Raw genomic sequence first — 115,343 nt, 5'->3', positions numbered from 1 at the left:
GAATCGTGCCGCTCGGATGCTCGCGCTTATTCGACAGCGACGATTCGGCATCGGCGACTTCGGCGAGGATGCGTACGCACCGGTCGTAGAACAGCGCGCCGTCTTCGGTGACGCTGACCTGCCGCGTCGAACGGTTCAGAAGCCGCACGCCGACGTGTTCTTCCAGAGCCTGAATGGTCCGGCTGACTTTGGCGCGGGGCAGGTCGAGCGACTCGGATACTTTGGTGAAGCTGTTCGCCTCGACCACACGCGTAAATATCTCCATCGCTTCGAAACGGTCCATGTTTTGCCTTATGAGTGATGGGCGGAAGTGGGTTTCGAAGTGAAGTGTATCGCTTGGAAATAGTGTTGGCGCGCTCTCGTGGTTAAGTTGGCCCGTGCCGGGTCCGTACGATCAATCCCGATCAGGCGCGCCAAGCGGGAACAGCGGGCGATACGGGCGGGCTTCGTCGACCGCGCGAGCGAACGATGGCCGGGCCAGCAGCCGCTTCCGGTAGGCGAGCACGTGCTCAAAAGCCGGGCCGATGCGATGCGTCCAGTCGGCGTAGAACAGGAACGGCGCGGCGCCGCAATCGGCGAGGCTGAAGGTATCGCCGGCCGCCCATTCGCGCCCGGCCATCACTTTGTCGAGCCAGCCGTAGGCCGTGTCCAGCATGCTGCGGGCCTCCGCCACGGCGCGCGGGTCATGCTCCCCCTCGGCGCGCATGCTGTCGTAGACGATCTTTTGTTGCGGCGTGGAGATGTAGTTGTCGAAGAAGCGATCCATGCTGCGCACTTCCAGCGCGGCGCGGGCATCGGCCGGCAAAAGCGGCACCGGCCCCGGGTGATACAGGCCGAGATACTCGATGATGATGCTCGCCTCCATCACGGTCCGGCTGCCGTCGACCAGCACGGGAAAGCGCTTGATCGGCCAGAGCGCGGCGAACTCAGCCATGACCTGCGGGTCGTCGTACGCGAGGAGGCGCAGTTCGAACGGCGTGCCGTTTTCGTAAAGCGCGGTCAGCACCTTCTGGCAGTAGGAGGAGAAGGGGTGGGCATAGAGCTTCAGGGTCATCGGGGTCACCTATTGCGGGTTGCGAGGCGCGCTGTGGCGCGATGACGGCCGGAGGGGCCGTTTACCTGACGACGAACGAGAGCGGTGGGAATCGACAGCCTCGCGACAACCTCACGACGACCCAGAAAATTTTAGCGGAAGACGAATGTTCATCTGCATCCGGCAAAGACCGGACGCTCGAAAAAGCCTATGCGCCGCGATTTGTTACGACAAAACGTCACAAACTTTCAAGAAAGATCGTGTAACATTTGAAAAAATTGTAAGAAATCGACGTGACCGCGACGTAGCCGGATTGCCGCCGTAGTCAGAAAGACCTCCGGGGCGTCACGCAATAAATAACGAATAACTCGACGCACGGAGCCTCTGCATGTCAACGATCACCACGTCTGTGAACAGCGCGACTGCTAACGCGCAGAACCAGGTGCAGCAAGCGGCGCAATCGATTATCAGCGGCTCCACCGGCAACTCGACGATGGACGTGGCGACTCTGGTCTCGGCCCTCGTGAATGCGAAGACGGCCGGCCAGACGGCGGCACTGAAGGCCAAACAGACTAGCGATACCACGACCTTATCCGCGTACGGCGCCCTGAGCTCCGCGTTGAACGCCTTGCAGGCAGCGATCAAGAATCTCTCGGACGGAACCACCCTGTCGACCTTCGGTGCCACCGCGAGCGGCAAAGGCATGGACCCCAAGGCAGGTCCCGGCGCGGTCGCTGGCAGCTACTCGATCGATGTCAAGCAGATCGCTGCATCGCAGAGTCTCTCGTCGGCGGCGTTCGATTCCACCGCCAAATTGGGCACCGGCAAGTTGACCATCGCAGTTGGCGGCAAGTCGATGGATGTCACGATCGACGGCACCAACAACACGCTGAGCGGTATCGCCAATGCGATCAATAAGGCGGGCAACAATCCGGGCGTCACGGCCACCATCGTGACGGGCACGGGTGGCGCCCACCTGGTGCTGCGCTCGACCACCACCGGCGCGGCCAATACGATCAACGTGTCCACCAGCGACGTTCAGAACGACACCGGCCTGTCGAGCCTCGGCGTAACCTCCACGCCGGGTGCGAACGGCGCGGCGTCCACGATCGTGTCCTCGGATACCAGCAAGGCCTGGCAACAAAGCGAGGCTGCTCAGGACGCGAAGTTCACCATCGGCGGGATTGAGGCGAGCAGCTCCACGAACGCGGTGACGGCAGCGATTTCCGGCGTTACGCTGAATCTGTCGAGCGCCGCCGTCGGCACCACGCAGACACTGACAATCGCACCGGATACCACCGCGCAGAACACCGCCATCACCAACTTCGCCAATCTTTACAACACCGTCGTCACGACCATCAACTCGCTGTCCTCGTTTGACAAGTCCTCGAAAACCGGCGGCGCGTTGCTTGGCGATTCGACGCTGACGACGATCAAGAATACGTTGGCGTCGATCGTCGGCGGGGGCGTCGGCGCGGGGTCGTCAGCGGTGGGGCTCGCTTCGATTGGCATTACGCTGAAGGGCGATCCGGCGGACGGCACGCTGGTCATCGACAGCAAGAAGCTGAGTACGTCGCTCACCAGCAGCCCGGCGCAAGTCGCCGCGTTGTTTAACTCGACCAACGGCATCGGCGCCAAGCTGAACAAGAGCATTGCCGACTTCGTGAAGACGGGCGGCATCATCGACACCCGCAGCACGGCTTTGAATGCCGACCTGAAGAGCATCACCACGCAGCAGACCACGCTCGCCAATTACAGCGCGCAGTTGACGAAGCAGTACCAGAGTCAGTTCACCGCGCTCAACACGCTGATGGCGACGATGAACAACAACTCCCAGTACCTGACGGCGCTGTTTGGCGGCTCGAAGAGTGCGGGGGCGTTGGCCACCAACAAGTAAAGCTGCTTCAAAGCGCGCGCCGCCTGATTCCGGGCGACGCGCTTTTGATGAAGCAAGCGCAGTGGAGCAAACTTAGTGAGGCAGCCGGACGTTGAACCTGAACGTCGCCAGCCTCGCGAGCAGGATGAAGGCGGTGGCGATCAACACGCTATAAACCGTATCGACGTTCATATAGTCCAGCAGCACGTATAGCCAGCACCCCACGAAAGCGCATGTCGCGTACGGCCGGGAATCACGCAAAATCAGCGGCACTTCGTTGCACAGCACGTCGCGAATCACGCCGCCGAATACGCCGGCCAATACCCCCATCATCACCGACGTGAACCACGGCATCTGCGCGTCGTGCGCGATCGACGTGCCTGAAATGCTGAACAAGCCCAGCCCGATCGCATCGGCCACCAGCAGAACCCGCTCGGAAAGCAGCCGCGACGTCATCTTCAGGAGCGTTGGCGCGAACAACGACATCACGAAGATCGCGATCAGATAGGTCTGGTGCTCGACCCAGTAAAAGGGCCGCCGCTCCAGCAGCACGTCGCGCAAGGTGCCGCCGCCGAAGGCCGTCGCGACGGCCACGAGGAAGGTGCCCACGGCGTCGAGCCGGCGGGTCCTCGCTTCGATAAAACCGGAAATCGCGTACGCGAAAATAGCCAGCGCTTCCATGATGGTCAGCGCCAGCGTCAGCCTCGGATGGATCACCGGGACTCCGTCAGGACTTGGGGGAAGCCGGCAATGCGCCCGGCTGCAACAGCACGACCACCGCACCCGCGCCGCCGTCATGCGGACGCGCCTGGCAGAACGCGATCACCTCGGACTTCTGTACGAGCCACGCGCGCACTTTGCCCTTCAATACGGGTTCTTTACCAATCGACCCGAGGCCCTTGCCGTGGATCACGCGCAAACATCGCAGGCCACGCTTCACCGACTCACGAATGAACTCGGCCAGCGCCTCGCGCGCTTCCTCGCGACGCATGCCGTGCAGATCGATTTGTGCCTGCACGATCCAATCGCCACGCCTCAGTTTGCGGACGACTTCTTGGCTCACGCCGGGACGGCAATAGGAGAGCGTTTCGTCGGTTTCGAGCAGGACCTCGGGATCGAATTCGTCGGAGATCGCTTCGTGCAGCACGGCTTCTTCGTCGAGTTTGGTTTGCACCGGCAACGGCGGCGGAGGATTGCGCGGCAAGCTGGCGCGCGGCGGGACCGCCAGCGGTGCAACCGCGCCGATCTCGCGGCGAAACAGATCGGCATCCGCTGACGCTTCGCGTTGCGCCGCTGCTGCGGCCGCACGCTCGCGTTCACGCCGTTGCGTGTCGCCCTTTAAGGCATCACGCAACGCGCCAAGGCCGGCCAGACCCGCGGCCGGTTCGATCTTCGGTTTGACTGCGGGTGCGGATACCTCGGGCGCGGGCCTGGCAACAGTTCGGGCGCGCTTCGGTTCGCTGGGGTGGGACTGATTCTTCGGCATATCGGTAATACACAGAAAAGTAGATCGATCGCGCGAATCCGACGCGAACAGGATGCAAAAAAGGCCGCCGGCTTCTCAGCCGCGGCCTTCTATCAAGCAGGCGGTCGGGCCATGCCCAGCCGCCATTTTACCGTTGCACCTGGTGTTTCTCAGATCAGCGGTCGGCTTCGGCGCTCATCACGTGCTCGCCGATCTCGTCGAGCGTTTCCAGATAACGCTGCGCGTCGAGCGCGGCCATACAGCCCGTGCCCGCGCTGGTGATCGCCTGACGATAGACGTGGTCCTGCACGTCGCCCGCTGCGAACACGCCCGGCACGCTGGTCGCCGTTGCGAAACCGTTCAGACCGCCCTTGGTGATGATGTAGCCGTTCTTCATCTCCAGCTGGCCTGCGAAAATGTCCGTGTTCGGCTTGTGGCCGATCGCGACGAAGATGCCTTGCAGCGCGATATCCGTGGTGTCGCCGGTTTGCGTGTTCTTGATACGCAGGCCGGTCACGCCGGACTGGTCGCCCGTCACTTCGTCGAGCGTGCTGTTCCACTTGATCTCGACCAGGCCTTCCTTTTCCTTCGCCAGCAAGCGGTCGATCAGGATCGGTTCGGCGCGGAACTTGTCGCGGCGATGGATCACCGTCACCTTCTTGGCGATGCCGGAAAGATAGAGGGCTTCCTCGACTGCGGTATTGCCGCCGCCGATCACGGCCACATGTTGTTGCTTGTAGAAGAAACCGTCGCATGTGGCGCAAGCCGATACGCCCTTGCCCATGAACAATTCTTCAGACGGCAGGCCGAGATACTGCGCCGATGCGCCGGTCGAGATGATCAGCGAGTCGCAGGTGTACTCACCCGAGTCGCCGATCAGGCGGATCGGCTTCTCATCCAGCTTGGCCGTATGGATGTGGTCGAAGATGATTTCGGTGTTGAAGCGCTCGGCGTGTTCCAGGAAGCGCCCCATCAGTTCCGGGCCTTGCACGCCGTTCGCATCGGCCGGCCAGTTTTCGACGTCGGTCGTAGTCATCAGCTGGCCGCCCTGGGCGAGACCCGTGACGAGCACCGGCGACAGGTTGGCGCGTGCCGCGTAGACCGCTGCCGTGTAGCCGGCGGGACCGGAACCGAGAATCAGAACTTTGGCGTGTTTCGTGGAAGTAGCGGGCATGATCGAAATCCTTTTACGGCGCCCGGCTCGCCCATGCGAGGCCGCGCGACTTGAGCTGAAACTATAGATGGGTATCAGAGCGGCATTATAAAGGGCGGCACGCCGGCCTGCTCCATGAAGCTTTCCGATCGTGGTGATAGCGTTGCCGCGGGCTTCGGCGGCCTTTCGTGTAGTCGATCGGCTAAGTTACCGTCATTTACAGCCTCGCGTGAGGCACTGCGTTTACAATAGGCCGCATCGATGGATCCGGCAGCCGGGACCGGGTCTGGAGCCGCCTTAAGCGCCGCTTCGGGCCGCGACTCCAGCGGCAATCGGCCACACAAGCAACAGGATCAATGGCAAAAGCTCCCTATTCCGCGAGCGCGCAGGCATTGCCGCACCGCATGTCGCGCCTTTTCACCGAAATCCGCTGGATCTTGCAGGTCGCGCTCGGCGTGTTCCTGCTCATGGCGCTCGTCAGCTACAGCCGGCACGATCCGAGCTGGACGCATGCCGCGCAGGTCGACCATATCGCCAACTGGGCGGGCCGCGTCGGCGCGTGGACGTCCGACATCCTGCTGCTCCTGTTCGGGCTGTCCGCCTACTGGTGGATCGTGCTGCTCGGCCGCCATATCTCCGCCAATTACCGCCGTATCACCCGTCACGAGGAACTGCAGGAAGATGCACCGCGCGATGCCGGCTGGCTCGCGGACGCGTTCGCGTTCATGCTGGTGTTGCTTGCCTGCGACGGTATCGAAGCATTGCGCATGTGGTCGCTGAAAGTGCAGTTGCCGCGGGCGCCGGGCGGCGTGATCGGCGAGGCGGTCGCGCGCGGCATATCGCATGCGCTCGGCTTCACCGGCGGCACGCTGGCCCTACTTATCGTGCTTGGCATCGGGTTGTCGCTGTATTTCCGTTTTTCGTGGCTGTCGGTGTCGGAAAAGGTCGGCGAGTCGATCATTTCGGCGGTCACGTTCGCCAAGCTGCGCCGCGAGGCCGGCCGCGACCGTAAATTGGGTGAAGCCGCCGCCGTGAAGCGTGAAGGCAAGGTCGAAAAGGGCCGCGTGCGGATCGAGGAACACGAGCCGGTCATGATCGTGCCGCCCATCGTCACGCCCGCCAAATCGGAGCGCGTCGAGAAAGAACGGCAAGTGCCGCTGTTCACGGACCTGCCGGGCGACTCCACCTTGCCGCCGATCTCGCTGCTCGACGCAGCGCCGGCCGCGCAGGAAACCATTTCAGCCGACACACTCGAATTCACCTCGCGCCTGATCGAGAAAAAGCTCAAGGACTTCGGCGTCGAAGTGAGCGTGGTCGCCGCCTATCCGGGCCCGGTCGTCACGCGTTATGAAATCGAGCCGGCTACCGGCGTGAAGGGCAGCCAGATCGTCGGTCTGGCGAAAGATCTCGCGCGTTCGCTGTCGCTGGTGTCGATTCGCGTGGTCGAAACGATTCCCGGCAAGAATTTCATGGCACTGGAGTTGCCGAATCAGCGCCGTCAGACCGTGAGTCTCTCGGAGATTCTCGGCTCGGCGGTTTATGCGGATGCGGCTTCGCCGCTCACCATGGGTCTGGGCAAGGATATCGGCGGCAAGCCGGTGTGCGCCGACCTCGCGAAAATGCCGCACTTGCTGGTGGCCGGCACGACCGGCTCGGGCAAGTCGGTGGGTATCAACGCGATGATCCTCTCGCTGCTCTACAAGGCGAGCGCCGACCAGGTCCGTATGATCCTGATCGATCCGAAGATGCTCGAAATGAGCGTCTACGAAGGCATTCCGCATCTGCTGTGTCCGGTGGTCACCGACATGCGCCAGGCGGGTCACGCGCTCAATTGGGCGGTGGCCGAAATGGAGCGCCGCTACAAGCTGATGAGCAAGCTCGGCGTGCGTAACCTCGCCGGCTACAACAACAAGATCGACGAAGCCGCCAAGCGCGACGAGAAGCTGCCGAATCCGTTCAGCCTGACGCCGGACGATCCGGAGCCGCTGTCGCGCCTGCCGAACATCGTCGTCGTGATCGACGAACTGGCCGACCTGATGATGGTGGTCGGCAAGAAGGTCGAAGAGCTGATCGCGCGGATCGCGCAGAAGGCGCGCGCGGCCGGCATTCATCTGATTCTGGCCACGCAACGTCCGTCGGTCGACGTGATTACCGGCCTGATCAAGGCCAACGTGCCGACACGCATGGCCTTCCAGGTGTCGTCGAAGATCGACTCGCGCACGATTCTCGACCAGCAGGGCGCGGAATCGCTGCTCGGTATGGGCGACATGCTGTACCTGCCGCCGGGCAGCGGTTTGCCGGTGCGGGTACACGGCGCGTTCGTGTCGGACGAAGAAGTGCATCGCGTCGTCGACAAGCTCAAGGAGCAGGGCGAGCCGAACTATATCGAGGGCATTCTCGAAGGCGGCGTGACGGGCGAGGGCGACGAAGGCTCCGCAGGCGCCGGTGGATCGGGCTCGAGCGACGGCGAGGCCGACCCGTTATACGACCAGGCGGTCGACGTGGTGCTGAAGAACCGCCGTGCGTCGATCTCGCTGGTGCAGCGGCATTTGCGCATCGGCTATAACCGCGCGGCGCGCCTGCTCGAGCAGATGGAGAACTCGGGCGTGGTGTCGGCGATGTCGTCGAACGGCAATCGAGAGATTCTTGCGCCGGCGCGGGAAGCGGAATAGGCGATCTACGCGGCTGGTCCACCGAACCAGCCGCAAAGCGCAGCGCACAAATGCCGTATAAGCCCCGCTTAAGGCTTCTTGCTTAAGCTGTGCCCCAAGGCTGAGGGCTCGTCTCCCGGCTGCGCGGTTCAAGCTAGCCGCCACGGTCACCCGGCCGCTGTCCTCAACACCCGCCGGCGTGACCGCCCAACAAATTCAATCAAGGGAGAAAACACCATGCAGCTATTCGCGCAGCAGCACGCTCGACAGAGTGCTCAACCCAACCGTGTTGGCCAACTCGCTCGCAAGATCGCACGCGGCGTCGGCAGTGTGGCAATTGGCGCGTCGATGCTCGTCGCGTCGCAGGCATTCGCGAGCGGCACCGAGCAACTGAAGGCCTTCGTCGCGCAAGTGCATTCCGCGCGCGGTACCTTCGTGCAGCAGGAAGTGCGCGCGCCGAGTAAGGCGCAGGGTGCAAGCGGCGCGAGCGGTGTGTTGTCCACCACTGGCAAGACCGGCACGTCGAGCGGCACGTTCACGTTCGCGCGCCCCGGCAAGTTCATCTGGCAATACGAGAAGCCTTATGCACAACTGCTGCAAGCCGACGGCGACAAGCTCTACGTGTACGACAAGGATCTGAACCAGGTGACGGTGCGCAGTCTTGGCGGCGCACTCGGTGCGAGCCCGGCGGCGATCCTGTTCGGCAGCAACGATCTGGACAAGAACTTCACGCTGCATGATGCAGGCGTGAAGGCCGGCATCGACTGGCTCGAACTGACGCCCAAGGCGAAAGACACGCAGTTTCAGCGCGTTGGCATCGGCTTCAAGGACGGCAATCTTGAGGCGATGGAACTGCACGACGTGTTCGGCAACGTGACGTTGCTGACGTTCTCGAACATTCAGAAGAACCCGCCGCTGCCAGCCGATGCGTTCAAGTTCACGGTGCCGAAGGGCGCGGATGTGATCAACGGTTAAGCTGCCGCAGTTTGCCTATGCAATGAAAAAGCCGCGCATCGTTTGCGCGGCTTTTTTCTTGGCGGCGCGTGCAACGCCGAACCGCTACTCATCCACTTCCAGCACCTGCACCGGGTGCGCGGCCTTCATATCGTCGATAAACGCTTCAACGATATCCGTTCGATGCTGCCGCGCCCGCGTGACCATATGGAACGCCACGCGGTACTTCATCTGTGCGGGATTCAACGCGGCCAACAAGCCCCGCTTCACGAACGGCGCCGCGAAATGCCCCGGCAAATAGCCGAGATGATGCCCCGACAACACCAGCATCGCGACCGCTTCCATGTTGTCCGCGAGGGCGGTGACATTTTGCGGCGTCGTCGAACTTTCGGCTTCGGGCAGCGGATAACTGCGCCACGCCCATTCGTGCGCCGCGGCTTCGACGGGCGGCACTTCGCCGGCAGAAGCGAACAGCGGATGCCCCTTTGCGCAATACGCGAACTGATCTTCGGCGAACACCTCGGTGTACTCGAGCGACGGCACGCGATGCCAGAAATAGCCGATGCCGATCTGAATCCGGCCGTTTAGCAGCAGTTCTTCGAGTTCGCCCGGCGAGCGCACCAGAATAGAAAACCGCACTGACTGATCGCGGGCACGAAACCGGCCGATTGCGTCGCTGATGCGCGCGCTCGCCGATACCGGTGTGTGGCCGATCATGCCAATATCGAGTGTGCCGACCAGTTTGCGGCCGACATTGCGCGCCTGCATGCCGAAAGTATCGACGGCGGACAGTAGGGCGCGGGCTGCGTCGATAAATTGCTCGCCGCGCGCGGTCAGGCTGAAGCCGCCGCGGCCGCGCTCGCACAGCCGGTAGCCGAGGCGCGTTTCCAGTGTGGCGAGTTGCGTGCTGATGGTCGACTGGCCGACGTTCAGCGTGGCCTGGGCCGGCGAGACGCCGCCGGCGTCGACGATGGCGAGGAAGACGCGGATCAGCCGCAGGTCGAGATCGGTGAGTTGGGAGAACATACGGCAGGATACATCGCTACGAATCAATGTGAAGTTTATTCTGTTCGTATTTTAACTTGCGGGAAACTGCTCAAGAATCGAGATTCGCCCGGCAAGGTGCGCTTTTTCTATTGATCCCTCGGCCGGTTGCACGTATTTGCTTACTGCCCCTCTTTTCATTGCCGAGACACGATGAATACCTCCTCTTTCATTTCCCCCGACGCCGGTGAACGGCCGCAGCCGCTGTCCGGCAACGCAATGCCACGCTGCGGCGGTATTGCGACGATGATGCGGTTGCCGAACGTCGGCTCGGCCGAAGGGTTCGACGCCTGCTTCGTCGGCGTGCCGTTCGATCTCGGCACCTCGAACCGCACCGGCGCGCGTTTCGGGTCGCGCCAGATCCGCAGCGAATCGGTGCTGCTGCGCCCGTACAACATGGCGACGCGCGCCGCGCCGTTCGATTCGCTGCGTGTGGCCGATCTCGGCGACGTCGCGATCAATCCGTACAACCTGCACGATTCGATCAAACGCATCGAAACCGCCTACGACGAAATCCTCCAGCACAACTGCAAGCCGATCACATTGGGCGGCGACCATACGATCGCGCTGCCGATCCTGCGCGCGATTCATCGCAAGCACGGCAAGGTCGGCCTGATTCACGTCGACGCGCATGCTGACGTCAACGACACGATGATGGGCGAGAAGATCGCGCACGGCACGCCGTTCCGCCGCGCGGTGGAAGAGGGCTTGCTGGATTGCGACCGCGTCGTGCAGATCGGTCTGCGTGGCACGGGTTACGCGGCTGAAGACTTCGACTGGTGCCGCGATCAGGGCTTTGAAGTCGTGCAGGCCGAGGCGTGCTGGAACCAGTCGCTGGCGCCGCTGATGGCGCGTGTGCGGGAACGCATGGGTGACGGTCCGGTGTACATCACGTTCGACATCGACGGTATCGATCCGGCGTTTGCGCCGGGTACGGGCACACCGGAAATCGCCGGTTTGACTGTGCCGCAGGCGCTGGAAATCATTCGCGGCTCGCATGGCTTGAATATCGTCGGCTGCGATCTGGTTGAGGTCGCGCCGCCGTACGATCCGTTCGGTACGACCGCGCTGCTTGGTGCGAATCTCGCGTTTGAATTGCTGTGCGTGTTGCCGGGTGTCGAGTATCGGGCGTCGAAGCGATGAGCTGACCACGATTGATGGTGCATGAAGAGAAAAGGCCTGCAAATGCAGGCCTTTTCTCTTCATTGCAGCGATGCTTGCGCGACTCAAGCGTAGGCAGTCTTCCGAGTCGATACCAGCGCCAGATAACACACCGCGCCGATCACCAGCGCGGGCAGCGTCGCGCCCAGATTCGGCAGCCATTGATTGATCGCCTGATACGCCGCGATCCCGATTGCCCACGAGATAAACGCGCTCAGATGCCAGCCGCCCGAGAAGCCGTAGCGGCCGCGCACATCGCCGAGCACGGCGGCTTCAATGCGACGCTTGCGCACGATGAAGTGATCCACCAGCACCACGCCGAACAGCGGCGCGAACACCGAGCCGATCAGCAGCAGGAAGTTCTGATACTTCGCCATCGGCACGAGCAAGGCGATCGCCGTGCACAGCGCGCCGAATGCCGCCGACAACAACGGCACGCTGCCGCGCGTCCAGAACGTGCCGGTCGAGACCGCTGCCGAGTGGATGTCGGCGAACGCGTTGTCCACTTCGTCGATCAGAATCAGCAGCAGGGCGAGGCCGCCGCCTGCTTGAGCCAGCGCGCCGGTCAGCAGCGCATCGCCACCGCCTGCCGCGAGGCCGTAGATTGCGCCGAGCGCGTAAAACCAGATGTTCGCGATGCCATAGCCGAGCAGTGTGCCGCGGAAGGTTTCGCCGGGGCGTCGGCCGAAACGCGTGTAGTCGGCGATCAGCGGTAGCCACGAGAGCGGCATCGCGACCACCAGATCGATTGCGCCGCCGAACGACATCTCGCCGGTGCCCGGACGGCGCATCAACTCGGCCAGATCGTGTTTGGCGAGCAGATTCCACGAGAGCCACGCGGCGCCCGCCAGCAGCAGCCAGATGCCCCACGTGCGCAGAAACCGCCGCACGAAAGACAGCGGGCCGCTGATGGCCAGCAGCGTCGCGAGCAAACCGAAGATCACGGTCCAGATCAGCGGCATCGAGAAACCGAAGGCCTGTTTGGCGAGCGCATCGGCGGAATCGCGCATCACGATCACCTCGAACGAGCCCCAGCCGACCAGTTGCACGGCGTTGAGCACAGCGGGCACCGAGGCGCCGCGTACCCCGAGCGTCGGCCGCAACGACGACATCGCCGCGAGTCCTGTATCCGTGCCGATCACGCCTGCCAGCGCCAGCAATACGACGCCGATCACGCTGCCGATCACGATCGCCAACAATGCATGCGGCAGCGACAGCCCCGGCACCAGCAGCGCGCCCGCCTGCGCGACCAGGAGGCCGATGCCGAGCGAGAACCAGAGCGCGAAAGCGTCGCCAGTGCGAAACGCGCGGCGCGCGTCGGGCACCGGCGTGAGCGGTGCGTAGGTGGAGCCGGCGTCGCCGACGAGTGGATCTTGTGCCATCTAATCTTGTCCCTGTTGGTGTTGCTTGTGCGTTCGGTGCTGCTTGTATGTTCGCGTGCGATGCCCGTGTTGCCGGCCAATCCGCGCGCGATGTTAGCCTGTCAGGCTGTCGGCGAGATTACTGGCCAATCGGTGCGCTCATCGCCCGAGCGTCGTCACTGTCATAATGCAGGACGTTGCCCGCACCCTTGCGTGCCGGCTTTGTTCATCCGGCAGCACGCCGCCTTCACACGGACCGCGTCCGGAAAAGCCGAGATTATCCCCAAAACGTCATGTTTGAAGAAACCCGTGTCAATGTTCCGCTCGCCGAACGCCTGCGGCCCCGCAATATCGACGAAGTGATCGGCCAGAAGCACCTGCTCGGCCCGAACAAGCCGTTGCGGGTCGCGTTCGAATCCGGCGAAGCCCATTCGATGATCCTCTGGGGGCCGCCCGGCGTCGGCAAAACCACGCTCGCGCGGCTTATGGCCGACGCGTTTCATGCGGAGTTCATCGCGTTGTCCGCGGTGCTCTCGGGCGTGAAGGATATCCGCGAAGCCGTCGAGACCGCGCAGATTCATCGCGCGAACGGGCATCAGACGCTCGTGTTCGTCGACGAAGTGCATCGCTTCAACAAGAGTCAGCAAGACGCGTTCTTGCCGCACGTCGAGTCTGGCCTGTTCGTGTTCGTCGGCGCGACGACCGAGAATCCGTCGTTCGAGGTGAATAGCGCGTTGCTCTCGCGAGCGGCTGTCTACGTGCTGAAAAGCCTCACCGACGAAGAACAGCGCGAACTGCTCGACCGCGCACAGAAAGAACTCGGCGGCCTCACGTTCACCGACGAAGCCCGCGATGCCCTGATCGGTTCCGCCGATGGCGACGGCCGTAAGCTGCTGAACAACCTGGAAATCGTCGCGCGCGCGGCGGCCCAGCAGAAGAGCACTGAAATCGACGGCGCTCTGCTCGGCAGCGCGCTCGCCGAGAATTTGCGCCGCTTTGACAAAGGCGGCGACGCATTTTACGACCAGATCAGCGCGTTGCATAAATCGGTGCGCGGCAGCAGCCCGGACGGCGCGCTGTACTGGTTCTGCCGCATGCTCGACGGCGGCGCGGACCCGCGTTATCTCGCACGGCGCATCGTGCGCATGGCATGGGAAGACATTGGCCTCGCCGACCCGCGCGCGGCGCGCATTGCGCTCGACGCGTCCGAAACCTACGAACGCCTCGGCACGCCCGAAGGCGAACTGGCGCTGGCGCAGGCGATCATCTATCTGGCGGTCGCGCCGAAGTCGAACGCGGGTTACAACGCGTACAACGAAGCGCGGCGGTTCGTGAGCAAAGACCAGTCGCGCGGTGTGCCGGTGCATCTGCGTAACGCGCCGACCAAGCTGATGAAGGAACTTGGCTACGGTCACGAATACCGCTATGCGCACGACGAACCTGACGCCTACGCCGCCGGCGAGACCTATCTGCCGGACAATATGCGCGAGCCGCATTGGTACGAGCCGACGCCGCGCGGTCTCGAAGGCAAGATCGGCGACAAGATGGCGCGTCTGGCCGAGCTCGACGCGCAGTGGCGCAGCGAGAACAAGCCGAAGAAGGGCTGAGCCTTTTCGCCCGGGCGTCTGCGGCGGTTTCAGATGCCGTGTCGCCATTCCGCACGGCCTTGACCATCTAACGCACCGGCCGCCCGCGCCGGTGCGCTAAAATCGCTGCTTCATACAACGAACACCTGCCCCATCCCATGCTCGACATCCAGCTGCTGCGCAAAGACCTCGACGGCGTCGCCAAACGCCTCGCCGACCGCGGCTATACCCTCGACGTGGCGGCCTTTGCCGCCCTCGAAGCGGAACGCCGCGACACCCAGACCCGTACCGAAGAGATGCAGGCGCGCCGCAACACCCTGTCGAAGCAGATCGGCGGGATGAAGGGGCGGGGCGAGGATACGTCGGCGCTGATGGCTGAAGTGGGCGGGATCGGCGACGAGATGAAGGCGTCGGCGGCCAAGCTCGACGATATCCAGAAGCGTCTGTCCGACCTGCTGCTCGGCGTGCCGAACCTGGCGCACGAAAGCGTGCCCGCAGGCAAGGACGAAACGGAGAACGTCGAAGTGCGCCGCTGGGGCACGCCGCGCCAGTTCGATTTCGAGGTGAAGGATCACGTCGACGTCGGTACGCCGCTCGGCCTCGATTTCGAGACCGGCGCGAAACTGTCGGGCGCGCGTTTCACGTTGCTGCGTGGACAGATTGCGCGGCTGCATCGCGCGCTGGCGCAGTTCATGATCGACACGCACACGCAGCACCACGGCTATACCGAGGTGTACACGCCGTACATCGTGAACCCGGAGATTCTGTACGGCACCGGCCAACTGCCGAAATTCGCCGACGACATGTTCCGCGTCGAGAAGGGCGGTGACGAGAACACGGTCACGCAATACCTGATTTCGACGTCGGAAATTTCGCTGACGAACACGGTGCGCGACAGCATCGTCGAAGCGGACACGTTGCCGATCAAGCTGACCGCGCATTCGCCGTGCTTCCGTTCGGAAGCGGGCTCGTATGGCCGCGACACGCGTGGGCTGATCCGCCAGCATCAGTTCGACAAGGTCGAGATGGTGCAGATCGTCGCGCCGGAAACGTCGTATGACGCGCTGGAGCAGATGGTCGGCCACGCTGAGGCGATTCTGCAGAAGCTTGAGCTGCCGTACCGCGTGATTACGCTGTGCACGGGCGACATGGGTTTCTCGGCTGCCAAGACGTATGACCTGGAGGTGTGGGTGCCTGCGCAGAATACGTATCGCGAGATCTCGAGCTGCTCGAACACGGAGTCGTTCCAGGCTCGCCGGATGCAGGCGCGTTTCCGCAATGCGCAGGGCAAGCCGGAGCTGGTGCATACGCTGAACGGTTCGGGTCTGGCGGTTGGCCGCACGCTCGTGGCAGTGCTGGAGAATTTCCAGAACGCGGATGGTTCGGTGACGGTGCCGGTGGCGCTGCGTCCTTACCTCGGTGGGGTGGAGCGGCTGGAAGTGCCGGCGGCTTGATTGGCGCCGGGCTGATGCAGCGGTTAAGGCCGCTGCCGATTGCCAAGTCCCTTTGAAGTTTTTTGGCCGAGGGGCTTGGAAATCGGATTCAGCTGTTCTATAATCTTTCTCTCCCAAGCAACGACCCGCTTGGATCTGACGAGATGGCAACTAAGTAGCCTAGTTGCTGTGAGTTGGAAGACCCGGAAAGGTGGCAGAGTGGTCGAATGCGCTGGACTCGAAATCCAGTGTACCTTTAGGGGTACCGTGAGTTCGAATCTCACCCTTTCCGCCAGAATTAATCAAAAAACCCCGTAAAGTCAAAGACTTGCGGGGTTTTTTGTTTTTGTGCCCACAAATCGACTATCAAGTGCTCGTCCTCGCCGTCGCGCTGGATAAGCAAAGACCGGCGTGAAACTCGTTGGTGATCAGCTGGTCCGCTGAACCAAAAGTTAGCGCAGACGGCGGTAAGCGGTGGTTTTCATTAACCGTTAAAAGCCTTGTGTCCACGGCCTTCATTCTTCTTGCCTTTGTTCTCGGTTAGTCAACCGAAATTACCGTCAACCGCTCCGCCTCGATAGTAGTCCGACCAGCCAAATTTTACCCAAAGAACTTTCTTCAACTTGTTTTTCGGTTTATTAGGTTGCGCCGGTCTGGCGTGATTTGGCTCGCAACTGGCCCAGTTCGGCCGCTGCCACCAGCTCTTCGTGCTACTAGTGCAAATCAGACGGGCCGTTAAATCAGTTCAAGAATCTGCTCGACCCGGTCGTCAACGGCGTGATCTTCGTCGAATCGCAATACGCGGCAGAGCCGCATTTCCAGCTAGGCTTCGTGCCGCGCTCGGCTTCGACTAGCCGATTCAATTGCCTTTGTCGTGGACATTCGGTGGAATCTTGATCGTCTTCGCGTAATCGTTGTTGACGTGGATTTTCAATAATTCAACCTTGTACCCATATCCAATCAATAGCTTTCGGGTATTGTTCAGATTGACCCTTGAAAAGAACGGCAGGTGCAGCTTGTCGCCAGTGGCTTCGCTGACGATGGCGTAGACAATCGTGAATTCATCTTGTGCTGGTCGCTTATCTATCTGGATCAATTCCTTGTGAGGCAGGTCTAGTCGATCACGAGTCTTCCTCCTGAAGTCGGCGTCGATCTGGATAAGTTGACCAGAGACGAAGCCTTGCGCGAACAAGTGGCTCAACACGCTCGACTTGCTGTATAGCTTGACATGAATGAATTCGCGATTGATGGATAGCAGGTCGCATATCTCCACCTGCCCATGGCCGCCGCCATGCATGACCTTCTTTTTGTCGTCCAGCAACGCATAGACTGCTGGCTCAGCAGTTGCCACCATCGCGTTGTATGCTCCCTCGCCGTCACCATTGTATTCTGGCAGCTTGAGACTGGAAGACGGGATTGTGGAGAATTCAGCGTCGGTTCTGGTAACAAAGTCGACCGAGACATTGAACCATTTTCCGTCGTTCAGAATGTACTTTGCACCGGATAAGTCGATTTCCGCGTACAGACACTTGAAGATCGACCACGACTTGAATACCTTCCTATGATCGGCGTCAGCGCAATGCACGTCTCTCGAACGTAACAGATCAAGCGTGAGTTGTGTTCCGGGTTTTACTGTAGAAAGGAACCCCTTAAGCGTGATGTCTGGATGAATCTCCTTAGCACCGTGCGTGTACATAAATCCCTTGACCATCGTCCAGTCGATGATTTCCGGAATCGAAAGCCAAACGTCATCGGTTTGAGCTGCGGCAAGTTTTGCATTGAGCGCAACCTCCAAGGCATCCGTGAGCACTGAATTCTTTACCATTGCCATGTTGTTGACCCACTGGTAATCGTCCGCGCTCAACTGAGCTTCGAACTTTTTCCTGTACTCATCAAGCAGGAAGGGCAAATCGGCCAGGTCCATTTTCACTGAGACCGACAGGGAATCGCTTCCAGTCATGCGGTTGCCGAGTGCGTAGTTCAATGGGGCGCCTACTATCGCCTTCAACATGTCCTGTTCAACGTTTAGGCCAAACTGGTCAGGGGTTGTTTCCTGTCCTGACTGAATACGTGTATGGCTTTGGATAGCATCGAGCGACTGCACGTCAACGCATCGAAAGCTTTTCGGGTCCACCGAATTGAGAGCACATAGCAACCCGAAGCGCTCTTCCCACACTTCATCTCGAAGCAGGAATCGTCCGCCCTGACCGAAAGCCAGCGCGAAACATCTATCTCCTACTGTGAGAAAGAAAATTGCGCTTACGCCGGGTACGGCGAGGGAATCGAGGTTCACATACCCTTGGAAAAGCGATGCCCACTTTGGGGGCTTCGGTGCTGTCCTTTTCACGAAGAGGTGACCCACACCGTATCCGGTAATTGGTATTTCGACAGGTGGTTGGCACGCGCTCGTATCGACTACCTGCTCGACAGTGGTGTACTGAGGCTTAGCGAGGTAGACATTCAGGTGATTTACTTTCTTCTCGTTGTTCATTTGCCCCTAACCTTCAGAATGACTTTCTGCTCGTCATTGGCGGATGACTATATCGACGGCCTATTTATGTTCATCGATGGTCAGTGCGGTCCTGCTAATCGGACGGTGTTGCTATCGATCTAGTTTCGACGGCTCGGACTCCGGCAGCCCGGTCAGTGAAGCGAACCATCATCTAGAGGCTGGTCCGACTACCAACGCCGGTTTAGTCTGACTCCAATCGGTACATCCGCGTGACTGCCCATCTCGGATTATTGCGTTATGCATATTGGATAAATCGGGGGTGATTCGGCTTGAGTCTCGCTGGAGCTCTCTAATCGTCGTTACAGTTGATCACATTTAACACCTTATGGATGTACCGGTAGCTTTAATATGAGGTAAATTCCGAAAGCATTCAAATGCTGACAAGGTCAGCAGGGATGCAAACTCGGGAAACCGTTCCCGCGAGAGAAGAGTGCGTGAGCCGCCAGCGCTCACCCGAATTAGATGGATATCGCATGAATATGACCGATCTGGTTCAGGCCATCCGGGGTGGCCTGATTCAGCAGGACCGGCTGCTGAAAACCGACATCCCGTCGTTACCAAACGATACGTTAGTACCGCATCGGGCCGTTACCTCCGCCGAGCTAGGCCGCGACTTCAGTGTCGCGCTCGATATGTTGTCCGCAGCGGGCGATATCGAACTCAAAAAGCTTATCGCGCAGCCGATGACCCTGTGGATTCAGCAGGCAGACAAGTCGTACGTGCCTGTTAACGGTTACATTCACACTGCCCGGCGGCTCGGTGCGAACGGGAGTCTGACCAGTTACCAGATGACCTTCGCGTCGTGGATGTATTTCCTCAAGTTCCGCAGCGATATGCGAAACTGGCAGGACAAATCGGCTGACGAAATCATCACCGATGTATTCAACGAGCACCCGCAGGCAAAAGGGTATTTCCAGTTCGCGCTTTCGCAGCCATTGCCGCAGCGCTCGTACTGTCGGCAAAGCGAATCAGATTGGAATTTCGTGCATCGCCTGATGGAGGACGAAGGGCTTTTCGGCTTCTGGCAGCACAGCAAGGATGGCAAGTCTCATACGCTTGTCATTACCGACGATATTTATACTCTGGACAAGATGTCGCCGGAGACGGTTGACTTTTACCGGTCGGGCATAGCCAGCGAGGCTAACGCATTCACGCAGTGGGCGTCGTCGCGTACGCTACAAAGCTCGCTCCACACAACCCGTACGTTTGACTACAAATCCCCGTCTGCGCCGTTCAACCCTAAAGGCACGGTGTTGCCGACACGGGCGGATCAGGGAAATCTCCCCGAGCAAGCTGAGGTGTACACCTATACCGGAGCGTATACCTATGCCGCGCAGGATCGGGGCGAGCATCTTTCAAAAATCCGCCTCGAAGAATGGGAATCGCGAGCCAAGCGGTTCCATGGCGCAGGTGGCGTGCGCGGGATCGATGCCGGGCTGCGCTTTGTTCTGGTCAACCATCCTGAGCATGACCGTGACCCGGCCAGCCAGCGTGAATTTGCTGCCATCAAAGTTTCTCGCTACATCGAGAACAACCTCCCCTTGTCGGCGAGTGAGTCGAGCTTTCCTCACAGCCTGAAGAATCAGTTGACGCATGCCAAGGCCGCCAGCTCGGACGGAAATTCGTCGACGATTCGTCACGCGGACGGAAGCGAGGGCTTTTATCTGGTCGAGGTTGAAGCTCAGCGCGTGAGCGTGCCATATCGCAGTCCGTTCGAGCACCGGAAGCCAGAGATGCAGCTTGAAACGGCGATCGTTGTCGGTCCGAGTGGCGAAGAGGTCTATACGGACGAACTGAACCGGGTCAAGGTCATCTTCATGTGGGACCGCCTGAATCCCGGCGATGAGCGTGCGTCTTGTTGGGTGCGTGTCGCGCAGTCGGACACCGGTGGCGGCTACGGAGGCGTCCATATTCCGAGAGTCGGGGAGGAAGTCATCGTCGGCTACGTGGGCGGAGATTGCGATAGGCCGCTCGTTTTGCATCGGGTCTATAACGGCTCGGTGAAACCTCAATGGCACTCGAACGGCATCCTGTCCGGGTATCGCTCCAAGGAATACTCCGGCGCAGGTTTCAATGAGATGGTTCTGGATGACGCGACGGGGCAGAATCGCGCGCGACTGTTCAGCAGCAGCGCGAACAGCCTGCTCCATCTGGGCTATCTGATAGACCAGAGTGGTAATACGCGCGGCTCGTATCTGGGAAGCGGGTTTGACCTGAGAACCGATTCATATGGCGCAGTGCGTGCGAACAAGGGACTCTATGTAACGACGCACACCACATCGGCGGGTAGCCAACCCTTCGACTCGTCGAACACGCAGCAACAGCTGGCACGTGCGGAAAACGTCGTTAAGGGGTTGTCGGATGCGAGCAAACAGCGTAACGCTGAAAGCCTGCAGCCGGGATACGATTCGCTCACCGAGTACACGGATGCGACAAAACATTCAGTGTCGGGTCAATCAACGGGAGGCCGCACAGCAGGCGGTGGCACGGGAAGCGCGAACACCTTCAGCGAGCCGCTTATGCTGTTCGGCAGCCCATCCGGAATCGGTATTTCGACCGAAAAATCTGCCCGGATCACCGCCGATCGACACCTGAACTTCGTAAGTGGCGAGAGCACGTATTTCGCTGCGGGCAAATCGCTCGTCGCGAGTGTGGCTGAGAAGATCAGCCTGTTCGTCCAAAGCGCCGGGATGAAACTGTTCGCCGGGAATGGGAAGGTGGAGATTCAGGCGCAAAGCGATGGAATGGACCTGTTCGCAGAGAAGCAGCTCCACATATCGAGCGCCGGACAGGATGTCCTCGTCGCTGCCAAACAGAAGGTCGTCGTGACGAGCGGCGGTGCGAGCATCACGATTGAGAACGGCAATGTGGAAATCCGTTGTCCTGGAAAATTTACGGTGAAAGCTGCCTCACACTCGTTTGAAGGTCCGGCGAGCGGCGATACGCCGTTGCCTGCGCTGCCGCAGGGTGACCTGAAAATCAAGAACGTCTATAACCTGTCGCGATAACAATGATTATCAGCCCACCCTTTCTGCCCGCTGCGGGCGCGACTTCCAGTAACGCCGATGCTCCTGATCCGATGATGGATGCTGTCGATCAGTTTGAACTGGCGCACGGCATCTATCCGATCGCCTTTGACAGGCGCTGGCATCCCGGCATCCATCTGATGCCCGGGACTCAAAACGAGCGCGTGCGCGCCATCGCCGACGGCGAGGTTGTAGCTTACCGAGTTACCCAGCAAGCCGTTGATGGCGGTGAGGGGGCGTTGGACAGCAACACAGGATTTGTCTTGCTCAAGCATGCGACCGAAACCGGTGACGGTCGATCAATCACCTTCTATTCGCTGTACATGCACTTGATGGAACTGGACGGCTATACCGGTCTTGGTGTTCAAGTCAATTCATTGCCTGAATTTCTAAGGACGCCGACGCCTGAGGAAGGGCAGGCGGGCGGCGGGAAAAAAATCCACCGGAAAGATGTGCTGGGACTGCCGGGTCGTTGCCACGGCCAACGGCACATCCATTTTGAAATCTTCATGCTACCGAGCGATTTCAATGCGTTCTTCGCCAGCACTCAGCTCGATAACAAGCAACCGGCGACGCCGACGCATAAGGATTGTTGGGGACACACCTACTACATTATTCCTGCCGGTCAGACTTTTCTCGCCAAGCCAACCGGTACCGACGCGCACAACAAGCTGCGTGGCGTCGCAATAACTACGTTGCAAGGCGGGTCGAATGACGGCTATCCCTTGCACGTCGAGACGTGGTTTCACCACGGAAACAAGTACACCAATACCTGGAAAGTGAATCAGGATGGTTCAAGAACGTTGTTCACGCCCCAACCCGTCAAGGAAGCCGGTTACGAATACGATCTTTTTACGCGGGCATCGAATCTCTATCCGGACTGCCCGAGTGACGGCTATGAACTGCTGCGTTTCGGAAGGATTCTGTCAGATCAGCCGACGTTACAGGACGGTGAGACTAACACCCCGCCCGGTCCTGCACCCGGGCTGAGCGGCAATCCACATCCTATGACTCAGGCGAACCCTTGTGTCACGTGGATGCGGATCACTTGTGCCGAGGGACAGGAGGGTTATCTTGACGTTAATGGCAGCAATATCGTAAAGCTGTCCGATGCTGATTTTCCATACCTCACTGGCTGGACGAAGATCAGCGAGGACAATACACCCTATAGCGACGACGGGATGTGCGACATCGATGAACTGGTGAAAATTATCGGTGAGACTGCGCCGCAACCACCTGGCGCGAAGGAGTATGAGGATGAAGATGCGCTAAGCAACTATGTGAAGGGCAACAATTCTGTTCGGACGACGCTAAGAGGTTTCATATGCGAGGCTCCGACAGAGTGGAATAGCGCTCACAACGACACACGCTACGCGAAGCTAAATGAGGCGGATGGCTTCTATGGCAAGCAGAAGGACGCGAACCCTACGGGCTACAGTGATTTTCTGAAATTGCTGGCGAAATTCCAGTTCTGGGACAAGACCGGCATCGCCGATAACAAGCTCTGGTTTTTCCACCCGCTGCAGTTCATTCGCCATTTCAGAAAATGTGGATGGCTAGGCATGAAGGAGTTCGAGCAAATATATTCAGACGCCCGGTATAGCCCGCACAAACGTCCTCATGCGCCTCAGCTTCGCTCGACGTATCTAACGCCTTTGAACTGTGCCGTGCGTAAGTACGGGTTGACGTCGCCTACAAGACTTGCGCATTTCCTTGGCCAAGGCGCTGTTGAAAGCGGGTGGCTCGGCTCTATGCAAGAGACAAGCATGCTCGGACATCTTGATGCTATAGGGTTTCACGGAACATCTGAGAATCCGGCGTCAACGGCCGCCGAATCAGGCCTGGGCCATTGGTATGGCGCTATTCCCGCCGAGGATGACGCTTGGTTCCGCTCCAAAAAATACAACAGTCATGGGGGGCTGATTACGGGGTCGTACGATTGGAAGCTGGGCAACTGCGATCGCGAAGATGCGCAGAAGTTTCGTGGACGGGGATTTAAGCAGTTGACCGGTCGCAGCAACTATGCAGATTACTGGCTATTTCGAGGATGGCTGAAGAAAACTGATTTTTCTCCGCATTGGTGGGATGACCCGGCTTATCACGGACACAACAGAAGCGGCATGACCCGGCAACCTGCGATAATTGACAATCCGCAGCACGTAGCCTTGCCTGAAAATTGCGTCGACAGTGGTGGGTTTTATTTGCGTTGCGAAAGACCGAACGTAGCAAAGGAGATTGATGCAGACAGTTCAGAGGCAGCTGAAACCGAAGAGCTGAAACGCGCGGAGTTCGCAATTTCGCAGAAGGTTACGAGAGCGATAAATGGTGCCTTACTGGCAGATAGAGAGCGATGGGAGGATACACGTGCAGCTAAGAAAATTTTGTCTTAAAGTTCAGTTCCAGATGGTTTGCGTTGCAATGTTGGCGGTTGTTGTGCCTACAGCTTACGCGGACGATAGCTTTACGATTGCAGGTAAATCTATAAACGCTGTAATAGATGGACAAAGCAGGCAGTGCGCGCTGGACATCACGCCCTCGTACGCCGTTGAAAGTGCTGACGGAGGCGCGCTCATGGTGTCGGAGCGTGGATACGTGGTTGTCTCCGATCTCAAAGTCTGCCGATCGGGTGCCCCTGTCCACGTGAGTGAAATTCCTAACGGCGTTGGCTTCTTGTCCGATATCAACGTCGCCAAAGGGGTGTACGTCGCACTCGACTTTGTTAGCACTCAACCCACCCTGTACCTTGCAACTGTCGCTAAGATCGGCAGCAAGAAGAATATGGTTACCTTGGGCGGCGCCTATACCGGTGGGAAGGGAGTTAGCCAATTGAAGCGGGCGGCGTTTTCCGCCTCGGGCGACGCTGGATCATCAGTCATTTCACCTGACGGCCGCTACGTTGCGCCCAATGGCCAGCTCGACTGTGGCGAAGACGCTTATCCGGGGGTGTGGGATATTCAGAAAAACAAACGGGTTGCAATGGACGGCGATGCGTGTAACGCCCTGTTTACACGAGAGAAATAGCTGACTGCTGAACCGCGCGCACTTCCGCGGCTATGCGGCCACAAGAAATGGGAAGCGACACCGTCACTCCAGAAGCTAGGGGCTGCCGGTGGGCGGCGAGTCAGCCAGGCATCGCAGGAGCAATGTGAAACGATATCTGATACTTGATGGCGATCAGACAACGACAGCTGGAACAATTCACGCAAAGGACACCGCGCTAGGCTTGAACGGTCGGTATGTTGCGCATGAAGGCGACGAAGTGTCGTGTCCGGCTTGCAGTTCCACGGGCACGATCAGTTGCGACGGGCCACGATTACCGATGAATGGACCGGACAACCGGCGCACAGCGCTAAGCGATGATCTCTGTATCTGCAAATGTAGTCCGCCGCCGAAACTGGTAGCTTCGCAGCAGTCGGCGGCGATCGAGGTATGACCGCGCGACGGTCAAGTCCACCAGCCGTGCTGGAGGGGCTCGAGGCACATCGAAGGTATTACTCGCCCCTTGCACTTTAGAAACCATAAGGTTGAATGCTTACAAAAGCTATCTTCGCGGTTGTCCTTTTCGTGCTGTCTCTGGCCGCGCATGCCGAAGTGACGAGCGAGACGTTTTGCTTCAGTTCCGGTGGTGCCAAATCGGTCAACTTCGAGATGCGCACATATTACGATTCGTCCAGCAAGTTCTCGTCCGGATTCGTCAAGTACCAGACCGCGAAGCAGCCAATCCCGCTTGTGCTCGCCAATTCGGCCGGCGAAACGATCGATAAGAATGCGCCTGACCAGGAAAGCACGACATGGATCGAGGTATTCAACGGACAAGTAACCGGCGAATACGAAATGGTTACTCAAGGAACCGGTGTGTCCTCTATGGCCTACACCAGCAAGAAGATAAATCCAAAGATTGGATTCCTGCTTAATACCGGTGCAATGGCGCAAGGCGGCTGCAAGTGGTAACTGGCCTAATATGCCGACTAGGCATGAGCCAGCGGAAAACGGATTCACCACCATGAAGCGTTACGCGATTTTGGACGGAGACAGGACCATGGCCAGTGGTACGGTGCTCGGCAGCTCGACCACGCCCGAACTGAGTGGCCGGAGCATCGCATACGAGAACGATGACGTATCGTGTCCGGCGTGCGGTTCGACAGGCATGATTCAGTGCGATGGACCCGACTCCCGATGACGGGGCCGGACAGGCGACACGTGGCGATGAGCAATGACCTCTGGGTCTGCAAATGCAATCCACCGCCGAAGCTTGTTGCTTCTCGGCAGTCCATGTCGGTCGGCGCCTGAGGTTCCATTCCATCCGTAACTGGTGCCCCACACAGTCTGTATGACAACTGGCAACGATCGTGTCGCAAGAGTTCGCACCTATCTCACAGCGGAGGGATTTACCCTGCTGCTGCGTCAGCGCGTATTGGCGCTGCACTCCGGTGGCCACATTCAAGGGACCAACGATCCGAAACTCCTGCCAGACGAATTTGGCAACCGGCAGGACTTGATGAAAACCAACAGTGACGCGAAGGAATGGTCAGCCGATGATTGGTTTCCTGCTGCCGTTTGAAGATCACCGCTCGACCACCACGCTGTACGGCATGATCTCTGCGCCGTCGGCAAGCGGTACCGCCGTCTAACCGGACCTCGCGTGAAAGCACTTCTCAATGTGTTGCGTATTGCCGCCGCTGCCTTGCTGCTGCTGGTAGCCCCGGCCCATGCCGGCGCCCTAACCTCTCTCGGTAACAAGCTGGCGACTACCATGTCTGACTTGCCACGTTACGAAAAACTGCCGCTCTTCGATCCGCATCGCAAAGACTTCACCTGCGTGTATCAGGCGCAACGGGGACCCGCACCCGATCCGCAAGCTGAGATGTGGTTTCAGCAGGCACTGGCGATGGATGATCCGAATTTGCCGATCGATAGAATCGACTATGCGAAGGTCTATCAGCTCTATTTGCAGGCAGCAGATCGAAACCACTGGAAGGCGATGCTGAATCTCGCTTCATTGATCTTGAGCAAGCGCCCCGGCATACCGGAACAAGATCCCGAAGCCGCAATCCAATCGGTCGAGAAAGCAATGAAGCTGGGCATTCCTGATGCCTACGACCGAATGGGCGTGTATCACCTCAACAAGCTGGTCAAGGGAGGTGACGCCACGAGTGCCTACGCCTTCTTCCAGCGAGCGGCAGATATGGGAAGCCCAGCGGCAATGGCGTTCCTTGGCGACAAACTGTCCGGCACGTACGATGACCCCGAGGGTGAGTTCTGGGGCAATGTTCCTGTGGCCGTCAAGATGTTGGAGTGCGCCTTTGCACAAGGATATGGTCCCGCAGCATACGATCTGGGATTCATTTACAAGAGATCCAATACGGTAGAGGCAAAGACCCGCGCGCTTCAGGTTTTTCACGAAGGCGTGAAACGCGGATGCGAAAAGTGTGCGAGCAAGTTATCGGTCGAATTCAACGGCATGTATCTCACCGACGGTACCAACATCGTCGGGCATGTAGACAAGGCACGTGCTCAGCGATACAGCAAGATCCGCGATGTCCTGAAGCTCTATGACGGGCGACTGAAACTGCCAAACCTCGACAAGGTGCTTCCGCTGCCACCTGCGCCGTTACCCAAGTGGGACGGCAACGTACAGACACTCATCGACGGCGCGAAGGCTGTAGCACCGCCGCCCCAAAGCCATGTTGCCAGCGATCATCCGATGGCCGTGCTGTACAACCGGTGGGATCAACAGGCGTTCGTCGAGAAAGATCACGCGTTTCCGCATCCTGGTGAGCGTTTCATCGACGCGGCGATCGCCGATGTGCAATGGACGTATCTTGGCAGTCCGAACGCGGAAACTGGCATGCCCGGTATACGCGAGATCGGTTTGTGATTAAGTCTGATCGGCAGGCCGTAGCACCGGCCAAAGTTGGAGAAAGCTGATGGCTCGTCAGGTCATTGTGGTTGGCGATACGCTGGCCCCACACGGAGGTACCGTTACGACCGGTTCGAATGCCGACATCGTGGACGGCAAACCGATTGCCCGCAAGGGCGATACGGTCGAGTGCAAGGAGCACGGCACCCAGACGATCGAGGAAGGTGACGGGAACAGCATGTTCGGCGGTGCTCCGGTTGCACTGCACGGGCATCATGCGACGTGCGGCTGCACGCTGGTGAGTCGCTGTTCGACGGTTACCATGCCTTGACCTCGGGCGCGGTGGCGAGAAGTAGGGCAACGATTTGTTCGATTGCGTCCAGCCTAATAGGCATCGCTTCGCGCTTGTGCGGTTGGACGCCGTAATCCTCGTTCGAGGAATTGACGCTCGATGGCGCTCCCACGAGGGCCACCGAAGCATCCTTAACGTACGTTCTTGCCGATCTGCGGTCGTCGGAATCGTGATGATGGCGACCAAAGCCGCCATCATCTACTTAGTGCATCGTTTCACTGGCAGGCGCGAGGCTGAGAGCGACAGCCTTGGCTTTGTCATCATGTGAACAACAAGCCACTATGTGTCCCGTCAGCATGCCCCGATACAAGTCCACATCGAGCTTTGCCCGTCGCTTCGACTGACAAGCAATGCCTTCCAATGCCTCGACCAACTGCGCATTGTCTTCGGGTGACCAGCCGCCGGTCCGGACCGACTGCGCAATCGCCGCCAACCGTCCAAACTGCTGCACATAGAAATCCCCAGCGCTGGCCGCTGCATCGAGCAACCCTTCGATGAACTCATCGCGCGTACGAGGTTTGGAAAAAGAAGAGGGGGTATTCGAAGTCATAAAAGCGCTCCTGGTAGGTAGTCCAAAAGCACCCGCATCCGCTGTCAAACGGGTGAGCGGGCACAAGACGAAGTTGACAGACCGACACCTACCCCTGCCGGCAGACCCCGAAGGGTCTCCTCGCCAAGGCCCGCCCATAGACGTGCGAAGGCAACACACATGAAAAAGCCGCGTCGCGCGGCTATGTGCGGGGTAGGTGTGATTCGGGCTGTCAAACCCGGCCACCCTTGTCTAGGCGGCACCCAAAAGTATAAATCACCGCACCCAACTGGAGGCCAACCACCCAGGCAAATCGGTATCTTCTTCACGCCCTAAGTCCGCCACATTTGCATCCATCGTTGCGGTTCATTGATACGCAAGTGAGACTGCGCGCATCACGACCGGACGAGGCAACATTTCTCTCGCCCCGACATTGGCGATCGGACGACATCTCGTTTACCCGCAAGTCTCGGCTCAGAAGCCATGCCAAACAGAAAGCGTCGCGCCCGTATCGTGCGAATGGAAAACTGCCACACGTGCAGTTCCAGAAAACACCCAATCGTTGACGGTCAACGACAGCCTTCGCTGCGGTTGTGCACCGAGCGTTAAAGTCGTGTTCGGCAACTGGGCTATCGAGAGTTGCGGCGCCAACGACGGACCCAGATTGAGATAACTCGACGTCTGCTGCGGTGCCGCCTCAGGCGTTGGCGTCGCAACGCTCCCAGCGCCAAATCGGAATTCGCGGATCGCCTGCGTACTATAGAAATTATCGACTTGCGCGTAAAACGGCTTTCCCTGGTCCGACTGATATTCCATTTCATAGCGATGCAAATACCGCTGCGGTTCCGGAATGGGTGGAACAACCGTCTCGGGCAGAGGCGCGATGTTCGCAACGGTCATCGCTTCGGGCAGGTCGGTGGCAAGGCCACCCGCGAACGCATATCCGTTCAGAACAAGGAATATTGCGCCGACAATCCTTTCGTTCAGGCAGGTCATGGCCGTGCCTCCAATGAAGGAATTGAAACGTCACGCTACCGACTGCTATGCCTGAATTGACCGCCGACCGCCCCTGCAATCTCGCTTTTATCAACACATTGTAGTCAGCCCTTCGCGTCTGGCTAGCAATGTATGCAGCATCACCGTGCTCCGGAGATTGATGAGGGGCACAGTACGGCCTGGCGCGCGAGCCAGCCACGCCGGCACCTTGAACACTTTGGATATGAAACGTTAATTTGAGTCGATCGTCATTCGTTCTCTTTATCCCGGCTGTCGCTGGCCAGGGGATCATTTGATCGTTGCGCCCCCCGCATTGCCCGTTTGATTGCGCTGCGAGGCCTTCTTCACCACCCAACTTTGCTCCGTCCAAAACGATGCAAAAAATGAGCACAGCACCGAATTTATGCGATTCACATAATGGACATGTACGTTCTCGGGTCGCAAGAACGAATTCACTTACCGCGGACGCACAAATTGAAAGCAATTAGAAAATAATCCGATGCTTGTTTGTCATAAATTATTTCCGCCTGAATTCGACATGCGCAGCCATTGCCCACTTGGCCGATTCGCGTTCGTGACCCGTCGAATTATGGTGAAAAAGAAGTGGCACTTCCCGAGTCGCCTGAGTGCCTGTAAAGTCATACAGCGTTTTCGCGTCGAGCCTAAAAACACAGACGCCAAACACATAGCCACAACGATGTCCCGAACAGTTTGCAAGACCAGTTTTGTAAAACAGGCTTCAAAAGGGGATTCACATGTCAGTCGGCAATTCGGTCGTTGACACGACCAAAAGCAGCACGAAATACAAAGTCATCAAGTGGTCGATTATCGGGCTGTGCATCGCCATCGGCGCGCCGCTCGCCATCCTGCTGGTCAAAGGCCTGGTAGGCCTGATCCTCGCGGCGGTGATCGGGCTTGCGGCGATCAACTTCGGTCCCGTTCTCGCCATGAAGTTCGCGAACCAGAAGGTCAAGATGTTCGTGAACGAAGCGAAGTCGAACCCGATCGAGACGCTCTACAACGAACTGGCCGAAAAGCAGGAAGGGGCCGAGCGGTTCAAGAAGAGCATCACGGATTTCCGCACCGAAGTGAAAAACTTCGAAGATAAAACCGCGCAGTTTAAAAAGCAGTATCCGGAAGACGCGGCGCGTTTCGAGACCCAACTCGCGACGATGAGAAAACTGCTCGCGTTTCGCGAGGGGCGCTATAAGCAGGTTCAGGACGAACTCAAGCGATTCTCCGACGCGATCGACCGGGCCAAAGCGCTGTGGGATATGTCGCAATCCGCGCAACGCATGAACAAGATCGCCGGCATGCAATCGAGCGACACGTTCGCGCAAATCAAAACCGACGCCGCCCTCGACTCTGTGATGAACTCGGTCAACAAAGCATTTTCCGAAATGGAAACGTCGCTGATGGAAAGCGCGGAAGTGCAGCAAGCCAAGGCCGCTACCGAGATCGGCGCTATCAGTCAGCCCGCCCAGCAACTCGGCTCGCCCGCGGCGCCCAAATAATCTGGCGCGCACCGCTCGACTACTCAACTCGATCAAAAAATAATGAAGAAAATTCTGGGTTCGGTTCTTTTCCTGATCTTGCTCGCTGCCGGTTGGTATATCCACGAAGGTGGCCTGAAAAATCCGCTTAACAGCAGCCAGAGTGCTGACAAAGACACCGTTGCGGTGAATGGTGTCGACACAGGCAACCCCAGCAGCGCCGACGTCAGAACGCCAGCTCCGAGCAATCCGGACGGTTTCGTGCCCAACAAGGACACGCTGAAGTCGATCTTGAGCAACGGCGTCGTACGCGTCAGCGTCGAAAATCCATCGCGGCCGTTTTACTCGGAAGACAACGGCAAGCCGCAAGGCTTCAACGTCGACTTCGCCAATCTGTTGTTCGCGCAGAAAGAGTTCACCTCGGGCGATCATCCGACCATCGCCGTCGACACGCACCACGGCGTGGACACGTATCCGGCAGTCCCCGATCAGCTGACGAAAACCGACAAGCAGGGCAACGCGGTCGTCGACGTCGCCATGGACGGCCTGACGTTCCCCGACAACACCCCGAGCGGCGTCGTCTATTCGATTCCCTACGTCGAGGACTTCGGCTATTCGTTGATCGTCGCCAAGGGTTCGCCGGTCCGCTCTGCCTCCGATCTGGCGGGCAAAACGGTCGGCGTGCTGCAGGGCGATCCGGACGTGAAAGCGTATGTCCAGAAAGCGTTCCCGAATAGCAAGATCGTCGAGCTGTCGGATGCGAGCATCGAAGGTCAGCGGTCGTGGATGTCGCACTTCCTGGACGAGCATCAGGTCGACGCCATCGTCTACGACTATCCGTTCGGCGTATCGGAAATCAAGGGCACTGACCTGACCTTCGCTGTCACGAAGCTGGACGGCTCCAACCTTGCGTACAAAATCGGCGTACGCAAGGAAGACAGCGCGCTGCTGATCTACCTGAACTCCGCGATCGCGAAGGTCAAGCAGTCGCCGGCCTATCTGGACCTGCTGCGTAAATACTTCATCAGCGACCAGGTGCTCACCACCGCTGCGACCGGCGGCGAGAAGACCTATGTGGTTCGCTCGGGCGACACGCTGAACGCCATTGCCGCGAGCCAGTTGGGAAGCGGTGCGCGATTTGTTGAAGTGCAGAAGCGCAATAACCTGCCGAACCCCAACCTCATCCTTATCGGTCAGCACTTGATCATTCCGGTGCGCTGACGCGGTAGATTTTTCTGCCGGGCCCTCGCGGCCCGGCATGAACAACTCTCCCCGATTGCCAATGTGAGCACGCCGCACGTCGGCTAGCTCTGTCTCGCCGGGTCGCGTGCCCGTGTCTGCCGTCCAAAATCCGCCAGATTTGCATCCGTTTCAACCCCCGCTGCGTAAATCCCTTCAAGGACGCGCCACCCCGCCATACCCAACTAACCGACCGCGCGCCCCTGAAACCAGGAGACGCGCCCATGACCCATTCCGCACCGACCTCACCACTACCGCGCGGCTCGCGGGTCGCGGTTATCGGTGCCGGTATCTCGGGTTTGGCCAGCGCCTATCTGCTGGCGCGCAACCATCAGGTCACGCTGTTCGAGTCGGCAGGCTATGCGGGTGGCCACACCAACACGGTGGACGTCACGCTCGAGGGCCACACACATCCCGTCGACACGGGTTTCCTGGTTTTCAACGACCGCACCTATCCGAACCTGATCGCGCTGTTCGCCGAACTGGGTGTCGAGTCGCACCCGAGTGAAATGACCTTCTCGGTCTCGCTCGACGAAGGCCGCCTTGAATGGGCCGGCACCAGCCTGAACACCGTGTTCGCGCAACGTCGCAACCTGTTCTCGCCGACCTTCATCGGCATGCTGCGCGACATCATGCGTTTCAACAGCAGTGCGCAGAGCAATCTTGATCTCGCGATGGAAACGCGCGCATCCATGGGTGAACTGCTGACGGCCGGAGGTTATGGCGGCGCGTTCCAGCGTCACTACCTGCTGCCGATGGCCGCGGCGATCTGGTCGAGCGCGACCGCCGACATCCTTGCCTTTCCGGCCACCACGTTCCTGCGTTTTTGTCTGAACCATGCGCTGCTTCAGGTGAACCGCCGGCCGCAGTGGAAAACGGTGGTCGGAGGAGGGCGCGAGTACGTGCGGCGTATCGTCGGCACGCTCGACGACGTGCGCATCGGTACTGCGGTTAAAGGCGTGCGACGCGATGCCGACGGTGTCGATGTCTTCATGGACAAGGGCACGGAGCGCTTCGACGCGCTGGTGCTCGCCACCCACGCGCCCACCTCGCTGCGTCTGCTGGACAACGACGCCGATCAGGACGAGTGCAGCGTGCTGGGCGCCGTGCGTTACCAACCAAACGTCGCGGTGCTGCATACGGATACGAATCTGCTGCCGCGTCGACAGCGTGTGTGGTCGGCGTGGAATTATCTGGGGAGCCGCGCGGTCGACGGTACGCATCCGGTGTGCGTCAGTTATCTGGTCAATCAACTGCAGCCGCTGCCGTTCAGAACGCCGCTCGTCGTCACGCTCAATCCGGTTACGCAGCCGGCGCCGGGCACCGAGTTGCGCCGCTTCGTCTACGACCATCCGTTGTTCGATCTGGCCGCTATCGATGCGCAACACCGTCTGCAGTCGGTGCAAGGCAAGCGCCGTACCTGGTTCGCGGGCGCATGGACGGGCTATGGTTTTCACGAGGACGGTCTGAAGTCGGCACTGCGCGTGGCCGCCGATTTCGACGCGTCGCCGGCGTGGGCCAAACTATGAATCCCGCTCGCGTCGAAGCCAACGTTGATCCGGCTGCCTGGCTTTTGACGGGGCAGGTGATGCACGAGCGTCTGCGGCCGAAGCATCATCCCTTCACGTACCCGGTGTTTTGCGTGCGCTGCGATCTGGATCGTCTTGCGTCGCTCGATAGCAGGTGGTTTGGCGTCGATCGCTGGCGGCCGCTCAGCTTGCACCAACGCGATCACGGTCCACGCGACGGTAGCGATCTCGCCACATGGATGCGCGCGCAACTATCGGCGGCGGGTGTGGATGCTGCGGACGGCAGGATCTGGCTGCAAGCGTTTCCGCGTGTGTTCGGTTATGCGTTCAATCCGGTCAGTTTCTGGTTTTGCCACGATATCGATGGTCATCTGCGCGCGCTGCTGGCTGAGGTGCGCAACACCTTTGGTGATCGTCACAGCTATCTGCTGAGCGCTGCGGGCAACGCTCCGATCACGTCCGAAACACAACTCAAATGCCGAAAAGTGCTGCACGTGTCGCCGTTTTGCCGCGTCGAGGGGACCTACGAATTTCGCGTCAGGGAGACGCCAAACAGCGCGCTGGTCTCGATCGACTACCACGACGCTGACGGTTTGCTGATCCGCACCGCGCTGGGTGGCCGATTAAAACCCTTGACGCGCTCGACAGCGCTCGCCGCGTTGATCCGCCAACCGTTGCTGACCGCCGGCGTCGTCGTACGAATTCATTGGCAGGCGTTGCGCCTCGTCATCAAGAAAGCGCCGTTCTACGGCAAACATCCTGCGCCGAGCCGCACCGCTGACGCACCCACCGACCGCGCCGCAGCCGGCCAACCGTCCGCCGGTGCGCACCCCATTTCGTCCGATTGAGGAGATTCAGCCATGGCGCTTTCAAGAACCCTGAGCGAACACCGAACAGTCCCCGCTTCGGGCCGTCTGTTTCTCTCTTTGCTCGAACGGATTCAGGTTGGGCATCTGGTGCTGATCACGCCCGACGGTCAGCAGCGCGTGTTTGGCGATCCGCACGCGGCGCCGGGCGCGCGTCTGGAGCTGGGCGACTGGCGTGCGTGCGGCGCGATTCTGCGCAAAGGCGATATCGGTTTCGCCGACGCATGGCGCGCGTTCTGGGTCGACACGCCTGATCTGGCCGCCTTGCTGCGCGTCGCGATTCGCAACGAACGCGCGCTGCAACGCACGGTCTATGGCGGCTGGCTCGCGCAGCTCTGGTACGGGCTGCGTCATAAGCTGAGGCCCAATACGCGTGCGGGCAGCCAGCGCAATATTCACGCGCACTACGATATCGGCAACGCGTTCTACGCGCAGTGGCTGGATTCGACGTTTACCTATTCGAGCGCGGTGTTCGACAGCAATTTCTATCAATCGCTCGAAGCCGCACAGCACGCGAAGTATCAACGCATCGTCGACACGCTCGGTTTGCGCGAAGGCATGCGCATTCTGGAAATCGGCTGCGGGTGGGGCGGTTTTGCGATGCACGCGGCGCGTCAGGGCATTCACGTACACGGTATAACGATCTCACCGGCGCAGCTTGAATTCGCCCAGCAGCGTGTGAGCGAAGCAGGACTGAGCGACCTTGTACATCTTGAACTACGCGACTACCGCACGCTGACTGGCCAATACGACAGCATCGTATCGATCGAAATGTTCGAAGCCGTCGGCGAAAAATTCTGGCCGACGTATTTCCGCATCTTGCGCGAACGTCTTCTGCCCGGCGCACGCGCGCTCGTACAAACCATCACGATCGACGATTCGCACTTCGCCGCCTATCGCGCAACCAGTGACTTCATCCGCGAATTCATTTTCCCGGGCGGCATGTTGCCGAGTCCTCAGCGTTTCATCGAAGCGGCGCGGTGTGGCAAGCTCACGGCGCGCACGTCGTTGGCATTTGGGCGCGACTACGCCGAGACCCTGCGCCGCTGGCGCAGCGCGTTCGAAGCGCAACTCGATACGATCCGCACGCAAGGCTTCGATGAGATTTTCGTGCGCACGTGGCGGCTGTATCTTGCGTACTGCGAAGCCGGCTTCGACGAAGGACGCACGGACGTGATGCAATTCGTGCTCACCTCGGCGGATTGATATGCGTGCGCTCGCGGCGATCGTGCTGGTGTTGTGGGCGACGGCCGCCTGCGCCGACTGGCGCGGCGACGTGCAGTCAGCGACACTCGTGGGCGAGGGCGATTTCAGCGTGGTCGGCTTCAAGCTCTACCGTGCGCAGATGTGGAGCGAACGCGTACCCATCGACTATGACGAACGCTTCGCGCTGCACATCATTTACGCTCGCGGCATCAAGCGCGAGCGGTTCGTCGATGCGGGTATCAGCGAGATCAAGCGTCTTGCCAGCGCGCCGATTCCAGCCGATACGTTGGAGCGCTGGCGTGCGGATATGATGCAGGCGTTTGTCGATGTCGGTCCCGGCGACCAGTTAAGCGCGGTCTATCTGCCGGACAAGGGCGTGCGTTTTTATGCGGGTGACCGTATGACCGGCGAGTTCGACGATCCTACATTCGCACGGGCCTTCTTCGGCATCTGGCTCGATCCGTCGACGCGCGCGCCGACCTTGCGCAGACAGTTGCTCGGTACCGCGCAGTGAAGCGTGCATGATTGCGCATCACCATCACGCTGCGCCTCACGGCTCGTCTGTGCGTCGATAAACGCGCTGGTATCGTCGAGTACTGGCGCAAAGCCACGCAGCGGCCCGGCGATGGCGCCGACCAGCAGCGCGTGCCCAATCCGCGGATAGTGTTTCACTTCAACCGTATCGCCGGCGGCGCGCAGCCTGGCCGCGAACCGGTCGGTGTTGCCCGGATCGACTGTCGTATCGCGCTCGCCCGCTGCGAGGAACACCGGTGGTTCGTCGCCTTCGACGAAGTTGATCGGCTGGCTCGCCGCGCGCAATGCAGGCGGGAAAATTTCTTCAAGCGTCGCGTCGTGCAGCGGCAGAAAATCATACGGGCCGGCAAGGCCGATCACGCCGCTCAAGTCGCGCTTGCTCATCTGTTGCGCTGCGAGATAGCGACCGTCGGTGGCCAGCAGCATCACGATATGCGCACCGGCCGAATGACCCATCAGAAAGATCCGTGACGGGTCGCCGCCGAACTCGGCCGCGTGATCGCGTGCCCAGCGCACGGCTGCGGCTGCGTCGTCGACAAAGCCAGGGAAGGTGGTTTCCGGCCACGTCGGATAGTCGGGCACCACGGCCACAAAGCCACGCGAAGCCAGCGCCGCACCGACGAACAGATAGCTGTCGCGCGAACCGCTCTGCCAGCTGCCGCCGTAAAAGAACACGACGATCGGACGGCCGTGCGAACCGCTTTGCGGTGAATTGGCGGCGGGCATGTAGACATCGAGCGTCTGCCGTGGCGAGCGGCCGTACGCGAGGCTGTGCTCAACCCGGAAGTTCTTGTGCGATACGGTGGCGTTGAGTACGCCCGCGGCGCTACAGCCGCCCAGAGCGGCGAGCGCCAGCGCGGCGGTCAAGGTAAGCAGGCGTCGAGGCATGAAAGTCGGGTCCGTCGAAAATCGTTCGTGAATAAGCGTTCGAACAATGTACGCGCCAACCCGATAACCGGATGCGGAAAGCTGCTTTGCCACCTTATCCCGCGTGGAACGGCGGCCATGGAGAAATGCCGGCCACTTGCAGCAACAGAATGAGATTGAGCGCCAGCACGGCGACTGTGCCCGCCACCGCGGCGATCGTGGTCGAGCGGCGATTCCGGTAGCGGCCCATCAAGTCGCCACGCGAGGTGAACCACACCAGCGCGATCATCGGCACCGGTAGTGCGATGCTTAATACCACCTGGCTCAGCACCAGCGCGCGCGTCGCGTCCACTCCGCAGGCAACCACCACGAACGCCGGCGCCATCGTAATCAGCCGCCGCGCCCATACGGGGATATGAAAGCCGACAAAGCCCTGCATGATCATCTGCCCGGCCATCGTGCCGACGACCGAACTCGACACACCGGACGCAATCAGCGCCGCAAGAAAGAGACCCGCCGCGGCGCTACCAAGCAGCGGCGTGAGCGTGCGCCATGCTGTTTCGATGCTGGCCATATCGGCATGCCCCGCATGAAACGCGCTCGACGCCATGATCACCATCGCCATGTTGATGAGTCCGGCCACGCCGAGCGCAACCACCACCTCGATATTCGAAAAGCGCAGCAGCTTGGCGCGCTCACCTTCATTGCGCGGCTTGACGCGATTCTGCATGAGTCCCGAATGCAGGAACAGCACATGCGGCATGACCGTTGCGCCGATGATGCCGACGGAAATCGTCAACGCATTGCTATCGGGCATGCCCGGCGTGAACGTATGCTTGACGACCGATGACCAATGCACCGGCGCAATCAGCAACTCGGCGAGATACGACAGCCCGATCACACCGACGAGCGCCGCGATCGCCAGTTCGAGCGGGCGGAAGCCGCGCTTCTCGAACTGCAGCAAACCGTAGGTGACGGCGGCGGTGATCAGCATGCTCGGCATCATCGGTAGATGCGTGAGCAACGAAACGCCAATCGCACCGCCGACGAATTCCGCCAGATCGGTCGCCATCGCCGCGATTTCGCTGATGCCCCACATCGCGAGCACGCAACGGCGCGGCAGGGCCGAGCGGCATAGTTCGGCGAGATTGCTGCCGGTCACGAGCCCGAGCTTGGCGGATAACGCCTGAAATAACATCGCCACGATGTTCGCCAACGCGACCACCCAGAGCAGGGTGTAGCCGTAACCGGCGCCCGCCTGAATATTGGTGGCGAAGTTGCCCGGGTCCATATACGCGATCGAAGCGACGACCGCCGGTCCAACGAACGGCAGCATCGTCCGCAAGCCGCGACGCCGTCCCGCCAGCGTTTCGCGGATATCGAAACAGGTCTGCTCGGTGAGGGTTTGAGGCACGGCGGCTTGGCTGATCGCTTCGTTCATGACTGCTCCTGTCCGTCTTCAAGCGTTCAAGGCAATCCAGATGAAGGCCGGCCAACGGGTGAGCGCGATCGTCATCGCGGCGACCCGTTGCCGGTGCATCCGGCACAGCGCGTTGCGTGCTTCAGGCGCTCATGTTGAGCGTGCCATTCACGCCGTTCGGGAAGAAGCCACCCTTGGTCGCCATCGAACTCGTCAGGTAGACGATGTTGAGCACGTTGCCATAGCCGCGGCTGAAGGCGAGCCCGTTGCTGTCGAGCGGCACGATGTTCGACGAGCCGGCCGTCGCGCCCGTGATGCCCTGATCGTCGTGGCCGTTCTGGTCAAGGCTGGCGCGCGCGGCGGAGATGGCGTTGGCGGCGGTGTAGATACTCGCCGTGTCGACGCCTTTTGCAAACAGCACTGTACGCACGAGCCCGGCGTGATACGCCTCAGCCGCGAGAATGCCGGCAGCCGCTTCGAGGAAGGTCTTGTTGGTGATGAGCGGAGAGGCGCCCTTATAGGCCGTCACGCCGACGTCTTCGAAGATGAACGCGCCGAGCAGGAAGTTGTTGTCGTTCGCATACGGATTGAAGGCGACGCCCGCGCCGACCAGACCCGCAGCGCGCGCCGCGTTCGAGAACGCTCCGTTCGGATTGGTCCCGCCAATGTCGATCGAGGGCATCGCGACTGCCGCCGAGCCCAACGCACTGCGCAGGAAGGTGACGTGCTCGCGTTCGTCGTTGGCGATTTCGTTGGCATAGGCCTGAACGACCGGATCCTGGAACGGCACCTGCTGCCCTGGAATTACCGTGCCCAGCGTACCCACACCGGACGTCATGCTCGCTGCGAGGCCCGCACCTGTTGTCGCATACGTATAGAACTGCGACTCCAGGTATTCCAGATTCAGCGCGAAGTTGAGAATCTCCGGATCGGTCGGTGCACTGGCGGCCGACGCACTCGAGCCGGAGCCGCCGCCGCACGCGCTGATCAGCGTGCCGCCGACCAGACCTAGGCCGAGTCCGCCAGCGTTGCGGAAAAACTGTCTGCGCTGCAGGCGCCGTTCAACCCGGCGGTCGAATACGTCGATAAGCTCTGCTGATTTATTGCTGGATTCCGACATGGCTATGCTCCTCCGATGGTACGACGCCAATGCCGCGGACTCGCGACGCATACGCGCGGACAACTGCTATCCACGCGATGCTCAAACGCAAATCGCGGACGCAAAGAGGCCCCGTTCTTCTGAGAAGAACTAAACGATGTGGGGAAGAAATCGAGTCCTCAACTTCTTTACGACGCGAATGCGCGGCCAGATGCAAGCCTCACAAAAGATTTCTCTGCGCGCTCGCAGCATGGGGCAGGCTGACACGGTTTTTCCGACTCCAGAAAGCCGATCGGCGTCGTGCGGAAAAAACGCCCGGCGAACAGGTCCCGCCCGGCTCGCGGAGGCCCTCCGGCGATCCTCTGTACAATTGGCCGATCGTCAACATCGTTTCAGCCCCACCGAATTCATGGCCATTACCTACAAGACTCCTGACGACATCGCCAAGCTGCGCATTTCCGGCCGCCTCGCGGCCGACGTGCTGGCGATGATCGGCGAGCACGTCAAGGCCGGTGTCTCCACCGACGAACTCGACGCACTGTGCAACGACTACATTGTCAATACACAAAAGTCGATTCCGGCAAATGTTGGCTATTTGGGTTTTCCGAAGACGGTTTGCACGTCCGTCAACCAGGTGGTGTGCCACGGCATTCCTAACCGCAGCGAAATCCTGAAAGACGGCGACATCATCAATATCGACGTCGCGATTATCAAAGACGGCTATTTCGGCGACACGAGCCGCATGTATTGCGTCGGCCAGCCGAGCACGGTGGCGCGCCAGCTGATCGACACGACCTATGAAGCGATGCTGGCCGGCATTCGCGAGGTCAAGCCAGGCGCCACGCTCGGCGACGTCGGCTACGCGATCCAGAAGATCGCGCAGCGCGACGGTTTCTCGATCGTGCGCGACTATTGTGGGCATGGCATCGGCAAGGTTTATCACGAAGACCCGCAAGTGCTGCACTACGGTCAGCCGGGGCAGGGCGTGCGTCTGAAGCCGGGCATGGTCTTCACGATCGAACCGATGATCAACGCGGGCCGCGCCAGCACCGCGGTGCAGCGTGACGGCTGGACCGTGGTCACCAAAGACCGTTCGCTGTCGGCGCAATGGGAGCATATGATCGCCGTGACCGAAGAGGGCTACGAGCTGCTGACGCCATGGCCGGACGGCACCGGCAATTACGAAGCGCCTTGAACGCAGTGACCAGCGCGCCTGACGAACCGGCTATCCGGACGGTGGGCGGGCGGATTGCTGCGCAGCGGGCGCGCGGCGCCTGCACCAGGAACCGCGGCTAAAGTTCGATCCGGCAAATAAGGATTTGACTCGCGCGCCGGTTCGGTTAAAGCTATGCCTTAGGGTTTCAAGGGGTTTTCGTCTGCATGAGTCCGTCATTGACCGTTCGCCGTATCGCCGCTGATCAGGGCGCTGTTTTCCGCGAACTCCGTACTGCGTCGCTGCGGGAGGCACCCTATGCCTTCGGCGAGACGCTAGAGGACGCGTTGTCGGCGGATGCCGCCACCTTCGACGCCACCGCTGCTGAACACGCTGTTTCGTTTATCTTCACCAGTTTCATCCTCTATACCGAGGGCCATCCGGCAGGACTCATCGAAGCCTATTTCGACGACTCCGAGGCGCGCCGCGCGTTCGTCTGCGAGTTGTGGGTGGCGCCGGCCGTGCGTCATCTGCGAGGCGGCGAGTTGCTGGTCGACACCGCCAGCGCCTGGCTCGCCGGCGAAGGCGCCATGGAAATCTACGCGTGGGTCGCCGACGCCAACCGCAATGCGATGCGCTTTTACGAGGCGCTCGGCTTCGGTCCCACCGGCGAGCATCGCCGCGTCGCGCGTGCGCCCGAGCAGGCAGAAAGCCTGCTGGTGCGGCACGTGCCGACCACATCGCAGGTATTTCAGCAGTGATCTCGCGAGCGGCGCGTCAGCCTGCCGCTCACATCCCATCCGCGTCGCTACAGCGTTCATGGCCAAATGACCGGCCTGGACGCGGCCTGTATGGCCGAGACGTGGCTACGTCATGGGTATTCAGGCCGCCGTGCTGCGTTCTGTCGGCAAAAAAACTCGCTCCCCGCCTGGACGCCTGTAAAATACGCAAAATTTTTTGCCGAACGCTATGTCGCCCAAGAAATCGCCCTTTTTCGAACTCCGCAGCGGCTCTGTCGACACGCTCCTGTTCGTGGTCAAGACAACCGACCTCGACGCGATGCGTGCCGAACTGACCCGGCGCTTCGAGGCGACCCCCGAATTTTTCGCTAACGACGTCGTCGCGATCGACGTGCGCCGGCTCGCCGAGACCGAACGCGTGCCGCTCGCCGACATCGCGCAACTGCTCGACAGCGTGCGCATGCGCCCGGTCGGCGTGGTGGCCAATGCGCAGCAGGCGTGGGCGGCGGAATCCGCGCTGCCCTTGCTCGAAGCGCGCGACCGTCGCGGCGCGTCCGCTAAATCCGCTGACGAAGAAGCCGCCAATGTGCCCGCTACGGCACCGGCTGCCACCGCAGCAACGGCCACGCCGCCGGCCGATCTGTTTTCGGCGGTAGAGGGCACGCCGGCTACGGCCGCCGCGGTCGACCCCGCGCCGGCCGCCGAACCCGTGCGCCTTGCCACCTCGTCGCAAACCATGGTGGTCGACAAGCCGTTGCGCTCGGGCCAGCGCATCTACGCAAAGGGCGATCTGGTCGTACTCGGTCTGGTGAGCTACGGCGCGGAAGTGATCGCGGAAGGCAACATCCATATTTACGCGCCGCTGCGCGGCCGGGCGTTGGCCGGCGTGCAGGGCAATCACGACGCGCGCATTTTCTGCACGTGTCTCGAGCCGGAACTCATCTCGATCGCGGGCATCTATCGTACGACCGAGAACCCGCTGCCGGCCGACGTGCTCGGCAAGCCGGTGCAGATCTGGCTCGAAGAAGAAAAACTGATGATCGAACCGTTGCGGCTCACTTGATAGGCGTGAAGCGCGTGCCGCCCTGAATGGTCACGGCACGCAGCGTTCCACGGCAAATATGGCCGCACATAATTGACGAATTTGACGAACACAAGGTAAGGGTAATGGCAAAAATCATTGTGGTGACTTCGGGCAAGGGTGGCGTGGGCAAGACGACCACGAGCGCGAGTTTTGCATCGGCCCTCGCATTGCGTGGCAGCAAAACCGCCGTGATCGACTTCGACGTCGGCCTGCGTAACCTCGACCTCATCATGGGCTGCGAGCGCCGTGTGGTGTACGACCTGATCAACGTGATCCAGGGCGAAGCCAACCTGAACCAGGCGCTGATCAAGGACAAGAAGTGCGAGAACCTGTTCATCCTGCCGGCCTCGCAGACGCGTGACAAGGACGCGCTGACGCTGGAAGGCGTCGAGAAGATCATCAACGACCTGATCGCGATGGACTTCGAATACATCGTCTGCGATTCGCCGGCGGGTATCGAATCGGGCGCGCTGCTCGCCATGCACTTCGCCGACGAAGCGCTGATCGTGACGAATCCGGAAGTCTCCTCGGTGCGCGACTCGGACCGTATCCTCGGCATCCTGTCGTCGAAGACCAAGCGCGCAATCGAAAGCAAGGAGCCGATCAAGGAACACCTGCTGATCACCCGCTACAACCCGAAGCGCGTGAGCGAAGGCGAAATGCTGTCGCTGACCGACATCCAGGAAATTCTGCGCATCGATCTGATCGGCGTGATTCCGGAATCGGAAGCGGTGCTGCATGCGTCGAACCAGGGGCTGCCGGCTGTGCACCTCGACGGTACCGACGTCGCTGAAGCCTATAAAGATGTCGTGTCGCGTTTCCTCGGCGAGCAGAAATCGCTTCGCTTTACCGATTACCAGAAGCCAGGGCTGCTGCAGCGCCTCTTCGGCACCAAGTAAGGGGAGCGCACGTAATGTCGATTCTTTCGTTTTTGCTGGGCGAGAAGAAGAAATCCGCGTCGGTAGCGAAGGAACGCCTGCAGTTGATCATCGCGCATGAGCGCGCCGGCGGCCATGCGCCTGCCGATTATCTGCCTGCGTTGCAACGCGAACTGGTGGCCGTGATTTCAAAGTACGTGAAAATCTCCGATGACGATATTCGTGTGAGCCTGGAACGCCAGGACGATCTCGAAGTGCTCGAGGTCAAGATCGAAATACCGCAGGTGGGTTCCGCGTAACGTGTTGCGCGCTCTGTTTCGTTCCGTCGATGTGACGTGACGAGGTGGGGCGCGTAAGCGGTGTTGTTGTCTCCTCCCGCCGTTTCTCCTCCGCCGTTTTTCTCGCCGTCGTCCCCGCTAATTCTGTGTTCATGTGCGCTCGCACAGGCCCTCTCACGCGTGCTTTTCGCGCGGCGAAATAATCCGTTGCACTTCGGGGTGTGCCGTTACACGCCCACAGTCAGCGCTTTCGTCCCCTAGCGCATTAAACGGATAACGCCGCATTCGGTGTCCATCCAAAGAGGGAAAACATGAACAAGACCTTTCGCTTGCTGATCGCTAACGCTGTTCTGATCGCTGCTGGTGCATCCGCTGTGGCCTCCGCTTCGGCCGAGGAAGTCGTCGTGATCGCGCCGTCCGCACCGCCGGCCGTGCGTTACGAAGCCGTGCCGGCTCCGCGTGTCGGCTATGTGTGGGATCACGGTCACTGGCGTTGGGATCACGGCCGCTATGTGTGGGACGCGGGCCACTGGCAGGCCGAGCGCGTCGGTTACCACTGGGTGCCAGGCCACTGGGTCGAACACGGTCCGAACTATCGCTGGGTCCAAGGCCACTGGGCGTAAGTCCACCAGCAACAACCGCGTGCGGCACGGCGGAATCGACATCGCGCGTGCCGCTCCCTCCAGTTTGACGACACAGGCGCCACTCATGCGTCCGGCGTAGCGCTCGCCTGTGTTTCTGAGGAACACGTGATGAAAAAGAATCTGCTTCTGATCGCCGTACTGGCGGTCATGCTGGCCGGTTGCGTCGTAGTGCCGGCACGGCCGGTTTATATGCGCGCGCCGGCGGTTGTTGTTTACTGACGCGGGGCGCCGTCTTCAGCAGGCGCATCACCCGTGATCTCATCGACGGCCGCTGGTTCGGGCACGTCGACTTCGGGCACCGGCGCGGGTGCCGGCTGCGGTAGCGGCGCCATATAGCGCTGGGCCAGCGATTCATACAGCGGTGGAGCGAAGAGACGCGCCACGCGGCTTGCGATCAACGCGGTGGCCATCAGCGAAATCACCAGCGCATGACCATCGATCATCTCCATCACGATCACGAACGACGTAATCGGTGATTGCGTGACGGCGGCCAGATAGCCGACCATCGCGAGGGCGATCAGCATCGGCAATTGCATCGAGCCGAACACCATGTGCAGCAGATTGCCGAAGCCCGCGCCGATCGACAGCGACGGTGCGAAGATGCCGCCTGGAATGCCCGGCAGGTACGAGCCGACCATCGAGATCATCTTCAGAAACGGATAGAAGAGGGACAGGTGCTCGTGCCCGTCGAGCAGGCCACGCGCTTCCGCATAGCCGCTGCCGAAGGTCGTGCCGCCGGAGATGAGGCCGACGACCGCGATCACGAAACCGCACAGCGCGGCGAACGCGACCGGCCGCTCGCCGTGCAACTGACGCAGCGGCGCCGGAATCCAGCGCGCGGTGTTGAGCAGCAGCCAGCCGAACACGCCGCCCGCAATACCGGTGACGATTGCCGTGAGCACGACGGCCACCGCCAGCAGATCGGGGAAGTGCGCTCCGATCTGGATGGTGCCGAAATAGGTGTAGTTGCCGTTCAGCCCCAGCGCGATCACCCCGGCGATGATGATTGCCGTGATCAGCACGCCGCTCGCGCGGGCCTCGAAGCTGCGCGTGAGTTCCTCGATCGCGAACACGATCCCCGCCAGCGGCGTATTGAACGCCGCGGACAAACCCGCTGCCGCGCCCGCCAGCACCAGTTGCCGTTCGATCTGCGCGTTCGAGCGTGGATACAGCCGCCGCAGATTGAACATCAGCGCCGCGCCGACCTGTACGGTCGGCCCTTCGCGCCCGATCGTAAAGCCGCCGAGAATCGCCAGAAACGACACAGCGATCTTGCCGACCAGGATCCGGAACGACAACAGCCGTGCGCCGTATTCGCCGGGCTTGGCATGCAGGGTGGCGATGACTTGTGGAATGCCGCTGCCTTCGGCGCCGCGGAAGAACGTGCGCGTGAGCCAGACCGCGAGCGCCGCGACCGCGGGCGTGACGATCAGCGGCGCCCACACGTGGTGCTGCTGCATGGTGCGGAATTCGCCGTAGCCCCAATCGATCAGCCTGGCGTACAGCACCGCCACCAGGCCGACCGCGATCGCGCCGAGCCAGAAGATGCCGTATTGACGCCACAGGCGTCTCGCGCGACGCACGATGCCGGAAGAGAGGGGAGGAAATGCCCGGGACATGAGGATGTGCTGGCGCAAAGGGTGAATTATAAAGCGCGCCCTATCGCTTCAACCGTATGAAAGTTTTTTGAAATATAGTAAAAGGGCTGTTCGTAAGGTGCGCAGTGTAACGCCCTGTATTAATGCCGGGACGGCGCACTGGAGCGTTCGGCGATGGTTATTCCAATCGTCAGCTAAAATGTTTTGATGTTCGAACAATTAATAGGTCCTCAATGAAGCGAGTCCTTATCGTCAAGGTCACTTCGCTCGGCGATATTGTGGAGGCGTTGCCAGTCGTCGCCGATATCAAACGCGCGTATCCCGGCGTAGAAGTCGACTGGGCGGCCGACGAAGCATTCGCCGAAGTGGTGCATTGGAGCCAGAGTGTGGACCGCGTGCTTTGCGCACCGTTGCGACGCTTCAAGAAGGCGCGCAGCTGGGGCGATTTCAAGGCAATCTGGGCGTCGATCGCCGAATTGCGCGCCTACCGCTACGACTTCATCATCGACATTCACGGCGTGTACAAGAGCGCGATCATCGCGTTTCTGGCGCGTTCGTCGAAGCGTATTGGCTACCAGTCCAAGGATCTGGGCGAACGGGGCGCCGCATTTGCCTATACGGGGCGTTTCGGCCCGCGTCCGCAGTGCGATGCATGGCATGGCATGCGCATCAGTGCGAGCGAGGCGCTGGGCTATGAGGTCGAAGGCCCGCCTGTCTACAATCTGCGTCTGCCCGAGCCGGCCACCCCACTGTTCGCGGCTGACAACAGGCCGGTCGCGGCGCTGTTTCACGCCACCTCCAAAGACGACAAGAAGTGGCCGGTGCCCCATTGGGTCGCAGTCGGCCGCGAGTTGGCGCAGCGCGGTTTTCACGTGGTGCTGCCGTGGGGCTCGGAACGCGAACGCACGGAGGCGGAGCAGATTGCGTCGCAGGTGCCGGGCTCGACCGTCCTGCCGAAGCTGAACGTGACCGAAATCGCGCAGATGATCGACGCGTGCGCGCTGGTGGTCGGTACCGATACGGGTTTCGTTCACGTGGCGCATGGATTGCAGAAGCGCACGGTCATGATTTTTGTGGCGACTTCGCCATCGCATTTCGGCATCCAGGCGCCGTTCCGCTCGATTTCGATCGGCGACGGCCACTCAGTGCCGTCGATCGCCGAGGCACTGGAGGCAATCGATTACGTGCATGGCGACGTACACAGCGAGCCACGCGTCGCAGCCATGCAGCACGGATCGGCCGCAGCCTGAGCGCAGCTTTGCAGCGCTTTCGCGCAATCGTTTGGCTAAAAGAAAAGAGGCGCGACGCGCAGTCGCCCAATCAAACGAGCGCTGCCACGGAACGCCTCCGAAAAACGCCCGCGTCGGGGAACTACGGGCGGAGAGGAATCACTGCAATGAACAAACTGACTCAAGCGCTGAGCGGCGACGTCGAGTAGCCGCCTCAGTTCTACAGAGACCGCCGGCCGGCGGTCGAGTTCAATGGCGCATTCTTCAAGACATGCCGTGCGTGCGCCGGCAGATTTGTGCGCCGCTCATTGGCGTCTCGCCGGTGGCTACTCGCGGCCGCTCGCAGCGTTTGAATAAGCGCCGCGCATTACATACCTGTTAAATCTGTCGCTTTTCGTTGAGTGCCTAATTGGCTACACGTGCGCGCTTTTGCGTGACTATTGGCTCAGCCATGGCGCATGGAAACGCGTACCCAATGCCTATGATCGGCGCCCCGACTCGCGCACCCGCCACGGGCAGGACTTGCGCGGTTTGTACATGTTCAAAGCAGTATAGGCGGTGTTTTTGTCTGATGTGTGTCTGTCGTCGTCGCGCTTCGGGTGCCGTGGGTTTCGGGGTCCGAAGGTGTAACACCTCAGTGATTTTCCCTTACAAATCGCAACGTTCGCGCGAAGCAGGGTCGTGTTCAATCGAGTCATTCGGGGTTTCGGCTCGAATGAATCTGACTCGAAGGAGAACAATATGAAACGCTTAATCCTGACCCTGATCGCCGGCACGCTACTCGCAACGGCGCTCGGCGGCTGCATCGTTGCACCGGCGCCTGGCTATTACTACGGTGGCGGCGGTTATTACCATCACGGCGGGTACTACTACCGGTAATGGCCAGCGGCGCGCGTTCGGCTTGAGCGCGGCGCGAGGCGCTGACGGCTGCCGCTTGCCTGCATAGGCATGGGCAGCCGCTCAACCGCTTCTTTGGATCAGATCAGACCGCTTTCGTCAGCCGCGCCCAACCGGGTATCGCGGCGTTCGCCCGCTCAGGCGAGCAGCATTTCGAAAGCGATTACCGCAGTGATGGCAGCCGCGTTGGCGGCCAATGCTTCCACGACAATGCCTTTCCACGTCGCGGGACGAAAGCGCAAAGCCAGCAGCAGCGAACATAGCAATGCCAGCGCGATGATCATCACGATGTCCGCGTTGTGAAGATGAATACTCATCAGAGCCTCCCTGCTTGCCTTAGGGTTATTGGAATCGAGTATAGGCAAGTCAAAAAGACGCGCAAGGCAGGGGATTTACCAGCGCGTCTTTACCCTGATTACATCAGCTGCGAATCGCGGGTTTCGCGCATGCACAGCACGCCGATCATGCTGACGGCCGCCGCAATCGAAACGTAAGCACCTACCCATGGCAGCCCGCCGTGCGCGGCCAGCACCTGCGCGATATACGGTGCGACTGACGCACCGAGAATCCCGCCGAGGTTATACGACACGCCTGCGCCGGTATAACGCACGTTGGTCGGAAACAGCTCCGGCAGCAGCGCGCCCATCGGTGCGAAGGTCACGCCCATCAGGAACAGTTCGATCACGAGGAACAGCAGCACCAGCGGCGTCTGACCACTGCCGAGCAACGGCGCCATCGTGAAGCCCGACAGGATCGCAGCGATGATGCCGACGATCAGCACGGGCTTGCGGCCATAACGATCGCTCGCCCAGGCCGACAGCGGCGTGGCGAGTGCCATGAACACGACCGCGATGCACAGCATGCCGAGGAACGTCGGCCGCGGAATATGCAGGACCGACACGCCGTACGACAGCGAAAACGTCGTGGCGTTGTAGAACAGCGTGTAGCAGACCACCATTGCCAGCGCGCCGAGCAGGGTCGGCAGCCCGTGCTGCGAAAACAGCGTGGCGATTGGCACCTTCACGCGTTCCTTGCGTTCGATGGCCGCCTGGAAGGCCGGCGTTTCGGCGATCTTCAAGCGCACATACAAGCCGAGCGCGACCAGCACCGCGCTGACGAGGAACGGCACGCGCCAGCCCCAGCTGCGGAATTGCTCGTCGCTCAAAGACAAGGCCAACGCGAAGAACAGACCGTTGGATGCCAGAAAACCGATCGACGGTCCCAGTTGCGGGAACATCCCGAACCAGCCGCGTTTGCCGGCCGGCGCGTTCTCGGTGGCGAGCAGCGCCGCGCCGCCCCATTCGCCGCCAAGGCCGATACCCTGGCCGAAGCGCAGCACGCACAGCAGGATCGGCGCGAGGCTGCCGATCGAGTCGTAGCCGGGCACGAAACCGATCAGCGTGGTCGACACACCCATCACCAGCAGCGAAGCCACCAGCGTCGATTTACGGCCGATCCGGTCGCCGAAGTGGCCGAACAGGAACGAGCCGATCGGCCGCGCGACGAAGGCGATACCGAAGGTAACGAAAGCCGACAACGCCTGGGCGGTCGCCGAGCCATGCGGGAAAAACACCGGTCCGATGACGAGCGCCGCAGCGGTCGCATAGACATAGAAATCGTAGAACTCGATCGCGGTGCCGATAAAGCTCGCGAAGATGATCCGCGCGCTGCTGGTCTGCCCGGCCGCATTGGGCTGGGCCGCGGAAATCGGCGAAGTGGACATGCAGGGTCTCCTTATGTCGTGATGCCGTCGGGCGCCGTACTTCGATGGGCGGGCGGCGCGTGGTCAGGCGGCATCTTTGTTTAAGTTCGTGCGCATCGCGCGTCTTGCTGGCGGTTGAAGCCTTCTTCGGCACGGACGATGAAGCGACAGCTTACAACGGCGGACGCCAGCCGTCAGCCGTCAACGCTCGCGCGCGAAAGCGGCCATGCCGGGGGAACAGGCAGGTGAGGGGGGGAGGCGTTGCGTTCAGTCGATGGTCTGCGCTTGCGGCGAGGCGAATTCGCGCAGCTGGAATTTGCCGTTGTCGTTGAACAGCCAGTCTTCGAACAGTTCGAGCTGGCCATGGCCGTTGAGCAATTTGCCGGGCGGTTGCGGCAGCGGCGAGGCGCGCCGCAAGGAGGCGAGCGCGGTGCTTTCGGCTTCGTCGTCGCCATTGGTGCGATACACCGACGACTGCAGCACCCGGCCATCGCGATCCACCGTGAACGACACCACCACCAGCGAGCGCAGCATCGCTTGCGGCGTGCCGCGCAACACATAGGAAGGGCTGCGTTCGACGATGCGTTGCGCGACCGCGCTGCGGTACTGGTCGAGCGTCGCACTGTTGACGGCCGCCGGCGGCGTGATGACAAGCGGGCGATCAGGTGGCGTGAACGTGCAGCCCGCGAGCGCTGCGAGCGCCAAAAGCGAAGCCGTTGTCAACGCGGAAGCCGCGCGATGCGCAGGCGAAAAGGATGCGCTCACGCGTGAAGCGAAGCGTCCAGTCAAGCGGGGAAGGTGACGTGTGCAGGTGGACATCGTCGAGGTAAGCACTGTGACAGGATCTAACTTGATGGTAGTCAAAAAACGCCAGGATGCAATTGTCGTTGACCCGCTCCTTTACGATTCGACCGCTTGTAATAGGCTGAAATATGGCCGGATTTCTCTTCGGCCAAAACACGCCTACACTTCGATGGCCTCTTTCGAGAGGCATCGGTGGAAGTCTTTCATTTAGCCCGCTTCGCGCGGGCTTTCTTTTTTGCGCGACGCTTCGCGCAATCAATCCAGCCGCGAAAATAAAAAGGCGAACTCGTTGGTGAGTTCGCCTTTTGTTTTCATGCTGCTTCGCGCTTGCTGTGATGCCAATGCAAGCCGTCATGCACGCATTGGCTCGACGCGCACGTGCGCGCCGGGCCTTACCTTACTTCAATGCTTCCCGCGCAACCTTGACCGCCGCGAGCACCTGCTCGGGCGCGGTACCGCCCGGATGGTTGCGGCTCGCCACCGAACCTTCGAGCGTCAGGTACGAGAACACGTCTTCGCCGATCAGATGCGCGACGTTCGGTAGTTCCTTACGCATTTCTTCCAGCGTCAGGTCGGCCAGATCGCAGCCGCGATCGGCACACACGCGAACTGCCAGCGCCACCGCTTCGTGCGCGTCGCGGAACGGCAGGCCGCGCTTGACGAGGTAGTCGGCGAGATCGGTTGCCGTGGAGAAACCTTGCAATGCGGCGTCGCGCATGGCTTGCGGCTTCACCGAGATGCCGGCGACCATTTCAGCGAAGATGCGCAGCGTGTCCGCGACCGTATCAACGGTGTCGAACAGCGGCTCCTTGTCTTCCTGATTGTCCTTGTTGTACGCGAGCGGCTGGCCCTTCATCAACGTGAGTAGCGCGATCAGATGGCCGTTCACGCGGCCCGTCTTGCCGCGCGCGAGTTCAGGCACGTCCGGGTTCTTCTTCTGCGGCATGATCGACGAACCGGTGCAGAAACGGTCGGCCAGATCGATGAAGCCGACGCGCGGGCTCATCCACAGCACGAGTTCTTCCGAGAAGCGCGACACGTGCGTCATGATCAATGCCGACGCTGCCGTGAACTCGATCGCGAAGTCACGATCGGACACCGCGTCCAGCGAGTTCGCGCAGATGCCGTCGAAGCCGAGCGTTTTCGCCACGGCATGACGGTCGATCGGATAGCTGGTGCCGGCGAGAGCAGCTGCGCCGAGCGGCAGGCGATTCACGCGCTTGCGGCAATCGACCATGCGTTCGGCGTCGCGCGAAAACATTTCGACGTAGGCGAGCAGGTGATGGCCGAACGTGACCGGCTGCGCGACTTGCAGGTGCGTGAAGCCCGGCATGATGGTCGACGCGTTCTTCTCCGCCATGTCGAGCAGGGCCGTGCGCAATTCCGTCAGCAGGCCGCCGATGCGGTCGATTTCGCCGCGCAGCCACAGGCGGATATCCGTCGCCACCTGGTCGTTACGCGAGCGGCCCGTGTGCAGGCGCTTGCCGGCGTCGCCGATCAGCGCGGTCAGGCGCGCTTCGATGTTCAGGTGGACGTCTTCCAGATCGAGTTGCCACTCGAACTCGCCTCGCTCGATTTCGCCCTTGATCTGCGCCATGCCGCGTTGGATCGCGGCGAGGTCGTCGGCGGCGATGATCTTCTGCGCGGCCAGCATCGAGGCGTGCGCAAGCGACCCTTCGATATCGACGAGCGCCAGACGCTTGTCGAAGAAAACCGACGACGTGTAGCGTTTGACGAGCTCCGACATCGGCTCCGAGAAGCGAGCCGACCAGGCTTCGCCTTTTTTGTGCAGTTGGGACGTCATGGTGTTGGGCAGTTAAGCGGCAGTTGAGCGAGCGGTGAAGAAGGCTGACGGCGTTCGCGGACGGTGCAGGCGCCATCGAAACGGGCGAAAGACAGGGATTTTAACACTGGGCTATTCCCGCACCAGCACCACCAGCTTCAGATCCTCGCGATGCGCGGGCTTGAAGGTGATCTGGTCGTAGACGAGGCGGCCGTCGCGCGGATGGTTGAATTCGCGCCTGCCGCCCTCCCGGCCGCCGACGTCCTGCGACGCCCAGAAACGGGCGAACGCATCGCTGGCGGCGGTGAGCGAGTCGATCAGCCCGCGGGTGGGGGCGTCGTTCAGATGGCGGATCGAGTCGGCGCGGAATTCGGCGGCGAGGCGCCGTGCGCGCGTTTCCCAGTCGACGATCAACTCGCGCGCGGCCGGTTCGGTGAAGGTGTAGCGCAGCAGATTGCGGTCGTGCGTGCCGTCCAGCCAGCCGACGAACAGGTCGGCGGCGCGTTCGTTCCAGGCGAGCGCATTCCACTGCCGGTCGAGCACGTACGCCGGTGCGTTCACAAGTTGTACGGTTTCGAGCAGGGTGGCGGGCGCGTCGGCGGCGGCCGGATCAGGCTCGGCCGGGTCGCGCTGCGCGGCCAGTTCGAACAGATACGCCCGCTCGGCGCGCGACAGTTGTAGCGCGACGGCGATCCGCGCCAGCGCATCGGCGGAAGCGGAGACGGGGCGGCCCTGTTCGATCCACGTGTACCAGGTCGGACTGACGCCGCACAGCTGCGCGACTTCCTCGCGCCGCAAGCCCGGCGTGCGGCGGCGCGGGCCAGGCGGTAGGCCGAGCGCTTGCGGCGAGAGCCTTTCGCGATGCGCACGGATGAAATCGCCAAGTGCACGCGCGGGCGTGGCTTCGAGCGGCGGCGGATTGTCGGCGGAGGACGGCGTGGTCATTCTGATCGGGCGGCGCTTGGCGGGGGTGGTGTTATTGATACCAGAATAATTGCTTAACTTGTACTGGTACACGGCGGGCTCTATTGTAACGACTGGAACGACGCAGCGCCGTCCAGAGAGACCCGGGCTCAAGCCCGGCGCAACCCCCACGTACATAACCGGAGCCTCCCATGAAGCATCACGATCAGGTCGCCGACGCCTTCGGCTCGACCGCCGCCGCGTATTTGACGAGTCAGACGCATGCCACCGGCGCCGATCTGCAGACGCTGGCGGAATCGATCGCCGCGACGCCGGATGCGAAGGTGCTCGATATGGGCTGCGGCGCAGGTCACGCGAGTTTCGCGGTCGCGCCGCATGCGAAAGAAGTGGTCGCGTACGACATCGCGCCGCAGATGCTGGCGACCGTCGACGGCGCAGCCAAAGATCGCGGCTTGACCAACATCCGCACGCAACAGGGCGCCGCTGAAACGCTGCCGTTTGAAGACGATTCGTTCGACTGGATCATCAGCCGGATGAGTGCGCATCACTGGCACGACGTGCCGCTTGCGTTGGCCGAAGTGCGTCGCGTGTTGAAGCCGGGCGGCAAGGTGCTGTTCATCGACATCGCCGGCGCCGATCATCCGCTGCTCGACACGCATATCCAGGCGGTGGAATTGCTGCGAGACGGCTCGCATATCCGCGACTACCGCGCGGACGAATGGATTGCATTGTTCGACGCGGCCGGTTTCAAGGCATCGATTCGCGAGCGTTGGCGTATTGAGATTGAGTTCAGTTCGTGGGTGGCGCGCATGCGCACGCCGGAGCCACGTGTGGTGGCGATTCGCTCGCTGTGGAGCAACTCGCCCGATGAAGTGCGCCAGTATTTCGACGTAAAGGAAGACGGCTCATTCAAGCTCGACGCGCTGATGATCGCGGCGCAGTAGGTCCATGCAGTAAGTCGAATCAACCGGGTGGTACTACCCACCCGGTTGATGTGGCTTTGATCAGCCCGTATTGCGCAGCCCCGCCGCAATCCCGTTGATGCTCAAATGAATCCCGCGCCGCACACGTGCGTTGGTATCGCCCGCGCGGTGACGCTTGAGCAACTCGACCTGCAAGTGATTCAACGGATCGAGATACGGGAAGCGGTTCTTGATCGAACGCGCAAGCAACGGATTCTCCGCAAGCCGTTCGCTCTTACCGGTGATCTCCGACAACACCTTAGACGTCCGCTCCCATTCCGCGACGATCCGCTCGAACACATGCTTGCGCAGCTTCTTGTCCGACACGAGCTGTGCGTAGCGCGAGGCCACCGCGAGGTCGGTCTTCGCCAGCACCATGTCCATGTTGGAGAGCAGGTTCGCGAAGAACGGCCACGTCTTGTGCATTTTCTTGAGCAGCGCAAGACGGCGGGTGCGCTCGGCATCGCTCGGCGCGCTGTCCAGATGCGCGGCCACTGCGCTGCCGAAACCGTACCAGCCGGTCAGCAGCAAACGGCATTGGCCCCATGAGAAGCCCCACGGAATCGCGCGCAGGTCTTCGATCTTCCGTTGCTTCGGGTCCTGCAATTTGCGCGAAGCCGGACGGCTGCCGATGTTCAACTCGGCGATCTCGGAGATCGGCGTCGACTCGAAGAAATACTCCTTGAAGCCCGGCGTTTCGTAGACCAGCGCGCGATACGAGGCCATCGCCGCGTCGGACAATTGCTGCATGGTTTCTTCGAAGGCGGGCAATTGCGCGGGCGCAATGCCGTGCGGCAACAACGAGGCTTCGAGCGTTGCGGCCACCACCGTCTCCAGGTTGCGCCGGCCGATTTCCGGATTGCCGAACTTGCTGGCGATCACTTCGCCTTGCTCGGTCAGGCGGATCTGGCCGTCGACGGTGCCTGGCGGCTGCGACAGAATCGCCTGGTACGTCGGACCACCGCCACGGCCTACCGTGCCTCCGCGTCCATGGAACAGGCGCAGGGTCACGCCGCGTTCATTGAACAGCGACACGAGCGCCAGTTCGGCGCGGTACAGCTCCCAGTTCGACGTCAGGAAGCCGCCGTCCTTGTTGCTGTCCGAATAGCCGAGCATCACTTCCTGCTCGTTGCCCTGATGTTCGATCAGTGCGTCGACGCCCGGCAGCGCGATCAGATCGCGCATGATGTGCGGCGCGTTGCGCAAGTCGGGGATCGTTTCGAACAGCGGGATCACCATCAGCCCCGCGCGCGCCGGATCGTGCGCGTCGCCGAGGCGGCCGTGCAGCAGGCCGGTTTCCTTCTGCAGCAACATCACTTCGACCAGATCGCTGACGGTCTCCGTGTGCGAAATGATGTAGTTGCGCACCGCGCGCGCACCGAACTTCTCACGCGTGACGCGGGCTTCTTCGAGCACACCGAGTTCGCTCTTCACGAGATCGGAGTACTCGGCGTAGGGCAGGCGCAACGGGCGCGGCTGCGACAATTCGGCGAGCAGCACCTTGAGTTTGTCTTCTTCGGAGAGCGACGCGTAGTCGTCTTCCACACCCGCACGCTTCATCAACTCGGCGATCACCGCTTCATGGATGTCGGAGCTTTGACGCAAGTCGATGCTCGCCAGATGGAAGCCGAACACTTCGGCGGCGCGCGCGAGCGGCGACAGGCGGGGTGCCGCGAGCGGCGCGCCATGATGCTCGGCGAGCGAATCGATCAGCACGTGCAGATCGCGCACGAATTCGGCGGAGTCGTCGTACGGCTTGGCGCGGATCGGCGCCGCACCGCGGCCCGCGCTGCGCACCGGCACGCTGCCTTCACCGAGACGCACGCGCGCGCTCGCCGCGAGTCGCGTGTACATGCCGATCAACGCACGGCGATACGGTTCGTCGGTGCGGTGCGGCGACTGGTCGGGCGAGATAGCCGCGAGTTCTTTCAACGCGTCGCTTGCGCCGGCCAGCAGGTTCGACACCGACAACTCGGCGCCCAACTTGTGCACCTGCTCCATATAGTGTTCGAAGATCACCGCCGCCTGGCGGGTGATCGCGTGCTCGAGTGTTTCGGCCGTGACGTTCGGATTGCCGTCTCGATCGCCGCCGATCCAGCTACCCATCTGGAAGAACGGCGGCAGGCGTGCTTCGAGGCCGTGCTCGGCGAGCGCTTCCTCGATGTCGGCGTAGAGCGCCGGAATTTCTTCGAGGAAGGTCGCGCGGTAATACGACAGCGCGTTTTCGATTTCATCGGCGACCGTCAGGCGTGAATCGCGCAGCATCCGCGTTTGCCAGAGCGACGTGACGCTCGCACGCAGCATCGCTTCGTTGTGCGCGCGTTCGCGGTTGGTCAACTGCTGATCGCGTTCGGCGAGGAGACGCGCGACGTCGTGCTGCGCGTCGAGAATGCTCTTGCGCTGCACCTCGGTAGGGTGCGCGGTCAGGACCGGCACGATCAACGCATCATTGAAGAACTGCTGCAGGACCGGCGTCGCGGCGGCGCCTGCCTCGACGAGCCGTTCGAGCGCGTGCGCCATGGTGCCCGGCTGCGAGGTCGAGCCGGCCAGCGCGTGAATCCGATGACGGCGATTGCGGTGGCGATCTTCCGCGATATTCGCAAGATGCGAAAAGTAGCTGAACGCGCGCACCACGCTGACCGTTTGCTCCGGGCTCAGCGAACGGAGTTTCTTATCGAGCGTTTGTGCGGCGGCACTATCGTCTTCGCGGCGAAAACGCACGGCGGTCTGGCGGATCGTCTCCACGACGTCGAACACCTCGTCGCCTTCCTGTTCGCGCAGCACGTCGCCGAGAAGGCGCCCGAGATAGCGGATGTCCTGGAACAGCGGATGGTCCTTGTCCTCACGCGTGCGGCCGCTGCTTTTCGAGGCGGGCACAACCGTGTCCGGCGAAACGGCTTGCAGCTTGGGCGCCTGAGTGGCTTCTGGCGCGGCAACGCTCGCGACGGCCTTGGTCTTCGGGGACTTCGCCTTGGCCGGTTTCAGCGTCTGGGCGGCGTTCGCGGCTTGCGTCGCCTTACCTGCCCTGACGGCCTTCACCGTCTTGTCCGCCTTGGCGGGCGTAGAGGCTTTGGCGGATTTGGAGGCTTTGGCGACGTTAGCGGCCTGGCTTGCCTTAGCAGATTTGCCGGCGCGTTGGGCCGGTGTGGACTGGGCAGCCGTTGCGGCGTCAGCCGCTTGAGCGTTGGGCGATGCAGTGTTGCGGCGGGCAGGGCGCGCCGATCCGGAAGACGTCACGATGGGTTTCCTCAGGGAAGCCAGGGTCTGTTGAGTGATGAACTGCTACTGCGGAACTGCACTAAGAGTTGCAACGGGAACTGCGCGAAACCTGGACAAACCGGTATGCGGCGATGGCAATACGCCGGAGAGGGGAGCCGCGTGCCCATTTGCATGGAGCGCACGAGGTGTGTGACGTGCATTGCATGCACGACAGCCACGTTGCGCCGCATTGCATCATCCCGCATGCCGCGCCCCGGTGCGCGAACGACCGTGCTTGAACAGGCTGGGATGAGGCAGGCGTGCGCTCTACGAGGCCCGTCTCCTCCATCGATACCGCGCTAGCGCGGCGCTCCGCTGTGCCTGGAGACACAAGGGCGCGTGCTAACATTGATTGTTATTACATCCCGTCATTCGATCAGCAAGCTAATGAACACCGAGACGTTTTCTACGCCACCCCACACGCTTGTGATTGCGTCGCGAGAAAGCCGCCTTGCCATGTGGCAGGCGGAGCATGTGCAATGTGCGCTGCACAAATTATATCCATCTTGTGACGTAAAAATCCTCGGAATGACGACACGTGGGGATCAAATTCTCGATCGCACTTTGTCGAAGGTTGGTGGTAAGGGCCTCTTCGTCAAGGAACTGGAAGCGGCGCTGGCCGACGGCCGCGCCGACCTGGCCGTGCACTCGCTCAAAGACGTGCCCATGGAGCTGCCCGCGGGCTTTGCGCTCTCCACCATCATGGAGCGCGAAGATCCGCGCGACGCGCTGGTGTCGAACGAGTACGACTCGCTTGCCGCGCTGCCGGCCGGTGCGGTGGTCGGCACCTCCAGCCTGCGCCGCGAGGCGATGCTGCGCATGCGTTATCCGCACCTGGTGGTGCGGCCGTTGCGCGGCAATCTGGACACCCGTCTGTCGAAACTCGATCGCGGCGACTATGCGGCGATCATTCTGGCGGCTGCCGGTTTGAAGCGTTTGGGTCTGGGCGAGCGCATCCGCGCGAATCTGGATCCGGAAGACAGCTTGCCCGCAGCCGGTCAGGGCGCGCTCGGCATCGAGATTCGCGCCGATCGCGCGGACCTCGCGGCATGGCTCGCACCGTTGCATCACGAACATACGGCAGCGGCCGTCGAAGCAGAGCGGATGGTCTCGCGCGCCTTGGGCGGCAGCTGCGAAGTGCCGCTCGCGGCCTATGCACACTGGCACGACGGCGCGCTGCATCTGCGCGGCATCGTCGCTACGCCTGATGGCCAGCGTGTGTTGAGCGCGCAGGCATCGGCGCCGGCGCCCACGGTCGAACGCGCTGTGGCGCTCGGCAAGGAAGTGGCGGACGCGCTCGAGCAGCAAGGTGCGATGGAAATCGTCCGCGCGTTGAGCACGGCCAGCGGCCCCGCCGCCGGGTCGGCGGACAGCGCGGCGACCGGCGAGTGATGGCGGCCGATATCCCGGGCAACGCATCCTCATCCGTCGACAAGGCGGCGTTCACGGTCGTGATTACGCGACCGGCCGGTCAGTCGAACGAATTAATCGCGCAACTCGCGGCAGCGGGCGTTGCCGTGCTCGACTTTCCGCTGATCGACATCGCGCCTGTCACCGACGAGGCGCCGTTGCGCGCAGCGCTGGCCTCTCTGGAACGCTATGCACTGGTGGTGTTCGTCTCGCCCAACGCGGTCGATCACGCGTTTGCCAGAAGCGATGCGATCTGGCCGCACGCGCTGCCGATCGGCGTAGTCGGACCAGGCAGCGTGCAGGCGCTGGCGCGCCACGGCGTCGCGGCGCCGGCGTACACGATCATCAGCCCGCCGTCCGTAGCCGATGACGATACGGCGCGCTTTGATTCCGAAGGCCTGTTCGCGGCGATCGATACCGCGCTCGGCGCGACGAGCCTCGAAGGCAAGCGCGTCCTGATCGTGCGTGGCGATGGCGGCCGCGAATGGCTCGCCGATCGCTTGCGCGAGGCTGGCGCCGAAGTCGAAACGGTCGCGGCCTATCGCCGTCTCGTGCCGGAACCGTCGATCGGCGGCTGGGCGCGCGTGCACGCGCTGCTGGCCGGCGCGCCGCACGCCTGGCTGCTCACCAGCTCGGAGGGCGTGCGCAACCTGCATGAACTCGCGCAGGAGCATCTGACCGCCGACGAAATCACGCAACTGAAGCACGCCAATCTGGTCACGCCGCATCCCCGTATCGCGCAGACCGCGCGGGCATTGGGTTTTGATAGCATTACGGTGTCCGGTGCGGGCGATGAGCGTATTGCCCGCGCCTTGCTTGCCGCCGTCCCGACCGTTGTTCAACCGGTACCGTCCAACCCGGCTCATTCACCGGCTAAATCACGCATGACTGAAACGAACGCATCCACGAACGCTTCACCCCAGCCGGCCGCAACCACTGCGTTGCCGCCGAATCCACCCTTCACGCCCTACGAAGCGCAGGAAAAGCGCCGCAGCGCGAGCGGACCGCTGCTGTGGTTTGTCGTCGTGATCATTGCTTGTGCGGCGGGGGTAGGCGGCTACGCGCTCAATCGTAAAGTAGAGCGCACCGAGCAGCAGCTCGTGCAACGCCAGCAGGCGAACGACGCGCAGACCAACGACTTGCGCGTCAAGACCGATCAGGCGCTGGCCACGGTGCATCAGTCCGACTCGCAGGTCGCGCAACTCGAAGGCAAGCTTGCGGATGCGCAGACCGCGCAGCAGGCGCTGCAACAGCAATACTCCGATCTCGCCCGCAATCGCGACGACTGGACGATGGCTGAAGTCGGCCAGATGCTGTCGGCCGCGAGCCAGCAATTGCAGCTCACCGGCAATACGCAGCTTGCGTTGTTCGCGCTGCAAAGCGCGGACACGCGTCTCGCCGCGTCGGATAGCCCGCAGGCCGTGACCGTACGCAAGGCAATCGCGCAAGACATCGACAAGCTCAAGGCCGCGCCCTCCACGGATCTGACCGGTATGGCGATCAAGCTCGACAACGCGATCGACCAGGTCGACAGCCTGCCGCTCTCCGGCGAAGCCCCGATTGCTCACGCCACGCCAAAGGCCGCCACGTGGGCCGACACGGCGAAGGTGGCCGCGGCCACCGGCGAGCCGCGCTGGAAAGTGTGGTGGCGTGAAGTCACGACCGGCATCGGCCAGCAGCTCACCAGCCTCGTGCAGGTGCGCCGCATCGACAACGCCGACGCCATGCTCGTCACGCCCGATCAAGGCTACTTCGTGCGCGAGAATCTGAAATTGCGTTTGCTGTCGGCGCGGCTCGCGCTGCTCTCGCGCAACCAGACCACGCTGAAGTCCGACCTGCAGGCGGCGCAGGCTGCGCTCACGCGTTACTTCGACAATACGTCGAAGAAAACGCAGACCGTGGTCGATCTGGTCAAGCAGGTGGATGCGGGTTCGGCCGCGGTTGAACTGCCGACCTTGAACACCAGTCTGCAGGCCGTCAATCAATACCGGAGCCGAGGTTAATCATGGCAATCCGGGGACTTCTATGGCTCGCGCTGCTGTTCGCTATCGCCGTGGTGCTGGCGGTGGTTGGACGCTTCGACATGGGGCAGGTGCTGCTGGTCTATCCGCCGTACCGCGTCGACATCTCGCTGAATCTGTTCGTGGTCGGGCTGGTGGTGCTGTTCATCCTGATGTACGCGCTGCTGCGCATCGTTCGCAACATCTGGCGCATGCCGCAGCGCGTGGCGGCCTATCGCGCTCGCTCGCGTGTCGCGAAGGCGCACGCTGCATTGCGTGACGCGATCGGCAATCTGTACGCCGGGCGTTTCTCGCGCGCTGAAAAAGCCGCGAAAGATTCGCTCACGAATGGCGACAACAAGGGCGCGGCCGGTTTGATCGCGGCCACCGCGGCGCACCGCATGCATGAATATGCACGGCGCGACGAATGGCTCGCCCAGATCGACGAAGCCGACTGGCAGGACGCCCGCCTGATGGCCACCGCCGACATGCGTGCCGACGGCCGCGACGCGGACGGCGCACTCGCCGCGCTGACTGAAATGCAGTCGCAGGGCGCACGGCGGATCCACGCGCAGCAGATCACGCTGCGCGCGCAACAGCAATTGAAGAATTGGGGCGAAGTACTCAAGCTCGTCAAGACGCTGGAAAAACGCGAAGCGATCCATCCTGCGGTGGCGGTACGTTTGCGCCAGCTCGCGGCGGAAAACCTGCTGCGCGACCGGCGTCATAACGCCGATGCGCTGCTGGAGTTGTGGAATTCACTGTCGGCTACGGAACGTCATTCGCCGCGTCTCGCCGATCTCGCCGCCGAACTGCTGGTGGCGCTGAATCGTCCGCAGGAAGCCCGCAAGATCGTCGAAGAAGCGCTGGCGCAGAACTGGGACGCGCGTCTGCTGCGCCGTTATCCGGACACGACTGGGGGAGACGCGTTGCCGTTGATCCAGAAGGCCGAAGGCTGGCAGAAGGATCGCCCGGAAGATGCGGACTTGATGTTCGCGTTGGGCCGCTTGTGCCTGCATCAGCAGTTGTGGGGCAAGGCGCAATCGTTCCTTGAGCGCGCGCTGAAACTGGCCGACAACGAGACGCTGAAAATTCGTTCGCATCGCGCGTTGGCGCGTTTGCATGAACAGATCGGCGATTCCGCCAAGGCGAGCGAGCATTATCGCGAGAGTGCGTTGGCGATGAATATCGTTTAATGCGTTGAGTGCTGCGGCGAGCGGTTGAGACGCGCCGCAGTAGACGCAAATGAAAAAGCCCCGGCATTGGAAGATGCCGGGGCTTTTTCTTTGAAGCGTGGCGCGTTACGCGTAACTCAGCACTGTTGGCGGCGGTTGCTGCGTTACGTCGTCCGCGAGATCGCTGGTCAGCCGCGCTTACTTATTCACCATTTTCGCCGGCACACTGATCGCCAGCAGACCGCCGAGGATCATGAACGCCGCCAGCATATACATGCCGGAGTCATTCGCGGCAGTCGCCTGCTTCAGCCAGCCGACCGCATACGGGCTGAGAAAGCCTGCGAGATTGCCGATCGAATTGATCATCGCGATGCCGGCGGCCGCGCCGGTGCCGGCGAGGATCGCCGTCGGCAAACTCCAGAACAGCGGCAGCGTGGTGAGGATGCCCATGGTCGCGAGCGTGAGCGAGGCCATCGCCAGCACCGTGTTGTGCGCCCACACCACGGAGAGCACGAGGCCGATCGCCCCGGCGAAGGCCGGCAAGGCGATATGCCAGCGGCGCTCGCGTTTGCGGTCTGCGCTGCGCGACACGAACACCATCGCGATCACCGCCGCGGCGAACGGAATGGCCGACAGGATGCCGATCATGAACGCATCCGTCACACCGGTCGCCTTGATGATGGTCGGCAGCCAGAAGCTCACGCCATAGAGGCCCATCACGAACGAGAAGTACGTGAGGCTCAGCATCAGCACGCGGCCGCTCGAGAGCACCTGACGTATCGGCATATCGTGCTTGGTGGCTTCTTCAGCCGACACCTGGCGTTCGAGCAGCTCCTTCTCTTCCGCGGTGAGCCACTTCGCCTTCGCGACGCGGTCGTCGAGCATCACGAACACCAGGACCCCGACGATCACCGACGGAATCCCTTCGAGCAGAAACAGCCACTGCCAGCCATGCCAGCCGTTCATGCCGTTGAAGCTCTTCAGGATATAGCCCGACACCGGGCCGCCGATCACGCCGGACAAGGCGATTGCCGTCATGAACCAGGTGGTCATGCGGCCACGGCGGTGCGCCGGATACCAGTACGTGAGATACAGGATGATGCCGGGGAAGAAGCCTGCTTCGGCGAGACCAAGCAGGAAGCGCATCACGTAGAACATGGCCGGCGTGGTGACGAACATGGTCAGCATTGAGATCACGCCCCACGACACCATGATTCGCGCGATCCACACCCGCGCACCCACTTTGTGCAGGATCACGTTGCTCGGAATTTCGAAGATGAAATAGCCGACGAAGAAAATCCCCGCACCGAAACCATAGACCGCGTCGCTCAAGCCTAGGTCGGTGGTCATCTGCAGCTTGGCGAAGCCGACGTTGACGCGGTCGAGATACGCGACCACGTAGCAGAGCATCAGGAGCGGCGCGAGCCGCCAGCTGACCTTGCGGTAGGTCGCCTCCTCGAACGTGGAAGGTGGCGCCCCCGCGCCGGGATGGTGGAGCGGATTTGCAGGACTAGCCATGGTGTCTCCTTTTTTCTTGTGGAAATGAAGTACCGCCGTCGATCGCGATTCTAGCCGTGCTGGACGGTTTGCCTGACATGGCGTTTACACGCAGCGCCCGCCGTCCACTTCGAGGCACACGCCAGTGATGAACTCGGCCTCGTCCGAAGCGAGATAGAGCGCCGCGTTGGCGATATCCTGCGGCGTCGAGAAACGCCCGAGCGGAATGCCGGCGAGAAAGCGCTTGCGATTCTCTGGCGTATCTTCGACGCCCATGAATTCGGTCAGCAGCGCCGTCTCGCCCATCACGGGGTTCACGCAGTTCACCCGAATGCGGTCTGGGCCCAGTTCGACGGCGAGCGACTTGCTGGCGATGATCACCGCGCCCTTGCTGCCGTTGTACCAGATGAGGCCCGGCCGTGGCCGCACACCGGCCGTCGACGCGATATTGATGAACACGCCGCCGCCTTGCTGGCGGAAATACGGCACGAATTCCTGCACGCTCCAGTAGATGCTTTTGACGTTCACCGCATAGACGCGGTCGAACTCGGCTTCCGTCACGTCGAGCACCGGTTTGTTGCGATGCGTGGTGCCGGCGTTGTTGACGACGATCTGCACGCTGCCGAAGTCTTCGAGCGCGGCCTCGCGCAGTTTTTGCCAGTCTTCCCGTTGCGTGACGTTGCCGGCCACCGCGATCGCCTTGCCGCCGGCGATGGCGATTTCGCTCGCCACACGTTCAGCCGCGGCGCCGTTCAGATCGTTGACCACCACGTTTGCGCCTTCGCGCGCATAGGTCTTCGCGATGCCTTCGCCGAAACCCGAGCCGCCACCCGTGACGATGGCCGTTTTACCTGTCAACCGCATGATGTCTCCGTTGTTTGTTGTGGATGGTGATGCTTTGACTAACTTCGCTTCGAACTCAATTGCATGAACTCATGCCTGCCTAGCCGTGACGAATGGCGATGGTTTTTAACACTGTGAAGCCATACAGCGCTTCGAAACCCTTTTCACGTCCATGGCCCGAATGCTTCACGCCGCCGAACGGCAATTCGACGCCGCCGCCCGCGCCATAGTTGTTGATGAACACCTGGCCGGAGCGCAGACGCCGCGCGAGGCGCATCTGCCGGGCGCCGTCGCGCGTCCAGATGCCCGCGACCAGGCCGTACTGCGTGCCGTTGGCGAGCGAGAGCGCTTCGTCTTCGTCGGCGAACGACATCGCGGCGAGGACGGGGCCGAACACTTCGTCGCGCGCGAGGCGGTGGCTTGCGGGCACGTCGCGCAGCAGGGTGGGCGCCTGATAGAAGCCGCTTTCGGGCGCTTCGGGGATGACTTCGCCGTGCGCCGCCATCGGGATGCCGTCGTGTTGTGCGTCGGAGAGGAAGTCCCACACGCGCTGTTGCTGCTTGGCATTGATCAGCGGACCGCAATCGAGATCGGCGTGCGACGGTCCGACCCGCAGCGCATGGAACGCGCCGCTCAGCCGATCGAGCAAGGGCTCGTAAATCGCCCGGTCGATCAGCACGCGGCTGCCTGCCGAGCAGGTTTGCCCGGCGTTCTGCACGATCGCCGATACGAGCACGGGCAGCGCTGCGTCGAGATCCGCATCGGCGAACACGATTTGAGGCGATTTACCGCCCAGTTCCAGCGTGACCGGCACGTGGTTCTCCGCGGCCATTTGCGTGACGAGCTTCCCAGTTTCGGGCGAGCCGGTGAATGAGATGTGATCGATGCCGGGATGACGCGCGAGCGCCGCGCCCGCTTCATGCCCGTAACCGGTGACGATATTCAGCGCGCCCGCCGGTAACCCCGCCTCGGCCGCCAGTTCGGCGACGCGCAAGACCGAGAGGCACGCGTCTTCCGCCGGTTTGACGACGCACGCATTGCCGGTGGCGAGCGCCGCGCCGACGCTGCGGCCGAAGATCTGCATCGGGTAGTTCCACGGCACGATGTGGCCGGTCACGCCATGCGGCTCGCGGATCGTCAGCACCGTGTAGCCGGCCTGATAGGGCAGCGTTTCGCCGTGCAGCTTGTCCGCCGCGCCGGCGTAAAACTCGAAATAGCGCGTGAGCGCAGCGGAATCGGCGCGCGCCTGTTTGAGCGGCTTGCCGGTGTCGCGGGCTTCGAGTTGGGCGAGTTCTTCCTGATGGGCGGCCACCAGCATCGACAGCCGGTACAGCACGCGGCCGCGTTCGGCGGCGCTCGCTGCGCCCCATGCGCCTTCGAAGGCGCGGCGGGCGGCATTGACGGCGGCGTCGATATCCGCCGCGGTGCCGCGGGCCAGCCGGGTGAACGGCTGGCCGTCCGAGGGATCGAGCACGGCGATCGTTTCGCCGCCTGATGCGACGGACCATTCGCCGCCGATGAAATGCCGGGCTTCTTCCATGCATGCTCCTTGAGGTGTCACCCAGCCATGATTCAAGCCGTGATTCAGGCCGAGGTCAGATACGCGGTGTTCACAAACGAGAGGCACAATCGAGCGACGCCAGACGATTATCGCGCCGATCCAACCAGAGGTGCCATCGGCCGATTGGCTATAATGGCGTATTCCGTACTGTCCGGCCGTAGCGCCTTGGGCTGGCGAGTTTCGCGCCGCTCGAGATCACGCGCCGCACGCCGTGTTCCGAATTCCATCTGATCAGAGAGCGCTCATGAGCTTCAATAACGTCCCCGCAGGCAAAGACCTTCCGCAAGATTTCAACGTCATCATCGAAATCCCGGCGCAAAGCGATCCGGTGAAGTACGAAGCTGACAAGGAAACGGGTCTGCTGCACGTCGACCGTTTCATCGGCACGGGCATGCGCTATCCGGCGAACTACGGCTACATTCCGCAAACGCTGTCGGGCGATGGCGATCCGGTCGACGTGCTGGTGATCACGCCGTTCCCGCTGCTGGCTGGCTCGGTGGTCCGCGCCCGCGCACTCGGCATGCTGCAAATGACTGACGAATCGGGCGTCGACGCCAAGCTGGTTGCCGTCGCGCACGACAAGGTCTGCCCGATGACCGCTGATCTCAAGTCGATCGACGACGTTCCGGCGTACCTGAAAGACCAGATCAAGCACTTCTTCGAGCAATACAAGGCGCTGGAAAAGGGCAAGTGGGTGAAGGTCGAGGGTTGGGCGGGCATCGAAGCCGCGCACAAGGAAATCACCGAAGGCGTGGCGAACTACAAGAAGTAAGCTGCGTTACACCGGTGCTTGATGAAAAAACCGCGTGAGCCTGCAAGGGCTACGCGGTTTTTTCATGGGCGGCGTTTTCAGAAATTCCGCGCCCGCCCAGCGTGTCCTGCAGTCAGCGCGCGTGTCTGGCCGGGCGTTGCGGCGTATAGACACAACGCATCCAATGGATGAACCGAATGCATTTTTATAGATCAGTGTTAACCCTTATCATTCGGCGGCCGCGGCAGGTTTTCCGCCGTCGGCGTATTAATGCGCTGAGGTAGCGCCCACGTGCGTTTTTTGGAAGCCCACCGTCCGGATGCTGAATCGCAAGTCCAACCCTTCGTCGTTGCGCTGGCCGAGCCGCCTGTATGCGAGCCTGTACGCGCTCGTCACCACGATCTACCGCAAACGGCCGATATGGATGGTGTCGTTTTCAACGAGCGAGGCCAATCTGTCGGAAGGGCTGAGAGCTGCTTGCGCATCCACCGCCATGCTGGTGCTCGGCAATCTGCTGCACGACCCGGTATTTGCATGGGCTGCGATCGGCGCTTTCTGGACCTGTCTCGCGGATGCAGCCGGCTCGAATCGAGCGCGCTTCGCCTCGATGATGGGCTTCGCGCTGCTGTCCACCGTGTGCGGCGGCGTGACCGCCTTCGCGTCAGGCGAGGGGACGGTGTTCGCGGCGCTCGCCATTCTGGTATTCACGACGCTCGGCGCGTTCGGCAGGATCTGGGGCGCCGCGACGTCGCAGGTGACGATTCTCGCGGCGACCGCCTGCGTGGTGATGGTCGACCGGCCGATGCACAACCTTCGCGAAGGGGTGGCGTTTCTCGGCGTCTATCTGGCCGGATGCCTGTTCGCCGTTGTGCTGAGCTTGACGGTCTGGCGCATTCATCCGTTCGGCACGAGCCGCGCTTCGCTGCGTGCGGTGTATCTGCGTCTGGCTGACATCGCCTTGGACAGCGCGCGCCTGCTCGAAGCGCGCGCAGCGCCTGGCGAGTGGGCCACGCATGCCGCGAAATTTCGCGCCGATGCACGCGCTGCGCTGGAGCGCTCGCGCAAGGCGCTGGCGAACGTGCCTGGCTCACGAACGGCCGGCCGGGAAGACTACGACAATCTGCTCGCGCTCCTGACCGAGAGTGAAGCGCTCTTTGCGTACCTGATTGCGGTCACCGGCGCCTGCGAAAAAACCCCGCAAGACGCACGTCGCACCAGACGCGCGGCGCGGTTGCTGATCGGGCTGGGCGAGGTTCTGCGAAGAATCGGCGTGGCCAGCAACGAAGCCCAATGGAACCGTCTCGCCGACCTGCAACTCCGTTTGCGACGCCTGGCGCGGCGACTCGAATCCGCGCTGATGGAACCTGTGACATTGAAGTTCGATTTCGAACTGGTCGATTTCGCGCCGACAGCTGCTCATCCGCTCGGGTGGCAGGACAGTGCCGCCAGACTGCTGACGCGGACGTGGTCGACCCTCAAGGCAAACTTTTCCGTTCAGTCGGTCGGCTTGCGCCACGCTGCCCGCGTCGGCGTCACGACCACGGCGGGTTTTCTGGTCATCCGGGCGCTCGGGCTGCCCTTCGGCTATTGGGCAACCATGGCGACGCTGCTGATTCTGCAACCGTCTATTGCTGCGACCTGGCCACGGAGTATCGAGCGCGCTGCCGGGAGCATCGTCGGCGGCCTGCTGGCGGCCGTGATCGGCTATGCGATTCATTCGCCTCTCGGCATTTCACTGGCGGTGTTTCCGCTGGTGGTGGCCACCATGGCGCTGCGTCCCGTCAGCTACAGCCTCTTCGTACTTTTCCTGACACCGACCTTCGTGCTCGTGACCGACTTCGCGACGCCCGGCGCCAGCGAATTCGCCTTCGCGTTGACGCGGCTCGGCAACAACGTGCTCGGTTGTGTATTGGCGCTGCTGGCGACGTTCTATCTGTGGCCGACGCGGGAAAAGGTCGACTATCGTGCCTATCTGAGCGACGCGGTGCGGGCCAATCTTGCGTATCTGAGGGCAGCATTGGAGTCGCCGGACCGAAGCGAGAAGGACATGGAACGCCTGCGCCGGGCCGCGGGTTTGGGCAGCAATAACGCCGAGGAGGCCATCGGCCGCATTCGCCTCGAAAAACTCGAGGACTCGATGGTCGACACGGTGACGCTGACGGTGCTGAGCGTGTTGCGAAAGATGGCGGGAACGGCGACGCAACTGCGCTTGAGTACGAACCGGCGCAGCATGCACGATGAACTCGGCGCGTGGATTGACACCACGAGTGCCGACATCGAGGCGGCTTTGAACCGGACGTTGCGGCCGATCCGGCACGACCTTCCTCCACGGGAGCGGTTGACGTCGCTGGAGGCGGACGCCGTGGGTGAAATCGCGCTGATGCATCGGCTGCTGACTGAGCGGATGCGTGAAGCGAGGGGTTAGGTGGAGGGCGGCTCGTCTGCGGCAACCGGCTCTGGCTCTGGCTCTGGCTCTGGTTCGGGCACGGGCAACACCGATTCGAGCGTACGCAGTCCCGCGCCTAGCGCACGCTTTTCGGCCGGCGGCAAACGCTTGACCCAATACTCGGCGCGCGAAGCGCTTGACCGGTCGGCCAACTCAAACGACACCAGCACCTGCACCGGTTTGCGCGAACGCGTATAGCGCGCGCCTTCACCGCTCACATGTTTGTCGAAGCGCGCCTGCACATCGGTGGCAATGCCGGTATAGACGCTGCCGTCCGAGCATTCGAGCAGATACAGAAACCACGCCATGGGTACGCTTCAACCTTTGAACGGATTGTGTTCGCGCAGCTCGTCCACATACGCGTGGATGCTGTTCTTTTCGTTGTCGAGGAAGTGGCCGACCGCATCGGCGAAGGCCGGATGCGCGAGCCAATGCGCTGAGCGCGTCACGGTCGGCAAAAAACCACGCGCCATTTTATGCTCGCCCTGGGCGCCGCCTTCGAACGCGCCGAGCTTTTCTTCGATGCAGAATTCGAGCGGCTGGTAGTAGGCGGTTTCGAAGTGCAGGCAGGGCACGTGTTCCAACGCGCCCCAGTAACGGCCATAGAGCGTGCCGCCGGTTTTCCCGTCGCGCTGATAGACCACGAGCGAGCTGGCGATCGGCTTGCCTTCGTATTCGGCGATCACCAGCAGCAGATTTTCCGGCATCGACGCGCCGATCATCCGGAAGAAATCGAGGTTCAGATACGGACTCGAAAAGTGCTCGCGGTAGGTTTGCCGATAACACTTGCTGAAGAATCGCCAGTCGGCGTCCTGGATATCTTCGCCGCGAATCCGGCGCATTGTCACGCCGGCTTCCTGAACCTTGCGACGCTCCGCGCGGATGTTCTTGCGCTTCTTCTGTTCGAGCGTGGAGAGGAAATCGTCGAAGTCGCGATAGCCGTCGTTCAGCCAGTGGAATTGCACGCCTTCGCGCTGCATCATGCCCATGTCGGTCAGCGCGCCTGCTTCTGTTTCGGTCGGAAACAGCACGTGCAGCGACGACACGTCGGCCTGCTCGGCGAACGCCATCAGCGTCGCGGCCAGATGCCTGAGCGCATGCGTATCCGCCGATAACAGCCGGTTGCCCTGCACCGGTGTGAACGGCACCGCGCACAGCAGCTTCGGATAATACGGCAGACCGTTGCGTTTGTACGCGTCGGCCCATGCCCAATCGAAGACATATTCGCCGTACGAGTGACCCTTCAGATACACGGGCGCCGCGGCCGCGAGCTTGTCCGTGCGCGGGTCGGTGAGCGTGACGAATTGCGGCGCCCAGCCGGTATCGGCGACCGCGCAACGGGTCGCGTGCAGTGCGCTCAAGAACTCGTGCCGCAGAAACGGCGTGGGCTGCGCTTGCTGGGCGAGGAGGGCATTCCATTCCGCGGCGTCCACCTCGGAGGGCGACGCCAGAATGCCCGTGCGATAATCAAAGCGTTCCTGGTTCAATCTGTGTGACTGTTCCCAATGAGCGACGCGCAGCATGTAGCGGTGCGTCGTTCGTTTATCCGATTTGTCCGTTGCCGTCGAGCTAACCAGCCGCGGTACTCGCAAGCCGTCTGGCTTGCCTGTCGATCCTGCCATGAAGACCCGAATCGCTCTTGCTCAAATCAATGTCACCGTCGGCGATTTCGCCGGCAACGTCGCGAAGATTGTCGCTGCCGCGCGCGCCGCGCACAACGATGGTGCGAAGCTGCTGATTGCGCCTGAACTCGCGCTCTCCGGCTATCCGCCCGAAGATTTGCTGCTGCGTCCCGCGTTCTACACCGCGAGTGCGGCGGCGCTCGCCGATCTGGCCGCGCAGCTGAAGCCCTTCGCCGGCTTGCATGTGATCGTCGGCCATCCGTTGCGGGATGTGACACACGCGGTGGCACACAGCGTGGCGCACGGCCATGGTAATGCAAACGCGCCGATCGAGCGCGGCGTCCCGCCGGTGGATACCTTCAACGCGGCCTCGCTGATCGTCGACGGGGAAGTGGTCGGCACCTATCGCAAGCAGGATTTGCCGAATACCGAGGTGTTCGACGAGAAGCGCTACTTCGCGTCCGACCCGAAGCCGTTCGTATTCGAACTGGACGGCGTGAAGTATGGCGTAGTGATTTGCGAGGACGCGTGGCATGCGTCGGCTGCGCAAATGGCGAAGGCGGCGGGCGCGCAAGTGCTGCTGATTCCGAACGGCTCGCCCTATCACCTGAACAAGGAAGCGGTACGCTTCGACATTCTGCGCGCGCGGATTCGCGAGACCGGCTTGCCCATGGTCTACGTGAACATGGTCGGCGCGCAGGACGAACTGGTGTTCGACGGCGGCTCATTCGTACTCGATGAAAAGGGCGATCTGGTCGCGAAGATGGCGCAATTCGAGGAAGGCAACACGATTGTCGAGTTCGACAGCGGCAAGCCGGTGCCCACGGCGATCGCGCCGGAGCGCTCGCTCGAAGCGCAGGTGTATGCCGCGCTCGTGATGGGCGTGCGCGACTACATCAACAAGAACGGCTTTCCGGGCGCGCTGATCGGACTGTCGGGCGGCGTGGATTCGGCGCTGGTGCTGGCCGTTGCGTGCGACGCGCTGGGCGCGGACCGTGTGCGGGCGGTGATGATGCCGTCGCGCTACACCGCCGACATTTCAACCACCGATGCCGCCGAGATGGCGCGCCGCGTCGGCGTGCGCTACGACGAAATCGCGATCGCGCCGATGTTCGACGCGTTCCGCGGCTCGCTCGCCGAGGAGTTCGCCGGCCGCGCCGAAGACGCCACCGAAGAAAACATTCAGGCGCGCATTCGCGGCACCTTGCTGATGGCGCTGTCGAACAAGTTCGGCTCGATCGTGCTGACCACCGGCAACAAGAGCGAGATGGCGGTGGGCTACTGCACGTTGTACGGCGACATGGCCGGCGGCTTTGCGGTGATCAAGGACATCGCCAAGACGCTGGTCTACAAGCTGTGTCACTACCGCAATCAGGCCACCACGTTCAGCAAGCAGGATGTGATTCCCGAGCGGATTCTGACGCGCGCGCCGTCGGCCGAGCTGCGCGACAACCAGACCGATCAGGACAGCTTGCCGCCGTACGAAGTGCTCGACGCGATCATGCGCATGTACATGGAGGAGGATCGCTCGCTCGCCGAAATCATCGCGGCGGGTTACGCGATCGACGATGTAAAGCGCGTCACGCGCCTCATCAAGATCAACGAATACAAACGCCGTCAGGCGCCGATCGGCATTCGCGTCACGCATCGCGCGTTCGGCCGCGACTGGCGTTATCCGATTACGTCGCGCTACACCGAGCCGGTGGAGTGAGTCTCAGGCGAAAGACTGCGGACTTACTGACTTACCCCATAGCAGACCAGAAGCACGCGCCGGATTGCCGCAACGCATCCGGCGCGGCGTAGAATAAAAATCATCCATTTCCCTTTCAACCTTCCAATCACGAGATGAGGTCCGCCATGAAGCGCATCACTGCAGTCATCAAACCGTTCAAACTCGACGAAGTGCGCGAGGCGCTTGCTGAAGTCGGCCTCACGGGGTTGACCGTGACGGAAGTCAAAGGCTTCGGTCGGCAAAAAGGCCACACCGAGCTCTATCGTGGTGCAGAGTACGTGGTCGACTTTCTGCCGAAAGTGAAGATCGAAGTGGTAGTCGCGGACAACCAGTGCGATCAGGTGATCGACGCGATCATCGGCGCGGCGCGCACCGGCAAGATCGGCGACGGCAAGATTTTCGTCGCGGACGTGGAGCGGGTGATCCGGATTCGCACGGGTGAGGAGAACGAAGCGGCGGTTTGAGCGGTTCGACTCGTACTGTTGAAACGCAGAGTTAAAGCGCCGGTATTGACATCCGCGGCACGCACGCACCGATCAGGTGCGCCGGGGCAGTGGCAAAACCGTGCGCGCAAATAAAAAACGGTGCGATACCCTTTCGGACATCGCACCGATACGCGCCTCTCGCAGCAGCGTGAAAAAGATTCTCTTGAAGAACTTCTGACTACACCCCGAAGGAAATCCCCTCGGGGCACACTGTTCGATTAGAACGAGTGTTGAATACCTGCGTACACGCCGGTCTGGCTATGACCCGGCAGCGGGTTGTCCGTTGAGGTCGCCGTGCCCGAGTTATTCGCATTCAGGCCGTAGTTAGCCGTCTTGCTGTTTTGCGTTGTTGCGATCTGCAGATCCAGCAGCGTGCGCTTGGACAGGTTGTACGAGCCGCCGATCGTGTAGATCGTCGCATTGCCTGCGCCATTGTTGCCGTTCACGTGATAGACCGCTGCGATCAGTGCTGCAGCCGGCGTTGCTTGCCACGTCACACCACCCCATTCGTGGTCGAGCGTGGTCGGCGTGCCCGGCAGAACACCCGTCGCACCCGCCGAACGGATAGCCTGGTAAGCGGCCTGAATCTTGAACTGGCCGAGGAACACGTTCACGAGAGCCGAGTATTCACGCGATGCCGCGAACACGCCAGTTCCGATGTTGGCCGTATTGACGCCAGTGGCGGTCGGGCCGTACAGGCTGCCGTTAGCCGGGTTGCGGATTTCGTCGTACAGGCCGCGAACCTGGAACAGCGAGTTCGTGTAGGTGACCTGTGCGCCTGCTTCGCGACCTTGAGCCGTCGTGCCGTTACCGTTCCAGCTCGTTGCGTTCGACAGAGCGTATTGACCGTAGAAGTCAAAGCCTGCGATCTTCGGCGACTGGTACGCGAAGTTGTTGCTCGATTGCGGCCAGTTGCGGCCACGCACCAGCGATGCCGACGACCAGTTCGATTGACCGAACGGGTCAAAGTCCCACACGCCGTTCGAGATATAGAGCATGCGGCCCATCGTGAACGTACCGTACTGGTCGTTCGACAAACCGACAGTTGCCCAACGATTGAAGAGACCGCCGCCGCCAGGGCCTGCACCCGTCATGGTGTTGAAGGAGCCTTCCAACTGGAACAGGACCTTGTTGCCGCCACCGATGTCCTCAACGCCCTTCAAACCCCACAGGCTCGTACCCCAGTCGCCGCTTTCCGCGCGCCAACGGTTCGTGCTGCCAGTTGCCTGGCCGTTTGCACCCGTGCCTTGCGGAACACCCGTCATGTATTCCAGGCCGGCGTCAAGGCGGCCGTACAGCGTTACGCTGCTTTGGGCGTGCGCAACTACACCGGCTGTCATCAACGCAGCGGCGAGCAAAGCTTTCTTCATCTTCTCCTCCATACCCTGTCAAAAAGTGAAACCCAGTACTGCGAATGGTGTTCGGACGCAAGCGCGCCGAACAGAAATCGGTACCAGGGAGATTAGCGGGTGGATTGGGTCTCCTGTCGTGACGGATAGCCTCAGCGGGCTATTCTTCGCGCCATGCCGATCCCTCGCCGACCGGTTCTCCTCTGTTGCTTTGAAGTGAAACTACTTTTAATGAACTTTGTTTTGCTACTTTGGTTACTAATTTATCAAAAATACCCTGGAGTGGGAGAAGAAATTAGTACCGGCTTGGGCCGGTGTCTCCAAATTGCAATACGAATGTGTGCAAGGAATCGTTGCGATATCCCCCAAAAGGCGGGAAACCCTTATGCCATAAGGGAATCACGGATTGGGACGGACCACGTCAAGGATTGCCACTATTGACGCTTCAAATGCGGCAGAGTAAGGCGAAAAGAGGGCGGTTCGAGGCAGGTTCGTGCACAGTTTCGAGGCCAGAATGGCCAGAATGCACAGGTGAGCGAAGTAAAAAAGGCGCTCGTAAGCGCCTTGTAATGCTACTTTGACTACAGCCCAAATACCAGGCTTTACGGCAGTCTTATTTGAGGCTGCCGGAGAGGAACTGCTTGAGCCGTTCGCTCTTCGTGTTCTTGAAGACTTCGTCCGGATGGCCTTCTTCTTCGACCCGGCCTTGATGCAGGAACATCACGTGATTCGACACGTTGCGCGCGAACGCCATTTCGTGCGTGACGACGATCATCGTGCGGCCTTCTTCGGCGAGCGTCTGCATGACCTTGAGCACTTCGCCGACCAGCTCGGGATCGAGCGCCGAAGTCGGTTCGTCGAACAGCATCACGTCAGGGTGCATGGCCAGCGCGCGAGCAATCGCGACGCGTTGCTGCTGACCGCCCGACAGATGCGACGGGTACTGTTTCTCGAGACGAGGTGCGAGGCCCACTTTCTCGAGATATTCACGCGCGCGCTCTTCGGCTTCTTTGCGCTTTAAGCCCAGCACGTTGACCGGCGCCTCAATGATGTTCTCGAGCACGTTCATATGCGCCCACAGATTGAAGTGCTGGAACACCATCGACAGCCTGGTGCGCACGCGCTGCAACTGCTTCGGATCGGATACGCGCAAAGCGCCGTTCTTCGCGATCTGCGTGCGGACTTCTTCGCCGTCGACGAAGATGCGTCCGGAGTTCGGCTGCTCGAGGAAGTTGATGCAGCGGAGCATCGTGCTCTTGCCCGAACCGGATGAGCCGATCACGCTGATCACGTCGCCGGCGTTGGCCTTCAGCGACACGCCCTTGAGGACTTCGTTGTCGCCGTACTGTTTGTGAAGCTCGTCGACGAAGAGCTTTTGCTTCTTGGTGTTCATCGGGGTCCTTGGCGGGCTTACTTGCTTGGGGGCGTAGTGCCCATCTTGTTTACTTGCCTTGCGGCCGCAGGTAAGCGAGCCAGCGGCGCTCGGCGCGGCGGAACAGCCACACGAGCGCAAAAGAAATCAACAGATAGAGCAGGGCGGCGATACCGAACGCGTTGAACGATTGGTACGTGGCCGAGTTCACGTCGCGGGCGATCTTGAGAATGTCCGGCACGGTCGCGGTGAACGCGACGGTGGTGGCGTGCAGCATCAGGATCACTTCATTGCTGTAGTACGGCAACGCGCGGCGCAGCGCCGACGGCAGAATCACTCGCCGGTACAGTGTGAACGACGACATGCCATACGCGCGCGCCGCTTCGATCTCGCCATACGGCGTGGCTTTGATCGCGCCCGCGAAAATCTCGGTGGTGTACGCGCAGGTGTTCAGCGTGAACGCGAGCAGCGTGCAATGCATGCCGTCGCGGAAGAACGCGTTGGTCAGCTCGTGGTTGCGGATGATTTCGAGGCTGTACAGGCCGGTGTAGCAGAGCAGCAGTTGCACGTAGAGCGGCGTGCCGCGGAAGACATACGTATACAGCCAGACCAGACCGGCGAGCCATTTCTTCTTCGACACGCGCGCGACCGAGAGCGGAATCGACAGGCAGAAGCCGAGTCCGATCGACACCACCAGCAGCCACAGCGTGATCACGACGCCGGTGAGGCGGTAGCCGTCGGTATACAGATAGTTGCGCCAGTATTCCTGAATGATCTCGATCATAGATCCGCCTTTCGCACGCCGGTCGAGTAACGCTTTTCGAGGTACATCAGCACGAAGTTGGACACTGTGGTGATGACGAGATAGATCGCCCCTGCGAACAGGGTGAAGAAGAAGAACCGCAGCGTGCCCTTGCCCGCATCCTGCGAGGCCTTGACGACATCGGCGAGACCGATGATCGACACCAGCGCCGTGGCTTTCACCATCACCTGCCAGTTGTTGCCGATGCCGGGCAGCGCGAAGCGCATCATCTGCGGGAACATGATCCGCGTGAACACCTGCCAGCCGGTCATGCCGTAGGCCGAGCCCGCTTCGAGCTGGCCGCGCGGCACCGCGAGGAACGCGCCGCGGAAAGTCTCGGTGAAGTACGCGCCGTAGATGAAGCCCAGCACCGCGACGCCGGCCACGAATGGGTCGATGTCGATCTGGTCCCAGCCGAGCAGGTCGGTCAGGTTATTCAGCCAGATCTGGATGCTGTAGAACAGCAGCAGCATCAGCACCAGGTCGGGCACGCCCCGCACGAGGGTCGTGTAGACGGTGCCGGCACCATAGGAGAAGCGGTTTTTCGACAGCTTCGCCGCTGCGCCGAGCAGGCCCAGCACGAAAGCGAACGCCAGCGACAACACCGCCAGTTTGACGGTTTGCCAGGTGCCGTTAAGAAGCAGCGGGCCGTAGCCTTGAAGGAACATATGGGGTCCTTGACGATGCGCTTGTGGCGCACCGCGAAAGACGCGGCCAGCTCTGCACCGCGTTTGCCGCGAGCCTGAGCTCGCCGTTTCCTGCGGCGCACAGCGCACCGCTGTGCAAATCATGACTGCATGGCCGTTGCCGGTCTTGCAGCGCGCTTTTCGATTCTTGTTGTGAATCGGGGTTGAAGCTGCTTCTGAAACTGCTTTTTGAAGCTATCAGCGACTGTATTACGAAGCCTCGGGAAAGCCCATGCGGGCGAGCCCCGAGTTCATGCTCCACTCAACGACCTGGATAGATATCGACGTCGAAGTACTGCTTTTCCAGCTTTTTGAACGTACCGTCCTCGCGCACTTGCGCCAACGCCTGGTTGAACATCGCTTTCAGCGCGACGTCATCCTTGCGCAGGCCGATGGCCGTGCCTTCGCCGATCGTCTTTGGGTCTTTCACTTCCGGGCCGGCCCACGCGAAGCCTTTGCCGCGCGGCGTCTTCAGGAACCCGGCGTCGGCTTGCAATTCATCCTGCAACGCTGCGTCAAGACGCCCCGATGCGATGTCGGCGTACACCTGATCCTGATTCTGATAGGACACGACGGTCACGCCTTTGGGCTCCCAGTACGCCTTGGCATAGGCTTCCTGAGTCGAACCCTGCTCGACGCCGACATGCTTGCCCTTCAGCGATTCAGCCGTGGGCAGCAGCGGCGAGCCGGCTTTGGCGATCATGCGGGCCGGCGCGTCGAATAGCGTGTCGGAGAAATCGATCTGTGCGCGGCGCTGGTCCGTGACGGTCAGCGATGACACGATCGCGTCGAACTTCTTGCCCTTCAACGCGGGGATGATCCCATCCAGGTCCTGCTCGACCCACACGCACTTGACGTTCATTCTTGCGCACAGCGCTTTCGTCAAATCGACGTCGAAGCCGACGACCTGGCCGCTGGCCGCCTTCGATTCGAATGGCGGGTAGCTGGCGTCCACCCCGATGCGCACGGTTTTCCACTCTTTCGCCATGGCGCCGGTGGCCATGACCGCAAGCGCCACGCACAGTGCGGCCTTCTTCATGTTTCTCCTGGATCAAACTGATCGTCGTGGTGTGCCGATCTCGACGACCGCCGGCTCGTGGCCGGCCGTCGCTATTCTAGGCGGTCAAAATTGTCGCGCCGCGTGCGAGTGTGGCTTCGGGGCCGCCCGGCGCGCCTTTGGCGCCCACGCGTCTTGAAAAGGGCGGTATTTTACCCGATCAGGGGCAGCGCGCCAGTGCGGGACGCCGGCGGCGGCCGGTGGGCGGCGGCATGCGTTGTGCATGCGCGACGGTGCTGGGCCGTGATTGCACGGATTTATGGAACGATCCAGTGCATCGTTGCCGATTGTTTAGTGCGCTTCGCGCCCATACATTCTGGGCATCGCTATTTACTCACCGGGAGATATCCATGATCGAGATTCGCCGTTCCGACGAACGTGGCCACGCCAATCACGGCTGGCTCGACTCGTATCACAGCTTCTCGTTTGCCGACTACCGCGACCCGCAGCACGTGCATTTCGGCCCGTTGCGGGTGATCAACGAAGACCGCATCGCCGGCGGCCAGGGCTTCGGCACGCACGGCCATCGGGATATGGAAATCGTCACCTATGTGCTCGAAGGCGCGCTCGCGCACCGCGACAGCATGGGCAACGGCTCGACCATCCGTCCCGGCGACGTGCAGCGCATGAGCGCCGGCACGGGCGTGCAGCACAGCGAGTTCAATGCGTCGCAGGACGAATCCGCGCACCTCCTGCAGATCTGGGTGATCCCGCAACGTGCGGGTGACCAGCCCGGCTACGAGGAAAAGCGCTTCGAGGACGCCGACAAGCGCGGGCGTCTGCGCGTGGTCGCCTCGCCCGACGGCCGCGACGGCTCAGTGACGATTCATGCGGATGCATCGATTTACGCGGCGTTGATCGATGGCGCGGAACAGGCCACGTTTGCGTTGCCGAAAGGCCGGCTGGCGTATGTGCACGTGGCGCGGGGCGCGCTGACGGTGAATGGCCAGGCGCTGCAGGCCGGCGACGCCGCCAAGCTCAGCGAGACCGATACGGTGACGCTCGAAAAGGGCGACAACGCCGAAGTGCTGCTGTTCGATCTGGGTCAGCTCAACGGGTAAGTGCGCGGGTAAGCGCCGATCACCGGACGTTCATTCATCGCCCGATGACTGTTGGTTGAGGGGGCTGGTTGCAAGCGCAACGAGTCCCGCCCCTTGAAGCGTGCGCCGCACACAAACAAAAACGCCACGGAAGTTTTTCCGTGGCGTTTTTGCATTCGGACGACGGCCGCGCGAGCCGTCTTCCACCTGCTTCGACCCGCTTACTGATTCGCAGCCGGCGCCGACGCTGCACCCTTATTATGGTGTTCCCAGCGGTCGCGCATCTTTTCGTGACGCGCTTCCATCTTCGCAAAACGCTGCTTCAGCGCCGTGCTGACGGTTGTCTTCTGCTGGTCGTTCAAGCCGTTATAGAACTTAAGCCATGCGTCCGAGGTTTGCTGACGCAGTTGCGCGTCTTTCTGCTCGACCTGCTGGTGCGCGGCAGCCATGGCGTTCAGATCCAGAATCGGCTGTTGCTGCGCGGCCTTCATCTGGTTCTTGATCTGTTCATGGTTGGCGCGCATGGCCTCATGGTTCTGTTTCATGGTGTCGAGCGCGGCTTGCCATTGCTTTTCCTGATCCGCGTTCAGCTTCAACTGGTCGTGCAGTTGCGTCAGTTCTTTCATGAAGTGGCCATGCCAGCCGCCGGGGCCGCCGTGATCGGCGGGTTGGGCGGCATAGGCAGCGCCCGCGCCGATGGCGAGGGCAGTGGCGGCAACGGCGAGAACGCGCGACATTTTTTTGGTGGACATGTAAGACTCCCTGTAATGGAATAGCCGACGATGCAACCGATAATGTGGACGGCCTGCATTCGGTAAGTCACAGCGTAGAGAACTGCGCCGAGCGCTGTGTTACGTGGCTTGATGCGGCTGTTACGGGTCATTACGTACGGCTTTCACCGTAACACCCGGTAACCCTTGCGGGCCGTCTGAAATCGAAAACCCTTCCTGCTGCGCGTTAAACTTCATCCCATGGCTACTCAAATACTGGTTGTCGACGACGACGTCGAATTGCGCGATCTGCTGCGCGACTATCTGGCCCGTCAGGGCATCGAAGTTTCGGTGCTGCATGACGCGGGCACGCTCGAGCGCAGGCTCGAACGCGAGCGTCCGGATCTGATCGTGCTCGATCTGATGATGCCGGGCGTAGATGGGCTGACCGCGCTGCGCAAGCTGCGCGCGTCGGGCGACGACATCCCGGTGATCATGCTGACCGCGCGTGCTGACGACGTGGACCGCATCGTCGGGCTGGAGCTCGGTGCGGACGACTATCTCGGCAAGCCGTTCAACCCGCGCGAGCTGTTGGCGCGCGTCCAGGCGGTGCTGCGGCGCCGCCGCACGCTGCCGTCGGCGGCAGCGCCGGAGCAGCGCGAGCCGTTCAACTTCGGCCGCTTCACGCTGGATTTCCAGTCGCGCACGCTGCATCTCGAAGACAAGCCGCTCACGCTGTCGGGCAGCGAATTCGCGCTGCTGAAGATTTTCGTCAATCACCCCATGCGCACGCTCACACGTGAGCGCCTGCTCGAACTGCTGCATGGCCCGGAATACGACGGCACCGATCGCGGCATCGACGTACAGGTGTGGCGTTTGCGTCGCATTCTCGAAACCGACCCGTCCACGCCGCGCTTCATTCAAACGGTGCGCGGACGCGGCTACGTGTTCGTGCCGGATGGCGAACAGCATGCGCCGGCCCATTGATTCGCTGTTCGGGCGCCTCGCGCTGCTAGTGATTGCGGTGCTGCTGCTGTCGCATTTCGCGTGGTACGCGCTTATGCGGCTCGAGCGCAGCCAGCTGCAAGCGCGCTATGCAGTCGAGGAAGCCACCTTCCTTGTCGACGCGGTGCGCCAGCACGTCGCCCGTACGCCGGACCAGCCCTTGCCGTCGCGCGTCAGGCTGGTCGATCCGGCGAGCGCCGATGTGCCGCCGGATAGCACGGATCTGCCGCCGCCGCTCGAACGTTTCATTGAGGACGTGCGCGATCGCATGCCCACCGGTACGCTGGTGCGGATCGGCCAGCCTGGCCGTCCGCCCACGCTGTGGGTGCGCGGCACCGCGGACCGAAGTTGGATCGTCGTGCCGGTGCAGCCACTGCGCACGCCGCGTTCCCTCGATCGCACGGTGCTATGGCTCGCGATTATCTTTTCGTTCGCGGTGATGGCAGCGCTCTTTGCCGCGTGGGCGCTACAACAGCCGTTGCGCTCGCTCGCCCAGGCGGTGGCGCGCTTTGGCCGCGGCTTGCCGGTGCCGCCGGTGCCTGAACGCGGTCCACGTGAGTTGCGGCAGCTGACGCACGGCTTCAACCAGATGGTTCAGGAAGTGGCGCGCACCGAAAACGATCGGGCCGTCATGCTGGCCGGCGTCGCGCACGATCTGAAAACGCCGCTGGCTCGCTTGCGGCTGCGCGCCGAAATGATGGAAGAAGTGAAGATGCGTGACGGCGTCGTGCGCGACGTCGATTCGATGACGCATATCGTCGAACAGTTTCTGGTGTTCGCACACGACGGCGCCGATCGCAGCGAAGCGGTCGAAGTGGACGGGCAGTGCGAGCGCGTGGTCCGTAGTTATCGTGCGGTCGCGGCCGGCGGGCCCACGGTGCGAACCGAACTCAACGCAGGCCCGGGTTTTCTGCTGCCGGCGGCAACGCTCGACCGGATCCTGTCGAACCTGTTGGACAACGCACATGCCTACGGCGCGCCGCCGATCGTCGTCGCTACGGCGCGCACGGCGCAAGGTTTCACGCTTTCGGTGAGCGACAACGGCAGCGGTATCGCCGCGCAGGATCTGATCAATGCCAGCCGGCCGTTCGTCCGGCTCGACCCGGCGCGTGGCGGCAATGGTCATAGCGGGCTGGGGCTTGCGATCGTCGAGCGTCTGGTGCGGCGTGCAGGCGGGGAGTGGGAGATCGGCAACCACGACGGCCGTGGCTTACGGGTCTTGATGAGCTTTCCGTTCGATGTGGTGCCGCGTGTCGCGGTGGCCTCGGAAAACGCCTGGGGGTGAGCGGGGCAAGGGCGGCAAGCGCCTGCCCCGCTATATATATGCCGCAACGTGATGTCCGAGCGCGACGAGGTTCGGAATGAGCGTCCGGCAAGCTTTGCGCTAGTCTGAAAACAGCGTGTTCAACGCATTGGCCGCGTCACCATCCACCGTATTCCACGTGACCGTTTCGGCTTCGAAGATGTAGTGCGTGGTGTATTTGCCGAGGCGCGTGAGTATCTCTTCCTGAATCAGTTCCGGTGCGACCTCCAGCTTCAGATACCACGCGGTCGACGACAAGCGCGTCTGGAACGCGCCATATTCGGCCAGCAGATGGTCGAATGCGTCAGCATCCTGATCGCGACAGACGATGACCAAATTTCCCTTCATGCGAATCTCCCGTTAGAGCGGTAGCGGCACCCTCAATGTCAGGGTTGATGATACCTGCTTCGCTACGGAACGCCCGAGGCCAGGACTTGCTTTGCATCAGCGGCCGCACGCATTGGGTTGCGGATGGCGCATCGGATTGGAGGGAAGGTCGTGCGCCTTCGCCAGGCGTCACCAGGCGTTGACCACCGTCCGCGCGGGCGGCGCGGTGTCGTCGGGCGGAAGGGCTTCGGTGCGGTCGCGGCCGCCCGTCTTTGCCGCATAAAGCGCGGTGTCGGCGCGGCTCATGATGCGCTCGGGCAGATCGTCGGATGAGAGTTCGGTGATGCCGATGCTCACGCTCAAGCCCACCGAGGCGGGCAGCTTCGGCGAAGGAACTGCCTTCAGACGCAGGCGCAAGCGTTCGACAACTTCACGGCCGCCCGCCAGATCCGTGGCCGGCAGCAGCAGGCCGAACTCTTCTCCACCCAGCCGGCCGATCGCATCGGTGCCGCGCAACTCGGCCTGGCAGGTGTCGACGAAATGTTCGAGCGCGCGGTCGCCGGCGGCGTGCCCGAAGCGGTCGTTGATCTGCTTGAAGTGGTCGAGGTCGGCGATCGCCATGCACAGCGGCTCATTGCCCGCATGCGCGCGCTCGATCTCGTGGCGCAGCAGGTCGAGGAAGTAGCGCCGCGACAGCGCGCCGGTCAGCGCATCGTGGCGCGCCTCAGCCGAGAGCAGCGTATTGGCCGATTGCAATTGTTCTGCAAGGTCGCGCGTGGCGCGATGGTGGCGCCGCTCGCGCACGTACGACACGGTGATGACCCATGCGAGCGCGACGGTGCCGGCCAGCGTCAGAAACACCAGCAGATGGTCGCGCTTGTGATTGCGCAGCAGTTCCGGCCAGGCCGCGAGCGGATCGACCAGATGCGCCGAGAGCCCCGAGTTCAGTCCGTTGCGTGCCTGGTACAGCGATGGCGCCGGCTGCTCGCTCATGCCGAACAACTGTTCGGCGACACCGGCTGGCACCCAGGGCGCCTGTTCGCGCACCCGGGTGTCGACCTGAATCTGGATGTCGGGGAGGATTTCGCGGCGATAGATAGTCAGGCGCTCGGCGGCGCTCATCTTCGTGACGTGCGAGTTCGGCAGCGCGTGGCCTTCGAGTGCGCTGTTGTGCGCCATGATGATGACGCCGTTTTCATCGGCGACAAAGGTACCGGCATGCGCGACCCAGTGGCGTAGCCGCGCGATCCCCACCTTGGCTACGACAACCCCCACCAGCAGACCGTCGGCGTACACCGGCGCCGCGATGAAGATGCCCGGCTCGCCGCTCTGGCGGCCGACGCCATAAGCTTCCGAAAATGCACCGAGCAAGGCATTCGTCAGGTAGCCGCGCATGCGCATATCCGCGCCGACGAAGGTGTGCTCCGCTGCAAGCGGTCGATTGACGGAGTTGCTCGAAGCGACGCAGATGCCGTTGGCATTGACGAGCCAGACCTGGTCGAGCCCGGAGAAGCCTTGCGCGTCGTGCAGGAAATTGCTGATGGTGCGCATCTGCGGGTCTTTTAACAACGCGTCGCGCAGGGCGGGTTCCGCCGCTTCGCCGTTCGCGGCATAATTCTGCGATTGCACCAGCGCGTGCTGGACCACGTCCATTTCGGCCATGGTTGCGGGGATGGCTCGAGACATGGCGAGGTCGCTGGCGATCACCTCCGCCATGTTGTCGACGATCGACGTGGACATCTGGCGTTGCGTGCGCAAAGCCGCGTCCAGCTCTTGCTGTACCATCCGGTCCGCGACCATGCCGGCCACGAACCAACAAACGAGCACGATCAGCGCGAAGCTGATCGGTCCGGTTGCCTGGCGCAAGGTTGTCCTGTTCATCGACCCTCTGATTCGTCTGGCTGTGACATGCAACTAGCTCATTCGTGGCAGCGCCCCGGCGCTGTGCCGCCCCTGTGGAAACGGCTGGCGATACGCCCTCGGTGTGGGCCGCGTTGTGGGACGGCAAAACCGCAAAAAGGCATGCCGTCTCTTGATTTTAACCGTCATGGGGCCAGACGCCACCCTTATTGCGGGAATGCGAAGTACATCCGCTTTGCCCATCAGGTTCTTAACGGCAGCGCATCAGCTTTCTGAATGGCTGCACGGGTTTTACAGGTGTTTGAAACCCGATCCGCGCAGTGATCGCGATTGCCGGGAAAGTGGTTGGCCGATAGTAGATGCTTCGCTCTACGTGCTTTAGCGGCGCCGGCCGGAAGCGGTTGCCGGGGTGTTCGACGCTATTTATTGCTATTTGCCGTGAAAGGTTGTGCCTGAAACATAGGATGGTGTAGTGTCGTGCCGTCCAAAACAAGGAAAGCCCGCCAGCCTTCGGGCGGCGCCTGCGGCGACAGGGGCCTGGCTTGACGGTTGCGGTCCCGGGCGGCGTGCCCACGGACCCGTCCGCGGCCGGCCCGCGTGTCTCCAACGCTAACGATTTACCGCGCACATGCGTTTTGCCATGCCTGATTTCCTCTGTCTGGACCGATCTACAGACTGCCGCGCCGAAGCCGCGGCCCCCTGCGAGCGTTTGAATACCTGTATGAATAGGGAGAGCGTCTGATGGATTTCAGCTTCAATCTGAAGCGCACTGCCAATGCTTCTGCATGGCGGGTGTTGCCTAACCGTTGGGACTTCGTCGCCTTTCCGTTGATCATCTGCATCATTGCGATGGCGGCGATCGGCTTTCACGAGACCCTGGCGCCGATGTCGACGCTCAAGACTCAGGCGATCTCGCTCGACCCGACGAATCTGCCCGAGTACGCCATGCGCACCACACTGCGCATGCTGGCGGCAATGGTCGCCTCGCTAACCTTCACGCTGGTGTACGGCACGCTGGCTGCCAAGAGCCGCCGCGCCGGCATGGTGCTGGTGCCGATTCTCGACATCCTGCAGTCGGTGCCGGTGCTTGGCTACATTTCGTTTACGGTCACGTTCTTCCTCGCTCTGTTCCCGGGCCGCGTGCTCGGCGCTGAGCTGGCGGCGATCTTCGCGATCTTCACGAGCCAGGCGTGGAACATGACGTTCAGCTTCTATCAGTCGCTGCGCACGGTGCCGCGCGATCTGGACGAGGTGTCGCGCGGCTTTCATCTGACTTCATGGCAGCGCTTCTGGAAACTGGAAGTGCCGTTCTCGATGCCGGGCCTCATCTGGAACATGATGATGTCGATGTCGGGCGGCTGGTTTTTCGTGGTTGCTTCCGAAGCCATCACGGTCGGCAACAATACGATCACGCTGCCGGGGATCGGCGCCTATCTCGCGCAGGCGATTTCCGACAAGAATCTGCACGCTATCGGCTGGGTGATTCTTGCCATGACGGTCGTGATTCTTGCGTACGACCAGTTCATGTTCCGCCCGTTGGTTGCGTGGGCCGATAAATTCCGCATGGAAACCACCAGCTCGGGCAATGCGCCGGAATCGTGGCTGCTCGACCTGATCCGCCGCACCCATCTGATTCACCGTCTGCTGGTGCCGCTCGGCTGGATGTTCGCCAAGGCCGCGCGCGTCAACTTCACATTGCCTGCGTTTGGCGGCCCGCGGTTCCATATTCCGCAGCGCGAGAAGACTTCGCGCATCGGCGACATTGTCTGGGCAGCTCTGGTGCTGCTTGCCACGGTCTATGTCGTGTACCGCGTCGTTGCCTACGTGCGGACCGGCGTGTCGCTCGACGAAGTCTGGCACGTGCTCGTACTCGGGCTCATCACGTTGCTGCGGGTGGTGGTGCTGATCGCGATTGCTTCGGTGATCTGGGTGCCGATCGGGGTGCTGATCGGCCTGCGGCCGGCGCTGGCCGAGAAGGTGCAGCCGATCGCGCAGTTCCTCGCCGCGTTCCCGGCGAATCTGCTGTTCCCGGTGTTCGTTATCGCCATCGTGCGCTTTCATCTGAACCCGGACATCTGGCTGTCGCCGCTGATCGTGCTCGGCACACAGTGGTATATCCTGTTCAACGTGATTGCCGGTGCGAGTTCGTATCCGAACGACTACCGGGAAGCGGCCAAGAACTTCCACATTCGCGGCTGGCAATGGTGGCGTCAGGCGATGCTGCCGGGCATTTTCCCTTATTACGTGACTGGCGCGATCACCGCGTCGGGCGGGGCGTGGAACGCCAGTATCGTCGCGGAATTCGTTCAGTGGGGCGACACCAAGGTTGCCGCGCATGGCTTGGGCGCGTACATCGCGCAGACCACCGCAGCAGGTGACTATCCGAAGATCATTGTGGGCATCGCCGTGATGTCCCTGTTCGTGACCCTGTTCAACCGCCTGCTGTGGCGTCCGATGTTCGCCTACGCTGAAGCGAAGCTCCGGCTAGATTGAGAATTAAAGGCTAAACGCGATGCAAAATCCTAAAGCTGCTATGACCGCCGCGCCGATCCAGACCCCGCCGATGCCGCCGCGTCTCGGTGAGGAGATTCTGCGCGTCAAGGACGTGTGCCGCGGGTTCAACAAGTCGCAGGGCGAGCTGCTCGTCCTCGACGACGCGAATCTGTCGTTGCGCGAAGGGGAGATCGTCGGGTTGCTGGGCCGCTCGGGCTCGGGCAAATCGACGCTGTTGCGCATCATCGCCGGTCTGATCGAGCCGACCGACGGCGAAGTCACGTATATGGGCAAGCCGCTCGACGGCCCGGCCAAGGGCGTGGCGATGGTGTTCCAGACCTTCGCGCTGTTCCCGTGGCTGACCGTGCTGCAAAACGTGGAAGCGGGACTCGAAGCACAAGGCGTCGGCGCGAGTGATCGCCGTACGCGCGCGCTGGCGGCGATCGACCTGATCGGTCTCGACGGGTTTGAAAACGCGTATCCGCGCGAGTTGTCGGGCGGCATGCGTCAGCGCGTCGGCTTTGCGCGCGCGCTGGTGGTCGACCCTACGTTGCTGCTGATGGACGAGCCGTTCTCCGCGCTCGACGTGCTGACCGCCGAAACGCTGCGTACCGACCTGCTCGACCTGTGGACGCAAGGCCGCATGCCGATCAAGGCTGTGTTGATCGTCACGCACAACATCGAGGAAGCGGTGTTCATGTGCGACCGGATTCTGGTGCTGTCGTCGAATCCGGGCCGTGTGATCGCTGAGATCAAGGTACCGTTCAAGCATCCGCGTAACCGTCTGGACCCGGCATTCCGCCGGCTGGTCGACGACATTTACGCGAAGATGACCGCGCGCCAGACGGATGAAAAGACCAAGAAGGGCCTCGAGCTGCACAGCTGGCTGCCGCATGTGTCGACCAACCTGATGGCCGGTCTGATCGAAACGCTGGCCGCCGCGCCGTATCACGGCCGTGCTGACATGCCGGAAATCGCCCGTTCGCTGCATCTGGAGGTGGACGATCTGTTCCCGGTCGCCGAAGTGCTGCAGCACCTGGGCTTTGCCGACATCCGCGAAGGGGACATTTTCCTAACGCCGCCGGCGCGCGTGTTCTCTGAATTCGGCACCCAGGAGCGCAAGATGATGTTCGCGGAACATCTGCTGCGCCACGTGCCGCTCGCCGCGCGGATCAAGAAGGTGTTGAACGAACGGCCGGGGCATCGTGCGCCGCGCGTGCGTTTCGAGCAGGAGCTGGAGGATTTTCTGTCGGACAGCGCCGCGGAAGAGACGCTTGACGCAGTGATCAACTGGGGCCGTTATGGCGAGATCTTCTCGTACAACGACCAGACGGAAATTTTCAGTCTGGAAGACGTGGAGTCTTAAACCCGGTTGAGTCGATTAAGACGCTTCGGGCAAAAAGCGGCAGGGGAGACCCTGCCGCTTTTTTTATTGCAGAGCGCCCCAGCGCTCGACAGCCGGTTCCGCCGACGCCCACTTCCAGCCCTTGTCCTGCCGGCATGCGCTCGCCGTGTACCAGTCTTCGTGTGCGTTCGGGCCGTCGCCGTCCTGAACCGAGAACACGAAATCCTTGCACAGCGCGAGCGCCGAGCTGAATGCGCGGGTCACGCGCACCTGGCCGTGGCCGTTCTCGATCGGCAGCGTGTGTTTGACCGCCCAGGGCCGCGTCTCGCCGACCGGCATGGCGCCCGCCAGCGCGGCGATCAAGTTCTGCTGATCGGTGTGCATGACGCGCATGTAATGGCCGACGGCTTCATCGGTCGCGGCCTGTACGGCGATGCCGACGCCGATACCGATTGCCGGGTTGGATGTGACGAGGCCTGACGCGACGCCGGCAGCGGCGCCGCTCGCCGCGCCGACCGACGAGCAGCCGCTTGTCAGCAGGCTGGCGCCGACGCAGAGCGCACCAGCCAGCATGAGCCGCAGCCGGTTGCCGGAGAGCGCCGCCGCAGGCGTGCTTGGAACCAAGGCAGTACTCGTGCCGTTGATGAGCCGCTGCTCAGTCAGCGCGTGTTCTTTCCGTGGACGTGGAAGCGTCAGCGCCTTCATTGCAGCGCGCCCCAGCGTTCAGTAGCGGGTTCGGCCGACGCCCATTTCCAGTTGTCGCCGTCGCGGCAGATCGACGCGACGTAGAACGCGCTGCTCGCCGGTACATTCTTGGTGGCGGTCTGATCGACCGAGAAGACGATTTCCTTGCAGTCGAGCGCGCCGGCGCTGATCGTGCGGCTGACGGTGACGCGGCCGTGTTCGTCGTCTTCGATCGGCACCGAGTGGGTCACGCTCCACGGTGCGATTGCGCCGACGTCGAGCGGCCCGGCGATTTTGGCGATGCCGTCCTGCGTATTCTTGTGGACCACGCGTTCCGAGTACTGCACGCCGGCTCGGGCCGCGGCCACTGCGCCGAGACCGATGCCGGTGGCGACTGCCGCATTGCTGGTGACCTTGGCCGCGAGTGCTGCGCCCGCAATACCGGCGCCGGCGGTGGCGCCTTCCGAGTAGACCGAACTACAGCCGCTCAACGCCGACGTGATCGCCACGGCTAGTGCGACGAGCGCCGTTGTATTCGGACGTCCGCGCTTAGCTGCGTTGGACGCGCTGGCGGTTCGTTTCGCCCATTCGACCCACACCATACTTTTTTGCATTTCCCTGTCTCTGCTCCTGCAAGTGCCTTTGGCTCAAGCACTGTTCACACATGTGTTTCGCGTGTGTTGACGGTGCGTGAGCGAAAGGCACGTCTTCCTTATCGTTGCGCCGTACGCTGCCGCATTTTGCAGGATGCCATTTGTAATTGGCAGTGGGAAAGTGCAAGCAATTGCAAAAGATGGTGCGAGTCAGATCGGTTTCTGGTGAGAAAAGGCCGATTTACCTGGCGGTGCGAAGGGATTAATTATGAGATGAAAGGCCCGCAAAAAGGACCGTTTCAGTAGAGAGGGGATGCAAAGCAAGCACACAAGGAGCGTGCAAAAGAAGACAGCAAGCACGCAGAAAACACCGGCTCACGCGAACGAACCGCGTGAGCGCCTGGGACGGCTTATTGCTCGGTTTCTTCGTCCGAGCCTTCTTCACCGCCGTATGCGCTCAGGCGGTTGTAGAGCGTTTTCAGACTCACGCCGAGCGCTTTGGCCGCGCGCCGTTTGTCGCCACCGCAATACTTGAGCGTGCCGAGAATGATCTGCTTTTGCGCATCGGCGAGCGGTGTGCCGATCCACACGCTCATCGCATCGCCCTGCGTCACGGGCTTTTTCACGCGCGAGGCGAGATGCGGATGCGGCAGCTCGACTGTCTTCTCCGCGAGAATGAACGCACGATACACCGCGTTCTTCAACTCGCGCACGTTGCCCGGCCACGACCAGGTCCGCAGTGTTTCGATCGACCGTTTGCTGAAGCTCTTGCTCGCGCTTTCCTGCTGATTGAGTAAGGCAAGGAAGTGTTGCGCGAGCAGTTCGCGATCGTTTTCACGCTCGCGCAAGGGCGGCGCGCGCAACGGGAAAACCGCGAGCCGGTACATCAGGTCTTCACGCAAACCGTTTTCCTTCACTGCTACCGCGGGGTCGCGATTCGTCGCCGCGATCACGCGTACATCGCCACTAATCAGTTCGTTGCCGCCGACCCGAAAAAACGTGCCGGTCTCGAGCGCGCGCAGGAGTTTGACCTGGCGCACCGGCGCCATTTCAGTGATTTCGTCGAGAAACAGCGTGCCGCCGTTCGCATGTTCGAAGTAGCCGACGCGGGCCTGGACCGCGCCGGTGAAGCTGCCTTTTTCGTGGCCGAACAATTCGGCTTCGATGAGTTCGTCCGGAATCGCGCCGCAGTTCACGGCGACAAACGGTGCGTTCTTGCGGCTGCTTTGATCGTGAATCGTGCGGGCGATCAGTTCCTTGCCCGTGCCGGATTCGCCGATGATCAGCGCGGTCGCGTCGGTGCTGGCGACGCGTTCGATCTGTTCGTACAGATCGAGCATCACCGGCGACGAGCCATATAGCAGCCCGTACGATTTCAGTCCCGCGATGCCGTCCGCGACGCGCTGCTTCGCCTGGGCCGAAGCGTTGCCGCCGGCGGAGACGGTGGGCGAGTCCAGCTCGATTGACGCCATAAACGGAAAGTCCTGTGCAAATTGGGGTTCGGTGTTGCGGCGCGCAGGCCTTGTAGCAAGACGGACCCGTGCGGCCACTATCTCACAGAAATTCGATTTAACCACTTTGATGCCGCTTCCGGCAATCCGTGTGACGGTCGGCGAGATAGGCCGGCGCAGGCCCGGTCGAAAGTGCCTGAGCCCAGGTCAGTACCGAATGACAGCGGCAAATTTACCGGGCACGGCGTTTGCGCCGTGAATCCGATATGCGTGTGCTTTTGAGCGATTCTGTTCGACGCGCGCCGGCGGCGGATGCGGCTCTCCGATTGTCCGCGACGTGCCGGAAACAAGATGCAAACGCCGAATTCAGACATAGGAGTGAATGATGACTGACACCACGCAACAGCTTGCACTCGGCAAGCAGAAGATTGTCGATGATCTGAGAGTGCTGCTGACGGACTCGGAAGAGATGCTGCGGCTCGCTGCCACCGTGCCGGGCGAAGGCGTCGATGCGCTCCGCGAGCGGCTAGGCGCGCATGTCGAAACGCTGCAATCGGCGCTCGGCGATGCGCAGGAGAGCGCCCAACGGCGCTACCGGGTCGCGACCGTCAATGCGGAACGCTACGTGCGGCGCAACCCGTGGCGCTCGATCGGCATTGCCGCGGGCGCCGGCTTCCTGCTTGGCGTCCTCAGCACGCGCTAACGCGCAGCGCCCGACGCCAATCCGCTTGACGACAACAAGGAGTTCACGATGGGACGACCCAAAATTGGTATCTTCGGCGCGCTGATGGCTCTCGGCGGGTTTCTGGCTGTGCGCTACGTGCAGCGAAACCGCGCCGCGCAGGTTCCTGCGGCGCGTGAACTGAGCCGCTGGGAAGGCGAGGGCGGCACAGTCGCCACGCCCTCGGTTGCGCCGTCCGGCAGCGTGACGGCGGCGATTGCCGGCCCGTCCACGCCAGATACTGCGCATGGCGCAAACGGCTCGGCGCATCCAAATGGCAAAGACGGCGCATGGCCGTTTCCGCGCAGTTGACGGTCAAAAACAAGGCCTTGCGGACGCGGCGCGTCAGCGTGCAGCTTCCGTAAGCGGCACCCGGCGTACATTACAAACTTGTCCCGATAAAGCCGTATAATAGGTTTACAGACAACAATACTGCACTTTCCTAGGTGTTTTTCCTATTGATTGTTGCGATATTGAGCCAAGTCAGAGGTCCGGCGCTGCTGCGAAACGTTAGCGTGTGCTCACATTCGGACGCACTCGCGGCGCGGCGGCAAGCTGCCGGCCGGCTTCCTATCATGCGGTTTTGCATGTCCCCCATTCACGCTTTCGGGCTTTCGAGACGCGATGCCACACGTACTGATTGTCGATGACGATGCCGGTACCCGCGAGGCGCTTTCCGCCATCATCGGGGAAGACGGTTTGACTACCGCCACTGCGGGCGATTTGCGCGAAGCGCGCATTCAACTGGTCCGGCAGATGCCGGACGTCGTCTTTACCGACCTGAAGCTGCCCGACGGCAGCGGAGTCGATCTGTTTGAAGATCTCGATCCGCGCTCCGGTGTGGAGGTGATCGTGATTACCGGTCACGCCACGGTGGAGTCGGCGGTCAACGCGCTGAAGATGGGCGCCACCGACTACCTGGTGAAGCCGATCAACATGCAGCGCGTGAAGGCAATCCTGTCGCGCTTGCCGCGCGCGGGCGACCTGAAGGCGGAAATCGGCACGTTGCGCGGCGAGTTGCGCCGCATGGGCCGCTTTGGTTTGATGCTCGGCAATTCGCCGGCTATGCAGGAGGTTTACGACCAGATCGGCCGGGTTGCGCCGACGGCGGCTTCGGTCATGCTGGTGGGCGAGTCGGGCACCGGCAAGGAAGTTGCCGCTCAAACGCTGCACCAGCTCAGCTTGCGCCGTAAGCATGCGTTCCTCGCGGTGAACTGCGGTGCGATCTCGCCGAATCTGATCGAATCGGAAATGTTCGGCCACGAGCGTGGCTCGTTTACCGGTGCGGACCGTCAGCACAAAGGCTATTTCGAACGTGCGAACGGCGGCACGCTGTTCCTCGATGAAATCACCGAAATGCCGATCGAGTTGCAGGTGAAGTTGCTGCGCGTGCTGGAAACCGGCATGTTCATGCGGGTTGGGACGACTAAGGAAATCGAAACGGATGTGCGGCTGATTGCGGCTACTAATCGGGATCCTGAACAGGCTGTGCTGGAAGGTAAGTTGCGGCTCGATTTGTACCATCGTCTGAACGTGTTTCCGATTAGTCTGCCGCCGTTGCGGGACCGGGGTAAGGATGTTGATTTGCTCGCGCAGGCGTTTCTTGATGAGCTCAATGAGCGGCACAGCACGAAGAAGCATTTTCCGGCTGCTGTGAAGGATATGTTGATGTCGTATCCGTGGCCGGGCAATGTGCGCGAGCTGAAGAACTATGTGCAGCGGGCGCACATTATGTCTGGTTCCGATTCGGATAGTACGGCTACCGTGCCGTTGCAGATTACGTTGTCGAAGCCTGCGGCTGGTACGGCGATTACGATTCCGTTTGGGACTTCGCTTGCTGAGGCTGATCGGCAGTTGATTCTGGCTACGCTTGAGCAATGCGGTGGCGTTAAGACGCGGGCCGCTGAGATTCTTGGGATTAGTTTGAAGACGCTTTATAACCGGCTTGTTGAGTATGGGAATGATGCTCGGGATGAGGGGGATGTTGCCGATGAGTCTCGAGTTGTTGGGGGCGCTGGCGCTTGAGGTTTGTCAGTGTTCTTGAGGTGTTGGCCTTTCCTTGTTTTGTTAGTGGTCTATTAGCGTTGCCCCTGTGCGGGGCGGCACCTACTTTTCTTTGCCGCCGCAAAGAAAAGTAGGCAAAAGAAAGCGGCTAGAAGCCCCTGCTAAGCGGGTCCCGCAGCTCGCTCAGGGTAGTGGTGCATCTGGAATCTGGGTTCGTGCACCGGCATGCGCTTGTGACAAGGGAGTCATTCTTCCGGCGGCGCTGCGCGCGCCGAAGCGTAGGTCTTCGAAACATTCGTCGATTTTCGTGCCTTCCTTTTTAATTCGGCACAGGCCTTGCTGCGGTTCTCTTGAACGCAAAACGAGGTAACCGATATGCCGGAATACGCCGCCGCTTCTTCGCTTCCCCTTCCGCAGTACGCTCATCGTCCTGAGCCTAACGAGCCGCCGAATCCTGCGGAGCCTGACACCGTTCCGAGTCCGACTCCGGATCCTATCGAACCGGTTGCACCACCCATTGGCGATCCGCCTTCGCAGCCCACGCAAACGCCACAAGCCAGTCGGTGTCCGCCGTTGCGAGCCTCCAGCATGCAACTCTGACGTGTTCTGTGCGCTGGACCGCAGTCCAGCGCATTGATTTTATGTACTTGTTACAAAGCCGGCGCATCTTTTACCGGCAATTTACCGTCGTGAACCCTACACTGAATTGACGCCGCTCCCGATGGCGGCGGGCTTCCCCCGGAGGCATCAATCATGAGACACCCAGCACTGCGGCGTTCCGCGCGCCACTCGAAGCGCGACTCCCGGCCAAGCAGCAAGAACGCCCCAGAGGAGTCGCCGGACCCGGCTGCGCAGAACCGCGTCGCGCCCAATGCGCCGCCAGACGGCGAGCACAACCAAGGCGGCGTGCGTCAGGAAGGGTTGGAGTACCAGCGCGATCTCGGTTCGGAGCAGGACGCCTGAGTCCGTCCGACGGCCGGTAAGAAGGGTTCCGGTTTCGTCACGCAAAGCAGAAAAAAATCCCTCGCTGCGTTCTGATGCCGCGCGTTTCTGCTCGCTTGTCACATTTACATACATTTTTATTTTCAGCATCTCATAAAACGGCACGCGACTTGCGTGCACCTCTTTGGCACATATCCGTATGCAACGAAACAACTGACTAGGTGGAGCACCAATGAGCAGACTGATCGTGGTATCGAATCGTGTGGCGCCGACCCAGGAAGGCCGACCCGCGGCAGGTGGCCTCGCGATCGGCGTGCTGGACGCGTTGAAGGAAACCGGCGGAGTCTGGTTCGGCTGGAGCGGTGAAACGGTAAGTGAGCCGTCCGCACCGGTGATCGAAAAGCAGGGCAATGTGACGTACGCGACGGTGGGCCTCACCAAGCGCGACTATGACCAGTACTATCGCGGCTTTTCCAACGCGACACTGTGGCCGACGTTCCACTATCGCAACGACCTGTCGCGCTATGACCGGCAGGAATACGCGGGCTATCAGCGCGTCAACGCGACGCTCGCGAAGCAGCTCAAGGAGTTGCTCAAACCCGATGACATCATCTGGGTGCACGACTATCACCTGCTGCCGTTCGCGCGCTGCCTGCGCGAGCTTGGCGTGAAGAATCCCATCGGCTTCTTCCTGCATATTCCGTTTCCGGTGCCGGAAGTACTCCGTACCATTCCGCCGCACGAGGAATTGGTCAAGGCGATGTGCAGCTACGACGTGGTCGGTTTCCAGACCGAAGCAGACCGCCAGTCGTTCGTCGACTTTATCGAGCGCGGTCAGCACGGCACCTCGAGCGAAGACGGCATGGTGCACGCCTACAATCGCTTCCTGAAAGTGGCCGCGTACCCGATCGGCATCTATCCGGACGCGATCGCCAAGGCCGCCGAGCAGTTCACTGACCGTAAGCCGGTGCGCAGCCTGCGTGACGGCATGCGTGGACGCAAGCTGATTATGAGCGTCGACCGGCTCGATTATTCGAAGGGTCTAGTGGAGCGCTTTCAGGCGTTCGAACGGCTGCTGCTGAATGCGCCGGGTTGGCACGGACGGGTATCGCTGGTACAGATCGCGCCGCCGACACGCGCGGATGTGCAGACATATCAGCGCATTCGTCAGACGCTGGAGGGCGAAGCCGGCCGCATCAATGGTCGTTTTGCGCAACTCGACTGGACGCCGATCCAATACCTGAACCGCAAGTACGAGCGCAATCTGCTGATGGCGCTGTTCCGTCAATCGCAGGTCGGCTATGTGACGCCGCTGCGCGACGGGATGAACCTGGTCGCGAAGGAATACGTCGCATCTCAGGATCCGGCCGATCCGGGCGTACTCGTGTTGTCGCAATTCGCCGGCGCGGCTGAGCAGCTGCCGGGGGCGCTGGTCGTCAATCCGTTCGATCTGTCGCAGATGGCCGAGGCGCTGGAGCGTGCGCTGTCGATGCCGCTCGCCGAGCGTCAGGCGCGTCACGCGGACATGATGGCGCCGATGCGCGAGAACAATCTGTCGGTCTGGCGCGATACGTTCCTCGGCGATCTGCGCAACGTCGCGACCGCTTCTTCGGTGACGGCCAAAGCGGTAAAGCTCGCTGACGTGACGGCGTCGTCGTCGTAGTCGTATCAACGGCGGCGCGGGGCCTTCTGGAACTGCGCGTGCTGGTCACGTCGAACTGTTTGGACAAGGCTGAAGCATTGAAAAAGGGCGCGGACCGCAATATGCGGTTCGCGCCCTTGTTGTATCCGGGGTTAGGCGGATAACCCGAGCAGGCGTGTCATGCGCTTAGGCCCGCAACGCCCTCACGCCGCTTGCACGTTCACGCGCTGCCTCACACGCATCATGCTGACCACAGCGGCGACGGCGGAAAAACAGGCTGCCACATACAGCGTGATGGTCGGGCCATTCTGCGGCGCGATGCCGAAGATCAGCGCGACCAACGCCGCGCCGAGCGTCTGTCCGGTCAGGCGCGCAGTACCGAGCATCCCGCTTGCACCGCCACTGCGCTCGCGCGGCGCGGCGGACAACATGGTTCGATTGTTCGGCGACTGGAAGATCCCGAAGCCCGCCCCGCACAGCGCCATGCGCCACGCGATCTGCATGGGCTCGGGATGCGCGCCGAGCGTGGCGAGCAACAGCAGGCCCGCCGTCATCGTCACGAGTCCGACGCCGCCGAGCCAGCCGGACGATATCTTGTCCGACAGCACACCCGCAATTGGCGCGGCGATGATGATGACCGCCGGCCACGGCGTCATCAGCAAACCGGTTTCTACCTGCGACAAACCCAGCGTGTCCTGCAACAGAAAGGGCAACGACACGAAAGCCAGCATCTGCGCGCAGAACGAACACACCGAGGTGCCGATCGAGAGGGCGAACACCGGAATCCTCAGCAAATCGATCGGCAACAGAGGCGCGGGTTGAGTCAACTGACGGCGCACGAAGAAGTAGCCGATCACAACCGCAACGAGCGCCTCAATAACGACCCAGCGGATGTGCTCGCCGTGACCGAGACCGTCGATTGCGAAGATCAGCAGACCGAACACGAACGCGTTCATCACCGCGCTCAGATAGTCGTACGGAGACTCGTGGCCGGGATTCATCGGCAGCGCCTTGAAGCCGCCGACAATCGCCGCGATCCCGATCGGCACATTGATCGCGAACAGCCACGGCCACGAGGCGACGGCGAGTACGCCGGAGGCCACTGTCGGCCCGACCGCGGACGATATCGCAACGACCATCGCGTTGATCGCAACGCCGCGTCCAAGCTGCGCGGGCGGATAAATCATGCGCACTAGCGCCGTGTTCACGCTCATGACGCCTGCCGCGCCGAAGCCCTGGACCACGCGGGCGAGTGCGAGCGTCGGCAGTGACGTGGACAACGCGCACCCGAACGACGCCACCGTGAACAGGATCAGCCCGGCCAGATAGATACGCCGGTAGCCGATGCGATCGCCGAGCGACGCAAGCGGCAGCAGTGAAATGGTGATGGCGAGCTGGTAAGCGTTGACGACCCAGATCGAGCCGGCTGCGCTTGCATGCAGATTGCGCGCGATGGTCGGCAGCGCCACGTTGGCGATCGCGCTGTCGAGCACCGCCAGCGTGAGGGCGAGGGCGATAACGAGCATCGCCCAATAGCGTTGCGGAATCGGCAAGCCTTGTTCGGTGTTGTCCGCGAGCGGTGTGCCGGCGGCGAGCGGAGCGGCGGGGGCGGCATCGGCCGGCATCGAGCCGTCCTTGCGCGATGGTTGTGCTTGCATCGTTCTTTTGATTTGGAATGGGGCGGCACATCGATCCTACGATGAGCCACGCGCGCTACGTGCCGCCCTGAAGAGGCAGGACGACACGCAGCGACGATGCCGGCACGGCGACTGCGCACCGGCATCGCGTCTCACGCGTTATTTGAGTTCGTACAGGCCGGTGTGGGTGGTCGAGTCGAGTTCGTTCAGATGCGTCATGAAGCGCGCAACCGCGTTGGTGGTCTCCGCATTGATCGGCAGATGCGGCACCTTCAGCGCATGCAGGCGGAAGATATAGCGATGCGTCTTGTCGCCGCGCGGCGGCGCTGCGCCACCGAAGCCGACCGTGCCGTAGTCGTTGCGCAATTGCAGCGCGCCTTGCGGCAGCAATGAGCCATCGGTTTTGCCCGCGTTGCGCGGCAGCGATCGCGCATCAGCCGGAATGTTGACGACGACCCAGTGCCAGAAGCCGCTGCCTGTAGGCGCGTCCGGATCGTGAACGGTGAGTGCGAAGCTTTGGGTATCGGCCGGCGGCGCGTCCCACTGCAACGCGGGCGAAATGTTCTCGCCGTCTACGCCGAAGGCCTTGTCGTGGTATTCGTGGGCTTTCGGCATAAAGCCGTTGGTGGGGAAATCGTCGGACCAGAGACGGAAATCAGCCATCGTGTGCCTCCCTTCTTGGTGGTTCTGGGATGGTCGGAGCGTGCTGTTTTTGCTACCGGCTTGCCATTGAACTGCCGGCCAGTTGCTGCCTGATTTCTGCAGCGTCGGCACGCAAAAAATGCTCCGAGCTAGCCAATCGAGTGTATCACCAGCGGCTCTGGAGTTCCCTCCAGCCGGGTAGGCTACAAGCAGCTTTCAGCTGCGTTCCTCGAAGCTCGGCGCGTCGCTCTTCAACCAGTCGACGAGCCGCTGCAACACGCCCTCGATATCGCGATTCGCGCCACGCAAAGCGCATTCCCATACCACTCCGACGCGCCAGCCGCTGGCAAGCAGCGCCGCGCGAACCTTCTCGTCATTGCTGCGATTGCGGCCGATCTTGTCGCGCCAGAACTCGGGCCGGGTTTGCGGCCATTTGAACAGATGGCAGTCGTGACCATGCCAGAAACAGCCGTGCACCAGCACGACGGCGCGATAGCGCGGCAGCACGATATCCGGCCGGCCCGGCAGATCGCGCGCGTCTAAACGGAAGCGAAAGCCCCGGCCATGCAGCAGGCTGCGGATCAAGATTTCCGGCTTCGTATTGCGGCCGCGAATGCCGGACATCATCCGGCTACGCGTTGCGCTGTCGACGATATCGACCATCGTTAGCGTCTGGGTAGCGGAGCGGGCCGCTCAGGAATAGAGCGAAAGGGCTTGCTTCGAACCATTGTGCGTCTCCACGGCAAGCAGGTTTTGCACATGCGGCAGCATGATGCGCGCCACTTCCCGCATCACCGGCATGACGACGCTGTTGCCGAACTGCCGGTAAGCCTGCGTGTCGCTGACCGGAATCCTGAAGGTGTCGGGAAAGCCCATCAGCCGTGCACATTCACGCGGCGTCAGGCGCCGCGGCCGCAAGTGTTCGCCTTGATAGACCAGGATCTCCGACCCGTCCTTGTGATAACGCGCCGAGAGCGTGCGTGTGACGCTCTCGGGATAAGCCATGCCGAAACCGAAGCCATTGCCCGCCGCGCGATGCTTCGCCGCGTAGTTTTGCAGATAGGTCCAGAGATTCGGGGTGAGCGTGTACTTCGGTTGCACGCGTTTGCTCGCGCGGTCGAAGAAGCGATCGTGGTCCCATGGCAGCACCGGTTCGCTGCCGTCCGTGCGATGCAGGATCGAGCCAAGGCGCGGACCGCTTTCCGGCAGACGCAGATCGTCCCAGGAAAACGACGTCTTGCCGCGAAAGCCGACGATGATGATGCGCTCCCGATGCTGCGGCGTGAAATGCTGGCCGTCGACCACGCGGTAGTGCACTTCGTAGCCGAGCTCGTCGCGCAGCGTCTGCAGGATCACGTCGAAGGTGCGGCCTTTGTCGTGCGAGAGCAGATTCTTCACGTTCTCCAGCAGGAATGCGGCGGGGCGCTTTGCCGCGATGATTCGCGCGACGTCGAAAAACAGCGTGCCCTGCGTCGTGCATTCGAAGCCGTGTGGACGACCCAGCGCGTTTTTCTTGCTGACGCCGGCAATCGAGAACGGCTGGCACGGAAAGCCGCCAAGCAGCACGTCGTGGCTCGGCACTTCTTCGGCGGGAAAGGAGACGATGTCACCGATCAGCGCGTGGTCGCCGCCGGGCGGGTAGTTCTCGCGATAGGTCTTGGTGGAGAAATCGTTCCACTCGCTCGTGAAGACGCAGTCGCCACCGTGCGCCTCGAAACCCATCCGAATGCCGCCGATGCCGGCAAACAGATCGATGAAGCGGAATTGGGCGTCGCCGGTGGCTAAGCCGGCCTTCGTCCGGCCGCTGCTGTGCAGCAGATCGCGCAAGGCCGGTTCGAGCATCGACGGACACGGTGTTTCGCCTTTTTCCCAGCGACGTACCGTCTTGATGTCCTTACCGACGTGCGCGGCGATTTCGCGTTGAGTGAAGCGGGCGCGCGCCTGTTTGAGCAGGTCGAGCGGTGCGGCGAGGGTCACGGATATCCTTGCTGGGAATTTTTGCGGACATTATGACCTAAGGTCGTCCCTTTTTCCTATTTTCACGGAGTGTGAGCAGAAAATTTCCGGTCGCACGAAGACCGTTTTGCCTAAATGCGAATGTCACAGTTGGACGTGTAGGCTTACAGCGTGACGCGAAATCCCCGCGTTGCGACGTGTTCAGGCCGCGACAGGGTTCGCGGCCTTTTTTTAGCTGGGTTTTAGCTGGGGAGAGTAGGGCTGAGCGGCGCGGAAGACCGGCCATCGAGCGTGCGGCGCGTCAGATCAGAGATGACGGCTGGCGGCGACGTGTACCGGCTGGAACGGGGCGGCGGTCGGTCCTGTCCATACTGGCGGGGGTTCGGCTTCGAACTGGTCCAACTGCAGCAGGAGGCTGTCGACCGCGCACAGTTGCGCGTGGGACAGATTGCCGGTGTCGAGCAATTGGTACAGGCGCTTGCGCCAGTAGGTAACCGGCAGAATCGGTCCAGCCAGATCGCCTTGTAAAGACGGTCGCATCACGCGCCCAATATGCGCGATATCCTGGTCGACTAGCGCCGCCTGGGATGACCCCGTCAGCATAATGAGTGTGCGTTCCATAGCCCCTCCATGGCACCTTTACGGCAGGCCGGGGCGGGACTTTAGGGCTTTTTTGAAATATTTTTCGCGGTTCGGTTCGTTGGGCAAAACGGCCGGCGGGCGGCGTGGGCACACCCGTTGCTGAATCGGGATACTGGCGTAATGACGCGCCGGCATTCCAGATATCGGAGCCAAACATGAACAAGGACCAGGTAAAGGGTGTGGGTGAGCAGATCAAGGGCAAGGTCAACGAAGCCGTCGGCAAGGCCACCAACAACCCCGGTAAGGAACTTAAGGGCGACCTTCAACAAGGCGCCGGCAAGGTGCAGAAGGCCTATGGCGACGCTAAGGAAGACGCCAAGGACAATGCAAAGCGCAACGCGCCGTAATTTGGTTCGCGGTGTTGTTTGACGGGGAAAGGCGCTTCGGCGCCTTTTTCTGTTTTTACGGGGCTTGGGTGCCGGGCTCTGGCTGTTGGGTGTTAGTGCTTTTCCGTCAGACGCGGGGTACGGCGCCGTTTTGGCCTGGGAGTAACCCGGGTTCGGCGCCGTGGACGTTCCGCACGCTGTGCGCCGCCTTTAGACTTGGCGCATCCAACACGTAGGAGGCGCCTATGACACCCGAAAAAGTGCTTTCGATGTTCGAGCGGCAGTACCTCGAGGGCAAGACGCCCGTCGACCTCGAAACCCTCTGTGCGAGTTTCGCCACGTGGCTGGCGGCGACGTGGGACCAACACGATGGCGAGCAGAAGACGCTGTTGCTGACAATCGGCGCGGCTTTGTGGCGCGAAGGGTATAACCTGCGCGCCGGTACGGCTACCAAGGATTTGTGGTGAACCTGAGTGCCTTTGTGCGGCTAGGCGGTGGGGAAACGCGTCGCGTGGCAATGTTCGCGTTGGTGTGATTCGAGGCGACCCGCACTGCGGCGCTCACGCACGCGTTCTGCCGAGTCGGTTTATATTTGGCGGTCGCGTGTTCGGGTCTCTGTTCTCGGTCTTTCGGCCGGTCGCTGATTCCCGATTCCCATTTTTAGCCGCAGCTTTCGCATAAGGGTTACACCATCCATGACCGATCTCTCCGCCTTCCCGATCACGAAGAAATGGCCTGCCGAGCATCCGGACCGGATTCAGCTGTATTCGCTGCCGACGCCCAATGGCGTGAAGGTTTCGATCATGCTCGAAGAGACCGGATTGCCCTATGAGCCGCACCTCGTGCGCTTCGATACGAACGACCAGATGTCGGCGGAGTTTCTGTCGCTGAATCCGAACAACAAGATTCCGGCGATCATCGATCCGAACGGTCCGGACGGCAAGCCGCTGCCGCTGTTCGAATCCGGCGCGATTCTGATTTACCTGGCGGACAAGGCCGGTCAATTGATTCCGAAGGATGCTGCTGGCCGTTATGAGGCGATCCAGTGGGTGATGTTCCAGATGGGCGGCATCGGCCCGATGTTTGGCCAGGTGGGCTTCTTCCACAAGTTCGCTGGAAAGGAATACGAAGACAAACGCCCGCGCGATCGTTATATCGGTGAGGCGAAGCGGTTGCTGGCGGTGCTGGATCAGCGGCTTGAAGGGCGTGACTGGATTTTGGGTGATCAGTATTCGATCGCTGATATCGCGACTTTCCCTTGGGTGCGTAATCTGGTCGGGTTCTATGAAGCCGGGGATCTGGTCGGGATTGATGAGTTTTCGAATGTGAAGCGAGTGCTGGCGGCGTTTGTTGCGCGTCCGGCGGTGGCCAGGGGATTGGATATTCCGAAGCGGCCTGCGTGATGGGGTGAGGGTGGTTTGTGCTGCGACTGCGATGTGGTGGCGAGACCCGTTGCGGCGGTCAGGGCAGTTCGGCCGGGTTGCCACCCATTGCTCGGTAAAGGTCACGCACAAACTCCTCGCTGACGACGTTCCACTCGGGTGAGGCATAGAGGACGTCTTCTGGATTCTTCTTGCCCCGTGCGTGACGCAGCGTGCGCACGGTCAATTCGAGAGCCATCGCTTCTTCATATAGAGGATGGCCAGGGCGGAGGCGGTCGTCGTTTTCCATGCCTGATTTTCGGCGGGCGCGGGGAATACTTTAGGTGTTGGTGGGTGGTGTGGGTTTATAGGCTGCGTGGATTTCGCGGATGTGGTCAGGCGGGTACGGTTGGCACGCAGGGCAGAGGAGAATTGGGCTTCAACCGTTCCGTATTCGGCAGACGCGTGGGTAATGACGGAGGCAAAAAAGCCCCGCCGGGCAATGCCGGGCGGGGCTTTTTGATGTGTCTGGATGTTGCTGATTGGTCCCCCCGACAGGAATCGAACCTGTATCTAGCGCTTAGGAGGCACTTGTTCTATCCATTGAACTACGGGGAGATAGATGTTTTCAATGGGACGACCGGGGCCTTGCTTCTGTCGGCTTCAGCCTTGTCCCGTGGGCGTTTCCGGCCTTTCTGCTTCTTCCTAAATGAAGCGCCGTGACAGCCTGTGAACCCCAGTTTATAGCAGTCGCTGCTACACTTTTGCTACAAATCGACCCTGTAGCAGTCGAAAGTGATCTGGCACTGCTACAGTTTCTGAACGGGGTAAATCATGGCTTCAATCCTGCCAGTCGGCAGTCGCTGGCGTGCCCAGGTCCGCAAGCGAGGGCAGAGTATAGCAAAAACGTTCAAGACGAAAGGTGCTGCCGAGGCCTGGGCACGGGCCAAGGAAGTCGAGATCGACAACGGCCAGAATGCGGTCGATTCGGCCACCGTCAAGGTCGGCGAGCTCGTCAGGAAATACCGCGAAGCGCGCGCCGAATCCGGCCGGCCGGTCAAGGAAAAGTCAAACGAGGACTACATCCTGAAGCGGCTGGAAGATGCGTTCGAAAGTGACTTTGCAGCGAAACTCACGACACAACGTACCGTCAAGTTCGCGCAGGATCGTAGGAAAGCCGGCGCCGGTGGCTATACCGTCGACATGGATATCTCGAAGCTCGGCACCGTCCTGCGCCACATGGGGTCATTGCTCGAGTTGACGCTACCCGATGCGATCGGTACGGCTCGCCCCACGCTCCACCATCTGCGTCTGATCGAAGCCGGCGGCAAGCGTGAGCGCAGACCAACACCCGAAGAAATCGAGAAAATCTTTGCGTGGTTCGCCGAGCATCCGGAGCGTCAACAGGCGATGCCGGATCTGTTGCGCGTCGCCATGCAGTGTGCGTTTCGCCGTGGTGAACTGTTCAGCCTGCGCTGGGATGATATCGACGCCGAGAATCACCTCGCGCTGGTGCGCGATCGCAAGCATCCCCGGCAAAAGGTCGGCAACAACGAGTGGATCCCGCTGATTGGCGACGCGTTCGAAGTCATCATGCGGCAACCGCGCTATCCCGTGCCGCCGGAATATGTTGAAAAGCGCAAGGCAGATCCAACGACGCCGCCCCACAGGAACGACTACATTTTCCGTTTTGACAAAGGCACGGCCAGCAAGTACTTCAAGCAGGCCTGCGACGAAAAGGGAATCGTGGATCTGCACCTGCATGATCTGCGGCATGAAGCCACCAGCGCGCTGTTCGAAGCTGGGTGGCAGATTCCAGAGGTGGCCGCCGTGACAGGGCATAAGGACTGGCGCAACCTGAAGCGGTACACCAATCTGGACCCGGCGCAGGTGGCAAAGAAGGGGAGGCTGAAACTGGTCAAGGCGGCCTGAGTTGGCCGCCTGATGTCGACCAACTCAGGCGGGCTGGTGATCTTTGAGCCAGTCGCGCAGCGCGTCATTCATCCGCGTCTGCCAGCCGTCGCCCGTCGCCTTGAACGTGTCGACGATGTCGGCATCGTACCGAACGGACAGTAGCACTTTGGGCGTCTCCAGGCGCGGTCGACCCCGGGCGCCCAGGCGCTTCATCTTTCTGAAGTCTTCGGCCGGCACCTCATAGGTGTCCGGATCGGCAGCGATGCCGCGGTTGATTGCCGCGTCTTCTTCGTCTGTCGGCATGATGATCTTAGGTTTGTTCGACATAGCTCTGCACCTCGCGCTTGTTCGCCTTTCGCATGCTGATGATGTGCATCGCGTTGCCGCGCTGTGTGAACACGACGCAGTAAAGGCGGTTACCGATGACGCCGAAGCCCACTTCACGCACTTCCTTGTAGTCGCGACGCGTATCGACGTAGGTCATCAAATCCGACCAGTCCAGCGTGGCTGCCATGCCGAGCCACACACCGTGCTTGTCTGTGTTCGATTCGTTTTTGGCAGTGTCGTAGGTGATGTCCATGCAAATAATTGTAGCTACATTTAATGTTGCGCGCAACGATTATCCGTAGCTACAGATAAATTTGCTGTTGCATCATGCCGACGCTTTCTCACGGGCCTTCCTCGACATGTCGTCGAGGTACTCGGCCACTGCGTCATAGGCCGCATAGCGCGCGGCACCTTCCTTGTACGTCGGGATTGGGAACGTCTCGGCGCTCACCTGGTTGCGGATCGTGCCCTCGGACATGGCCAGCAGCGTAGCGAGCTGACCCATGGTCAGCCGCGGACCGAATTTTTCGAGGATGTAGGCGCGGGTTAGCAGTTTCATATCAAGCTGTCCTGTTCTTCGGTTTTTCAAATATCCAGCAGCGCACCGCTTCCGGCCGGTGTTCCAGATGCTTCTCCAGGTTCCGTCGCTCGTTGATCGCGCTGCGCACAACTTTCTGATCGACGTATTTCCGTGCGCGGCTCGTCTTGAGCACACGCTTTAGGTCGACGAGCGGCGTGATGCGCAGCTTGTGCTCCTGGGCCACCTGTTCGAAGTGCCGCAAACTGATCGCGATCAGATCAGGATCGTGTGAGTGATTGAGTCGCGATGCTTCGCCGGCGTCCAGATAGTCGAACGCCTCCCAGAAGTCCTCAACCAGCGGGTGGTCGGTGCTGATCGAACGCTGTCGCTCGAGCGCCATGCTGCCCAGTTCCGCGTGCGTTGCTTCGCGCTGTTCCGCTGTAAGAGGAATGACCAGCTCCAGCGCGTCAACGAGGGCGCGCATCTGTCCATGAATCATGGCGATCCGGCCGGTCCTGATATCGGGCCTGGCGGCGAGCTCGTCCCGATATTGTGTGAACCGCTCGAAGAACTGCTCGAGCACCTGTGCCTCATTTTTTGCCGCTGTGATCGCGAAGCCGGAAAGCTGGTCGATTGGCCACTGTTCAAGTTGTCCGGCCGCTGCGCGTGTTTCGGCAGTTTGCGTGGCCCGATCCATACGCACATGCACGATCCGTTGCATCACGGCTTCACTCGCCTCGACCTTCGCGTTCTGGCTAATGACAATGGATCCACGGAACGGCGGCTCGTCGGTTTCGTTACCGGACGTCTTTGTGCCGCGAGCGCGCACGCTACGACCGTTATAGGCGGTCTTCAGCTCGTCCCAATCAAAGCCTTTCGCCTTGTTACCGTCATCGCCTCGATCGCCTTCAATCAGCACGACCGGCAGATTGCCGACCTGCGACATGTTTCGCGCACGGCCGGCCAGCGACGACTTGGACGGATCGAAACCCTCGTAGTCCAGGCGGCCGACCAGCTTCCACAGGAATTCGAGCATGGTCGTCTTGCCTGAACCGGGTTCGCCGATCAGTTCGAAGAATGGGTAGCTCTTGTGCTTCGCGCGAATCTGCTCCGCGAAAAGTGTGCCGAGCCAGAACGCGAGCGCGACGACGCCCTTGGCGCCGAACGCCTTCCACAGCGGATTGAGCCAGGCGGTACTAAAGTTGTCGGTATCAGCATTGAGGGCCAGTGATACCGAGTGATTGACGCTCTTGATACTCAGCGGCCCAATGTCAAAGTAGTCCTCGTCATTCAGCGCGTAAACCTCACCGCCTTTGATCGCTGTGTTCTGGAACACGTAGCACTCGTGCTCACTGCTATAGCCGATGAAGTCGATCGTCTTGACGCGTTTAAGGCCAATACCCCAGTGATGGACCATGAGGTGGTCGAGCTGCTGCGTTGTGCCGGTGAATACGGCGCCGGGTGCTATCGATAGAAGCCGTTTTTTGAACTCCGCGGTCGACGCCAGCTGAGTACCCGTAAAGGTGTTCTTGACGACGTCACCCTTGTCTGGCCCGTCGATATGAAAGTAGTACCAGCTCTCGTCAGTGACTTTCTTTTCCTGAAAATACAGTGCGGTCGGCACGCAATTCGCAAGCGTTGTTACCGTGCTCGCCTGTTGCACCGCGTGTTCGCGCAGTTCGTCTTCGCTTTCGAACTTCGCAGTCTTCTCGACCAGCTCGCGCGCCTTGGCGTACCTTTCGAGATCGAGCTTGAACCAGTACAACCGGCCGTGGTGGATGAACGAAAACGCGTTGTAGCCATCATGGTTGTAAATGAGACGCGCCTTATCTGTCGGCGTGTCAACCAGTAGCAGATCACCGTGATAGCGGTACTCCTTGATGTCTGCTGGGGCGAGGGCCTTGCGCTGATGCATGTCGTTCCAGTCCAGCTTGTCCCGGCCGCGTTGCGGAATCTGCGCGGCGACTGCCGTCCAGCCATCGGCGCGTGCGCGCTCAACCCATTTGCGTGTCGCTGATTGTCCGGCCTTATCGGCATCGAGTGCCCACACCAGGCGCGGGCACTTACCTGACACGACCGCCGCGCGGAGAAGTTCTAGCGCCTTCGCAGGGTAGTTGGTGCAGCTCAACGCGGAAACGGCGGTGATGCCATGATGCAGTAGCGCAATGGCGTCGAAAATCCCTTCAACGATCCAGACCTCGTCCGACCGGGTCAGGTCCGCGCCGGGGGCTTCCCACCATGTGCCGCCATACGAGCCGTTGAAGTTGGCTTTGCGTTTGCCGAACCGTTCCGGGCGATCGATGATGCGCTCCCAGTATCCGCCCGCTGGCAATGGGAAACGCACGGTCGCGCTACCGGCCTTCAATTGGCCGTTCCAGTAGCTGTCCTGTGCGTACCAGCCGCGAATCCTCTCCAAATCGAAGGCGCGTGCATCGCGCAGATATGCGTCGGCCGCCGCGTTCGGATTGGTCGGTGTTGGCTTGAACCTATCCGACCAGCTCTCAAACAGATCGCGATAGAGGTCTTTGACGTGGAACTGCGCGCCGCAGTTGTTTAGCCGCCCGCACTTAAGCACCCACGGTGCGTCGGCGTGGGCGTGCAATTCCTTCTTCTCGCACGCTGGGCATCGACCTTGCTGCAACCACGCGCCGGCGTGCTTGAAGCCGTAGTCGGCGAGCAGTCGTTGCGTGATGTCGTGATGCAGTGATGCCCTCATCGAGCAACTTCCTGTTCTTGCTGAAGGTGCCGCGCGATTCCTTCGCTGGCAGGGTTGCCGGTTGTGGCTGGGTCGAAAAGTGCACCGTCGAGTGCTGCGCTAACATGGGGGAATTCGAGAGACATTCGAGCGCTAATCGCCGCAAGCAACAAGTACAGCGATCGCAACCGTTCGTGGCTGCCTGGGCGATTGTTGAAAGGCACCTGAGCCGCGCCGCGTACGATCATGTCTGCGAGTATCGCATCGTAGTAGGCGGTGGTGCGGCGGGTTACAGGCTCGATGCGCCGTTTCAGTTCTTTGATTGATGCCATGAGTTCTATCTACGTAGGTGTTACGTGTGGCGTTTGGAGGCGGCATTCGCCTTTACCAGAGCCGTTGGGCCGCATCGCCTCTGCCTCGTGACTTGACAGACTTGCCATCAGATCGGCGACGGTAAACACCCGGAGCTGACCGTTTGCAGGGTCGCGAACGAATACAGCGAAACTCGTTGTGAGATTCATGTCGACATATGCCCGGCACGCCATCGAGTCTCGTTCGCCGCAGGCTTGCAGGGAAATGATTTCGGCGCGCTGCTTCGATATGAATGCAGTGTGGACGAGGTGCGGTGCTCAGGCCGATCTCGGTGATGAAGTGTGTGTTTGTGCCGGTATTGCCGGGCGCAACAAGTGCGGCGCGGCCGGCGTTCGTGATGGTGATGAGGGATCCAGCCATGTTAAATATCCGAAATGAGAAGGCGGCGATAGACAGCGGGTCGTGACACACCGGCGAGCGACTGGATCCCATGCATCGAGAACGTGGCTTCTGTGAGGCATAGCCGACGGTAGAGCGCGGGCCGGATGGCACCCGCGACCGGTTGCGTGCCGGTGACAGTTACGCCCTGGGTGAATGTGTAGTGCGCGCTCAGGCGTTTCGTCCTGTCGATCTCCTCGAGCACGTCACGCACCAGATCGGCCGTGATGCGCGTGCCCTCGCGACCGTGCACGGTCAGCACTACGTCGAAGGTGCCAGGCGTGCCCGGGGGCGTGAGCTCCCACCATTCGCGCAGGATCAGATCGACGCCGAACGCAGCGAGTGCGGCACGCACCGCGCCGACCGTTCCTTTCTTCTTCGCGATCGGGATGGTTCTGCGCACGCGATCGCGCTTTTCGGCTTCGCTCCAGTAGTCTTGCCACCGATCGGCGCCGAGGTGCCACGCGAGCCACGGAAGAATCGCAAGCGGGCAGGTGTCCGGATTCGTGAGGTCGCGCAACGGGACGGCGATGTCGCCCAGTCGCGCGGCGACGGTCGCTAGGTTGCGCTCGTGCGTGGTCGAGTTCGGCGGCAACAGCTCATTCATAGACACCCCCGTCGATCAGCTCAATCGAGGTGCAAAAGGGTGCCTGCTGTTTCGTGGCCGGGATGCTCGCCGGTGGCGAATCGAGGTTGACCTTCTGCACTCCCGGCGCGCGCAGCGCGGCATAGACGCCGTCGAGGGTGATCTCCATGCCGAGCCGGTGCATCTGTTCTGCATACACAGCGGCGCGCTTGTTCGCTTCGGCAAAAGCGACCTCGCGCGAGGGGCCATCAAAAAATCGCAACGTGGCGCGAATGCTGTAGCGCAGGATTTCCGCGCTATGGACAACCACGCGGTCGCCGAGCGGGCGTACGTCCTCAGGCGACAATGCTGCGTCGACGATATCCAGTAGAGCTCTGTCGGCCGTGCCGTCACCCACGCGTGAAAGAACGGTAACGACGACATTGCACGGCGTGGGGCTGATTGCCGAGGCGTCACGCACCAACCCGCTCGCATCGCGCGCGTGCTTCACATAGGCGCCTTCAGGGCCAGCTACCGAAAAGCCCTGGGGGGCGAGCTGCGTGCGTGTGCGCAGGTCGTCGTTACCTTCCCTGATCTCGGCGATATTGTTTGCGGGGTCGGCCGGCCTGATGATCTGGCGTTCGATATCGAAGAACGCCGCAAGATTGTCGAGGTCAGCATCCATCGAATAGGCAAGCATGACTGCGCGCGCGGCGTCGTTCACACGCTGACGCAGGACGATTTCCCGATACGCGTTCTCCTGCAGCAGGATCAGCATCGGTTCTGATTCCAGCTCGAGCGTCGCGGCCACGTCCTTCTGATCGACGGCCGGATACAGCGACACCAGGTGGGCTTTGCGTTCAGCCAGCAGGGTTTCGTAGTCGATGGTTTCGACGATATCGGGCACTGGCAGGCGTGACAGGTCGATCGGGGTCGTGCTCATGCGGCACCGCCGCCGGTCAGTTGCACGCGCGTGGACGTCGGCGCACCCGTCTCCGAGGTGACACCTTCAACGTCGAGAATCTGCACGCTTTGGCCTGAGTCGTTCAGCTCGGTCGTGAGTTGAACGCGCGTGACTGTTAGCCGCGGTTCCCAACGCATCAGCGCGGTCGCGCTTGCGGCGTACAGGCGCGTGCGGGTTGCGCCGTTGTTGGGAGCGTCGACGAGGTCCGGGATCTCTGAACCAAAGCTGCGCCGCTTCACGCGTGAGGCGAGTGACGTCGTCAGGATCTTTCCAATCGACTGGTAAAGGTGGTCGGCCGTCCGTGGTCGCACCTTCAACGGCGACACGAAACCATTTCGACGTGCTCGCGTGGTTCGCAGCTCCGGCGGCGCTAGCGATCGAGCCGATGCCGAGTGCGGCAGCGCCATGAGCGCCGAGTGCGCCAACGATATCGCCGTGATTCAGGACGGCACCGACAGACAGCGCGGCCGCATGGGCGTCCATCGCAAAAGCAAACGTCAGCGCCGCGACGGCGACCGACAGAAGCGACAACTTACGGTTGTGCATGTGTACTCCGGCAGGTTGAAACAGGTATGTGAGCGAGATGTTCATGTTGCTGTCTTGCCTGTGGGTACTCAATCAGTAGCGTGTGTTTTCGCTGTGGGAACAAAGGCTTACGCTGCGCGCGCGCGTGACGCGCGGGTACGCTTGCGCCATGTCAGAAACCACCGATCTAACCCGCTCAGAACTGGATCCACGCCGGGCAGCGCGTGCCCTGTATTTCCAGGGTTGGCGCGTGTCGTCTATTGCGCGCCATCTGCAGCTCAAGCGCGCGACGGTTGAGGCGTGGAAACAGCGCGACGGTTGGGACAGGACAACGCCTGTCGAACGCGTGGAGCTGACGGCAGAAATGCGCCTCTGTGCGTTGATCGCGAAGGAAAAGAAAGACCCGGTCGACTTCAAGGAAATCGATCTGCTTGGTCGGCAGATGGCGAACGTGGCTCGCGTGCGCAAGTACAACGAGACCGGGAAAGAGGCCGATCTCAACCCGAACATTGAAGCGCGCAACGCGGCGCCCAGGAAGAAGCCGACGCGCAACGATGTGAGCGAAGAGCAGAAAGAGAAAATCTTCGACGCGTTCCGCGATTCGCTGTTCGACTATCAAAAGGTCTGGTACCGAAATGGCCACCAACGCACGCGCAATCTGCTGAAGTCGCGGCAGATCGGTGCGACCTGGTATTTCGCGCGCGAGGCCTTTGTCGATGCGCTTGAAACCGGACGCAACCAGATTTTCCTTTCCGCGAGCAAATCACAGGCGCATGTTTTCAAGCAGTACATTCTCGCGTTCGCACGTGAGGCTTGCGAGATCGAGTTGACTGGCGACCCGATCGTACTGGCTAACGGTGCGACGCTTTACTTTCTCGGCACGAACGCGCGCACGGCGCAGAGCTACCACGGCAACTTCTATTTCGATGAGTACTTCTGGGTGCCGAAATTCACGGCGCTAAACAAGGTCGCATCAGGCATGGCGATGCACGACCATTGGCGCAAGACGTATTTTTCGACACCGTCGAGCATCGGTCACGAGGCCTACAAATTCTGGAGTGGGGAGCACTTCAACAAGGGTCGACCGAAAGGCGATCACATTCATCTGGACGTGACGCACAAGGCACTGGCGCTTGGCCGCGCTTGTGAGGATTTGCAGTGGCGCCAGATTGTCACGGTCGAGGATGCGGCGGCCACCGGTTGTACGCTGTTCAATCTCGACAATTTGCGGCTCGAATACAGCGCCGAGGATTACGCGAATCTGTTGATGTGCCAGTTCATCGACGACACCGCGTCAATCTTCCGGCTCGCGGATCTGCAGCGCTGCATGGTCGACTCGTGGGACGAATGGGCCAACGACTTCAAGCCGCTCGCGCTGCGGCCGTTTGGCTATATGCCGGTCTGGGTCGGTTACGACCCGGCGCTGTCGGGTGACTCAGCGGGGTGCGTAGTTATCGCGCCCCCAGTGGTGCCCGGTGGCAAATTCCGCGTGCTCGAAAAACACCAGTGGCGCGGGATGGATTTCGAGGCCCAGGCGGAGAGCATCCGCAAGATCACGCAGCAGTACAACGTCACCTACATGGCGATCGACACGACAGGCATCGGGCAGGGCGTTTATCAGCTCGTCAAACAGTTCTTTCCGACCGTGGTCGCGTTCAACTATTCGCCCGAGGTGAAAGGGCGGCTCGTGCTTAAAGGCTTGTCGGTTGTGGGAAATGCGCGTCTGCAATTCGATGCGGGATGGACCGACATGGCCCAGTCGTTCATGGCGATCAGAAAGACCGTGACGCCGAGCGGCCGACAGGTGACATATGAGGCCGGCCGTAGCGAGGAAACGGGACACGCCGACCTTGCATGGGCTGTGCTGCACGCGCTGTCAAACGAACCGCTTGAGGGCATGACGGCGCAAAACAGTGGTTTTATGGAGATTTACGCATGAGCAGAAAGCAATCGCGGAAGCTATCGAGCGCCGCCCAGCCGGCCGCGCCCGTGCCCGCAACGAGCAGGGCAGAGGCGTTCACGTTCGGCGATCCAATGCCGGTGCTCAATCGCGCTGAGATACTGGACTACTGTGAGCTGGTCACGATCAACGGATGGTATGAACCGCCTGTGAGCTGGTCAGGCCTTGCCAAGACTTTTCGCGCCGGCACGCACCACGCCTCCGCACTGTACTTCAAGCGCAATGTGCTCGCGTCGACCTTTATTCCTCACCCGAAGCTCTCGCGCGAGACATTTCGGCGCTGGGCGCTCGATTTCCTTATGTTCGGTAACAGCTACATCGAGCGGCAGAAAAACCGCCTGGGCGGCACGCTCAAATTCGAATCGGCGCCGGCGAAGTACGTGCGACGCAGGGCCGATCTGCAAAGCTATGCGATGACGGATGGGTGGCGTGTCACGCATGAATTCGCCGCCGGTTCGATCTTTCACATGATCGAACCGGACGTGAACCAGGAGGTGTACGGCTTGCCCGAATATCTCGGTGCGCTGCACTCGGCATGGCTGAACGAGTCGTCGACGCTGTTCCGCCGACGTTACTACGAGAATGGCAGTCATGCGGGCTTTATCCTGTACATGACCGACGCGGCGCAAAATCAGGATGACGTCGACACGCTCCGCACGGCGCTGAAGAACGCGAAAGGGCCGGGCAATTTCCGCAACCTGTTCATGTACGCGCCGAACGGCAAGAAGGACGGGATCCAGCTCATCCCCGTGTCCGAGGTCGCGGCGAAGGATGAGTTTTTTAACATCAAGAACATAACGCGCGATGATCTGCTGGCGGCGCATCGTGTCCCGCCTCAGTTACTCGGTATCGTGCCGAGCAATACGGGCGGGTTTGGTGCGGCCGACACCGCGGCCAAAGTGTTTGGGCGTAATGAGATTCAGCCGTTACAGGCCCAGTTTCTGGAGTTCAACGAATGGGCCGGCGATGAAATGGTGCGGTTTGTGCCGTACACGATCGACACGGTTGCAACCGCGTAGGGAGTTCGCGTTTTTGAACGCCTGCCTTAGACATTGTTGGCTCGTGGGCAAGTGTCCTGCGTACCGCCTCAATATCAGTGGTTATGTGCGAGTATTTCCTGAGCCTTTACAAGAACATAACCGGGGCGATACGTTACCTTTTCCATCTCGCGTTCTGTGCCGGACTTGTGGCTCATAATCAGTTGAATGATCGGCAGAAGGCCGCCTACGGCTGGCAAGACCTGAGAAGTCGCTACGCCGTACGCAGATACGCCGAAGCCGAGCAGCGTGTAGCTGCTCTTCCAAAAGCGGGCCGCGTGTCGTTGGATGCCGCCAAGTTCATTGCGAACTTCAACTGATTGTTGTCGTAAATCGTCGACAACTGATCTGGATGAGAGAGCGCCGTCGCCGTCCCCTGGTGTCGACAAATGCTTTGCCAGCATCTCTCGAAACATGGGTAACGCTGAGGCGGCCTCTTGGCGTAGTTGGATGATCTGAGGCGAGGTGAGGTCACTAACCCACGGCACGTTAACGCTGCGTCGTTCGTCAAGGAGACGTAACTCTGAACGATTTCGAACTGCGCCTTCCTTGTAGGCGAGCCCTGCGAGACCGATGCCCGAGTTCGAGAAAATTGCGCCGGAACCAATAACGGCCTCTCTGCCCGTCCACAAAGCGGAATGAACGGCTGAACGCACTGCGCCGTGAACAAGATCCTGTAATGAGACTAGATCGGACTTTGCGGATCCGCGCGGTAGGACATGCAGATACAAAGGCGGATCGTACAGGCTTCCCGTTTTGAAGGAGAATCCTCCAGCAGGGTGCGGTTCTAAAGAAAACTCTTCCGAATGCTCGCGCTGAAGGGTTTCCGCAATTCGATCAACTTCTTCATTGAAGTGATCTAAGCAAGCGGAGCAAGCTCTTATCCAAGGACTGCGAAATTTAACGATTCCAGCGGCCATCAATGGATAAAGCTCCAACAAGACCAACGCGTGGCCTAGTATTTCATCAAGCTTTCTGTTTGTAACTCGGCCAAACCGGCAAAATTTCTCAGTTACGAGGTCTGTCAACCATATCGTGTCGGCGATCAGGCCAATGCTGCGCGTTAGCCGTTTGGCTGCTTCTACTCTGCAACCAATTGCCTGGCATCCCTGGTCCTCGCTAAAAAGGTCTAAGCCACCGTCAAGGTAGACGGCTAGGCTGCCTGGCGCGGCGGACACTCGAGTGCGGGAGGCAGCCGACACCTCGTAGATTTCTGATTGCCGCTTGAGCTCGGGCAACATCTCCTTGAGCCGTCGCCGAGCTACATGCCAATCTTTGCTTTTCGCAAATACTTCTGAAATGAGCAACGGTATAGCGGGCGGTATGTGGTCGAGCTCTTCTATTGAGACTTCCATAATTCATGACATCACCACAGCGTAGCCTGGATCCAGCAAGCGGCGATGATCGAGGGTCGCTTTTGAGCACTCTTGAGCTT

103 protein-coding genes, 2 tRNA genes and 1 pseudogene (1 of these 106 running past the window's edge) are annotated in these 115,343 nt (G+C 61.3%); 54 read left to right on the top strand and 52 right to left on the bottom strand.

The window, feature by feature from the left end; genetic code table 11:
* A protein-coding gene (locus BM438_RS34260) for a LysR family transcriptional regulator (RefSeq protein WP_093643963.1) crosses the window boundary here: on the bottom strand, nt 1-283 show its beginning. It extends 635 nt beyond the left edge of the window; the window shows 283 of its 918 coding nt (coding positions 1-283); it begins with the start codon at nt 281-283; its stop codon lies beyond the left edge, outside the window.
* A gap of 111 nt (nt 284-394) precedes the next feature.
* Entirely contained in the window at nt 395-1,054 is a 660-nt protein-coding gene (locus tag BM438_RS34255) for a glutathione S-transferase family protein (RefSeq protein ID WP_093643961.1), read from the bottom strand.
* A 367-nt stretch (nt 1,055-1,421) separates the two neighbouring features.
* Between BM438_RS34255 and fliD the strand changes: the two genes are divergently transcribed.
* Nucleotides 1,422-2,930 carry a flagellar filament capping protein FliD gene (gene fliD / locus BM438_RS34250; RefSeq protein ID WP_093643959.1) on the top strand — a complete coding sequence of 503 codons (1,509 nt, stop codon included), beginning with the start codon at nt 1,422-1,424 and terminating at the stop codon, nt 2,928-2,930.
* 72 nt (nt 2,931-3,002) lie between these two features.
* Here fliD and BM438_RS34245 read toward each other — a convergent pair whose 3' ends face one another.
* From BM438_RS34245 to trxB, 3 genes are all read right to left on the bottom strand, one after another.
* The gene (locus BM438_RS34245) at nt 3,003-3,623 is read right to left on the bottom strand and encodes a trimeric intracellular cation channel family protein (RefSeq protein WP_093643989.1); all 621 of its coding nucleotides are present in this window, start codon (nt 3,621-3,623) and stop codon (nt 3,003-3,005) included.
* Nucleotides 3,624-3,636: 13 nt separating this feature from the next.
* On the bottom strand, nt 3,637-4,395 hold the full coding sequence (locus tag BM438_RS34240) for a Smr/MutS family protein (RefSeq protein ID WP_093643957.1): 759 nt from the start codon (nt 4,393-4,395) through the stop codon (nt 3,637-3,639).
* A gap of 154 nt (nt 4,396-4,549) precedes the next feature.
* Entirely contained in the window at nt 4,550-5,548 is a 999-nt protein-coding gene (gene trxB / locus BM438_RS34235) for a thioredoxin-disulfide reductase (protein ID WP_093643955.1), read from the bottom strand.
* A 335-nt stretch (nt 5,549-5,883) separates the two neighbouring features.
* On the opposite strand from trxB, the gene BM438_RS34230 reads away from it, so the two are divergent.
* Together BM438_RS34230 and lolA are read left to right on the top strand one after the other, a co-directional pair.
* Nucleotides 5,884-8,199 carry a DNA translocase FtsK gene (locus tag BM438_RS34230; protein WP_093643953.1) on the top strand — a complete coding sequence of 772 codons (2,316 nt, stop codon included), beginning with the start codon at nt 5,884-5,886 and terminating at the stop codon, nt 8,197-8,199.
* A 216-nt stretch (nt 8,200-8,415) separates the two neighbouring features.
* Entirely contained in the window at nt 8,416-9,153 is a 738-nt protein-coding gene (lolA, locus tag BM438_RS34225; RefSeq protein WP_093643951.1) for an outer membrane lipoprotein chaperone LolA, read from the top strand.
* An 84-nt stretch (nt 9,154-9,237) separates the two neighbouring features.
* Here lolA and BM438_RS34220 read toward each other — a convergent pair whose 3' ends face one another.
* On the bottom strand, nt 9,238-10,158 hold the full coding sequence (locus tag BM438_RS34220) for a LysR family transcriptional regulator (RefSeq protein ID WP_093643949.1): 921 nt from the start codon (nt 10,156-10,158) through the stop codon (nt 9,238-9,240).
* Between the two features lie 171 nt (nt 10,159-10,329).
* On the opposite strand from BM438_RS34220, the gene speB reads away from it, so the two are divergent.
* Complete coding sequence (speB, locus tag BM438_RS34215) at nt 10,330-11,319, top strand: agmatinase (RefSeq protein WP_093643947.1); 990 nt, start codon at nt 10,330-10,332, stop codon at nt 11,317-11,319.
* 83 nt (nt 11,320-11,402) lie between these two features.
* Here the strand turns inward: speB and cytX are convergent, their stop codons facing one another.
* Entirely contained in the window at nt 11,403-12,719 is a 1,317-nt protein-coding gene (gene cytX / locus BM438_RS34210) for a putative hydroxymethylpyrimidine transporter CytX (RefSeq protein WP_093643945.1), read from the bottom strand.
* A gap of 272 nt (nt 12,720-12,991) precedes the next feature.
* On the opposite strand from cytX, the gene BM438_RS34205 reads away from it, so the two are divergent.
* The 3 genes from BM438_RS34205 to BM438_RS34195 all read left to right on the top strand — a co-directional run bounded on the left by BM438_RS34205 (nt 12,992) and on the right by BM438_RS34195 (nt 16,012).
* Nucleotides 12,992-14,305, top strand: a complete 1,314-nt coding sequence (locus BM438_RS34205) for a replication-associated recombination protein A (RefSeq protein WP_093643943.1) — start codon at nt 12,992-12,994, stop codon at nt 14,303-14,305.
* Nucleotides 14,306-14,442: 137 nt separating this feature from the next.
* The gene (gene serS / locus BM438_RS34200) at nt 14,443-15,738 is read left to right on the top strand and encodes a serine--tRNA ligase (RefSeq protein WP_093643941.1); all 1,296 of its coding nucleotides are present in this window, start codon (nt 14,443-14,445) and stop codon (nt 15,736-15,738) included.
* 184 nt (nt 15,739-15,922) lie between these two features.
* Nucleotides 15,923-16,012 (top strand) — tRNA-Ser (locus tag BM438_RS34195).
* Between the two features lie 564 nt (nt 16,013-16,576).
* On the opposite strand, the gene BM438_RS34190 is transcribed toward BM438_RS34195, so the two are convergent.
* Nucleotides 16,577-18,208 carry a TIGR04141 family sporadically distributed protein gene (locus BM438_RS34190; RefSeq protein WP_093643939.1) on the bottom strand — a complete coding sequence of 544 codons (1,632 nt, stop codon included), beginning with the start codon at nt 18,206-18,208 and terminating at the stop codon, nt 16,577-16,579.
* Nucleotides 18,209-18,702: 494 nt separating this feature from the next.
* Here BM438_RS34190 and BM438_RS34185 point away from each other — a divergent pair, with 494 nt between their 5' ends.
* From BM438_RS34185 to BM438_RS34150, 8 genes are all read left to right on the top strand, one after another.
* Entirely contained in the window at nt 18,703-21,237 is a 2,535-nt protein-coding gene (locus BM438_RS34185; RefSeq protein WP_093643937.1) for a type VI secretion system Vgr family protein, read from the top strand.
* Between the two features lie 2 nt (nt 21,238-21,239).
* On the top strand, nt 21,240-23,645 hold the full coding sequence (locus BM438_RS34180) for a M23 family metallopeptidase (protein WP_093643935.1): 2,406 nt from the start codon (nt 21,240-21,242) through the stop codon (nt 23,643-23,645).
* Nucleotides 23,620-24,276, top strand: coding sequence for a hypothetical protein (locus tag BM438_RS34175; protein WP_167378503.1), 657 nt, complete (start codon nt 23,620-23,622; stop codon nt 24,274-24,276). The genes BM438_RS34180 and BM438_RS34175 overlap by 26 nt, the downstream gene beginning before the upstream one ends.
* 88 nt (nt 24,277-24,364) lie before the next feature.
* A complete protein-coding gene (locus BM438_RS34170) occupies nt 24,365-24,688 on the top strand; it encodes a PAAR domain-containing protein (protein ID WP_341865799.1) in 324 nt (107 codons plus the stop codon).
* 131 nt (nt 24,689-24,819) lie between these two features.
* Nucleotides 24,820-25,206: a hypothetical protein gene (locus BM438_RS34165; RefSeq protein ID WP_244179518.1), complete on the top strand. Its 387-nt coding sequence runs from the start codon at nt 24,820-24,822 to the stop codon at nt 25,204-25,206.
* A 379-nt stretch (nt 25,207-25,585) separates the two neighbouring features.
* Nucleotides 25,586-25,816 carry a hypothetical protein gene (locus tag BM438_RS45035; protein WP_143131799.1) on the top strand — a complete coding sequence of 77 codons (231 nt, stop codon included), beginning with the start codon at nt 25,586-25,588 and terminating at the stop codon, nt 25,814-25,816.
* 81 nt (nt 25,817-25,897) lie between these two features.
* Nucleotides 25,898-27,133: an SEL1-like repeat protein gene (locus tag BM438_RS34155; protein WP_425270756.1), complete on the top strand. Its 1,236-nt coding sequence runs from the start codon at nt 25,898-25,900 to the stop codon at nt 27,131-27,133.
* Nucleotides 27,134-27,182: 49 nt separating this feature from the next.
* The gene (locus tag BM438_RS34150; RefSeq protein ID WP_093643926.1) at nt 27,183-27,446 is read left to right on the top strand and encodes a PAAR domain-containing protein; all 264 of its coding nucleotides are present in this window, start codon (nt 27,183-27,185) and stop codon (nt 27,444-27,446) included.
* A gap of 223 nt (nt 27,447-27,669) precedes the next feature.
* Here BM438_RS34150 and BM438_RS34145 read toward each other — a convergent pair whose 3' ends face one another.
* Complete coding sequence (locus BM438_RS34145; protein ID WP_093643924.1) at nt 27,670-28,017, bottom strand: hypothetical protein; 348 nt, start codon at nt 28,015-28,017, stop codon at nt 27,670-27,672.
* Between the two features lie 453 nt (nt 28,018-28,470).
* Nucleotides 28,471-28,992, bottom strand: a complete 522-nt coding sequence (locus BM438_RS34140) for a hypothetical protein (RefSeq protein ID WP_093643922.1) — start codon at nt 28,990-28,992, stop codon at nt 28,471-28,473.
* A 755-nt stretch (nt 28,993-29,747) separates the two neighbouring features.
* On the opposite strand from BM438_RS34140, the gene BM438_RS34135 reads away from it, so the two are divergent.
* The 6 genes from BM438_RS34135 (at nt 29,748) to BM438_RS46405 (ending at nt 35,839) form a co-directional block, all read left to right on the top strand.
* Complete coding sequence (locus tag BM438_RS34135; protein ID WP_093643920.1) at nt 29,748-30,506, top strand: hypothetical protein; 759 nt, start codon at nt 29,748-29,750, stop codon at nt 30,504-30,506.
* A 42-nt stretch (nt 30,507-30,548) separates the two neighbouring features.
* A complete protein-coding gene (locus BM438_RS34130) occupies nt 30,549-31,706 on the top strand; it encodes a transporter substrate-binding and LysM peptidoglycan-binding domain-containing protein (protein ID WP_093643918.1) in 1,158 nt (385 codons plus the stop codon).
* A gap of 242 nt (nt 31,707-31,948) precedes the next feature.
* Nucleotides 31,949-33,253, top strand: coding sequence for an NAD(P)/FAD-dependent oxidoreductase (locus BM438_RS34125; RefSeq protein ID WP_093643916.1), 1,305 nt, complete (start codon nt 31,949-31,951; stop codon nt 33,251-33,253).
* The gene (locus BM438_RS34120) at nt 33,250-34,101 is read left to right on the top strand and encodes a DUF1365 domain-containing protein (RefSeq protein ID WP_093643914.1); all 852 of its coding nucleotides are present in this window, start codon (nt 33,250-33,252) and stop codon (nt 34,099-34,101) included. The genes BM438_RS34125 and BM438_RS34120 overlap by 4 nt, the downstream gene beginning before the upstream one ends.
* Nucleotides 34,102-34,113: 12 nt before the next feature.
* Nucleotides 34,114-35,325: an SAM-dependent methyltransferase gene (locus BM438_RS34115; protein ID WP_093643911.1), complete on the top strand. Its 1,212-nt coding sequence runs from the start codon at nt 34,114-34,116 to the stop codon at nt 35,323-35,325.
* Between the two features lies 1 nt (nt 35,326).
* Nucleotides 35,327-35,839 (top strand): chalcone isomerase family protein, encoded by a 513-nt coding sequence (locus BM438_RS46405; protein WP_093643909.1) that lies wholly within the window; start codon nt 35,327-35,329, stop codon nt 35,837-35,839.
* Nucleotides 35,840-35,976: 137 nt separating this feature from the next.
* Here BM438_RS46405 and BM438_RS47085 read toward each other — a convergent pair.
* The 3 genes and pseudogenes from BM438_RS47085 to BM438_RS34095 form a co-directional block, all read right to left on the bottom strand.
* Nucleotides 35,977-36,585 (bottom strand): annotated as a pseudogene (locus BM438_RS47085) (alpha/beta hydrolase); the annotation flags it as partial.
* Nucleotides 36,586-36,841: 256 nt separating this feature from the next.
* Nucleotides 36,842-38,167 carry an Nramp family divalent metal transporter gene (locus tag BM438_RS34100; RefSeq protein ID WP_093643907.1) on the bottom strand — a complete coding sequence of 442 codons (1,326 nt, stop codon included), beginning with the start codon at nt 38,165-38,167 and terminating at the stop codon, nt 36,842-36,844.
* A gap of 121 nt (nt 38,168-38,288) precedes the next feature.
* Complete coding sequence (locus tag BM438_RS34095; RefSeq protein WP_093643905.1) at nt 38,289-39,266, bottom strand: ferritin-like domain-containing protein; 978 nt, start codon at nt 39,264-39,266, stop codon at nt 38,289-38,291.
* Nucleotides 39,267-39,654: 388 nt separating this feature from the next.
* Here BM438_RS34095 and map point away from each other — a divergent pair, with 388 nt between their 5' ends.
* The 6 genes from map (at nt 39,655) to BM438_RS34065 (ending at nt 44,001) form a co-directional block, all read left to right on the top strand.
* Nucleotides 39,655-40,440 carry a type I methionyl aminopeptidase gene (gene map / locus BM438_RS34090; RefSeq protein ID WP_093643903.1) on the top strand — a complete coding sequence of 262 codons (786 nt, stop codon included), beginning with the start codon at nt 39,655-39,657 and terminating at the stop codon, nt 40,438-40,440.
* 185 nt (nt 40,441-40,625) lie between these two features.
* Complete coding sequence (locus BM438_RS34085; protein WP_093643901.1) at nt 40,626-41,159, top strand: GNAT family N-acetyltransferase; 534 nt, start codon at nt 40,626-40,628, stop codon at nt 41,157-41,159.
* Nucleotides 41,160-41,367: 208 nt separating this feature from the next.
* Nucleotides 41,368-42,201 carry a septum site-determining protein MinC gene (minC, locus tag BM438_RS34080; protein WP_093643899.1) on the top strand — a complete coding sequence of 278 codons (834 nt, stop codon included), beginning with the start codon at nt 41,368-41,370 and terminating at the stop codon, nt 42,199-42,201.
* 104 nt (nt 42,202-42,305) lie between these two features.
* Nucleotides 42,306-43,121 carry a septum site-determining protein MinD gene (gene minD / locus BM438_RS34075; protein ID WP_054035077.1) on the top strand — a complete coding sequence of 272 codons (816 nt, stop codon included), beginning with the start codon at nt 42,306-42,308 and terminating at the stop codon, nt 43,119-43,121.
* 14 nt (nt 43,122-43,135) lie between these two features.
* Nucleotides 43,136-43,399 (top strand): cell division topological specificity factor MinE, encoded by a 264-nt coding sequence (gene minE, locus BM438_RS34070; RefSeq protein WP_054035076.1) that lies wholly within the window; start codon nt 43,136-43,138, stop codon nt 43,397-43,399.
* A gap of 290 nt (nt 43,400-43,689) precedes the next feature.
* Nucleotides 43,690-44,001: a YXWGXW repeat-containing protein gene (locus BM438_RS34065; RefSeq protein WP_093643897.1), complete on the top strand. Its 312-nt coding sequence runs from the start codon at nt 43,690-43,692 to the stop codon at nt 43,999-44,001.
* Nucleotides 44,002-44,234: 233 nt separating this feature from the next.
* Here the strand turns inward: BM438_RS34065 and BM438_RS34060 are convergent, their stop codons facing one another.
* Nucleotides 44,235-45,641, bottom strand: coding sequence for a chloride channel protein (locus BM438_RS34060; RefSeq protein WP_093643894.1), 1,407 nt, complete (start codon nt 45,639-45,641; stop codon nt 44,235-44,237).
* Between the two features lie 212 nt (nt 45,642-45,853).
* On the opposite strand from BM438_RS34060, the gene waaC reads away from it, so the two are divergent.
* Nucleotides 45,854-46,870, top strand: a complete 1,017-nt coding sequence (waaC, locus tag BM438_RS34055; RefSeq protein WP_093643891.1) for a lipopolysaccharide heptosyltransferase I — start codon at nt 45,854-45,856, stop codon at nt 46,868-46,870.
* Nucleotides 46,871-47,590: 720 nt separating this feature from the next.
* Nucleotides 47,591-47,728 (top strand): hypothetical protein, encoded by a 138-nt coding sequence (locus BM438_RS45710; RefSeq protein ID WP_167363299.1) that lies wholly within the window; start codon nt 47,591-47,593, stop codon nt 47,726-47,728.
* 155 nt (nt 47,729-47,883) lie between these two features.
* On the opposite strand, the gene BM438_RS34050 is transcribed toward BM438_RS45710, so the two are convergent.
* From BM438_RS34050 to BM438_RS34030, 5 genes are all read right to left on the bottom strand, one after another.
* Entirely contained in the window at nt 47,884-48,063 is a 180-nt protein-coding gene (locus BM438_RS34050) for a hypothetical protein (protein ID WP_093643889.1), read from the bottom strand.
* A gap of 98 nt (nt 48,064-48,161) precedes the next feature.
* Nucleotides 48,162-49,469 (bottom strand): MFS transporter, encoded by a 1,308-nt coding sequence (locus tag BM438_RS34045; protein WP_093643887.1) that lies wholly within the window; start codon nt 49,467-49,469, stop codon nt 48,162-48,164.
* Between the two features lie 246 nt (nt 49,470-49,715).
* Nucleotides 49,716-50,267, bottom strand: a complete 552-nt coding sequence (locus BM438_RS34040) for an energy transducer TonB family protein (protein WP_093643885.1) — start codon at nt 50,265-50,267, stop codon at nt 49,716-49,718.
* 382 nt (nt 50,268-50,649) lie between these two features.
* Complete coding sequence (gene argH, locus BM438_RS34035) at nt 50,650-52,056, bottom strand: argininosuccinate lyase (protein WP_093643883.1); 1,407 nt, start codon at nt 52,054-52,056, stop codon at nt 50,650-50,652.
* A gap of 111 nt (nt 52,057-52,167) precedes the next feature.
* Nucleotides 52,168-52,980, bottom strand: a complete 813-nt coding sequence (locus tag BM438_RS34030) for a helix-turn-helix transcriptional regulator (protein ID WP_093643881.1) — start codon at nt 52,978-52,980, stop codon at nt 52,168-52,170.
* 170 nt (nt 52,981-53,150) lie between these two features.
* On the opposite strand from BM438_RS34030, the gene BM438_RS34025 reads away from it, so the two are divergent.
* Nucleotides 53,151-53,903 (top strand): class I SAM-dependent methyltransferase, encoded by a 753-nt coding sequence (locus BM438_RS34025; protein WP_093643879.1) that lies wholly within the window; start codon nt 53,151-53,153, stop codon nt 53,901-53,903.
* A gap of 60 nt (nt 53,904-53,963) precedes the next feature.
* Here BM438_RS34025 and ppc read toward each other — a convergent pair whose 3' ends face one another.
* On the bottom strand, nt 53,964-57,158 hold the full coding sequence (gene ppc, locus BM438_RS34020) for a phosphoenolpyruvate carboxylase (protein WP_093643877.1): 3,195 nt from the start codon (nt 57,156-57,158) through the stop codon (nt 53,964-53,966).
* A gap of 408 nt (nt 57,159-57,566) precedes the next feature.
* Between ppc and hemC the strand changes: the two genes are divergently transcribed.
* The 3 genes from hemC to BM438_RS34005 are packed head-to-tail and all read left to right on the top strand — an operon-like array spanning nt 57,567 to nt 61,785.
* Nucleotides 57,567-58,571, top strand: coding sequence for a hydroxymethylbilane synthase (gene hemC, locus BM438_RS34015; protein ID WP_093643875.1), 1,005 nt, complete (start codon nt 57,567-57,569; stop codon nt 58,569-58,571).
* Complete coding sequence (hemDX, locus tag BM438_RS34010) at nt 58,571-60,592, top strand: fused uroporphyrinogen-III synthase HemD/membrane protein HemX (RefSeq protein WP_093643873.1); 2,022 nt, start codon at nt 58,571-58,573, stop codon at nt 60,590-60,592. The genes hemC and hemDX overlap by 1 nt, the downstream gene beginning before the upstream one ends.
* A 2-nt stretch (nt 60,593-60,594) precedes the next feature.
* On the top strand, nt 60,595-61,785 hold the full coding sequence (locus BM438_RS34005; RefSeq protein WP_093643871.1) for a heme biosynthesis protein HemY: 1,191 nt from the start codon (nt 60,595-60,597) through the stop codon (nt 61,783-61,785).
* 177 nt (nt 61,786-61,962) lie between these two features.
* On the opposite strand, the gene BM438_RS34000 is transcribed toward BM438_RS34005, so the two are convergent.
* From BM438_RS34000 to BM438_RS33990, 3 genes are all read right to left on the bottom strand, one after another.
* A complete protein-coding gene (locus BM438_RS34000) occupies nt 61,963-63,282 on the bottom strand; it encodes an MFS transporter (RefSeq protein WP_093643869.1) in 1,320 nt (439 codons plus the stop codon).
* Between the two features lie 84 nt (nt 63,283-63,366).
* The gene (locus BM438_RS33995) at nt 63,367-64,125 is read right to left on the bottom strand and encodes an SDR family oxidoreductase (protein ID WP_093643867.1); all 759 of its coding nucleotides are present in this window, start codon (nt 64,123-64,125) and stop codon (nt 63,367-63,369) included.
* 79 nt (nt 64,126-64,204) lie between these two features.
* The gene (locus BM438_RS33990) at nt 64,205-65,644 is read right to left on the bottom strand and encodes an aldehyde dehydrogenase family protein (RefSeq protein ID WP_093643864.1); all 1,440 of its coding nucleotides are present in this window, start codon (nt 65,642-65,644) and stop codon (nt 64,205-64,207) included.
* Between the two features lie 265 nt (nt 65,645-65,909).
* Here BM438_RS33990 and ppa point away from each other — a divergent pair, with 265 nt between their 5' ends.
* Nucleotides 65,910-66,437, top strand: a complete 528-nt coding sequence (gene ppa / locus BM438_RS33985; RefSeq protein ID WP_093643862.1) for an inorganic diphosphatase — start codon at nt 65,910-65,912, stop codon at nt 66,435-66,437.
* A 298-nt stretch (nt 66,438-66,735) separates the two neighbouring features.
* Nucleotides 66,736-68,841 carry an FUSC family protein gene (locus BM438_RS33980; protein ID WP_093643859.1) on the top strand — a complete coding sequence of 702 codons (2,106 nt, stop codon included), beginning with the start codon at nt 66,736-66,738 and terminating at the stop codon, nt 68,839-68,841.
* Here the strand turns inward: BM438_RS33980 and BM438_RS33975 are convergent.
* Both BM438_RS33975 and BM438_RS33970 read right to left on the bottom strand, forming a co-directional pair.
* Entirely contained in the window at nt 68,838-69,170 is a 333-nt protein-coding gene (locus tag BM438_RS33975) for a GIY-YIG nuclease family protein (RefSeq protein ID WP_093643857.1), read from the bottom strand. The two genes, BM438_RS33980 and BM438_RS33975, sit on opposite strands and share 4 nt — an antisense overlap.
* A gap of 9 nt (nt 69,171-69,179) precedes the next feature.
* Nucleotides 69,180-70,349 (bottom strand): GNAT family N-acetyltransferase, encoded by a 1,170-nt coding sequence (locus BM438_RS33970; RefSeq protein ID WP_093643985.1) that lies wholly within the window; start codon nt 70,347-70,349, stop codon nt 69,180-69,182.
* Nucleotides 70,350-70,482: 133 nt separating this feature from the next.
* On the opposite strand from BM438_RS33970, the gene BM438_RS33965 reads away from it, so the two are divergent.
* Nucleotides 70,483-72,195 carry an NAD+ synthase gene (locus BM438_RS33965; protein ID WP_093643855.1) on the top strand — a complete coding sequence of 571 codons (1,713 nt, stop codon included), beginning with the start codon at nt 70,483-70,485 and terminating at the stop codon, nt 72,193-72,195.
* Nucleotides 72,196-72,341: 146 nt separating this feature from the next.
* Nucleotides 72,342-72,680 (top strand): P-II family nitrogen regulator, encoded by a 339-nt coding sequence (glnK, locus tag BM438_RS33960; protein ID WP_006048444.1) that lies wholly within the window; start codon nt 72,342-72,344, stop codon nt 72,678-72,680.
* 239 nt (nt 72,681-72,919) lie between these two features.
* On the opposite strand, the gene BM438_RS33955 is transcribed toward glnK, so the two are convergent.
* The 5 genes from BM438_RS33955 to BM438_RS33935 all read right to left on the bottom strand — a co-directional run bounded on the left by BM438_RS33955 (nt 72,920) and on the right by BM438_RS33935 (nt 77,949).
* Entirely contained in the window at nt 72,920-74,071 is a 1,152-nt protein-coding gene (locus BM438_RS33955) for a porin (RefSeq protein ID WP_093643852.1), read from the bottom strand.
* Nucleotides 74,072-74,663: 592 nt separating this feature from the next.
* Nucleotides 74,664-75,443 carry an ABC transporter ATP-binding protein gene (locus tag BM438_RS33950; protein WP_093643850.1) on the bottom strand — a complete coding sequence of 260 codons (780 nt, stop codon included), beginning with the start codon at nt 75,441-75,443 and terminating at the stop codon, nt 74,664-74,666.
* Between the two features lie 49 nt (nt 75,444-75,492).
* Nucleotides 75,493-76,206, bottom strand: coding sequence for an ABC transporter permease (locus BM438_RS33945; protein ID WP_054035061.1), 714 nt, complete (start codon nt 76,204-76,206; stop codon nt 75,493-75,495).
* Complete coding sequence (locus BM438_RS33940) at nt 76,203-76,892, bottom strand: ABC transporter permease (protein WP_093643848.1); 690 nt, start codon at nt 76,890-76,892, stop codon at nt 76,203-76,205. Before BM438_RS33940 ends, BM438_RS33945 begins: the two co-directional genes overlap by 4 nt.
* 280 nt (nt 76,893-77,172) lie before the next feature.
* A complete protein-coding gene (locus BM438_RS33935) occupies nt 77,173-77,949 on the bottom strand; it encodes an ABC transporter substrate-binding protein (RefSeq protein ID WP_093643846.1) in 777 nt (258 codons plus the stop codon).
* Nucleotides 77,950-78,317: 368 nt separating this feature from the next.
* Here BM438_RS33935 and BM438_RS33930 point away from each other — a divergent pair, with 368 nt between their 5' ends.
* Complete coding sequence (locus BM438_RS33930; protein ID WP_093643843.1) at nt 78,318-79,028, top strand: pirin family protein; 711 nt, start codon at nt 78,318-78,320, stop codon at nt 79,026-79,028.
* A 200-nt stretch (nt 79,029-79,228) separates the two neighbouring features.
* Here BM438_RS33930 and BM438_RS33925 read toward each other — a convergent pair whose 3' ends face one another.
* Nucleotides 79,229-79,759, bottom strand: coding sequence for a Spy/CpxP family protein refolding chaperone (locus BM438_RS33925; protein ID WP_054035059.1), 531 nt, complete (start codon nt 79,757-79,759; stop codon nt 79,229-79,231).
* Nucleotides 79,760-79,978: 219 nt separating this feature from the next.
* Here BM438_RS33925 and BM438_RS33920 point away from each other — a divergent pair, with 219 nt between their 5' ends.
* Together BM438_RS33920 and BM438_RS33915 are read left to right on the top strand one after the other, a co-directional pair.
* Nucleotides 79,979-80,704, top strand: coding sequence for a response regulator (locus tag BM438_RS33920; protein WP_054035058.1), 726 nt, complete (start codon nt 79,979-79,981; stop codon nt 80,702-80,704).
* Nucleotides 80,688-82,007: an ATP-binding protein gene (locus BM438_RS33915; RefSeq protein ID WP_093643841.1), complete on the top strand. Its 1,320-nt coding sequence runs from the start codon at nt 80,688-80,690 to the stop codon at nt 82,005-82,007. Before BM438_RS33920 ends, BM438_RS33915 begins: the two co-directional genes overlap by 17 nt.
* Before the next feature lie 99 nt (nt 82,008-82,106).
* Here BM438_RS33915 and BM438_RS33910 read toward each other — a convergent pair whose 3' ends face one another.
* Entirely contained in the window at nt 82,107-82,373 is a 267-nt protein-coding gene (locus BM438_RS33910; protein WP_054035057.1) for a hypothetical protein, read from the bottom strand.
* A gap of 168 nt (nt 82,374-82,541) precedes the next feature.
* Entirely contained in the window at nt 82,542-84,233 is a 1,692-nt protein-coding gene (locus tag BM438_RS33905) for a sensor domain-containing diguanylate cyclase (protein ID WP_093643839.1), read from the bottom strand.
* Between the two features lie 720 nt (nt 84,234-84,953).
* On the opposite strand from BM438_RS33905, the gene BM438_RS33900 reads away from it, so the two are divergent.
* Entirely contained in the window at nt 84,954-86,705 is a 1,752-nt protein-coding gene (locus BM438_RS33900) for an ABC transporter permease (protein WP_093643837.1), read from the top strand.
* Between the two features lie 19 nt (nt 86,706-86,724).
* On the top strand, nt 86,725-88,071 hold the full coding sequence (locus tag BM438_RS33895) for an ABC transporter ATP-binding protein (protein WP_093643836.1): 1,347 nt from the start codon (nt 86,725-86,727) through the stop codon (nt 88,069-88,071).
* Between the two features lie 63 nt (nt 88,072-88,134).
* Here BM438_RS33895 and BM438_RS33890 read toward each other — a convergent pair whose 3' ends face one another.
* The 3 genes from BM438_RS33890 to BM438_RS33880 form a co-directional block, all read right to left on the bottom strand.
* Nucleotides 88,135-88,623, bottom strand: coding sequence for a hypothetical protein (locus BM438_RS33890; protein WP_093643983.1), 489 nt, complete (start codon nt 88,621-88,623; stop codon nt 88,135-88,137).
* A 128-nt stretch (nt 88,624-88,751) separates the two neighbouring features.
* Nucleotides 88,752-89,348 carry a hypothetical protein gene (locus tag BM438_RS33885; protein WP_200620195.1) on the bottom strand — a complete coding sequence of 199 codons (597 nt, stop codon included), beginning with the start codon at nt 89,346-89,348 and terminating at the stop codon, nt 88,752-88,754.
* Between the two features lie 389 nt (nt 89,349-89,737).
* Nucleotides 89,738-90,799, bottom strand: a complete 1,062-nt coding sequence (locus tag BM438_RS33880; RefSeq protein ID WP_093643835.1) for a sigma-54 interaction domain-containing protein — start codon at nt 90,797-90,799, stop codon at nt 89,738-89,740.
* Nucleotides 90,800-91,163: 364 nt separating this feature from the next.
* Between BM438_RS33880 and BM438_RS33875 the strand changes: the two genes are divergently transcribed.
* The 6 genes from BM438_RS33875 (at nt 91,164) to otsA (ending at nt 96,108) form a co-directional block, all read left to right on the top strand.
* Nucleotides 91,164-91,481: an ElaB/YgaM/YqjD family protein gene (locus BM438_RS33875; protein WP_093643834.1), complete on the top strand. Its 318-nt coding sequence runs from the start codon at nt 91,164-91,166 to the stop codon at nt 91,479-91,481.
* 48 nt (nt 91,482-91,529) lie between these two features.
* Nucleotides 91,530-91,811 carry a hypothetical protein gene (locus tag BM438_RS33870; protein ID WP_093643831.1) on the top strand — a complete coding sequence of 94 codons (282 nt, stop codon included), beginning with the start codon at nt 91,530-91,532 and terminating at the stop codon, nt 91,809-91,811.
* 312 nt (nt 91,812-92,123) lie between these two features.
* Complete coding sequence (locus BM438_RS33865; protein WP_093643829.1) at nt 92,124-93,524, top strand: sigma-54-dependent transcriptional regulator; 1,401 nt, start codon at nt 92,124-92,126, stop codon at nt 93,522-93,524.
* Nucleotides 93,525-93,878: 354 nt separating this feature from the next.
* Entirely contained in the window at nt 93,879-94,103 is a 225-nt protein-coding gene (locus BM438_RS46400; protein WP_093643827.1) for a hypothetical protein, read from the top strand.
* A 153-nt stretch (nt 94,104-94,256) separates the two neighbouring features.
* Nucleotides 94,257-94,466: a hypothetical protein gene (locus tag BM438_RS33855; RefSeq protein WP_093643824.1), complete on the top strand. Its 210-nt coding sequence runs from the start codon at nt 94,257-94,259 to the stop codon at nt 94,464-94,466.
* Nucleotides 94,467-94,677: 211 nt separating this feature from the next.
* Complete coding sequence (otsA, locus tag BM438_RS33850) at nt 94,678-96,108, top strand: alpha,alpha-trehalose-phosphate synthase (UDP-forming) (protein ID WP_093643822.1); 1,431 nt, start codon at nt 94,678-94,680, stop codon at nt 96,106-96,108.
* Nucleotides 96,109-96,290: 182 nt separating this feature from the next.
* On the opposite strand, the gene BM438_RS33845 is transcribed toward otsA, so the two are convergent.
* From BM438_RS33845 to BM438_RS33825, 5 genes are all read right to left on the bottom strand, one after another.
* On the bottom strand, nt 96,291-97,745 hold the full coding sequence (locus tag BM438_RS33845) for an MFS transporter (protein WP_093643819.1): 1,455 nt from the start codon (nt 97,743-97,745) through the stop codon (nt 96,291-96,293).
* A gap of 138 nt (nt 97,746-97,883) precedes the next feature.
* Nucleotides 97,884-98,387 (bottom strand): YbhB/YbcL family Raf kinase inhibitor-like protein, encoded by a 504-nt coding sequence (locus tag BM438_RS33840; protein ID WP_054035050.1) that lies wholly within the window; start codon nt 98,385-98,387, stop codon nt 97,884-97,886.
* 195 nt (nt 98,388-98,582) lie between these two features.
* The gene (locus tag BM438_RS33835; protein ID WP_054035049.1) at nt 98,583-99,029 is read right to left on the bottom strand and encodes a very short patch repair endonuclease; all 447 of its coding nucleotides are present in this window, start codon (nt 99,027-99,029) and stop codon (nt 98,583-98,585) included.
* A gap of 30 nt (nt 99,030-99,059) precedes the next feature.
* Entirely contained in the window at nt 99,060-100,343 is a 1,284-nt protein-coding gene (gene dcm / locus BM438_RS33830) for a DNA (cytosine-5-)-methyltransferase (protein ID WP_093643817.1), read from the bottom strand.
* Nucleotides 100,344-100,628: 285 nt separating this feature from the next.
* Complete coding sequence (locus BM438_RS33825) at nt 100,629-100,943, bottom strand: hypothetical protein (RefSeq protein WP_093643815.1); 315 nt, start codon at nt 100,941-100,943, stop codon at nt 100,629-100,631.
* 176 nt (nt 100,944-101,119) lie between these two features.
* Here BM438_RS33825 and BM438_RS33820 point away from each other — a divergent pair, with 176 nt between their 5' ends.
* The 3 genes from BM438_RS33820 (at nt 101,120) to BM438_RS33810 (ending at nt 102,693) form a co-directional block, all read left to right on the top strand.
* A complete protein-coding gene (locus BM438_RS33820) occupies nt 101,120-101,311 on the top strand; it encodes a CsbD family protein (protein WP_035552219.1) in 192 nt (63 codons plus the stop codon).
* Between the two features lie 224 nt (nt 101,312-101,535).
* On the top strand, nt 101,536-101,757 hold the full coding sequence (locus BM438_RS33815; protein WP_054035047.1) for a hypothetical protein: 222 nt from the start codon (nt 101,536-101,538) through the stop codon (nt 101,755-101,757).
* Nucleotides 101,758-101,985: 228 nt separating this feature from the next.
* Nucleotides 101,986-102,693: a glutathione S-transferase C-terminal domain-containing protein gene (locus BM438_RS33810; RefSeq protein ID WP_093643812.1), complete on the top strand. Its 708-nt coding sequence runs from the start codon at nt 101,986-101,988 to the stop codon at nt 102,691-102,693.
* Nucleotides 102,694-102,751: 58 nt separating this feature from the next.
* Here the strand turns inward: BM438_RS33810 and BM438_RS33805 are convergent, their stop codons facing one another.
* Together BM438_RS33805 and BM438_RS33800 are read right to left on the bottom strand one after the other, a co-directional pair.
* The gene (locus tag BM438_RS33805; protein ID WP_093643810.1) at nt 102,752-102,961 is read right to left on the bottom strand and encodes a hypothetical protein; all 210 of its coding nucleotides are present in this window, start codon (nt 102,959-102,961) and stop codon (nt 102,752-102,754) included.
* A 233-nt stretch (nt 102,962-103,194) separates the two neighbouring features.
* Nucleotides 103,195-103,269: transfer RNA gene (locus BM438_RS33800), tRNA-Arg, on the bottom strand.
* Between the two features lie 216 nt (nt 103,270-103,485).
* On the opposite strand from BM438_RS33800, the gene BM438_RS33795 reads away from it, so the two are divergent.
* The gene (locus BM438_RS33795; RefSeq protein ID WP_093643808.1) at nt 103,486-104,583 is read left to right on the top strand and encodes a site-specific integrase; all 1,098 of its coding nucleotides are present in this window, start codon (nt 103,486-103,488) and stop codon (nt 104,581-104,583) included.
* Between the two features lie 24 nt (nt 104,584-104,607).
* Here the strand turns inward: BM438_RS33795 and BM438_RS33790 are convergent, their stop codons facing one another.
* The 8 genes from BM438_RS33790 to BM438_RS33750 all read right to left on the bottom strand — a co-directional run bounded on the left by BM438_RS33790 (nt 104,608) and on the right by BM438_RS33750 (nt 110,712).
* Nucleotides 104,608-104,892 (bottom strand): BrnA antitoxin family protein, encoded by a 285-nt coding sequence (locus BM438_RS33790; RefSeq protein ID WP_093643806.1) that lies wholly within the window; start codon nt 104,890-104,892, stop codon nt 104,608-104,610.
* The gene (locus tag BM438_RS33785) at nt 104,876-105,145 is read right to left on the bottom strand and encodes a BrnT family toxin (protein ID WP_093643803.1); all 270 of its coding nucleotides are present in this window, start codon (nt 105,143-105,145) and stop codon (nt 104,876-104,878) included. The genes BM438_RS33790 and BM438_RS33785 overlap by 17 nt, the downstream gene beginning before the upstream one ends.
* A gap of 72 nt (nt 105,146-105,217) precedes the next feature.
* Nucleotides 105,218-105,451, bottom strand: coding sequence for a hypothetical protein (locus BM438_RS33780; protein WP_093643801.1), 234 nt, complete (start codon nt 105,449-105,451; stop codon nt 105,218-105,220).
* 1 nt (nt 105,452) lies between these two features.
* Nucleotides 105,453-108,128 carry a toprim domain-containing protein gene (locus BM438_RS33775; protein WP_093643799.1) on the bottom strand — a complete coding sequence of 892 codons (2,676 nt, stop codon included), beginning with the start codon at nt 108,126-108,128 and terminating at the stop codon, nt 105,453-105,455.
* Entirely contained in the window at nt 108,125-108,439 is a 315-nt protein-coding gene (locus tag BM438_RS33770; RefSeq protein WP_093643797.1) for a hypothetical protein, read from the bottom strand. Before BM438_RS33770 ends, BM438_RS33775 begins: the two co-directional genes overlap by 4 nt.
* Nucleotides 108,440-108,840: 401 nt before the next feature.
* Nucleotides 108,841-109,464, bottom strand: coding sequence for a phage tail protein I (locus tag BM438_RS33760; protein ID WP_093643793.1), 624 nt, complete (start codon nt 109,462-109,464; stop codon nt 108,841-108,843).
* The gene (locus tag BM438_RS33755; protein WP_093643791.1) at nt 109,457-110,365 is read right to left on the bottom strand and encodes a baseplate J/gp47 family protein; all 909 of its coding nucleotides are present in this window, start codon (nt 110,363-110,365) and stop codon (nt 109,457-109,459) included. The genes BM438_RS33760 and BM438_RS33755 overlap by 8 nt, the downstream gene beginning before the upstream one ends.
* Nucleotides 110,362-110,712 (bottom strand): GPW/gp25 family protein, encoded by a 351-nt coding sequence (locus BM438_RS33750; protein WP_093643979.1) that lies wholly within the window; start codon nt 110,710-110,712, stop codon nt 110,362-110,364. The genes BM438_RS33755 and BM438_RS33750 overlap by 4 nt, the downstream gene beginning before the upstream one ends.
* A gap of 368 nt (nt 110,713-111,080) precedes the next feature.
* Between BM438_RS33750 and BM438_RS33745 the strand changes: the two genes are divergently transcribed.
* A complete protein-coding gene (locus BM438_RS33745) occupies nt 111,081-112,850 on the top strand; it encodes a terminase ATPase subunit family protein (protein WP_093643977.1) in 1,770 nt (589 codons plus the stop codon).
* On the top strand, nt 112,847-113,890 hold the full coding sequence (locus BM438_RS33740) for a phage portal protein (RefSeq protein WP_093643789.1): 1,044 nt from the start codon (nt 112,847-112,849) through the stop codon (nt 113,888-113,890). The genes BM438_RS33745 and BM438_RS33740 overlap by 4 nt, the downstream gene beginning before the upstream one ends.
* Before the next feature lie 74 nt (nt 113,891-113,964).
* On the opposite strand, the gene BM438_RS33735 is transcribed toward BM438_RS33740, so the two are convergent.
* Nucleotides 113,965-115,263: a hypothetical protein gene (locus BM438_RS33735; protein WP_093643787.1), complete on the bottom strand. Its 1,299-nt coding sequence runs from the start codon at nt 115,261-115,263 to the stop codon at nt 113,965-113,967.
* Nucleotides 115,264-115,343: the final 80 nt, after the last annotated feature.

It is taken from the genome of Paraburkholderia aspalathi, assembly GCF_900116445.1.
GTDB lineage: Bacteria > Pseudomonadota > Gammaproteobacteria > Burkholderiales > Burkholderiaceae > Paraburkholderia > Paraburkholderia aspalathi.
The sequence above is the reverse complement of the archived record's forward strand: the minus strand, read 5'-3'. Positions and strand labels throughout refer to the sequence as shown.

Coding starts and splice junctions, on each gene's coding strand:
- BM438_RS34255 (WP_093643961.1), bottom strand. CDS start 1,054: ATGACCCTGAAGCTCTATGCCCACCCCTTCTCCTCCTACTGCCAGAAG.
- fliD (WP_093643959.1), top strand. CDS start 1,422: ATGTCAACGATCACCACGTCTGTGAACAGCGCGACTGCTAACGCGCAG.
- BM438_RS34240 (WP_093643957.1), bottom strand. CDS start 4,395: ATGCCGAAGAATCAGTCCCACCCCAGCGAACCGAAGCGCGCCCGAACT.
- trxB (WP_093643955.1), bottom strand. CDS start 5,548: ATGCCCGCTACTTCCACGAAACACGCCAAAGTTCTGATTCTCGGTTCC.
- BM438_RS34230 (WP_093643953.1), top strand. CDS start 5,884: ATGGCAAAAGCTCCCTATTCCGCGAGCGCGCAGGCATTGCCGCACCGC.
- lolA (WP_093643951.1), top strand. CDS start 8,416: ATGCAGCTATTCGCGCAGCAGCACGCTCGACAGAGTGCTCAACCCAAC.
- BM438_RS34220 (WP_093643949.1), bottom strand. CDS start 10,158: ATGTTCTCCCAACTCACCGATCTCGACCTGCGGCTGATCCGCGTCTTC.
- speB (WP_093643947.1), top strand. CDS start 10,330: ATGAATACCTCCTCTTTCATTTCCCCCGACGCCGGTGAACGGCCGCAG.
- cytX (WP_093643945.1), bottom strand. CDS start 12,719: ATGGCACAAGATCCACTCGTCGGCGACGCCGGCTCCACCTACGCACCG.
- BM438_RS34205 (WP_093643943.1), top strand. CDS start 12,992: ATGTTTGAAGAAACCCGTGTCAATGTTCCGCTCGCCGAACGCCTGCGG.
- serS (WP_093643941.1), top strand. CDS start 14,443: ATGCTCGACATCCAGCTGCTGCGCAAAGACCTCGACGGCGTCGCCAAA.
- BM438_RS34190 (WP_093643939.1), bottom strand. CDS start 18,208: ATGAACAACGAGAAGAAAGTAAATCACCTGAATGTCTACCTCGCTAAG.
- BM438_RS34185 (WP_093643937.1), top strand. CDS start 18,703: ATGAATATGACCGATCTGGTTCAGGCCATCCGGGGTGGCCTGATTCAG.
- BM438_RS34180 (WP_093643935.1), top strand. CDS start 21,240: ATGATTATCAGCCCACCCTTTCTGCCCGCTGCGGGCGCGACTTCCAGT.
- BM438_RS45035 (WP_143131799.1), top strand. CDS start 25,586: ATGACAACTGGCAACGATCGTGTCGCAAGAGTTCGCACCTATCTCACA.
- BM438_RS34150 (WP_093643926.1), top strand. CDS start 27,183: ATGGCTCGTCAGGTCATTGTGGTTGGCGATACGCTGGCCCCACACGGA.
- BM438_RS34145 (WP_093643924.1), bottom strand. CDS start 28,017: ATGACTTCGAATACCCCCTCTTCTTTTTCCAAACCTCGTACGCGCGAT.
- BM438_RS34140 (WP_093643922.1), bottom strand. CDS start 28,992: ATGACCTGCCTGAACGAAAGGATTGTCGGCGCAATATTCCTTGTTCTG.
- BM438_RS34135 (WP_093643920.1), top strand. CDS start 29,748: ATGTCAGTCGGCAATTCGGTCGTTGACACGACCAAAAGCAGCACGAAA.
- BM438_RS34130 (WP_093643918.1), top strand. CDS start 30,549: ATGAAGAAAATTCTGGGTTCGGTTCTTTTCCTGATCTTGCTCGCTGCC.
- BM438_RS34125 (WP_093643916.1), top strand. CDS start 31,949: ATGACCCATTCCGCACCGACCTCACCACTACCGCGCGGCTCGCGGGTC.
- BM438_RS34120 (WP_093643914.1), top strand. CDS start 33,250: ATGAATCCCGCTCGCGTCGAAGCCAACGTTGATCCGGCTGCCTGGCTT.
- BM438_RS34115 (WP_093643911.1), top strand. CDS start 34,114: ATGGCGCTTTCAAGAACCCTGAGCGAACACCGAACAGTCCCCGCTTCG.
- BM438_RS46405 (WP_093643909.1), top strand. CDS start 35,327: ATGCGTGCGCTCGCGGCGATCGTGCTGGTGTTGTGGGCGACGGCCGCC.
- BM438_RS34100 (WP_093643907.1), bottom strand. CDS start 38,167: ATGAACGAAGCGATCAGCCAAGCCGCCGTGCCTCAAACCCTCACCGAG.
- BM438_RS34095 (WP_093643905.1), bottom strand. CDS start 39,266: ATGTCGGAATCCAGCAATAAATCAGCAGAGCTTATCGACGTATTCGAC.
- map (WP_093643903.1), top strand. CDS start 39,655: ATGGCCATTACCTACAAGACTCCTGACGACATCGCCAAGCTGCGCATT.
- BM438_RS34085 (WP_093643901.1), top strand. CDS start 40,626: ATGAGTCCGTCATTGACCGTTCGCCGTATCGCCGCTGATCAGGGCGCT.
- minC (WP_093643899.1), top strand. CDS start 41,368: ATGTCGCCCAAGAAATCGCCCTTTTTCGAACTCCGCAGCGGCTCTGTC.
- minD (WP_054035077.1), top strand. CDS start 42,306: ATGGCAAAAATCATTGTGGTGACTTCGGGCAAGGGTGGCGTGGGCAAG.
- minE (WP_054035076.1), top strand. CDS start 43,136: ATGTCGATTCTTTCGTTTTTGCTGGGCGAGAAGAAGAAATCCGCGTCG.
- BM438_RS34065 (WP_093643897.1), top strand. CDS start 43,690: ATGAACAAGACCTTTCGCTTGCTGATCGCTAACGCTGTTCTGATCGCT.
- BM438_RS34060 (WP_093643894.1), bottom strand. CDS start 45,641: ATGTCCCGGGCATTTCCTCCCCTCTCTTCCGGCATCGTGCGTCGCGCG.
- waaC (WP_093643891.1), top strand. CDS start 45,854: ATGAAGCGAGTCCTTATCGTCAAGGTCACTTCGCTCGGCGATATTGTG.
- BM438_RS45710 (WP_167363299.1), top strand. CDS start 47,591: ATGAAACGCTTAATCCTGACCCTGATCGCCGGCACGCTACTCGCAACG.
- BM438_RS34050 (WP_093643889.1), bottom strand. CDS start 48,063: ATGAGTATTCATCTTCACAACGCGGACATCGTGATGATCATCGCGCTG.
- BM438_RS34045 (WP_093643887.1), bottom strand. CDS start 49,469: ATGTCCACTTCGCCGATTTCCGCGGCCCAGCCCAATGCGGCCGGGCAG.
- BM438_RS34040 (WP_093643885.1), bottom strand. CDS start 50,267: ATGTCCACCTGCACACGTCACCTTCCCCGCTTGACTGGACGCTTCGCT.
- argH (WP_093643883.1), bottom strand. CDS start 52,056: ATGACGTCCCAACTGCACAAAAAAGGCGAAGCCTGGTCGGCTCGCTTC.
- BM438_RS34030 (WP_093643881.1), bottom strand. CDS start 52,980: ATGACCACGCCGTCCTCCGCCGACAATCCGCCGCCGCTCGAAGCCACG.
- BM438_RS34025 (WP_093643879.1), top strand. CDS start 53,151: ATGAAGCATCACGATCAGGTCGCCGACGCCTTCGGCTCGACCGCCGCC.
- hemC (WP_093643875.1), top strand. CDS start 57,567: ATGAACACCGAGACGTTTTCTACGCCACCCCACACGCTTGTGATTGCG.
- hemDX (WP_093643873.1), top strand. CDS start 58,571: ATGGCGGCCGATATCCCGGGCAACGCATCCTCATCCGTCGACAAGGCG.
- BM438_RS34005 (WP_093643871.1), top strand. CDS start 60,595: ATGGCAATCCGGGGACTTCTATGGCTCGCGCTGCTGTTCGCTATCGCC.
- BM438_RS34000 (WP_093643869.1), bottom strand. CDS start 63,282: ATGGCTAGTCCTGCAAATCCGCTCCACCATCCCGGCGCGGGGGCGCCA.
- BM438_RS33995 (WP_093643867.1), bottom strand. CDS start 64,125: ATGCGGTTGACAGGTAAAACGGCCATCGTCACGGGTGGCGGCTCGGGT.
- BM438_RS33990 (WP_093643864.1), bottom strand. CDS start 65,644: ATGGAAGAAGCCCGGCATTTCATCGGCGGCGAATGGTCCGTCGCATCA.
- ppa (WP_093643862.1), top strand. CDS start 65,910: ATGAGCTTCAATAACGTCCCCGCAGGCAAAGACCTTCCGCAAGATTTC.
- BM438_RS33980 (WP_093643859.1), top strand. CDS start 66,736: ATGCTGAATCGCAAGTCCAACCCTTCGTCGTTGCGCTGGCCGAGCCGC.
- BM438_RS33975 (WP_093643857.1), bottom strand. CDS start 69,170: ATGGCGTGGTTTCTGTATCTGCTCGAATGCTCGGACGGCAGCGTCTAT.
- BM438_RS33965 (WP_093643855.1), top strand. CDS start 70,483: ATGAAGACCCGAATCGCTCTTGCTCAAATCAATGTCACCGTCGGCGAT.
- glnK (WP_006048444.1), top strand. CDS start 72,342: ATGAAGCGCATCACTGCAGTCATCAAACCGTTCAAACTCGACGAAGTG.
- BM438_RS33955 (WP_093643852.1), bottom strand. CDS start 74,071: ATGAAGAAAGCTTTGCTCGCCGCTGCGTTGATGACAGCCGGTGTAGTT.
- BM438_RS33950 (WP_093643850.1), bottom strand. CDS start 75,443: ATGAACACCAAGAAGCAAAAGCTCTTCGTCGACGAGCTTCACAAACAG.
- BM438_RS33945 (WP_054035061.1), bottom strand. CDS start 76,206: ATGATCGAGATCATTCAGGAATACTGGCGCAACTATCTGTATACCGAC.
- BM438_RS33940 (WP_093643848.1), bottom strand. CDS start 76,892: ATGTTCCTTCAAGGCTACGGCCCGCTGCTTCTTAACGGCACCTGGCAA.
- BM438_RS33935 (WP_093643846.1), bottom strand. CDS start 77,949: ATGAAGAAGGCCGCACTGTGCGTGGCGCTTGCGGTCATGGCCACCGGC.
- BM438_RS33930 (WP_093643843.1), top strand. CDS start 78,318: ATGATCGAGATTCGCCGTTCCGACGAACGTGGCCACGCCAATCACGGC.
- BM438_RS33925 (WP_054035059.1), bottom strand. CDS start 79,759: ATGTCCACCAAAAAAATGTCGCGCGTTCTCGCCGTTGCCGCCACTGCC.
- BM438_RS33920 (WP_054035058.1), top strand. CDS start 79,979: ATGGCTACTCAAATACTGGTTGTCGACGACGACGTCGAATTGCGCGAT.
- BM438_RS33915 (WP_093643841.1), top strand. CDS start 80,688: ATGCGCCGGCCCATTGATTCGCTGTTCGGGCGCCTCGCGCTGCTAGTG.
- BM438_RS33910 (WP_054035057.1), bottom strand. CDS start 82,373: ATGAAGGGAAATTTGGTCATCGTCTGTCGCGATCAGGATGCTGACGCA.
- BM438_RS33905 (WP_093643839.1), bottom strand. CDS start 84,233: ATGAACAGGACAACCTTGCGCCAGGCAACCGGACCGATCAGCTTCGCG.
- BM438_RS33900 (WP_093643837.1), top strand. CDS start 84,954: ATGGATTTCAGCTTCAATCTGAAGCGCACTGCCAATGCTTCTGCATGG.
- BM438_RS33895 (WP_093643836.1), top strand. CDS start 86,725: ATGCAAAATCCTAAAGCTGCTATGACCGCCGCGCCGATCCAGACCCCG.
- BM438_RS33890 (WP_093643983.1), bottom strand. CDS start 88,623: ATGCTGGCTGGTGCGCTCTGCGTCGGCGCCAGCCTGCTGACAAGCGGC.
- BM438_RS33885 (WP_200620195.1), bottom strand. CDS start 89,348: ATGCAAAAAAGTATGGTGTGGGTCGAATGGGCGAAACGAACCGCCAGC.
- BM438_RS33880 (WP_093643835.1), bottom strand. CDS start 90,799: ATGGCGTCAATCGAGCTGGACTCGCCCACCGTCTCCGCCGGCGGCAAC.
- BM438_RS33875 (WP_093643834.1), top strand. CDS start 91,164: ATGACTGACACCACGCAACAGCTTGCACTCGGCAAGCAGAAGATTGTC.
- BM438_RS33870 (WP_093643831.1), top strand. CDS start 91,530: ATGGGACGACCCAAAATTGGTATCTTCGGCGCGCTGATGGCTCTCGGC.
- BM438_RS33865 (WP_093643829.1), top strand. CDS start 92,124: ATGCCACACGTACTGATTGTCGATGACGATGCCGGTACCCGCGAGGCG.
- BM438_RS46400 (WP_093643827.1), top strand. CDS start 93,879: ATGCCGGAATACGCCGCCGCTTCTTCGCTTCCCCTTCCGCAGTACGCT.
- BM438_RS33855 (WP_093643824.1), top strand. CDS start 94,257: ATGAGACACCCAGCACTGCGGCGTTCCGCGCGCCACTCGAAGCGCGAC.
- otsA (WP_093643822.1), top strand. CDS start 94,678: ATGAGCAGACTGATCGTGGTATCGAATCGTGTGGCGCCGACCCAGGAA.
- BM438_RS33845 (WP_093643819.1), bottom strand. CDS start 97,745: ATGCAAGCACAACCATCGCGCAAGGACGGCTCGATGCCGGCCGATGCC.
- BM438_RS33840 (WP_054035050.1), bottom strand. CDS start 98,387: ATGGCTGATTTCCGTCTCTGGTCCGACGATTTCCCCACCAACGGCTTT.
- BM438_RS33835 (WP_054035049.1), bottom strand. CDS start 99,029: ATGGTCGATATCGTCGACAGCGCAACGCGTAGCCGGATGATGTCCGGC.
- BM438_RS33825 (WP_093643815.1), bottom strand. CDS start 100,943: ATGGAACGCACACTCATTATGCTGACGGGGTCATCCCAGGCGGCGCTA.
- BM438_RS33820 (WP_035552219.1), top strand. CDS start 101,120: ATGAACAAGGACCAGGTAAAGGGTGTGGGTGAGCAGATCAAGGGCAAG.
- BM438_RS33815 (WP_054035047.1), top strand. CDS start 101,536: ATGACACCCGAAAAAGTGCTTTCGATGTTCGAGCGGCAGTACCTCGAG.
- BM438_RS33810 (WP_093643812.1), top strand. CDS start 101,986: ATGACCGATCTCTCCGCCTTCCCGATCACGAAGAAATGGCCTGCCGAG.
- BM438_RS33805 (WP_093643810.1), bottom strand. CDS start 102,961: ATGGAAAACGACGACCGCCTCCGCCCTGGCCATCCTCTATATGAAGAA.
- BM438_RS33795 (WP_093643808.1), top strand. CDS start 103,486: ATGGCTTCAATCCTGCCAGTCGGCAGTCGCTGGCGTGCCCAGGTCCGC.
- BM438_RS33790 (WP_093643806.1), bottom strand. CDS start 104,892: ATGTCGAACAAACCTAAGATCATCATGCCGACAGACGAAGAAGACGCG.
- BM438_RS33785 (WP_093643803.1), bottom strand. CDS start 105,145: ATGGACATCACCTACGACACTGCCAAAAACGAATCGAACACAGACAAG.
- BM438_RS33780 (WP_093643801.1), bottom strand. CDS start 105,451: ATGAAACTGCTAACCCGCGCCTACATCCTCGAAAAATTCGGTCCGCGG.
- BM438_RS33775 (WP_093643799.1), bottom strand. CDS start 108,128: ATGAGGGCATCACTGCATCACGACATCACGCAACGACTGCTCGCCGAC.
- BM438_RS33770 (WP_093643797.1), bottom strand. CDS start 108,439: ATGGCATCAATCAAAGAACTGAAACGGCGCATCGAGCCTGTAACCCGC.
- BM438_RS33760 (WP_093643793.1), bottom strand. CDS start 109,464: ATGAATGAGCTGTTGCCGCCGAACTCGACCACGCACGAGCGCAACCTA.
- BM438_RS33755 (WP_093643791.1), bottom strand. CDS start 110,365: ATGAGCACGACCCCGATCGACCTGTCACGCCTGCCAGTGCCCGATATC.
- BM438_RS33745 (WP_093643977.1), top strand. CDS start 111,081: ATGTCAGAAACCACCGATCTAACCCGCTCAGAACTGGATCCACGCCGG.
- BM438_RS33740 (WP_093643789.1), top strand. CDS start 112,847: ATGAGCAGAAAGCAATCGCGGAAGCTATCGAGCGCCGCCCAGCCGGCC.
- BM438_RS33735 (WP_093643787.1), bottom strand. CDS start 115,263: ATGGAAGTCTCAATAGAAGAGCTCGACCACATACCGCCCGCTATACCG.